Consider the following 113779-nt stretch of genomic DNA (forward strand, 5'->3'; position numbering starts at 1 on the left):
GCGATCTCTCGTAGCGGGAGGCGAATCATACAGCACCAAGAAGCGCTGTCAACCACCATTTCAACCGCTTGCGATCATTCGATCGTAGCCCTTCCAACACCACCTTAACTACTTAACTCATTGAATCTCAAGGAGTTTGTCGTTCCGATGTCGCTGGAAGTGGGGCGCATTATAAGGGGATTCGAAACCCCGTCAACCTTTAATTTCAATAAACCTTCATATCGCTGAAAAACAAAGCGGGGAGGCCTACCGGCCTCCCCGCTTTAGTCACCGGCCTTAAAGGCTAGGGAATGCAAACTGCGACGCTTCATGGCTGGCACGCTGCGGCCAACGCTGGGTAATCGCCTTGCGACGCGTATAGAAGCGCACCCCGTCAGGGCCATAGGCATGCAGGTCACCGAACAGCGAACGCTTCCAGCCACCAAAGCTGTGATAAGCCACCGGCACCGGCAGCGGCACGTTCACACCCACCATGCCCACTTCGATCTCGTCGCAGAACAGGCGCGCCGCTTCACCGTCACGGGTGAAGATGCAGGTACCGTTGCCATACTCGTGATCATTGATCAGTTGCATGGCCTGCTCCAGGCTGTTCACACGCACCACGCACAGCACCGGGCCGAAGATCTCTTCTTTATAGATGCGCATCTGCGGGGTCACCTTGTCGAACAAAGTACCCCCCACGAAGTAGCCATCTTCATTACCGGCCACACGCAAGCCACGGCCATCCACCACCAGCTTGGCACCAGCAGCAACCCCGTCATCGATGTAACCCACTACCTTGTCACGGGCAGCAGCAGTCACCAGCGGGCCCATGTCCAGGCCGCACGAGGTGCCGGCACCAATCTTCAGCGCCTTGATCTGCGGTTCCAGCTTGGCAATCAGGGCATCGGCTACCTGGTCGCCCACGCACACCGCAACCGAAATAGCCATGCAACGCTCGCCACACGAACCGTAGGCCGCGCCCATCAGTGCGCTTACAGCATTGTCCAGGTCGGCATCCGGCATCAGCACGGCGTGGTTCTTCGCGCCACCCAAGGCTTGCACGCGCTTGCCACGCTTGGTGCCTTCGGCATAGATGTACTCGGCGATCGGGGTTGAACCAACGAAGCTCAGCGCTTTTACTTCTGGCGCTTCGATTAGCGCATCCACCGCTTCCTTGTCACCGTGCACCACGTTGAGGATGCCCTTCGGCAGGCCGGCTTCCAGCAGCAGTTGGGCAATGTACAAGGTCGAGCTTGGGTCACGCTCGGAAGGTTTGAGGATGAACGCGTTACCGCAAGCAATGGCCAGCGGGTACATCCACAGAGGCACCATGGCCGGGAAGTTGAACGGGGTAATGCCAGCAACCACACCCAGCGGCTGGAAGTCGGACCAGGCATCGATATTCGGGCCGACGTTGCGGCTGTACTCGCCCTTCAAAACCTCTGGCGCTGCACAGGCGAACTCGACGTTCTCGATGCCGCGCTTCAGCTCGCCAGCTGCGTCTTCCAGGGTCTTACCATGCTCTTCGCTGATCATCTGCGAAATCTTGGCTTCGTTCTGCTCCAGCAATTGCTTGAAGCGGAACATCACCTGGGCGCGCTTGGCCGGCGGGGTGTTGCGCCAGGCCGGGAAGGCCGCCTTGGCGGAGTCGATCGCTTCCTGCACGGTCGCGCGGCTGGCCAGCTCGACCTTGCGAACAGCCTGGCCGGTGGACGGGTTGAAGACATCAGCGGTGCGTTCTCCCTTGGAAACCAGCTCGCCATGGATCAGGTGCTGAACAATGCTCATGCAAAACTCCAGATAAAGAAGGTAGAGACAGGCGCGCGATACCTGCACGCGCCTGACATCGAAATCGGAAAGATCAGTCGATCAGGTTCAGGTTTTCGCCGACGGCGTCGAACAGGCGATCCAGTTCTTGCGGCGTGGTGTTGAACGTTGGGCCGAACTGCAGAGTGTCGCCCCCGAAGCGTACATAGAAGCCTGCCTTCCACAACTTCATCGCCACTTCGTATGGGCGAACGATGGCATCACCGTCACGGGCGGCGATCTGGATGGCGCCGGCCAAGCCGTAGTTACGGATATCGATGACGTTCTTGGTGCCCTTTACGCCGTGCAGCAACTTCTCGAAGTGCGGCGCCAGCTCGGCAGCGGACTGCACCAGGTTTTCTTTCTGCAGCAGGTCCAGCGCGGCGATACCGGCGGCACAGGCTACCGGGTGCGCCGAGTAGGTGTAGCCGTGCGGGAATTCCACGGCATATTCCGGCGTCGGCTGGTCCATGAAGGTCTGGTAGATCTCGCTGCTGGCGATTACCGCGCCCATCGGGATGGCGCCGTTGGTCACCTGTTTGGCGATGCACATCAGGTCCGGGGTAACGCCGAAGGCTTCCGAGCCGGTCATCGCGCCCATGCGGCCGAAGCCGGTGATCACTTCGTCGAAGATCAGCAGGATGTTGTGCTGGGTGCAGATTTCACGCAGGCGTTTCAGGTAACCCTTCGGCGGTGGCAGCACACCGGCCGAACCTGCCAGCGGCTCGACAATGACCGCAGCAATGTTGGAGGCATCGTGCAGTTCGATCAGCTTGAGCATTTCGTCAGCCAGGGCAATACCGCCCTCTTCTGGCATGCCTTTGGAGAAGGCGTTCACCGGCAACACGGTGTGAGGCAGGTGATCGACGTCCAGCAGTTGGCCAAACATCTTGCGGTTGCCGTTGACACCCCCCAGGCTGGTACCGGCGATGTTCACCCCGTGGTAGCCACGAGCACGGCCGATGATCTTGGTCTTGGTCGCCTGGCCTTTCAGGCGCCAGTAGGCACGTACCATCTTCAGCGCGGTGTCAGCGCATTCGGAACCGGAGTTGGTATAGAAGACATGATTCAGATTGCCCGGCACCAGCTCGGCGATCTTTTCCGCCAGCTGGAACGACAGCGGGTGGCCAAACTGAAACGCGGGGGAATAGTCCAGCGTACCCAGCTGGCGAGTCACCGCTTCAGTGATTTCCTTGCGGGTGTGCCCGGCGCCGCAGGTCCACAGGCCAGACAGGGCGTCAAAGATCTTGCGCCCCTGGTCATCGACCAGGTAGTTGCCTTCGGCCGCCACGATCAGGCGTGGGTCGCGCTGGAAATTGCGGTTGGCGGTGTAGGGCATCCAGTGGGCATCCAGCTTGAGCTGGCTGGCGATACCGGCAGGGGCGGTTTCGGGCATGTTCATCGGCGGTTCCTCGAAAGACGATTAGGCAACGATGGATGTTGTTGCAGCTAAATTGGCACGGCGATAAAGTCGGAAAAAGCCTACATTTCTAATCTTCAGACAGGTCGTGACTAAACTAATGAGCCGACGCCCCGATCCACTCGCTCAAGTCAGCGATTTCGACATCCGCTTGCTGAAGATCTACCGCAGCGTCGTCGAGTGCGGTGGCTTCTCAGCCGCCGAAAACGTACTGGGCATTGGCCGCTCGGCCATCAGCCAGCAGATGAACGACCTCGAACAACGCCTCGGCCTGCGTCTGTGCCAGCGTGGTCGCGCCGGTTTCTCGCTGACCGAGGAAGGCCGCGAGGTCTACCACTCGGCACTGCAGCTGCTCAGTGCTCTGGAGAGCTTCCGCACCGAGGTCAACGGCCTGCACCAGCATTTGCGTGGCGAACTGAACATTGGCCTGACCGACAACCTGGTGACGCTGCCACATATGCGCATCACCCATGCCCTGGCCGAGCTCAAGGATCGTGGCCCGGATGTACGCATCCAGATCCGCATGATCGCCCCCAGCCAGGTCGAGCACGGCGTGCTCGACGGCAGCCTGCACGTGGGCGTAGTGCCGCAGACCAGCCCGTTGTCGGGCTTGGAGTACCAGCCGTTGTACAGCGAACGCTCGCTGCTGTACTGCGCGGTTGGCCATCCGTTGTTCTATGCCGATGACCAGCAAATCGACGACGAGCGCCTCAATAGCCAGGAAGCCATCACCCCCACCTTCCGCCTGCCTGCCGAAATTCAGGCGCATTACCAGGCGCTGAATTGCACGGCCAGCGCTTCGGACCGCGAGGGCATGGCGTTTCTGATCCTGACCGGGCGCTACATCGGCTACCTGCCCGACCACTACGCCACGTTCTGGGTACAACAGGGCCGTTTGCGTGCGCTCAAGCCCCGGCAGCGCTTCTACGACCTGAGCCTGAGCTGGGTTACCCGCAAAGGCCGGCGCCCCAACCTGGTGCTGGAAAGCTTCCTCGAAAGCCTGGCTGCGACACGTTGATGCCAGTCTGTGCCGCAAACGCTTGTCACTTCGGCACAGGCAGGTAATCTTGTCCGACAGCCGCAGCCATTGCCCCGTACGGAATCGTCCATGACCCTAGAAGTCCCTGCGCATCGCCTCTCCGCCTCGGGCAAGCCCGCAGGCCGCATCCGCCAGAAGAACGAACAGGCCATTATCCAGGCCGCCGAAGACGAATTCGCCCGCCATGGTTTCAAGGGCACCAGCATGAACACCATCGCGCTCAAGGCAGGGTTGCCCAAGGCCAACCTGCACTACTACTTCACCAACAAGCTGGGCCTGTACATTGCCGTGCTCAGCAACATCATCGAGTTGTGGGACAGCACGTTCAACGCCTTGAGCGTCGAGGATGACCCCGGCGAAGCCCTGAGCCAGTACATCCGCACCAAGATGGAGTTCTCTCGGCGCAACCCGCAAGCCTCGCGGATTTTCGCCATGGAAGTGATCAGCGGTGGCACCTGCCTGACCGAATACTTCAGTGCCGACTACCGCGAATGGTTCCGCGGCCGGGCTGCAGTGTTCCAGGCCTGGATCGAAGCCGGCAAGATGGACCCTGTCGACCCGGTGCACCTGATCTTCCTGCTCTGGGGCAGCACCCAGCATTACGCCGACTTCGCCACCCAGATCTGCCAGGTGACCGGCCGCAGCCGCCTGACCAAGCAGGACATGGAAGACGCGAGCAACAACCTTATCCACATCATTCTGAAGGGCTGCGGCATCAAGCCGGCTGCCTGACTACTTTTTATGCCTTCTACCCTGCTCGACCTCTGCGAGTACCGCGAGGAAATCCGCAAAAGCCGCTTCATCACCCTCGCCGGGCCAATCAGCAGTGCCGCCGAAGCGATGAGTTTCATCGAACGCCACAGCGACCTTGCCGCCACCCACAACTGCTGGGCCTGGAAACTCGGCGCGCAGTACCGCAGCAGCGATGACGGCGAGCCCGGCGGGACCGCAGGGCGGCCGATCCTGGCGGCCATCGAAGCGCAGGATTGCGACCAGGTGGTGGTTCTGGTGATCCGCTGGTACGGCGGTATCCAGCTGGGTACAGGCGGACTGGCAAGGGCCTATGGCGGCGGCGCCAACAAGTGCCTGCAACAAGCACCCAAACGCCTGCTGGTACAGCGCAGCGAATTCACCTGCAGCTGCAGTTTCAGCGAACTTGCGCTGGTGAAGCTGCGCCTGGCAGAGGTTGACGGCCTGGTCCTGGATGAACAGTTCACCGCCAATGGCGTGGATCTGTTGATTGCCCTGGGTGACGCCCACCTGGCGCCATTGCAGCAGCAACTGGCCGATCTGAGCCGCGGGCGCATTTTGCTCGAAGCGCGCTGAACATTGCCCACAACACCTGTGGGCCTGCCTGTGGATAACCTTGGGGCACTCATTTGCAGCCAGCTATTTTCAAGGCCTGCAGCGTTTTGATCATAAATTGATCACTATTTGATGACAGCCGCAAATTGCTGAAAGCGCTCGAGTTATCCTCAATGCAAGGCCTGGCGGGCCAGCGCGCGAAAGCCTCAGCTTGCACACAATAACTGTGGACCAGCCTGTGGATAACCCGTGCGCTAACAGGCCAGGCGCCCGGCCAGGCAAGGCCCAGGCATAGTTGATCGTTTTTTATACAGCCATAGGCAGGCAGCGACTGCCGCTGTGCATTATCCTCAATACCTTTCTTTGCCACCGACCAACGGAGCGCGCTCACATGGCTAACGCAAAAAACGCACTTATCATCGGCGCCTCGCGGGGGCTTGGCCTGGGCCTGGTACAACGCCTGCACGAAGACGGCTGGAACATCACCGCCACCGTCCGCAACCCGCAGCAGCCAGGTGCCCTGGCGGACGTGCCCGGCGTGCACATCGAGCAGCTGGAGATGAACGACACTGCCCAGCTCGACGGCCTGAAGCTACGCCTTCAAGGCCAGGCATTCGACCTGGTGTTCATCAACGCAGGTGTCATGGGCCCGTTGCCGCAAGACTTGGAGACGGTACAGACCAAAGACATCGGCGACCTGTTCATGACCAACGCCGTGGCGCCGATCCGCGTGGCACGCCGGCTGGTAGGCCAGGTACGCGAGGGCAGCGGTGTTCTGGCGTTCATGAGCTCTATTCTGGGCAGCGTGACCATACCCGACGGCGGTGAAATCTGCCTGTACAAAGCCAGCAAGGCAGCACTGAACTCGATGATCAACAGCTTTGTTGTCGAGCAGCAGCGCCCCGACCTGTGCGTACTGGCCATGCACCCGGGCTGGGTGAAAACCGACATGGGCGGCGAAAACGCCGAAATCGATGTGCTCACCAGCACCCGTGGCATGCTCGAACAGATCAAGGCGCAAAGTGGCAACGGCGGCCTGCGCTTCATCAACTACAAAGGCGAACCCTTGGTCTGGTGATTCACCCGGTCGCGGGCCGGCCGGGCGCATTGCCTGGCCGGTGCCTGTAGAATGGCGGCAACCGTACCTGATTGAGACCCCTTTTTATGTATGACTGGTTGAACGCCCTGCCCAAGGCCGAGCTGCACCTGCACCTGGAGGGCTCGCTGGAGCCCGAGCTGCTGTTCGCCCTGGCCGAGCGCAACAAGATCGCCCTGCCCTGGAACGATGTGGAAACCTTGCGCGGCGCCTACGCCTTCAACAACCTGCAAGAGTTCCTCGACCTGTATTACCAGGGCGCCGATGTGCTGCGTACCGAGCAGGACTTCTACGACCTGACCTGGGCCTACCTGCAACGCTGCAAGGCTCAGAACGTGGTTCACACCGAACCGTTCTTCGACCCGCAGACCCACACTGACCGCGGTATCGCCTTCGAAGTGGTGCTCAACGGTATCAGCCAGGCGCTCAAGGACGGCCGCGAGCAGTTGGGCATCAGCAGTGGCCTGATCCTCAGCTTCCTGCGCCACCTCAGCGAGGATGAGGCGCACAAGACCCTCGACCAGGCCTTGCCGTTCCGCGATGCGTTCATTGCTGTAGGCCTGGACAGCTCGGAGATGGGCCACCCGCCACGCAAGTTCCAGCGTGTGTTCGACCGCGCCCGCAGCGAAGGCTTCGTCGCCGTTGCCCATGCGGGAGAAGAAGGCCCGCCCGAGTACATTTGGGAAGCCCTCGACCTGCTGAAGATCAAGCGTATCGACCATGGCGTGCGCGCCATCGAGGACGAGCGCCTGATGCAGCGCATCATCGAAGAACAGATCCCGCTCACCGTGTGCCCGCTGTCCAACACAAAGCTGTGCGTGTTCGATCACATGAGCCAGCACAACATCCTGGACATGCTCGAGCGTGGCGTGAAAGTCACCGTCAACTCGGACGACCCGGCCTACTTCGGCGGCTATGTCACGGAAAACTTCCACGCCCTGCACACCCACCTGGGCATGACCGAAGACCAAGCCCGTCGCCTGGCGCAGAACAGCCTTGACGCACGTTTGATCTGAGTCGCATGACGACGTTGCGCTCAACCGACCTGCAACGTCGCCACGCGGGCAATGCGATTGATCTGCTGGACGCCCAGCGCCGAAATATGCAAAGCCCGCGTGTCCTCGGCCTCACGTATCCAGCCAGATTGCAAAAACAACCTGAACAAGGCCTGGCCCAGCACGCCCCCAAGGTGCGGGCCCTGGTCATCCCACTCGGTGCAGCGGCAGATCACGCAACCTCGTTGCTGGTGTGGCGCCAGAGCATCGATGTAGACCCCGACCAACGCCAACTGCGCCCGCCCCTCGTCACTGACCATCAACTGTCGACCGCAGCCGTCCAGCCAGCCGGCCACCACCAGGCGATCATACAACTCACTGGCCAAGGCCCCGCCCAGGTGGTCGCCACATCGGCGTGCCCGGCGCATCGACATGGGCAGCGATGATACCGGCGCCTTGGCACGCTCTCCCCGTACGCTTTCCAGCTGTACGCTGGCCAAGGCCTCAACCGCCGCCCCGACCTGAGGGGTTGCCAGGCAGAAGTAGCGTTTACGGCCCCTGGCTTCATGCTTGAGCAAACCGGCCGACGACAGCAACGAGAGGTGCGCGCAGGCCGACGACGAAGTCAGGCCGGTCATTATCGCGAGTTCATTGGCCAACCGTGGCGTGCCATCGATCAATGCCCACAACATGGCACTGCGCTTGGGGTCGGCCATCAGGCTGGCGATTTGGCTGATACTGCTGGCTGCGTTCATGTCCCTGTAACTCCCTGCAAGTTCACTGTGTGGATGCGATTGCCAACCCTGGCAGGGAAGCGCGTCTCGCTGGCACTGGCCTGGTTCGCCAGTATAAGCCGCAGAAAACACCGTTCAGACGACCACGCGCCGACCTACCCAAGGCGAAAACCATTGGGTATGCCTACCCTTGGCACTCAGCGAGGCAGCTTTGGAAAACGGCTCGAACCCAGCCAAACAAGGCCCAGGTACACCCATACAGAAGCACTGAAACATTCTGATAAAAATAGGCTTGCAGCAATTTCAGATACGGCCCACAGCAACCTTCAACAATTAGCGCGCAACAAAGCGAAGGTTCTGGGGAATTGCAGGCTTTGCGCCCAAAGCAGGAAACACCGTCTGGAAAATGTACGCACTTACCGTCAGTCAGGACGCTGAAGCAGTGCCATGGCAGGCTGGTGGGCCAGCGCTACACTTGAGCGGCTCCCCTTCCTGGAGGTATGCCGCGATGAAAATTGTCGTAAGTGCGTCGAGCCGAAACCCCGCCTGCCCCTGGCAAGTCCAGCTCGATCAGCATGTGGTCAGTTTCCGTAGCGAGGCCGAGGCGCGCGCCTTCGTCGCTACGCTGGAAACCCGTCTGCAGGCACCTCACCCGCTCATGCGGGAGCCTTGGCCTGCAAACGTCGGGTCAACAGCGCGACACTGACCACAAGCGCCCCGCACAGGCTGATCACCATTGCCATCGGCACTGCACTGCCATCATGCAGCAGCCCGACCAGCGCCGCCGCACCTGCGGCAACGCTGAACTGCACGCAGCCCATCAGTGCCGAGGCACTGCCGGCCCGCGCACCCTGCCCGCTCATGGCGCAGGCGGAAGCATTGGGAATGATGCAACCAAGGCTGGCGATACAGATGAACAGCGGTATCAGCAGCGGCCACAACTGCGCGGGTCGCAATGCCGCCACGCCCAGCAGCACCAGGCCCGCAACCAGGTACAGCCAAACCGCGCGGGCCAGCAGGAAGGCTGGCCCGCGCCTGGCCAGCAAGCGGGCGTTCACCTGTGCCACCAGAATAAAGCCCGCAGCATTGGTACCGAACAACCAGCCGTAATGCTCGGCGGGCACCCCATACAGCTTGATGAATACGAAGGGCGAACCGGCGATATAGGCAAACATGCCGGCAATAGCGATACCGCCGGTCAACGCATGGCCGAGGAAAGCCCGGTCAGCGAGCAAACGCAGGTACTGGCGCAAGGCGCCAGACAGCGGCTGGCGGGGTATATGCTCAGGCAGGCTTTCAGGCAGACCCAGGCTGACCGCCAGCAGGCAGCCGGCACTGAACAGGCTCAGCGCGAGGAAAATCGACTGCCAGCCGGCCAGGTTCACCAGCACCCCACCCAGCATCGGTGCCAGGATCGGCGCCAGGCCCATGACCAGCATCAGCTGCGAGAACACTTTCGCTGAGGCTACCGGGTCGCACTTGTCGCTGACGATGGCCCGCGACAGCACCATGCCGGCACAACCGCCCAGTGCCTGGACGAAACGCGCCAGTACCAACGTGTCGAGGTTGGGGGCATAGGCACAAGCCAGTGACGCCAGGGTGAACAGGGTCACGCCGAACATCAACGGTAGGCGTCGGCCAAAGCGGTCGGCAACTGGCCCATAGGCCAACTGGCCGATGGACAGGCCGAGGAAGTAGGCAGCCAACGTGGCCTGGACGTGTTTTTCATCGGTAGCGAACGCTCGCGCCATGGCCGGGAAGGCGGGCAGGTAGAAGTCGATCGCCAAAGGCCCAAACGCACTGAGTGCGCCCAGGATGAGCACCATTCGCAGGTTCATCAGGAATCCATAGCAGGCTAAGCAAGTGCATGATTCTACCTGCTGTGGACCCCATCAGTCTGAAAACATTTGCAACACAGTGCCCCTGTGGAGGGCACTGCCAAGTCTTCAGGCAAGTTCGGCCTGATAACCTTCATCCCGAATGGCAGTGAGGATCTGCTCCTGCGCCAGCTCACTCTGCACCCGTACCTGTTTCGCCGCCAGGTCGATCTCGACCTTGGCCGCCGCATCCTGCTCCTGCACCGCGCGGGTCACGGCTTTCACGCAATGGCCGCAGGTCATGCCTTGTACATTGAACACTTGCATGGGTTACCTCCTTCAGGTTTTCCACGAGTCTCAAGCTTGCCATCAGGGCAAGGTCAAGCCCCGCCTGCAACAGCCGGGGTGGAAATCCGCGCCCGCGTCGGCCAAGCTGCGCCTTTGACGATCAAGCAAGCAGGAGATTTTTCATGTTCAGGGCAGCATTGGGCGTCGTCGGGCTACTGGGCGCGCTGGCTGTGGTGCCACCGGCCAGCGCCGAGGGCAACTCGGCCTACAGCGTACTGATCATTTCCCGGGAGCGGCTGGAGGTAGCTACCAGCTGCGAAATCGGCGTGTACCTCAACGACCAGCTTTCCGGGCGCGTATTTCAGGAGCAGTCCACCTCGTTCAACCTGCCGCCGGGCCCTGTGGATGTGCGCCTGCGCCTGCTACCCGGGCAAATGCCGGGTTGCGCCGCAGGCATCGAAGACCAGCGCAGCACGCGTTTGAACCTGCAGGCGGGCCAGATCAACAAATACCGCATCGCCATGGGGCAATATGGGCTGGAGTTGAAGCGAGCCGATCTGGGCTATTGACCTTGCCCGCGTGGCAAGGTTGATGCTGGAGGCCAGTCCAAGGAGGAGAGCCATGCCCGCATCCACCACTTACGACCTGCCGATCACCGGCATGACCTGTGCCAGCTGTGCTGGCCGGGTCGAACGCGCCCTGCGCAAGGTCACAGGCGCTGAACAGGTCAGCGTAAACCTCACCACTGAAAAAGCCCGGGTTCTGGCCCCGGCCGACAGCCTGCCGGCGTTGGTCGACGCCGTGCGCGAAGCCGGTTACGGCGTGCCCACCCGCACCCTCGAACTGCAGATCGGCGGCATGACCTGCGCCAGCTGTGTCGGCCGTGTAGAGCGCGCCCTCGGCAAATTGCCCGGCGTCGAGCAGGTCAGCGTGAACCTGGCCAGCGAACGCGCGCACCTCGAAGTGCTCACAGCCCTCGATGACAACCTGCTGATCGACGCCGTACAAAAGGCCGGCTACAGCGCCAGCCTGCCGCAATCTGCCAGGGACGAGCAAAGCGCTGCCCAGCACCGCCTGCGCAACGAGCGCCTGGCGGTCGGCGCAGCCTTGCTGTTGGCCCTGCCGCTGGTATTGCCAATGCTGGTACAACCGTTCGGCCTGCACTGGATGCTGCCTGCCTGGGCGCAATTCCTGCTGGCCACGCCGGTGCAATTCATTCTTGGGGCACGCTTCTACGTAGCCGCCTGGAAGGCCGTGCGCGCCGGTGCCGGCAACATGGACCTGCTGGTGGCCCTGGGCACCAGTGCCGGCTATGGCCTTAGCCTGTACCAATGGGCGCAGGCCCCCGCCGGCATGGCCCCGCACCTGTACTTCGAAGCCTCCGCCGTGGTGATTGCCCTGGTATTGCTGGGCAAGTACCTGGAAAGCCGCGCCAAGCGCCAAACCGCCAGCGCCATCCGCGCCCTCGAAGCCTTGCGCCCGGAACGAGCCGTGCGCGTGGTCGATGGCCAGGAGGAGGACGTGGCAATCGCCCAGTTGCGCCTGGGCGACCTGGTCCTGGTAAAGCCCGGCGAGCGTTTCCCGGTCGATGGCGTGGTCGAAGATGGCAGCAGCCACGCCGATGAGGCCCTGATCAGCGGCGAGAGCCTGCCAGTGCCCAAGCAACCCGGCGACAGCGTCACCGGTGGCGCTATCAACGGCGAAGGCCGGTTGCTGGTCCGTACCCAGGCACTGGGCACCGAGACCGTGCTGGCACGCATCATCCGCCTGGTGGAAGACGCCCAGGCCGCCAAAGCGCCAATCCAGAAGCTGGTCGACCGGGTCAGCCAGGTATTCGTCCCGGCTGTACTGGTGCTGGCGCTGATCACCCTGATCGGCTGGTGGCTGGCCGGTGCACCACTGGAAACCGCGCTGATCAACGCCGTTGCCGTGCTGGTCATCGCCTGCCCCTGCGCCCTCGGCCTGGCCACGCCCGCAGCGATCATGGCCGGCACCGGGGTCGCCGCCCGCCATGGCATCTTGATCAAGGATGCCGAAGCCCTGGAGCGGGCCCATGCGGTCAACCGCGTGGTCTTCGACAAGACCGGCACCCTTACCTCCGGCAGCCCGCGCGTGGTTCACAGTCAGGCACAGGACGGCAGCAGTGCCGAGCTGCACCGCCTGGCCGGCGCCCTGCAGCGCGGCAGTGAACACCCGCTGGCCAAGGCGGTACTGCAGGCGTGCGCCGAACAGGGGCTGGACGTGCCCGAGGTTGCCGACAGCCAATCGCTGACCGGGCGCGGCATTGCCGGGCGTGTCGAGGGCCGTGAGCTGGCGCTGGGCAACCGCCGCCTGCTAGACGAGAGCGCTCTGCAGCCTGGTGAGCTGGCCTCCAAGGCCCAGGCCTGGGAAGCCGAAGGGCGCACCCTGTCATGGCTGATCGAACGCGGCAGGCAACCGCGCGTGCTGGGCCTGTTCGCCTTTGGTGACAGCCTCAAGCCCGGCGCCGCGCAAGCCATCGACACCCTGCATGCACAGCACATCAGCAGCCACCTGCTGACCGGTGACAACCGTGGCAGCGCCAAGGTGGTGGCCGATGCCCTGGGCATCGACGATGTGCATGCCGAAGTGCTGCCGGCCGATAAGGCCGCGACGGTGACGGCACTCAAGCGCGACGGTGTGGTTGCCATGGTCGGCGATGGCATCAACGATGCACCCGCGCTGGCCGCTGCCGACATCGGCATCGCCATGGGTGGCGGCACCGACGTGGCCATGCAGGCCGCCGGCATCACCCTGATGCGTGGCGACCCGCGCCTGGTGCCCGCCGCGCTGGAAATCAGCCGCAAGACCTACGCGAAGATCCGCCAGAACCTGTTCTGGGCTTTCATCTACAACTTGATCGGCATCCCGCTGGCCGCGCTGGGTTACCTCAACCCGGTACTGGCCGGTGCCGCCATGGCCCTGTCCAGCGTCAGCGTGGTCAGTAACGCGCTGTGGCTCAAGGCGTGGAAACCCACCAGTAGCAGCACCCAGGAGGCGCCATGAACATCGGCCAGGCCGCCCGCCGCAGCGGGCTCAGCACCAAGATGATTCGTTACTACGAGTCCATCGGCCTGCTCAAACCAGCCACACGCAGCGATAGCGGCTACCGCTTGTACCAGGCGCAAGACCTGCACAGCCTGGCCTTCATCAAGCGCTCCCGCGACCTGGGCTTTTCCCTTGAGGAGGTCGGCAAGCTGCTGACCCTGTGGCAAGACCGCCAGCGTGCCAGTGCCGACGTGAAGGCACTGGCGATACAGCACATCGATGAACTGAACCGGCGCATCGAGGAGCTGGTGAGCCTGCGCGATACCCTTGGCGAGCTGGTGTCGCACTGCCAAGGGGATGACCGCCCGGACTGCCCGATCCTCAAGGACCTGGCCAATGGCGCTACCGGCAACTGCTGTCACTGAGCGATCAAAAGCGTTTGGTATGCCAAAAGCGTCCAAACGCGACCGAATAGTCACCAAACACGACTTTGTCCAATAAATACAGGGGTTCTGGCTTCATAAAACCCGGATGCTGCCGATGCACTGGCTACCTGCCTCGTGGGTCGACAATAAAAAATTCCGGGAGCGTCGATGAGCATCAAACAGAAACTGACCTGGGCATTCGCGGTCATCGCCGGCTTGCCCATCGTCCTAGTGGCCACTCTGGTGGTCCTCAACCTGCGTGGCGAAGCCCGCGATGGATTCCTCGACGGTAGCAGCCGGGAAATCCGCCAGGTCAGCAACGCGATGAACATCTTCTTCCAGGGCATCAACCAGAACGTCGAGTACCTGGCTTCCCAGCCAATGGTCGCTGCCACGGGCAGCGAGCTGAACAAGTACATGAGCGCCACCCCGTCCTACGAACTGGGCGAACAGGCCAGCAAGCTCCTCGAATTCATGACCCGCCTGGCCAACTCGCACCCCGCTTATGCCTACCTGTCCTACGGCGTGAATGACGGCGGCTACACGGGCTGGCCGGCCGGGCAGAAGTTCGTCAACTACGACCCACGCACCCGCCCCTGGTACCAACTGGCCATGGCCAACCCAGGCAAGACCGTGCGCACCGGCGCTTACTACTGGGCCGCCGACGACGCGGTGCTGGTCAGCACCGTGCGCGCCGTGGCCAACCAGCTGGGCAACCCCGGCGGCGTGGTCAACATCGATGTTTCCCTCAAGGGCCTGACCGAGATCGTCAAGCAGATCAAGCTGGGCGAAAGTGGCTACCTGATGCTGGTAGAAAGCAACGGTAACGTGATGGTCGACCCGCGCGATGCAGGCCACAACTTCAAGCAACTGGCGAGTTTTGGCGACGGTTACGCCGAGCTGGCCAAGGCCGGCAAAGGCCTGGTCGAGGTCGAGCTCAATGGCGTACGCTACATGGCCAACGTCTACCCCGACGAGCAACTGGGCTGGACCTTCATCGGCCTGATCGAACAAAGCGAGGTGATGCAGACCACCACCCGCCTGACCTGGCTGATCGGCGTCATCGCCGTGGTGCTGGCCGTGCTGTTCGCCGTGGTCGGTGCGGCCTTCGCCAAACTGATCGTGCGCCCGATCAACAGTGTCACCAATGGCCTGGAAGACATTGCCCAAGGTGAAGGCGACCTGACCCGCAACCTGGAAATCCGCGGCCGCGACGAAACCGCGCAATTGGCCAGCTGGTTCAACCAATTCCTCGGCGCCATTCGCAGCCTGATCCAGCACATCGGCGCTGCCGCCAGCAAGATCCTCAGCACCTCCAGCAGCTCGACCCGCGTCTCCAGCGACATGGCCGAGGCCGCCGGCCGTCAGCGCGAAGCCGTGGACATGGTGTCCACTGCCTTCCACGAGATGGTCGCCACCGCCAACGAAGTAGCGCGGTCTTGCAGCCAGGCGGCGCAGTCGGCCGACAGCGGCCAGCAGCAAGCCCGCGAAGGCCAGCAACAGATCGATGCCGCGGTAAGCAGCGTGGACCGCCTGAGCCACGAGATCGAGCAGTCGGCGCAGTCGATCCAGCAATTGGAGCGTGACAGCAACGCCATCCAGTCGATCCTCGGCACCATCCGCTCCATTGCCGAACAGACCAACCTGCTGGCCCTGAACGCGGCCATCGAAGCAGCTCGTGCCGGTGAGCAGGGACGTGGCTTTGCCGTGGTGGCCGACGAAGTGCGGGCCCTGGCCAAGCGCACTGCCGACTCCACCGCCGAAATCGACGGTTTGCTGGGCAACCTGGCCAGCCGCACTGCCGAAGTGGCCGAACAGATGCATGCCAGCCTGGAAGTTTCGCAGCAGTCGGTGAGCCGTATCGGCCTGGCCCGCGACAGCTTCGGGCAGATCCGTGAGTCGGTGGACGTGATCCGCGACATGAACACGCAGATCGCCACGGCGGCCGAAGAACAGCACCAGGTGGCCGAGGACATCAACCGCCACATCAGCCAGATTCACGGCGATGCGCAACTGGTGGCCGAACTGGCCCAGGCGGCGCGTCAGGACTCCGAGAGCCTGGCCGGGCTGTCCAATGAACTGGACACGCTGGTGCGCAGGTTCCGCACCTGATGCATTGCCTGTGCCGGCCTCTTCGCAGCTAATGCCGCGAAGAGACCGGCACCGGCAACCGAGCACTAAAGTTTCAGCTCGCCCGGGGTCGCCCCAAACAACTGCTTGAACGCCGCAATGTAGGCCGATGTGGAGTCATACCCACACCCCAGCGCCGCCTCGGTCACATTCTCCCCCGCCTCCAGTAGCGCCAGCGAAGACAGCAACCGCATGCGCTGCCGCCAATTGCGAAAGCTCAACCCGGTCTCCCGCTGGAACAGCCGCATCAGCGTCTTCTCCGAACACCCCAGCTCGCGCGCCCATTGCTGCAAGGTCTGCGGCTGGTCCGGCGCGGCGATCAAGCCATTGCACAGCGCCAGCAAGCCAGGGTGGCGTGGCAAGGGCAGTGAAAAACCGACTTCCGGCAACGTGCGCAACTGGTCGAGCAGCACCGCCACCAAGCGCGCCTCGGCACTGTCACCCTCCGGGTAATCCGCCGGCAACAGGCAAAACTGCTTGATCAGTTCGCGTGCCAGTGGTGTCACCTCAAGCACCCGGCATTGCTCAGGCGCCCATGGGCAGGCATCGCGGCGCACATACAGGCTGCGCATCTCGGCTTGCATCGAAGTGACCACTTCATGCTCGGCATCGGCAGGGATCCACACCCCCCACTGTGGCGGGGCAAAGTAGCTGCCGTCACGCGTGTACACGCCGAGTACGCCGCTGATCGCGTAGGAAAACTGCACCCAGTCGTGCTGGTGGCGGGTGGTCCAGGAACCGGCACCAAGGCTTTCGGCACGGGCGTAGAGGGGCCTGGGCAGGTGGTCCAGCGCCGGAATAGCGCGGGGATGACCGATAATCGGCATGGCGGCTTCTTGTAGTTCTGACCAGACAAGCCTAACAGCTGGCATCGTCTCGATGTTCAACCTGTGTCATCGCTCGACGATTACCGTCACCCCCTGCCCACCTGCCGCACAGATCGAAATCAGCCCACGCCCCTTCCCCGCCGTCGCCAGCAACTTGGCCAGGTTGGCCAATATCCGCCCCCCGGTCGCCGCAAATGGATGCCCGGCCGCCAGCGAACTGCCCTTGACGTTGAGCTTGCTGCGGTCGATCGCCCCAAGCGGCGTCTCCAGCCCCAACCGCTCGCGGCAAAAATCGACATCCTCCCAGGCCTTCAGCGTGCACAGCACCTGGGCAGCAAAGGCTTCGTGGATTTCGTAGTAATCGAAGTCCTGCAGTGCCAGGCCATTGCGCGCCAGCAAGCGTGGCACAGCGTACACCGGCGCCATCAATAACCCTTCGCGGCCCGTGACGAAATCTACCGCTGCGGTTTCCCCATCGACCAAATAGGCGAGCACCGGCAACCCCTGCTGCTGCGCCCACGCCTCGCTGCCTAACAGCACCAGCGAAGCACCATCGGTCAACGGCGTGGAGTTACCCGCCGTCAGGGTGCCTTGCCCACTGCGGTCAAAGGCAGGTTTAAGCCTGGCCAACTGCTCAAGGCCAAGGTCCGGGCGCAGGTTGTTGTCCCGAGTCAGCGAGAGAAACGGCGTTAGCAGGTCGTCCTGCCAACCCTCGGCATAGGCCGCAGCCAGCTTCTGATGACTGAGCAGCGCCAGCTCGTCCTGCTCGGCGCGACCAATGCGCCAGGCTTGGGCCATGCGCTCGCAATGCTCGCCCATCGACAACCCCGTGCGCGGTTCGCCATTGCGCGGTAACTCGGGCTTCAGGTGATGAGGCCGCAGTTTCAAGAAGGGCTTGAGCCGCTCGCCCAGGCTCTTGCCACGGTTGGCCTGCAGCAGGATATGGCGCAGGCCTTCGTTGACGGCAATGGGTGCATCGGAGGTGGTATCCACACCGCCGGCAATACCGCAGTCGATCTGCCCCAGGGCAATTTTGTTGGCCACCAGCAGCGCTGCCTCCAGCCCGGTGCCGCAGGCTTGCTGGATGTCATAGGCCGGTGTCTGCGGGGACAGGCGCGACCCCAGCACACATTCGCGGGTCAGGTTCATGTCGCGTGAGTGCTTCAGCACTGCGCCAGCCACCACCTCACCCAGGCGCTGCCCATGCAGGCGATAGCGCTCGACCAACCCTTCGAGCGCGACGGTGAGCATCGCCTGGTTGCTGGCCGTGGCGTAGGCGCCATTGGCGCGGGCGAAGGGGATTCGGTTGCCGCCCAGGATCGCGACCCGGCGAGATGAACGCATGCGCTAGCTCCTCCTGAAACAATTTGATCCGTACAGCCTAGGTGTTTTTACCGTATTCGAACGACCCTGCCACAAAGTTGGTCCACACTTTCAAGCTTGCCTTTCAGGAGACCACCCATGAGCGATCGCTACCTCGGTTTTGCCAACTCCAATCTCGGCCGTCGCCTCGTGGATGCCCTTGGCCTGCCACGTCCGGCGCCGCTGGAGCGCTGGCAAGCTGGCCGCCTGCGCCCGGTGGAAGGCGCCCTGGTATTGGGTGGCGGGCCTCTGGCGAGCCAGGTCGAAGCCATCGCCCCGTGCCTGACCGACGAGGTCTACAGCTTCAATGCCGACAACCTGCAGGCTGAAGCCTGGGTGGCCGGCCTGGGGCCGAAAATCAAGGCTGTGGTGTTCGATGCCAGTCATTTGTCCGACAGCGATGCACTGAAGCAGTTGCGCGAATTTTTCCAGCCGCTGTTGCGCAGCCTGGCACCGTGTGCCCATGTACTGGTGCTTGGCCGTGCACCAGAAGGCCTCGACAACCCGTTGGCCAGCGTTGCTCAACGCGCCCTCGAAGGCTTCAGCCGCTCGCTGGCCAAGGAGCTGCGCAACGGCGCGACCGCCCAATTGTTGTATGTCGCCCCCGATGCCGAGAACCAGCTGGAAGGCGCCCTGCGCTTCTTTCTCTCGCCCAAGAGTGCCTTCATCTCGGGCCAGGTATTGCGCATGGGGGCTTGTGCCAGTCAGGTCGAGGACTGGACCCGCCCATTGGGGGGCCGCCGCGCTCTGATCACCGGCGCCGCACGCGGTATCGGCGCTGCCATAGCTGAAACCCTGGCCCGCGATGGCGCCGAGGTGCTACTGCTCGATGTGCCCCAAGCCAGCCAAGACCTCGACGCCCTCGCGGCACGCCTAGGCGGCAAGGCACTGCCACTGGATATCTGCGCCAGCGACGCGGCAGCGCAACTGGTTGCGGCCCTGCCCGACGGCATCGACATCGTAGTGCACAACGCAGGTATCACCCGCGACAAGACGCTGGCCAACATGACGCCGGAATACTGGGACGCAGTGCTGGCCGTCAACCTCAAGGCCCCGCAGTTGCTGACCCAGGCGCTGTATGACAACGGCGCGCTGGGGGAAAACGCACGCATCACCCTGCTGGCATCGGTCAGCGGTATTGCCGGGAACCGTGGGCAGGCCAACTATGCCGCCAGCAAGGCAGGGCTGATTGGCCTGGCCCAGGCCTGGGCGCCGCGGCTCGCCGAGCGCGGTGGCAGCATCAACGCAGTGGCCCCCGGCTTTATCGAAACCCATATGACTGCAGCCATGCCCATGGGCCTGCGCGAGGCCGGGCGACGCTTGAGTTCACTGGGCCAGGGCGGGCGCCCGCAAGATGTCGCCGAAGCCATTGCCTGGCTCAGCCAGCCGGGCTCAGGGGCTGTCAACGGCCAGGTGCTGCGCGTTTGCGGCCAGGCATTGATGGGGGCTTGAGCATGAGCCGACAGTGGCACGACCTGCACAGCCCAACGGCCCGCGCCTGCCTTTATCTGCGTGCAGCCAGCAAGCGCACAATCAGCGGCGAGCAGTTGCCGGAGGATGGCCTGCGCTGTTTCATCCGGGTTCAGCCGGGCAATCTGAACGCCTATCGAAGGCTGTGCCACTTTCCCGATGATGGCCGCCTGCCGGCGGCTTATCCCCATGTCATGGCGTTTACCCTGCAATTGCAGTTGATGACCGCAAATGACTTCCCCTTCCCGCTACTCGGCCTGGTGCACCTGCACAACCGCATTGAGGTACTGCGCCCGCTTGGCGCTATCGAAGGGCTGCGCTTTGCGGTGTATGCGCACAACCTGCAGCCCCATGCCAAAGGTGGCACCTTCGACCTGGTCACCGAGGCTGAAGACGGCATCGGTCTGCTGTGGCGTGAAACCAGCCGTATGCTGGTGCGTGGGTTGAAGCTGGAAGGCGAAGTGGATGAGCCCGCTGACGCCGAACCTGGTTCTTTGCCCGAGGCCACCCGCTGGTACGCCGACAGTGATATCGGCCGGCGTTATGCCAAGGTTTGCGGGGATTACAACCCTATTCACCTCAGTGCAGTCAGTGCGCGGTTGTTCGGCTTTCCCACGTCCATTGCCCATGGCATGTGGACCAAGGCCATGGCCTTGGCCGCATTACGCGGGCACCTGCCGCACAGTGGCTATGCCTTCGAGGTGGATTTTCGCAAGCCGGTAAGGTTGCCTTCGGAGGTGGTGCTCAGTGCCAGTGAGGCGGGCCCTTCGGGGACGTTGCGGCTGGATGGCCATGGAGGTGTGCTGCATATGGTCGGGCGCTGGGCTCTGCTGTAGGCGCCGCTTGCTTTGCATCGGGCCTGGGCAGAAGCTATGCAGCATTAGGAGACCCCCGATGAACCTGCAAGAACTCACCCAACGCCTGCATCAGATCCGCGACAACAACGACTGGCGCGGCTTCCACAGCCCAAAGAACCTGGCCATGGCCGCCAGCGTCGAAATGGCCGAACTGGTGGAAATTTTCCAGTGGCTGAGCGAGGACGAATCGCGCCAGTTGCCTGCCGACAAACTGGCCCACGCCGGCCAGGAAGTCGGCGATGTGGTGCTCTACCTGTTGCTGCTCTGCAGCGAACTGGGCCTGGACATGGATCAGGTGGTGCGGGCCAAGCTGGCCGATAGCGAGAGGCGCTTCGCCCTATGAACGACCGTCACTTCGATGAGCTGGCCACGCGCTTTGCCGAGAAGATCTACGGCGGCGCCAAAGGTGCGATCCGCCTGGCCGTGCTGCAGGCTGACCTGGCCGAGGCGCTGCCCGACCGCCCGCTACGTATCCTCGACATTGGCGCCGGGTTGGGCCACATGGCCTTGTGGCTGGCCGAGCGCGGCCATCAGCTGACCTTGGCCGAGCCCGCAGCCCCCATGCTCGACGGCGCCCGTGCGCGCTTTGCCGAAGCGGGCCAACCGGCCACCTTCATTCATGCGCCCTGGCAAGAACTGCTTGGCCAACTGACCGAGCCCTACGACCTGGTGCTCTGCCACGCCGTGCTCGAATGGCTGGCCGAACCCGAGAGCATCCTGCCTGTGCTGCACCAGCTCACCGCCCCCGACGGCTGGTTATCGCTGGCCTTCTACAACCGCGATGCACTGGTCTATCGCAACCTGCTCAAGGGCCATTTCCGCAAGTTGCGCAGCAACCGTCTGGAAGGTGAAAAGCAGAGCCTGACCCCACAGAAACCGCTTGATCCACGCGAACTCAAGGCGCAACTTGAACCTATGTGGCAGGTTGAAAGCGAAAGCGGCGTGCGGGTGTTCCACGACTACATGCCCAAGGAGTTCCAGGGTAAGGCCGAGCTGCTCGACCTGCTGGAAATGGAGCTGGCCTACCGCCGCCACCCCGGTTTCGCTGGCCTTGGCCGTTACCTGCACTGGGTCTGCCGCCCTCGCTAACCCGCCCCGCCGGGAGGAATACATGCCGTACCGTCTGTTGTGCCTGGCCCTGCTGCCCATTGCCCTGGCTGGCTGCCAGGGCAGCAACCCGTATGTGGCCAGCAGCCGCCCGTTACCACCGGCCCCTGCACAGGCCGCTACCACCTTCGACGCCAGTGCCTACCCGGCGCCCGCCCGTGATTACGGGCACTACCGCAGCTGGAGCTGGCGCAACGGCCAGTTACCCAGCGGCTCGGCCAATGCTGACCCGGCGCAGTTGGCCGATGCCGTCAGCGGCGCACTCGATCAGCATGGCCTGCGCCCCGCCCGAGGGGCCTCCGGCGACTTGTTGGTCAGCGCCGACATGCGCCTGGAAAAACGCTTGCGCCAGGTGCGTGACTACGACACCTACGACCCCTACTACGGGCCGTACCCCTACGGTGGTGTCGGCTATGGTGGCTACCGCCATGGTTACGGGGGCTATGCCAGTGTGCCCATCGTGCGCACCTACGAGGTCGAAGTCATGGTGGTGCGTATCGACCTGTACGACGCCCGCAGCGGCCAGCCGGTATGGAGCGCCAGCGCCGAAAGCGGCAGCGACAAGGACTCGCCGCGCGAACGCGAAAGTGCCTTGCGCGATTCTGTGCACAAGGCGCTCAGCGGCTATCCTCCCAGTTAATCGCTAACGGAGAACCATCATGTTGCGCCGTCTCGTTCTACTGTCATTCGCGTTATTGCTCGCCGCCTGCTCCAGCAATAACGTCCAGCAGGATTTCGATGCCAGCCGCGATTTCGCCGCCTACCGCAGCTGGGCTTGGCAGGAGCCGGGGCTGCAGTACCGCCCGGACGACCCACGGATCAAGAGCGACCTCACCGAACAGCGCATTCGCCAAGCGGTCGCCGATCAGCTCGACCAGCGCGGCCTGCGCCCGGTGCAAGGCGGCGCTCGGCCTGATCTGAGCGTACGTACTTACCTGATCGTCGAGCAGCGCCAGCAGCAGATCACCACCAACTATGGCGGTGGCTGGGGTGGCTACTGGGGCGGCTACTGGGGGGGGCCGATGTACAACGAAACCCGCAGCGTCGACTACAAGGTCGCCACGATTCAGGTCGACATGTTCGATGGGCGTGACGGCAAGCTGGTGTGGCGCGGCAGTGCCGAGCAGATCATGAACAACTACCCGCCAAGTCCTGAAGAACGCAATACCGCCATTCACGACACCGTGGCCAAGGTGTTGGCCAACTATCCGCCAGGCAGCAAGAAATAGCGGCTTGATGCAGGTCTTTGCAGGAGCGGCCTTGCGCCCAGGCCGCGCCTGCAAAAGACCGCGCAGGCCTGTGTCAGCTACGACAAAATCCATTCCAGCCACGCCTTTTTGCCCATCCCGCCCCACTCCCCCGCACGTTCCCGTCTATCTTCACTTAAGGAAACCTGACTGACCGGGTAGAAGTGTTCAACATTTGGGAAGGGCGACCTGCCAATGCAAAGCATTGTTCTCCTGCTGTGGCTTGCCTTGTGCTCCGAACAGGATGTGCGTCAACGCCAGATCTCCAACCTGCTGACCCTGGGCGTGGCTACCTGCGCCCTGATCTGGCTGTTCGCCACCGGCCACAGCTGGATCGGCGCCGACGCCAGCGATGCCGGCTGGGCGCTTGCCATCGTCATGCTGCTGACCCTGCCAGGCTATATGCTCGGCCGCTTCGGCGCCGACGACGTCAAGCTGATGGGCGCCCTGGCCCTGGCCACCAGCCCGCAATATGTGCTCGGCACCTTTATCGGCGCCGGCGTCAGTGTGCTGGTATGGCTGCTTACCCGCCGGCGCCTGTGGACCTTGCTCAACCCCAAGGTAAAGAAGCGTTTGCAGGCCCTGACCGAGGAAATGGGCGACAAACAGGCGTTCGTCCCCTATGTGCTGGCAGGGTTTCTTCTGACGGCCGTATGGATCCAATAAGGCTTCCAGTGGTCCGAAGACTTGTACACGCCTTGTACATATTCGCTTAGAGCGACTACTTTTAAGCTGCCAGAGCGTCTGGCACGGGAGCAGGGCGGTATACGAACAGGGAGTTGATCGTGTCCAGACCAGTGAGTGAAGTGAAGGTGTTGGTGGTTGATGACCAACCGGTCATTGTCGAACAACTGTGTGAATTCCTCGAAACCAAGGGCTATGTCTGCATACCAGCCCACTCAACTGACGAAGCTATCGAGCGATATGTGGCAGACCCGGCCATCGGGCTGCTCATCTGTGACCTGCACATGCCGGAGCGAGATGGCATTGAGCTGGTACGCGCCTTGAAGGGGCTCGACGGCAGCCCGCGCATGTTCGAAGCCATCATGTTGACTGGGCGTGCCGAGAAACAGGACGTGATCCGCGCGCTACGCGAAGGCTTTGCCGACTACTACCAGAAGCCGATGGACCTTGACGAGCTGCTGGCGGGCGTACGCCGGCAGGAAGAAGCCTTGCTGGAGCGCCAGCGAAACTTCCGTGATCTGGGTGGGTTGAACCAGCGCCTGCAAGAGCTGGCCGACTCAGTGGACGAACTGTATCAGGACCTGGAAAAAGCCCGTGGCCAAGGCACCCACCGGCGTGCCAGTGACGTGGAGGAAAGCGAAAGCGAACTGCCAGCGGCGTTCGAGAAGCTGTCGCCACGCCAATTGGAAGTGGCGCGCCTGGTCAGCAAAGGCAAGACCAATTACCAGATCGCCTGTGAGCTGGGCATTACCGAGAACACCGTGAAGCTTTACGTGTCACAGGTGTTGCGCCTGACCCACATGCACAACCGCACCCAGCTGGCACTGGCGCTTACCCCTAGCTCATCGCCGGTGCATCAGCGGTTTACCACCCATTGAGGGGGCAGCGTGTAAATTACCGGGGCTGCTTCGCGGCCCCTACAGTTGAACGTCAACGCTCAAGGTCAGCCGAGGCCCACGGTCCAGGCTATCGAGCGCCACATCCGCCAACGGCTTGGCCACTTCCAGCGCCACATTGAACACGCGCCCATCTCCTAACCGCACACCAAACGCCAGCGACGCCAGGTGGGCATCCTCCACCGGCCCTCGGTTATGCCAGGCCTGCGCCGTGTCCACTGCCGCATATGGCTGAACCAGCGCCAGCCCGCTCCCCTGCATGCTGTAGCTCAGCTCGTAAGCCACACCCCAGCCCTTGTCCCCGTCCGCCTGGTCACGCGGGTATCCACGGCCAAAACTCTGCCCGCCAAAACCCGCGCGCTCGCTGTCGGGCAACTTGTCATCACTCCAGTACAAGGCCCCGGACACCACGCCCTGCCAGTTATCCAGCAGTGCGTCGCTCTGCAAGCCGGAAAGCCGCAGCCGCAGAAAGTCCAGGTCGTAGTCGGCATCGCTTCGAGCCCCAAGGTAATCCAGGCCCTGATAGACCCCAGCACTGACGATACGCATACGCCTCTGTTCCATCTCGCGCCAATCGCCCTCGAACGACAGCGCACGTACGTAGGTGTCGTAGTCCCGAGACGATGGCTGCTCATCCGTGTGGTCTTCATCGCGCTCACGAACTGCGTACAAGTGCCCCTGAACCACCAGCCACTCATCCGGCCTGACGATCACCGGCTGACGAAGCCCTATCGCATAGCGCTCGCTGTCGTGCTCGCGGGTGATATCGCGACCATGGTCAAGGCGTATGTGCGTGCCGGGCTCGCTGCGGTAGCGCGAAGCCGACAGCAGCAGTTGACTGCCGGCGGCGTCCAGGTACTGGCTGTAGTCCAGACGCTGGTAATGGACCTGGTCGTCCCCTGGAGGCAGCAGCCAACTGGCCGTGAGTTGTTCACCATGGCGGGTCTGGGCATTGCTGGTTGCCGTGAACAACGCCTGTGCAGTGTCGCGGCTGGAGTCGGTCACCGTCACAGCGGCGCCGAATGGCTTGCGCCGCGCATGCAGGGTCAGCCGGGCGGCGCCATCAGCGGCCTGCGCCATTGTCAGCTCGGCCTCTACCGACACACCAGGCATGCGCGCGGCCAGGCCCAGAAAACGCTCCAGCGTTTCCCGCGTCAGCGGCCGCTCAGCCTCAAGGCGCGCCAGCAACTGTTGCAAATACTCGCTGGCCGGGCCGATATCGCCGTCCACGCGGTAATCACGGAGGTAACCTTCGACCAGCACCACGCTGACCCTACCCTCTGCCACATCCTGGGGTGGTAGATAGGCATACGACAACAAGTAGCCCTGCTGCCGATAACGCTGGGTCAGCCGCTCGGTATATTGCTGCAATTCACCCAACGTGGTCTGGCGCCCTATCAGCGCTTGGTAGTGCTCACGCAGGTCGCTCAGGGGGAACACCGTGCCGCCCTCGAAGCGTACTTTTTGCAGTATCAGCGGGGTATTGGCCGAAGCCCAGTCAGGCTTGTGGATAGCCGCCTCGGCCAGCCGTATGTTGGGGCTGACGAGGCGGTAGACCGCAATCGGCAGGTTGGCGCTGGGCAAGCGTCGCTCGTATTCATGGCTGTCGAGAAAACCCGGCAACGGCTCGCCCTGGGCCGCAAGCGCCCAGGGCAGCAACAGCAGGGGCACGGCCAGAGGACGCATAGGGCGCTCCATGTTCCCTTGGGTTGTGGGGCACCCGCCGCTCACCCCCCTTACCTGCAAGCGTAGGTGCTGGCCCGGCTGCCGTCGAACACCTACTCGCTGACCTGGAACGCCACCCGCGCCGTCTCGCCACTTTCGTCCAGCGCGCTGAGTTCGGCCTGCCCGACCTGGGGCAAGCGCAGCAGCAAGCTGTCCTGCCCTTGGGTTTCACCCAGCGGCTGGCCGTTGAGGAACCACCAGCGCCGTCCACCACCACCCAAGGCCGATACATGCAATTGCAGCGGCTCACTGCTGGTGGCTGGGCGACGCAGATTATCGCCGGGGCGCACGCCCACGATCGACAGCGGTGGCGCGCTGGCCGGTAGTTGCGGCGGGCAGGCCGGGTCGAGGGCGGGCAGACGCGCCGCGCGCCGTTCGAGGCGGGGCAGCCAGGGCTCCAACGGCGCCGGCCACAAGGCGATTTCACGGGGCTTGGCGCCCGGGCAACTGCCATCGACACGCAGGCCCTGGTCGTTGACCCACACGTTTTCGCGCAAACCCAGGCCCAGCGGTTGGTCAGCGGCCTGCAAGGTTGGCGGCGTGGTGCCATCCAGGGTCCAGGCGAAGCGCTGGCGTCGGCAGTTGGGGTCCTGCTTGCTCATCGGCTGGCCCAGCGGCCAGCAGATCGCCGCCACACCGACGTTTGCCGGTACACGCGCCACTGGCACGCTGATGCCACGCTGACTGTCACGGTTGCTCAGCAGGTCATGCACCTGCAGCATCAGCGGCGCCGCCGAAGCCAGGCCAAATTGCCCGGGAACCGGCGTGCCATCGGGGCGACCGATCCACACGCCGATCAGGTAGCGCGGCCCTACGCCGATCGACCAGGCATCGCGAAAGCCATAGCTGGTGCCGGTTTTCCAGGCCAGTTGCGGGCGCTGCACCAGTTCGGCATGCGGGTCGCGGTCGGGGCGAGCCTGGCCACTGAGGATGCGTCGGATGATCCACGCCGCGCCTGGCGACAACAGGCGTCGCTCTACCAGCGGGTCCTGCGGCTGCAAACGCACCTTCGCACTGTTACCGTCCCGTGCCAGCGCCGCGTAGCCACCCACCAAATCTTCCAGCCGGCTGCCGGCGCCCCCCAGTATCAACGACAGGTTGGGCTCGGCCAGCGGCGGCAATATCAGCGGCACGCCCGCCATGCGCAGCTGCGCGGCAAAGCGTTTCGGGCCATAGGCCTCCAGCAATTGCACGGCCGGCAGGTTGAGCGACAGGGCCAGCGCCGAGCTGGCCGACACCGGGCCGCTGAAGCCCATGGAGAAGTTGCCGGGGCGATAATCGCCATAACGCCGTGGCACATCCTGCAGCAGCGATTCGGAATGGATCAGGCCATCGTCCAGCGCCATGCCGTAGAGAAACGGCTTGAGGGTGGAACCGGGCGAACGCAGCGAGCGCACCATATCGACATGGCCAAAACGGCGCTCGTCCGCCAAATCTATCGAGCCCAGGTAAGCGCGCACCGCCATGGTCTGCGCATCGACCACCAGGACGGCGGCCGAGGTGCGCTCCGGTAGCCGGGCGCGCCAACCCAGCAGCAGGTCTTCGAGGCGCCGCTGAAGTGCGGCATCGAGCGTGGTGCGAATCAGTGGCGGGCTGTCGGCGCTGTTCAGGCGCCGGGCCAGCAAGGGTGCCAGGGCCGGCTCCTGGCGTGGCGCCAACACCAACGGTTCCTCGGCCGCCTCGCGGATTTGCCGCTCAGGCCACACCTGGTATTCGGCCAGGCGCTGCAACACCTTGTCGCGCGCGCGCTGAGCACGCTCGTGGTGGCGGTCTGGGCGCAGCCGGCTGGGTGCCTGGGGCAGCACCGCCAGCAGCGCCGCTTCAGCGGGTGTCAGGTGCAAGGGCGACTTGCCCAGGTACGCCCAACTGGCAGCGGCCACGCCCTGCAAGGTGCCGCCGAACGGCGCGCGGTCCAGGTAGATCTGCAGGATTTCGCGCTTGGACAAGTGCCATTCCAGCTGCGCCGTACGCCACAACTGGCGCAGTTTGCCAGCCAGGGTGCGGTCGTGCGGGTCGAGCAGGCGCGCCACCTGCATCGACAACGTACTGCCGCCCGACACCACGCGCCCACCGCGCAGGTTCAACCAGGCAGCGCGGGCCAAGGCCAGTGGATTGACCCCAGGGTGGCTGTAGAACCAGCGGTCCTCGTAAGTCAGCAAGGCCTGCAGGTACAGCGGCGACACCTGTTCGGGGCTGACCGGGTAGCGCCACACGCCATCAGCATCGGCAAAGCGCCACAACGGCGTCCCGTCCTCGGCCAGCACCACCCGGGCCAGGTCGTCGCCCGGCATGGGCAGCGGCCAGATACGATCAGCCAGCCACAACAGGCCGCACAGCACCAGCACGCCGATCAGCGTGGCACGCAACATCCTGCCCGCATGGCGATGTGGCCGCGCTAAGCTTGGCATCGGGAACCGACCTGGCCAGGTAATGGCCAAAGGCTTTGGGACGGCAACCTCGCCGATTCGTTCATCAGGAAGCAACTATGCATGTAGAAGGTTTTTTCGAGTGGTTGGGCCAGGCACTGGGGTCGTTGATCCGCTTCATCGTCGACGCATTGAGCGGGCTGTTCAACCTGCTGGCCAATGCCGGTGGCAATTTCATCGACGGCCTGGCGCGCACCTTGGGCATGGACACCTCGCTACTCAGCATCCTGGCCCTGATCATCGGCCTTATGCTGCTGTACTCGGCAATCCGTGCGTTCATGCGCGCCTCGATCATCCTCGGGATCATCTGGCTGGTGCTGGGGTTGTGGGTGATGAGTTGGGTGATTCACTAGAAACTGCGCCATTCCTGTAGGAGCGGCCTTGCGTCGCGATCGGGCGCGCAGCGGCCGCAAAACCTGGCGACGCGGTACCACAGTTGCTCCGCGCGCTCAGGTTTTGGGGCCGCTTTGCGGCCCGATCGCGACACAAGGCCGCTCCTACAACAGACCGCGTAGCCTCAGCGGGCTTTTACGGTCATCTCCCCTTGCCCATCGCCCACAGCCTGCAGGTTCGGCCGGTACATCGACTCAACCTGCGGCGGCGGTACGCGGTAGGTGCCCGGGGTCACTGCCCGCGCCAGATACAGCAGGTGGGTGGTGCCGTAGCTGTCGAGCTTGAGCGCGGCAACATAACGGTCATCACGGTACTCCTGGTGCACCACGCTGGCGTTCTGCATAGACTCGCGCCACTCCTTCACCGCGCTGCTGGCGTTGTCCAGGCTGGCGGCGCTTTGCGCCAGGTTCTGGTTTTCCAGCTCCAGGCCTGCTGGCAGCAAATCCACCACCAGCGCATCCGGTACACGGTCTTCAGCCTTGAGCGCCAGGTGCACCAGCACCAAGTCACCACTGCGCAGGTTGTGCAGGTCCAGCGGCTGGCCATTCATGCCCAAGTACTCTCGGCGAATCTGCAGGCCATTGCCGCCAGCAGCAGGCGCCTGGCGTGGGTAGCCCGACAAGGTCAGCTGCTGGTACAGCGTCTCGCTGCCTTCGTTCTGCACACTCAGCGGCGATGCCAGTAGCGGGCCTTCCAGCTTCATGCCGGCCTCGGCATTGTTGAACTCGCGCACCTCGCCAGCACTGTCCAGGCGTGCCTGCCACTTGCCTTCCGGCTTGCCCAGCAGGCTACGGCCGGCAAGGAACAGTGCATTGCGCTCCTGGGTAGACAGCCAGCGGTTGGCCGCCAGCTCATCCGACAAGGCGAACAGGCGCTGATCGACCTGGCTGCTGGCCAGGTTGCTTTCCTGCAGCAGTGCCAGGATCAGCGCCTGGTCACGCAGGGCGCTGCCGTAATCGGCCATCCAGCCTTTGCCACGGCTGATGCCCAGGCCCGCCTGCAAGGCTTGCTCGGCACGCGGTTTGTCACCCATCTTGTCCAGTGCCACCGCCAATTGCACCAGCGGTAGGCCAGAACGGGCATCGGCGCGGCGCTCGAACAGGCCTCGCAGGGCACCCAATGGCGCCTGCTGGCTGCGCGACAGCACCAGCGCCGCGTAGGCTTGCACGGCAAAGCGAGTGTGGTCGGCATTTTCGCTGTAGTCGACTTCGATCAGGTTGCGTTCCTGCAGGTAGCGCAGCAGGCGCTCGCTGGCCTTCTTCAGCGCTTCGGCCGGCACGCCGTAACCTTGGTCACGGGCACGCAGCAGGAAGTCGGTGACGTAGGCGGTGAGCCAGTACTCTTCTTCGCTGTCCGAACTCCACAGGCCAAAGCTGCCGTTGTAGCGCTGCATGCCCAGCAGGTGCTCGATGCCCATTTCGATCTTGCGCTTGCGCACCTGCGCCGGCTCGCCCTTGATGCCCAGGCGTTTGAGGCTATCGGCATCAGCGTACAACGACGGGTACAGGCCGCTGGTGGTCTGTTCCAGGCAACCGTAGGGGTAGGCTTCCAACGCGCGAATCTGCTCGGCCAGGTTCAGCGGCGGCCGACTCGACAAGGCCAGGCTGGCTTCCAGGCCGGCAGGTTCGAAAGCTGCCAGGTCCGCTTCAGGCAAGGTCCATGGCTGGTCTTTCAACGCCACGCGGTAGTGCTTGAGCATCGCCGGATAAGCTGGGCGCACGCCCAATGTCCACTCACGCTCGAACGCGGTGGCGGGCTCGTTTGGCAACTGCAGGCCAGTGACCCGCACATGCACTTTACCCTGCCCCAGGCCCCCTTGGGCCTGTACCGGGATCATCAGTGTCGAGCGCTGGCCTTCGGTCAGGTTAACGCTCTGCACGGCGTTGGCCGCCAGGCTCAGTTGCCCATCGGTGGTGATTTCAACGTTCAACTGTTGAGCACGGCCCGACAGGTTGGCCAGGTCCAGTGCCAGGCTGGTGCGGTCGCCACCGGCCAGGAAGCGCGGCGCCGACAGCTCGGCAATCAACGGTGCAGCGACCACGGTTTTGCCTTCTGCCATGCCGAAGTGTTCTTCGGTCCAGGCCTGGGCCATCAGCCGCAGTTCGCCGTTGAAGTCGGGGATATCGACCGTGGCCTGGCCCTCACCCTTGTCGTCCAGGGTCACCGGCAGGCTCTGCTGGGCGACGATGGTGACCGTGGTGTTAGGGCGCTTGCCACCCTTGGCCATTGCCGCGTCACCGCCAAACGCCAGGCTCGCCAGGCGGCCCTGGCCGGCTTCGATCAACTGGCCGTAGATGTCCAGTTGGTCGGCACCATAGGCCTTGCGCCCGAACAGGCTGGCAAACGGGTCCGGGGTTTTGAAATCAGTGATGTTGAGGATGCCCACGTCCACCGCAGACAACAGCACATGCACCTGCTTGGGCACGCTGCCATCGGCATTGGCGGCTTTCACCTTTACGGTCAGCGGCTGTTTCGGGCGCATTTTTTCGGGTGCCTGCAGGCTCACCGCCAGCTTGCGTTCGGCGCGGTCCAACGGCAGGTGCAGCACACCCACGGCGCGTTTTGGTGTGGCGTTGGCCTTGCGCTCTCCAGGGCGAATCACCAGCGCGCTGATGTAAAGGTCGTGGCGCGCCCAGGCGTTGTCCAGTTGCACATCAAAGGTCTTGCCCTCGGCGGGCACGTCGATCTCCTGCCACCACAGCGGGCCATCGCTGGACTCGATCATCAGGTAGCCGCTGCCAGCAGCAGGTGGCGTGACGGTGACCTTGGCAGTAGCGCCATCGGCGTAGGACGGTTTATCCAGCGCCAGCTTGACCTGGTCCGGGCGCACCGCGCCGCCTTCGGCGTTATCTTGGGCGCGATAACCGGCCCAGAAGCGCTCGCTGGACACCAGGCCGGTCTGCGGGTCTTCGACCTCCACGCGGTACGGGCCCCATTCAACCTGGAAGCTCAGTTTGGCCGTGGAGCCGGCCTTGACGCTAACGGTCTCCTCACGCTGGGTGAGGAACTTCTCGTTGTAGGCGTAGCTCCAGCCATCGCTCTGCGAGTAGTTCCAGTAGTAGTCGCGGCGCTCGCGAATCAGACGTACCTTGAGGTCGTTGGCCGCCAGCTTGTTGCCGTCGCGGTCGGCCACCAGGAATTCGAACTCCACCGGCCCGTCGCTATCGGTTTCCTCACCCTCGAACAGGCCACGCAGGCCCGGCAGGCGCTCGGCAGGCCAGATCGGTTGCTCCAGACGACGGGTGATCGGCCGGCCACCGGACTCCTGCAGGCTGGCCTGCACGGTCAGTTGCAGCGGTGAGCGGGCTTCGGCCCAACGGCTTTCGATATCGACCACGGCCTTGCCAGCCTGATCGAGCGTGACTTCGTCCAGCTCCAGGTCCTGGTTCAGCTCGGTTTCGGTGACCGAGCCGAACTGGTAGCCCGGCAGCGCAGGCACCGCTTCGCGAAGGGGACGCACATAGGCCTGGCCACTCAGGCGATTACCGGCAGCCGGGGCGCCATAGAGGTAACGGCCATTGACCTGGATGCGCGCATCCTCCTCCGGCGACAGCGGCGTGCTGCTGCCCTTCAGCTCCAGCGCCAGGCGTTCAGGCAGGAAGTCCTCGACGAGAAATTCATACACCTGCTTGCGCCCGCCGCCCAGGTCGAGCAGCAGTTGCCAACGGCCAGTCGGGGCCTCGGTGGCGAGCTGCAACTGGTATTGGTACAAGCCATTGCTGTCGGCCTCCCAGACGAACTTGCGGCTCACCTGCTCATCCGGGCGACGCACTTCCACACTCACCGGCTGGGCCTTGACCGGCTTGCCGTCCTGGTCGCGCAGAAGGCCGTTGAGCAGCACCGTTTCGCCTGGGCGATACAGGTCACGCGGGCCGAAGATGAAGAACTGCAACGGGTTGGCTTGCGGGCCGGTAATGTCGAACTCGGCCAGGTCCAGGGCGGCGGTGTTCAGGCGCAGCAGGGTGGTGTGCACACCTTGGGTAGCAATCAGGGTATCGGCCTTGGACGTGATCGGCAGTTGGGCGTGGCCCTTGCCATCGGTGCTGGCCTGGGCCAGCAACTTGCCCTTCTCGTCATGGATTTCGAGATTGACGCCGCTCATCGCCTTGCCGCCTTCCAGCGCCTGCGCGAACACGTCCAGGCGGTCGCGGTAGCGGTGCGCCGACACGCCGATGTCGCTGAGGGTGAACAGGGTCGCCGGCTGCGAGTAGTCGTAAGTGCCCGAAGCACGCATCACTGCCAGGTACACGCCCGGGTCCTGCAGCGGCTTGATGCCGGCGATGGGCAGCAGCACGGTTTCGCGGGTGTTGCGGGCGGGGTTGAGGTCGAAGCGGCCGCTGTAGACCAGCTCGGCCATGTCCAGGGTTTCCTTGGACTGGTAGTAGTACAGGCTGCTGTTGCGCCCCCAGCTGGCCAGGAAAGACGAGAGCATTTCCGGCTTCACCCGGAAAAACTCGACATCGACCTTGTCGACGTTCAGGGCAATCACCGGCAGCCCCTCGGCCAGGCGCGTGGGCAGCAGCGAGCCGCGGCTGGCAAAGCCGATGGTCGGCTGCATGTCGCGGGTTTCCAGCTGGGTGATCGATTCACTGTCCAGTTGCTTGCCGTTGACCGCCAGCAGGCCCTTGTCGACGGTCAGCACCAGCTTGCGCTGCGGTTCCAGGTGACGCAGGCGCAGTTCCATCTGGTTGTCGGAGAGCTCCCAGGCGCCGTCGAGCTTGCCTTTGACGGTGTCGACCAGGTGCACCTTGGTGGCGAAGTCCTGCTTGGCATCCAGCGGCGCGGAGAAGCTGATCGACAGCGTCGCAGCGCCATCGAGCTGCACTTCGGATACATCCAGCACCGTGAGTTCGCGGCCCTCGTAGCGCTTGGCGAGCACGGCCGGGTCTTCGCGTTTGGGGGCGGGGGCTTCGGCGGGCGCGGTGGCCGCCGGTTTGTCCGGCGCCGGTTTGTCCGGCGCGGATGAGTCACAGGCACTGAGCAACGCCAGCGCGCAGGCCAGCAACAATCCTTTGTTGAACATGGAGTAGGAACTCTTGGGCAGCGTGTACGTGAGGGCAGCAACTATAGCGCAACGTCAGGTGCGGCACCCGGCGTTGCGCGCCCAGTAAGACCACGGTCGCGCGAAATGGTTGCCTGGTGGTTACACTGTGGCCTTCGTTAAAGGGGCGTACAGCGGCCCCAAGCCCCTTGGTAAGCAAATGTCCCAACTCTCCGCCGACTGGCGCCACCGCCCTACCCACCACAAGGTCTGGGCGCTGGCCGCACCGATGATCTTGTCCAACATCTCCGTACCGCTGGTGGCGCTGGTCGACAGCACCGTCATCGGCCACCTCCCCCACGCCCACCAGCTAGGCGCCGTGGCCGTGGGCGCCACTTTGTTCACCTTCATGGTTGGCCTGATGGGCTTCCTGCGCATGGGCTCCACTGGCTTCGCCGCACAGGCCGCTGGCCGTGGCGACGGCGCCGCGTTGCGCCAGGTGCTGGTACAAGGGCTGCTTTTGGCGGTCGGTTTCGCCCTGATGATCGGCCTGCTGGCTCTGCCGTTCAGCCAGCTGGCACTGCATGCGATGCAACCCAGTGCAGCCCTGCAGCAATCCACCGAAGACTTCTTCCATACCCGCCTGCTTGGCCTGCCTGCGGCGCTTGCCAGCTATGCGCTGGTTGGCTGGTTTCTGGGCACCCAGAACGCTCGGGCGCCACTGGCCATCCTGCTGACCACCAACCTGCTGAACATCGTCCTGAACCTGTGGTTCGTGCTGGGCCTGGATTGGGGCGTACTGGGGTCGGCACGGGCTTCGGTCATTGCCGAATGGAGCGCCGCGCTGCTCGGCCTGGCCCTGACCCGCCCGGCACTGCGTGCCTACCCGGGGCAGATCGCCTGGGCAGCGCTCGAACGCTGGCAGGCCTGGCGCCCGCTGCTGGCGGTCAACCGCGATATTTTCCTTCGCAGCCTGGCGCTGCAACTGGTGTTCCTGCTGATTACTGTGCAGGGGGCGCGCCTGGGTGAGGCCACGGTGGCGGCCAACGCCCTGCTGCTCAATGGCCTGCTGCTGACGGCCTATGCCCTCGACGGGCTGGCGCATGCGGTCGAGGCCCTGTGCGGCCATGCCATTGGTGCCCGCGACCGCGACACCTTGCGCCGTTCGTTGGTGGTGGCCTGTGGCTGGTCGCTGATCACCAGTTTGGGGTTTGCCGGGTTGTTCCTGCTGGGCGGGCACTTGTTCATCGACCTGCAGACCGACATCGAAAGCGTGCGCAATGCGGCCTATCCGTATTTGCCCTACCTGGCGGTACTGCCGTTGATTGCAGTGTGGAGTTACTTGCTGGATGGGTTGTTCATCGGTGCGACGCGGGCGCGGGAGATGCGCAATGCGATGGTGGTGTCGGTACTGATTGCACTGCCGGTGGCGGTGGCCATGAGCGGGTTCGGCAACCATGGGCTATGGTTGGCGTTTCTCGGGTTCATGGGGTTGCGGGCGGTGACGCTGGGGTGGGTGGGGTGGCGGTTGCAGCAGAAAGGTGAGTGGGTTCGGTAATGCCGGGATCGCGGAACGGCTCGGTATCGTGATCCCTGTAGGAGCGGCCTTGTGTCGCGAAATGAGGGCGAAGCCCTCACCTGCCGGCTCACAGCCACACACAATTCCAATGTGGGTACTCGCCCGCTCGTCGAACCAGACCCGCCCGAATCGGGTTGGCGATGAGGTAGCGGGCAGCAGCCCTTACATCCTCATCCTTGCGCAATGCCCGGTCATAAAAGCCAGGCTGCCAGATGTGCTTTCGCTCGGCACCTATACGGTAAAGCGCACAACTGCTGCGTGACTTGAAAGCACACATGAGTTTGTCCAGGCTGGTAGGCCCAAGCTCGATCAACCAATGCAGATGGTCTGGCATCAGAACCCAAGCCAACGTACGGCAACTACCTTCATGATCACTCAGGCGCAATTGATTAATGGCCGCTCGTGCAAACCAGAGGTTCTGGAACAGCGGGCGCCGTTGGCGGGTAACGGTAGTTAGCAGATAAAGCCTGCCTGACTCTGAAAAGCGCCCTTGGCGCAAGCGATGATTGCCGTGACGGTCCATGTCGAATTCCTTTGAACATTGCATTCGCAGGATAGGTGTCGCAATAAGGGATGGCGTAGGCGGATCATTACCGGGTATGACGCCGTGAGGGCTGCGCCCTCAGTTCGCGACGCAAGGCCGCTCCTACAGGGAAATCGCGTATGGCAATTACTGCGCGATCCGCTGTAGGAACGGCCTTGTGTCGCGATGGGCCGCAAAGCAGCCCCGGCGGTTACGACGACAAGTACGAAGACCGGGTCAACCCAAGACGCAAGGCATCCAGGAACTGGGTACGCTCACGTGCGGTGATCTTGGCGCTGGCCACCTTGTCGCGGTAATGCGTCATCAACTCCTCCGGCGACAGGTGCACGTAGCGCAGCATGTCCTCGATGGTGTCGTGGGTCTCGATACCGGCGTGGTACACGCTGCCGTCGGCATTCTGGTAGATGTTCACCGAGTCGGTGTCACCGAACAGGTTGTGCATATCGCCCAGGATTTCCTGGTAGGCACCGACCAGGAACACGCCCAGCAGGTAGTCCTCGCCCTCCTTCAGCGCATGCACCGGCATGCTGGTCTCGATGCTCTGCTCATCAACGTACTGGTTGATCTTGCCGTCGGAGTCGCAGGTCAGGTCCTGCAATACCGCACGTCGCATCGGCTCTTCGTCCAGGCGGTGCAGCGGGATGATCGGCAGTACCTGGCCGATGGCCCAGGTGTCCGGCAGGCTCTGGAACACCGAGAAGTTGCAGATGTACTTGTCGGCCAGCTTGTCGTTCAGCTCGTCCAGCACCTGACGGTGCGAGCGCTGGCGGGCCTTGAGCGAGTTGTGCAGGCGGCGGCAGACGGCAAAATAGCACTGTTCGGCCAGGGCCTTCTCGCCCAGGCTGATCTTGCCATCGGCATACTGCGCGGCCACGTCACCCATATAGTGGGTGGCGCGCCAGTAAGTCTCGGTGACCATCTCGATATCGGTCGGGCCAAGCAGGTCGACCAGCCACTGCACGGTCTCGGGCAGGGCTTCCTTGTTCTCGATGGTGGGCACGTCGTCGTTGTGTTTCTCGACGTCGGTCACCTGGATCACCAGCATGGCGTGGTGCGCTGTCAACGAGCGGCCACTCTCGGAGAAGATGTGCGGGTGCGGCAGGCCCTGCGCGTCGCAGAACTCCTTGAGCATGCCCACCACCACGCCGGCGTAGTCGTCCATGTCGTAGTTGATCGAGCTGGCATTGCGCGAGTGGGTGCCGTCGTAGTCCACGCCCAGGCCACCGCCAACGTCGATGTGGTCGACCGGCAGGCCCAGCGCACGCAGTTCGCCGTAGTAACGGATGGCTTCCTTGAAACCGTGCTGATAGTCAGCCAGGTTGGCGATCTGCGACCCCATGTGGAAGTGCAGCAGGCGAATGCCCTGGTCCAGGCCTGCATCGCGGAAGCGCTGTACTACAGAGAGCAGCTGGGCGGCAGACAAACCGAACTTGGACTTTTCGCCACCGGTATCGGCCCACTTGCTCGAAGCCAGCGACGACAGGCGCACGCGCAGGCCGACCTGCGGTTTCACCTTCAGCTCGGCGGCCTCTTCGATCACCAGCGCCACTTCCGACTCTTTCTCGATGACGATGAACACGTTGTGGCCGAGCTTCTGGCCCATCAACGCCAGGCGAATGAACTCACGGTCCTTGTAGCCGTTGCAGACGATGGTGCCGCCCTTCGGCGCCAGCGCCAGTACGGCCAGCAGCTCGGGTTTGGAGCCGGCTTCCAGGCCAATGGAAACGTTTTGCGTGGCGATGATGTTTTCCACCACCGCTTCCTGCTGGTTGACCTTGATCGGGTACAGCGCGGTGTACTGGCTCTGGTACTCCAGGCGCGCGATGTTGGCATCGAACGCACCAGTCAGCTGGCGTACACGGTCCTGCAGAATGTCGGGGAAGCGCACCAGCAAGGGCAGCGACAGGCCGCTCTGGCGCAGTTCGTCAACCTGTTCGTACAGGTCGATCGGCGCGCTGTTGGGGCCGTTGGGGCGCACTTCGACGCGCCCGGCTTCATTGATGGCGAAATAACCAGCGCCCCAATGGCGGATGCCATAAACACTGCGGCTGTCGGCCACGGTCCATTGGCTACCATCGTCTTTGCGTGTGCGTCGTACGGACATTCAAGTCCCCTATAGATAAGTCGAAGACACTGCCCCGCAGGCAGCGGAGCGAGTGTAAAAGCTGAAAATGACGATTCATCCGTGTTCAGGCATAGACCCTGGCCACGGGAACGAGTTTAGAAAGCGCTGGGCAAAAAATCGCGCGATGGCCTCAGCCGCCGGACTTTTTCGCCTTGAAACCCTGTTTGGTCAGCTCGCCGATCAACAGCTCGACATGGTCGCCCTGGATCTCGATAACCCCGTCCTTCAGAGCGCCGCCGGTACCGCAGCGGCGCTTGAGCGTGGTCGCCAGCTCTTTGAGCTGGTCGGGCGGCAGCGGCACGCCGGTGACGGTGGTCACGGTTTTGCCGCCACGGCCTTTGCTCTCACGGCGCACACGGGCAATGCCGTCGCCTTCGGGGATAATTTGCTGCTTGCAGATGCAGACATCCACTGGCTGGCCACAGTCAGGGCAGTGCCGACCAGCGTCGGTGGAATACACGAGACCGCCAAGGGCGGAAAAGGAAGAAGCTTTCTTGGCCACTTTTGTTCCTCTGTGCTGAGGACAAAAACTGGTCGTGCCTTGGGGTTGAGGCCGACCGCGAAGCCCCACTCTGGCAGGGGCGGCGCTACTGCCGCAAGACTTGCGACAGCCCGAAAAGGGCGCGCAGTGTAACGATAAATGCAGCCGTTGCTAAGTACAGGATTGCGGCATTTTGCGAATGTTTTGCGACCCTTCGCGTATTGGGGCTGCTTTGCAGCCCGATCGCGACACAAGGCCGCTCCTACAGGAGACCGCGCAAGGCCGGGGGACGCGACCTCTTGTAGGAGCGGCCTTGTGTCGCGATCGGGCCGCAAAGCGGCCCCTGCTTTATTTCAAGCTAAGCTTGTAGCGCTGCAACGCCGCCAACGAGTCCGGGCAATATGGCTTGCTGAGGCTTTCCTGCTCAGCCTGCTCCAGGCCAATGAACCGCGCCTCGATCACCTCTTCCGGCTGCAGTCGCAATGGCGCATCGGACACCGCCGAATACACCGCACACCACAGACGGTTGTCCGGCTGGTCAAAGTAGAACCGCTCGTGGAAACGCAGCTGCGCACCTTCAATCCCCAGCTCTTCGGCCAGCTCGCGTGCGGCCGACTCGGCATACGCCTCCCCGGCCGCGACCATGCCGCCTGCCGCCACATCCCAATAGCCTGGGTACAGCGCCTTGCTCAGGGTGCGACGATGCACACACAGCTCACCGGCACTGTTGAACAGCAAGATGAACGTGCAACGCCCGATCAACCCGCGCTCACGCAACTCGGCACGGGGCAACGCGCCCAGCACCTGGTCGGCTTCGTCCACCCAGGTGACCAGTTCGCGGTCGGAAGCCGCACGGTGGGCGGCCTCGGTTGGGCTGATAGCCATCATCAACCCTGCGACAGCAACTGACGCAGGTCGATAACCGCGGCGTTGGCCCGGGAAATGTAGTTGGCCATGACCAGCGAGTGGTTGGCCCACATGCCGAAGCCACTGCCGTTCAGCACCATTGGGCTCCACAGCGGCTCTTGCGAGGCTTCCAGCTCGCGGATGATCTGGCGCACGCTGACCGTGGCGTTCTTCTTGGCCAGCACATCGGCAAAGTCCACCTCGATAGCACGCAGCAGGTGCGACAGCGCCCACGCCTGGCCACGGGCTTCATAGAACACGTTGTCAATCTGCAGCCACGGGGTTTCCACCAACTCCTCGTCCACTTGCGGCGCCTGGCCGGCGACGACCGACTCGGTCTTCAGCGTGCTGTTGAGCTTGACCCGGCCAACGCTGGCCGACAGCCGCTGCGACAGCGAGCCCAGGCGAGTGGCCACGTCACCCAGCCAGTTGTTCAGGTTGTCGGCACGGGTGTAGAAGATCGCGCCCTTGTCGCCAGCAGCCAGGCGAGTCTGGTAGCGGGACAGCGACTTGATGCCCTCTTCGAACTCCGACTCGCTCGATGGCAAGATCCAGCTCTTGTTGTCGAAGTTGAATCGCGGCTCGGCCTTGGCCAGGTCGGCGTCTTCGGTGGACTGCGACTGCGACCGGGCGAAGTCCTTGCGCAGCGCGCGCGACAGGTCGCGTACCTGGACCAGCACGCCATATTCCCAACTCGGCATGTTGTCCATCCACAGCCCTGGCGGGAAGCGGTCGTTGGAAATGTAGCCGCCCGGCTTGTTCAGCAAGGTGCCGGCAACGGTCTTGAGGGTTTCGAGGGTGGTGTAGCCCACCACCATTTGCTGGCCATTGCGCTCGGCAGCGGCCTGGGCATTCTGCTGCACCGGGAACAGCGCGGGCTCCTGGCTCCAGTACCAGCCAAGGCCGATACACACCAGCAGGTACAACCCGATCAGGGTCCCCAGGGCGCGGCTCCACAGGCCGCCAAGGTAGCTACGGGCGGCAGCGCCGCGGCCATCGACACGCTCACGGGGCTCGGCTTTGGCCTCGCGGTTTTTCCAGTCCAGCATGGCTTTGTCCTTAATCAGTCACGACGGTTCAGGGGCTTGGACCACAGGCCTGCGCCAGGGTGCCACGGCAAGCCCGCGTGGCAGCACTATAAAGCAGACACCACCGTACGCATAAGCGACCATTCAGTCAGTAACTGAATATTCGTTCTGGCCGCTTTGTTGATGCAGGGCAGTCACGCGCTTGAAAAGAGCTGCTAGCATAGAGCCATCATTGCCCCTGCACATCCCAACCTATAAGTAGCCAGGACATGAGCAAAGCAGTCGAGCCGAGCCCGCAATGCCCCGTGCAACAGCTGACGCGTAACGGCCTGCGCAAGGACGACCCGCTCGACCCACTGCTGCTGCCGCCCCCACGCAAACCGGTGTACATCCTGCTGCAGGATCATGAGCGTGCCCAACGCTTGGCCCAGCAACTGGAGTTCTTCGGCCTGGTGGTGCAAGCACTGCCCAATGCTACGGCGTTTCTCGCCTCGATCTGCGAGTACCCGCCTTCGGCCATCATCATGGATGTCGACTTCACCGGTACGGGCCAAGGCCTGCAGCTGGCCGCCCAGGTGCAGCAAGGGTTGGCGCGACATATTCCGCTGCTGTTCTTCAGCCATCACGAAGCCGACACCCCAACCCGCCTTGCCGCCGTACGCGCCGGTGGCCAGGACTTTCTCACCGGCAGCCTGGAGGCTTCCAGCCTGCTGGAAAAGGTCGAACTGCTGACCAATGCCACCCCGCACGACCCGCTGCGCGTGCTGATCATCGACGACTCGCGCACCCAGGCCCTGTACACCGAGCGGGTGCTGGCCGGCGCCGGCATGGTCACCCGCAGCCTGACCGACCCGATCCGTACCATGGCCGAGCTTGCCGACTTCCAGCCCGACCTGATCATCCTCGACCTGTACATGCCAGCCTGCACCGGCCCGGAACTGGCCAAGGTGATTCGCCACAGTGACCGTTATGTGAGCGTGCCGATCATCTACCTGTCAGCCGAGGACGACCTGGACAAGCAGCTGGATGCCATGAGCGAAGGCGGTGATGACTTTTTGACCAAACCCTTTCGCTCACGTCACCTGATCACCACCGTGCGCAACCGCGCCGCCCGCGCCCGGCACTTGAAGGCGCGCATGGTGCGCGACAGCCTGACCGGGCTGTACAACCACACCCACATCCTGCAACTGCTGGAAGACTGCAGCTTCCGCGCCCGCCGCGAACAGCAGCCGTTGAGCTTTGCCATGCTCGATATCGACCACTTCAAGAAGATCAACGACCGCCACGGCCACCCCATGGGCGATCGGGTGATCAAGAGTCTGGCGTTGTTCCTCAAGCAGCGCTTGCGCAAGACCGATTTCATTGGCCGCTATGGTGGCGAAGAGTTCGCCATCGTCATGCCCAATACCGCGCTGGACGCGGCACACAGGGTACTGGACGAAATTCGCCGGCGCTTTGCCGAGATTCTCTACCCGGCGCAGCCACGGGATTTGCAGTGCACCTTCAGTGCCGGAGTCGTACAGCTGGACGAGGGGCTGGATGCACTGACCATGGCCAGTGCGGCGGACGAAGCGCTGTACCGGGCCAAGCACGCGGGGCGCAATTGCGTAGTGCGTGTAGAGCCCTAAGTCACTTAAAACCGTACCGGCACTGTGCCACTTTTTTCTGGCGCCAAGCCCTTGCCGTCATCACCGCGTCACAAAATCGCAATAACTTCAGCCGCCACTCCCCCTCACCAGGAAGCTCGCGGCTATGCGCCTGAAGTGGCTGACCAATTTCAACACCCTGTTGCTGGTGACCGTGTGCCTCGCCTTGGGCGCAACCCTGTGGTGGTCGCAGAGGGCCCTGGAGCGCCCCTACCAGATGATGGAGCGCTACCTGGGCCTGTCCCAACAGTTCCAGAACCAGGCGGCACGCAACATCCAGGCGTACCTGGGCAGCGGCGATGCCCTGCGCCATGCCGCCGCCATGGAAGCCAACCAGCAGCTGCAGGCCGCCCTGGCCGACTGGCCCGTTGAGCTGGCCGAGCAATTGCGCCCTAGCCTGGACAGCCTGCAGGCCTTCACTGCCAATGAACTGCTGGCCGCTGGCAAGCTGGCCGGCGACCCACAAGCCTTGCTGCTGCAAGCCGAGCGGGAGCTGGGGGCGAACCTTGAACAAATGGCCGGCTACGCCCGCGACAGCGGCAATGCCGAGGCCAACCGTTACCTGCTGCCACTGCTCGACGCCACCGTGCACCTGGGCCGGCTGTCACTGGCCCGCGACAAGCTGGTCAGCAGCGGCCGCCCGGAGCTGGCCGACGAAGTCGAGCGCGAGCTGCAACTGATCCGCGTCCAGGCCCAGGTGGTCGACGGCCTGCCCCTGCTCGGCGTAACCCGCACGGCCGAATCCGGCGCCGACGACTTCGCCGCGATGATGGGCCTGGCGTCCCAGGCCAGCGCCCAGCAGGAAGACATTGCCGTAGGCCTGAAGCGCGAACTGCAAAGCCTGCTCAGCCGCTACCCGGCCGAGCTGCAACGCACCCGCGAACAAATCGAGCGCCGCGTCGCCCTGGCGGCCAGCACCCGCCAGCGCCTGGAGGCGGTGCAGCAGGCCATCGCCGCGCTGGAGCCCGAGGTACGCGGCCAGCATGCAAAAATCGCTGCCGAAGTGCGCATCATCCAAGGCCTGATGATCGGCCTGATCCTGCTGATCGCGCTACTGATCGACACCCTGCAGCGGCGCCTGGCCCGCACCCTGACCGGCTTGGCCCCGGCTCTGTCGCGCTGGGCCGAAGGCGACTTCGCCCAGGCCATCGCGCTGGGCAAGACCAACCGCGAACTGCACGACATCCAGGCGTCGCTCAACCGCCTGCGTCAGTACCTGGTCGAGTTGGTCGGCACCATCCGCCACAACGCCGAGCAAGTGGCCGGCAGCAGCCACGCGCTGGCCGGCATGAGCGTCGCGCTGCACGATGGCGCCGAGCGCCAAGCCGGCGATACCGGGCAGATCCGCGATGCCCTCGGTGAACTGGAGGCGACCATTCAGCAAGTGGCGGGGGATGCGAGCGCCGCCGCCGATGCCAGCCGCGATGCCGGGCGCGCCGTGGAGCAAGGCCAGGCCGTAATTGGCCAGAGCCTGTCGGGCTTGCGTGACCTGGTCGATGAAGTGCAAGGCAACGCCCGCATGATTGAGCAGTTGGCGGAAGAGTCGGCAACCATCGGCGGCGTACTGACGGTAATCCGCTCGATTGCCGAGCAGACCAACCTGCTGGCACTGAACGCCGCGATCGAAGCGGCCCGCGCCGGTGAGATGGGCCGTGGCTTTGCCGTGGTGGCCGATGAGGTGCGCTCGTTGGCACAGCGCACCACAGGCGCTACCGGCGAGATTCAGGCCCTGATCGACCGCTTGCAGCAGGCGGCCAGAGGCTCGGTGGCCGGCATGCGCGCGCAGCTTGAGCATGCCGAGGCCACGGCCAATCAGGCCCAGGCGGCAGACGGAGCACTGGATGAGATTGTCTGTGCCATTCGTACCATCTCGGACACGGCCGTGCGGATTGCCGATGTCACGGCGCAGCAGAGCGGCGCGGTGAGCGAAATTCGTGACCACAGCGAGCGGATTCATGAGCTGGGTGAGGACAACTTGCAGCGTATTGGAGAGGGGCGTGAGCAAGGCGAGCATTTGCTGAGCCTGGGCGGCGAGCTGAACCGGGCGGTGCGGGCGTTCAGAGTCTGACCTGGATCTTTCAGCGCCTGTGAGATCGAGCGCCGCCCGCGCGGCGCATCGCGAGCTGCGCTCGCTCCTACGTTTGTTATTGGCCAGTAACGCCTGTGGCAGGCGCACGCGACCGCCTTGTTTGTACGACGCGATATCGCGCCATGCGCCAAGGCGTTCGCGCGCAAATCGCACAGAAATAATTGGCCCGAAACAAACGTAGGAGCGAGCGCAGCTCGCGATGCGCCGCGCGGGCGGCGCTCGATCTCATAGGCGCCGCATATGTCATGGCAGGCACTACTGGCCCCAACCCACACCAACTCCGCTATCATGCCCAGCACGTTCCACCTCGCGAGTCCGCCATGCGCCGCCTGTTTTTCCTGCTGTTCCTGCTGCTGGCCAGCCCTGCCTTCGCCACGGGCCTGCTCGACAACCGCCCCAGCGCCACACTCGGCGCCGCTTCGCTGGCCAACAACGCCGACTTCCTGCCGGTGCACGAAGCCTTCAAGCTCAACCTGGTCCAGGCCGACGCGCAAACCATCAAGCTGCGTTTCGTCGCCACCGATGGCTATTACCTCTACCGCCACCGTTTCCAGTTCCGCACGGAACCGGCCGATATCGCCCTTGGCACGCCGAACATCCCCAAGGGCGAAGCCAAGCACGATGAGTTTTTCGGCGACGTCGAGGTGTACCACGGTGTGCTCGACATCGAGCTGCCACGCAACGACCCGCGCGCCTTCACCTTGCTGGTGGGCTACCAGGGCTGCGCCGACAAAGGCCTGTGCTACCCACCGGAAACCGCACGCCTGACCATCGATGGCGAAGGCCTTGGCAACACGCCGACCACCACCACCCCTGCCTGGAACTGGAAGTCGCTGCTGCTGTTCTTCCTCGCCGGGGTCGGCCTGACCTTCACGCCCTGCGTCCTGCCGATGCTGCCGATCCTGTCTGGCGTGGTGCTGCGCGGCCAGGTTGGCGGGCTACGCGGGCTGTCGCTGTCGCTGGCCTACGTGCTGCCTATGGCTGCCAGCTTTGCGGCACTCGGCGCCCTGATGGGCCTGTTCGGTGCGGGCCTGAACCTGCAGGCACGCCTGCAGTCGGCCTGGGTGCTGGTGCCTTTCGCGCTGTTCTTCGTGGTATTCGCCCTGGCCATGTTCGGCCTGTTCGAACTGAAGCTGCCCCAGGCCCTGAGCAACCGCCTGAACAACGTCGCCAACCATACCCGCGGCGGCTCTCTGCTAGGCGCGGCAATACTTGGTGTGCTCTCCAGCCTGCTGGTTTCGCCGTGCGTCTCGGCGCCCCTGGCCGGTGCCCTGCTGTATATCAGCGCCAGCGGCGATGCCCTGGGCGGCGCGCTCAAGCTGTTCGCCCTGGGTTTGGGCATGGGCGCACCGTTGCTACTGGTGGCCACCGGTGGCGCAGCCTGGCTGCCGAAAAGCGGCCCTTGGATGAACACGGTGAAAAACGCCATCGGCGTGCTGCTGCTGGGGCTGGCCATCGGCTTGCTCAGCCGTGTACTGCCAGGCCCTGTGACCTTGCTGCTGGTCGGCTTCCTCGCTGCTGGCGTGGCCCTGTTCCTCGGAGCCCTGGAGCTCGTCGTCAAAACCGCGCCCCAGCGCCTGGCGCAACTGCTCGGCCTGGCCTTGCTGGTGTACGCGCTGGCCTGTTGGTACGGCGCCCTCAGTGGCCAGGGCGACCCACTGCGACCGCTGCCAGTTGCAACACTGGGCGCCAGCGGCGCCAGCCCGACGGCAAAGGCCGATGCCTGGCAGACCATCACCACGCCTGACGCATTGGACGCGGCCTTGGCGCAAGCCAAGGCGGCCGGGCAGCCAGTGCTGCTGGACTGGTACGCCGACTGGTGCATCAGTTGCAAGGTGATCGAGCATGAGGTGCTCAATGCGCCCCAGGTGCAGACACAGTTGACCGGCTTCAAACTGCTGCGTTTCGACATCACCGAAAGCAATGCCGAGCAACGCAAACTGCTCGACCGCTACCAGCTGTTCGGCCCGCCTGCCCTGCTGTTCTTTGCAGCGAACGGCAGCGAAATTACCGCTGATCGGGTGATAGGCGAAATAAACGCCGCTGAATTTGCACGAATTCTGGCACGCGTACGCGGCAAAGCCGGTCTATAACTTCCCGCGAGGCGGGGAAAATCCTGAAATCAGTGACCAGATTTAATTATTTGGTCACATACTTCGCGCGAATCTCGGACATCGTGCTGGCTATTGCCGGGAACTGGACACTTGCGGTCGCTTTACGGCACACTCGCCGCGCTGTGTCGAATTGCCCTACAAATCCAAGGAATCCGCAGATGGCAACGCTACTGGTGCTCCACGGCCCCAACCTCAACCTGCTCGGTACTCGCGAGCCAGGCCATTACGGCGCCGTGACCCTGGCCCAGATCAACCAGGACCTGGAGCAACGTGCCCGCGCCGCAGGCCACCATCTGCAGTACCTGCAGAGCAATGCCGAATACGAATTGATCGACCGCATTCACGCCGCACGCAACGAGGGTGTGGACTTCATCCTGATCAATCCGGCTGCTTTCACCCACACAAGCGTCGCATTACGTGACGCATTGCTTGCGGTGAGCATCCCATTCATCGAAGTGCACCTGTCCAACGTGCACAAACGCGAACCGTTCCGTCACCACTCCTACTTTTCCGATGTTGCCGTAGGGGTGATCTGCGGCCTGGGCGCCAGCGGTTATCGCCTGGCCCTGGAGTCCGCGCTGGAACAACTGGCTGCCAACGCACAGCCCAAATGATGAAAACCCTGGCCTAAGTGGGCCGGGGTTCGAGAGAAACGTTCCGATACGTTTTTTTGTATTTCGCCCCCTGACCGAACCTTTGGGAGTTGATGATTAATGGATATCCGTAAAGTCAAGAAACTGATCGAGCTGCTGGAAGAGTCTGGCATCGACGAACTGGAGATCAAGGAAGGCGAAGAGTCGGTCCGTATCAGCCGTCACAGCAAAACCCCAGCTGCCCAGCAGTTCTACGCACCAGCACCGATGGCTGCCGCCCCGGTTGCTGCGCCAGTTGCCGCCGCCGCCCCTGTCGCCGAAGCCGCTGCTGCTGCCCCAGCCCTGAAAGGCACCGTGATCCGTTCGCCAATGGTCGGCACCTTCTACCGCAAGCCTTCGCCGACCTCGCCTAACTTCGCTGAAGTTGGCCAGACGGTGAAAAAGGGCGACACCCTGTGCATCGTTGAAGCCATGAAGATGATGAACCACATCGAAGCCGATGTTGGCGGTGTCATCGACGCCATCCTGGTAGAAGACGGCCAGCCGGTTGAGTTCGACCAGCCGCTGTTCACCGTCGTTTGAATCGCGGAGAGCCAACGATGTCTGGGAAGCTCGAAAAAGTCCTGATCGCCAACCGTGGGGAAATTGCCCTGCGGATCCTGCGTGCCTGCAAAGAGCTGGGCATCAAAACCGTCGCTGTGCACTCCACCGCCGACCGTGAGCTGATGCACCTGGGCCTGGCAGACGAGTCGGTCTGCATCGGTCCTGCATCGTCCAAGGATTCCTACCTGCATATCCCGGCAATCATCGCTGCCGCCGAAGTCACCGGCGCCACCGCGATTCACCCGGGCTACGGCTTCCTGGCAGAAAACGCCGACTTCGCCGAACAGGTAGAAAAATCCGGCTTCGCCTTCATCGGCCCGAAAGCCGACACCATTCGCCTGATGGGTGACAAGGTTTCGGCCAAGGACGCGATGATCAAGTCGGGCGTACCGACCGTACCAGGCTCCGATGGCCCGCTGCCGGAAGACGAAGAAGTCGCCCTGGCGATTGCCCGTGACGTCGGCTACCCGGTGATCATCAAAGCCGCCGGTGGTGGTGGTGGTCGCGGCATGCGCGTGGTGCACAAGGAAGAGGACCTGATTTCCTCGGCCAAGCTCACCCGTACCGAAGCCGGTGCTGCCTTCGGCAACCCGATGGTCTACCTGGAGAAGTTCCTGACCAACCCACGTCACGTGGAAGTGCAGGTGCTGTCCGACGGCCAGGGCAACGCCATCCACCTGGGCGACCGCGACTGCTCGTTGCAGCGCCGTCACCAGAAGGTACTGGAAGAAGCACCAGCCCCGGGCATCGACGAAAAAGCCCGTCAGGAAGTGTTCAAGCGCTGCGTCGATGCGTGCATCGAGATCGGCTACCGTGGTGCCGGTACTTTCGAGTTCCTGTACGAAAACGGCCGCTTCTACTTCATCGAGATGAACACCCGCGTGCAGGTTGAACACCCGGTGTCGGAGATGGTTACCGGTATCGACATCGTCAAGGAGATGCTGAGCATCGCCGCTGGCAACAAGCTGTCGTTCCGCCAGGAAGACGTGGTGATCCGTGGCCACTCGCTGGAGTGCCGGATCAACGCAGAAGACCCGAAGAAGTTCATCCCAAGCCCAGGCAAGGTGAAGCACTTCCACGCACCGGGCGGCAATGGCGTACGTGTCGATTCGCACCTGTACAGCGGTTATTCGGTTCCGCCGAACTACGACTCGCTGATCGGCAAGCTGATCACCTACGGCAAGGACCGCGACGAAGCCATGGCGCGCATGCGCAATGCCCTGGACGAGATCGTCGTCGACGGCATCAAGACCAACATCCCGCTGCACCGCGACCTGGTGCGTGATGAAGGTTTTTGCAAAGGCGGCGTCAACATTCACTACCTCGAACACAAGCTGGCCAACGAGCATTGATCGAGTAGTGTGATGTACCAGAACCCCGGACCTGTTCCGGGGTTTTTTATGCCTGCAACAATCTGGGGCCGCTATGCGGCCCCAATGGCCCTACCCCTTCATCCGCGGCATCTCGATACGATGCTCATGCACCCGTCGATACAGGGTCGCCCGCGAGATCCCCAAAGCCCGCGCCGCATCCGCTGGCTTCCAGCGATGACGGATCAATGCATCCAGCAGCAACTGCCGGGCCGGGCACGATACGCCGCTTTCAACCGAAACAACCGCGTCACCGCGAACCTCATGCGGCAGGTCCTGCAAGTGCAACTGCCCGCCCTCGCTCACCGCACAGGCATAGCGCAACACCTGCCGCAGCTGGCGCAAATTGCCCGGCCAGCGATAAACCAGCAACGCCTGCAGCGCAGCATCGGCCAGTACCACCTCCACTCCACAGGCCTGGGCTTCTTCGGCCAGCAACTGGTGAATCAACCCCAAGCGGTCCTCGCGCTCACGCAGCGGCGGCAGCTCGAACCGGGCATTGGCCAGGCGGAAATACAGATCCTCACGAAAACGCCCGTCCGCCACCATGGTTGCCAGGTCGCGGTGAGTGGCACAGATCACCTGAATGTCCACCCGCTCGCGCCGTGCAGCACCCAGCGGCGCCACTTCGCCCTCGGCCAGCACCCGCAGCAAGCGGGTTTGCAGGTGCAACGGCATATCGCCGATTTCGTCCAGGAACAGCGTACCGCCATCGGCCTGCTGCAACAGCCCCTGCATGCCTTTGCTGGAAGCCCCGGTAAAGGCTCCTGCGACATAGCCGAACAACTCGCTCTCGATCAGGCTTTCCGGGATGGCCGCGCAGTTCAGTGTGACGAACGGGCCGTCGCGGCGCAGGCTTTGCTGGTGCAACTGGCGGGCAAAGACCTCTTTGCCAGCACCGGTTTCGCCTAGCACCAGCACCGCCAGGTTGCAGTCCTTGACCCGCGTGGCCAACCGCAGGTGCTGCTCGATCCGCGCGTCCTGGGCCTGATGCAACGGCTGCGCGCGCTCGCGTCGTTGCGGCGCGCTGACCCGGCCATACAAACCACCCAAGCCGGGCAGGCGCTGGGCTGAAGTCGCGCTCACCCGGCGCAACTGGTCTAGGTCGAACAGTTCGCCAATATGCTCGGGCAAACGCCCCAAGCGCTCCACCAAGCGTTGCCGCGCCAGGCTGTTGATGGCCTGCAAGCGGCCATCGGCATCCCAGGCCAGCAGGTAATCGGGCTGGCTTTCCACATAACCTGGCGTGCCATGGGCACGCATCACCCAATGGCCCTGGGCACTGTGCATGAAGAAGGCGTTTTCGATCTCGCGGGCCGTCTGCTCGACCAGTTGCCGGATCAGGTGCTGGCTGCGCCGATCGTCTGGCGACTGCAAGGCTGATACATCCACCACACCCAAAAGCTCGCCCAACGGGTCGAATACCGGTGCGGCAGTGCAGGTAAGGCCGATGAAGGCGGCGCGAAAGTGATCACGCTTGTGCACCGTGACCGGGGCCTTGCTGGTCAGCACCGCCGCCACGCCGCAGGTGCCCTCCTCGCCCTCTGACCAGCAGGTACCCAAGTACAGCCCGGCTTTGCGGCAGTCGTTGCGGATGGCTGACTCGACCCGATAATCGATGGTGCGCCCCTGGGCGTCGGTCAGCAGCACGCAGTAGTCGGCGCCGCGCACCCGCTCATGCAGGCGTGCCACGGCATCGCTGGCGATACGCAGGAACAGCTCGGCGCGTTCGCGGCATTCGTTGAGCAGGCTTTGGGAAAGGATACGCGGCCCCTGCTGGGACCCAGGGTCGAGGCGGTACAGCTCCATGGAGCGGCGCCATGAGTCGAGGATCAGCGCAGGAACCGGCGCCTGTGGCAGGCGATCGGCATTCTTCAGCACCCTGCTGACGCAGTCGACGTGGGCTCGGGAGTTCGCGGCAAGCATTCAGGCCCTCCGGTTCTCGTTGCTGTTTTTATCGTTGTCCGGCCATTAAGCGCCTCTGTGCATGCCCCGACAAGCACTGTGTGATTACTGCCGAGCTTGAGACGCAGCGTCTCAGCGTCTCGGCATGGCCAGCCCCGCGCTGGCACCCGGCGTCTCGTTGGCGCCGCCGTGCAGGCCTGCCATAACTCGACCAAAGCCCTCTAGCACAGCCACTTCAGCCAAGGCGAAGAAAGCTGGCACCGCGCTTGCTCAAGCCCTTGCAAACAAAAATACGAGGTGCGCCATGCCGCTGCCCGCCCCGATTGTCGGGATCATTGCCAACCCTGCCTCTGGCCGCGACCTACGCCGCCTGACCGCCAATGCCGGGCTCTATTCGAGCACCGACAAAGCCTCGGCGATTCAACGCCTGCTCGCAGCCTTCGGCGCCACCGGCATCGGCCAGGTGCTGCTGCCCAGCGACATGACCGGCATCGCCGCCGCTGTACTCAAGGCCAGCCAGGGCCCAGGGGCCCACGATCAGCACTGGCCGGCCATCGAGATCCTCGACCTGCCACTGACCCAGACCGTGGCCGATACCCACCTGGCTACCCGGCGCATGGTCGAGCGTGGCGTGTCGATGATCGCTGTGCTGGGTGGCGACGGCACCCACAAGGCGGTCGCCGCCCAAGCCGGTGACGTACCACTGCTGACCCTGTCCACCGGTACCAACAACGCCTTCCCCGAACTGCGCGAAGCCACCAGCGCGGGCCTGGCCGGCGGCCTGCTCGCCAGTGGCCGGGTGCCGGCCAGCATCGGCTTGCGCCGCAACAAGCGCCTGCTGGTGAACGTGCCAGAGCAACAGCTGGCGGAATGGGCCTTGGTCGAAGTGGCCGTGTCACCGCAACGCTTCATCGGTGCCCGCGCGCTCAGCCGCAGCGAGGACCTCTGCGAGGTCTTCGCCTGCTTCGCCGAGCCCCATGCCATCGGCCTGTCGGCCTTGTGCGGCCTGTGGTGCCCAGTATCGCGCCAGGACCCGCACGGCGCCTGGGTACGCCTGAACCCCGCTGCCGAGCAAGCGCTGCTCGCCCCCCTGGCCCCCGGCCTGCTGCAAGCCTGCGGCATTACCGCCAGCGGCCCACTGACGCCCGGCGTCGCCCATCGCCTGAGCCTGGCCAGCGGCACCCTGGCCCTGGATGGCGAACGTGAAATCGAATTTGCCGAACACGACACGCCCACCATCACCCTCGACCACCAAGGCCCGCTCAGCGTGGACGTCGAGGCCGTACTGGCGCATGCCGCTCGCCATCACCTGCTGGCCGTCCCGCGCGGCCACCGGCTGCACCCTGCAAACCCGTGTTGAGACAACCCTGGAGAACAACAAGATGTCCAATCAACTCAGTACCGAACAACTGCTGCATGCCTATGAAGTGATGCGCACCATCCGCGCCTTCGAAGAACGCCTGCACGTGGAATTCGCCACGGGCGAGATCCCCGGCTTCGTCCACCTATATGCCGGCGAAGAAGCCTCCGCCGCCGGGGTCATGGCCCACCTGCGCGACAGCGACTGCATCGCCTCGACCCACCGCGGCCATGGCCACTGTATCGCCAAGGGCGTGGACGTGTACGGCATGATGGCCGAGATCTACGGCAAGAAAACCGGGGTATGCGGCGGCAAGGGCGGCTCGATGCACATTGCCGACCTGGAAAAGGGAATGCTCGGTGCCAACGGCATCGTCGGTGCTGGCGCTCCGCTGGTGGCCGGGGCCGCGCTGGCGGCCAAACTCAAGGGCCGTGACGACGTGTCGGTGGTGTTCTTCGGCGATGGTGCCTCCAACGAGGGTGCCGTGTTCGAAGCCATGAACATGGCGTCGATCATGAACTTGCCGTGCATCTTCGTGGCCGAAAACAACGGCTACGCCGAGGCCACCGCCTCCAACTGGTCGGTCGCCTGCGACCACATCGCCGACCGCGCTGCTGGCTTTGGAATGCCAGGCGTCACCATCGACGGCTTCGACTTCTTTGCCGTGTACGAGGCCGCAGGCGCGGCCATCGAGCGCGCACGTTCCGGGCAAGGCCCGTCGCTGATCGAGGTCAAGCTCAGCCGCTACTACGGCCACTTCGAGGGCGATGCGCAAACCTACCGCGCCCCCGATGAAGTGAAAAACCTGCGCGAATCCCGCGACTGCCTGATGCAGTTCCGTAACAAGACCACCCGCGCCGGCCTGCTCACTGCCGAGCAACTGGACGCCATCGACGCGCGCATCGAGGACCTGATCGAAGACGCCGTGCGCCGCGCCAAATCCGATCCCAAGCCACAGCCCGCCGACCTGCTCACCGACGTCTACGTCGCCTACCCCTGAGCCGCGGATTACAAGAACAACAGGAGAACCACCATGGCAAGAAAGATCAGCTACCAGCAGGCCATCAACGAAGCCCTGGCCCAGGAAATGCGCCGTGACAATACCGTGTTCATCATCGGCGAAGACGTCGCCGGTGGTGCCGGTGCACCCGGCGAGGATGACGCCTGGGGTGGCGTGCTGGGGGTGACCAAAGGCCTGTACCACCAATTCCCCGGCCGCGTGCTCGACGCGCCGCTGTCGGAAATCGGCTATGTCGGCGCCGCGGTCGGTGCCGCCACCCAGGGCCTGCGCCCGGTGTGCGAACTGATGTTCGTCGACTTCGCCGGCTGCTGCCTGGACCAGATCCTCAACCAGGCCGCCAAGTTCCGCTACATGTTCGGCGGCAAGGCGGTCACCCCGCTGGTGATGCGCACGATGTACGGCGCCGGCCTGCGCGCGGCAGCCCAGCATTCGCAGATGCTCACCTCGCTATGGACGCACATCCCCGGCCTGAAGGTGGTGTGTCCGTCCTCGCCCTACGATGCCAAGGGCCTGTTGATCCAGGCGATCCGTGACAACGACCCGGTAATTTTCTGCGAACACAAGCTGCTGTACAGCATGCAAGGCGAAGTGCCAGAAGAGGTGTACACCGTGCCGTTCGGCGAAGCCAACTTCCTGCGCGATGGCGACGACGTGACCCTGGTGACCTATGGACGCATGGTCCACGTGGCACTTGAAGCGGCCAACAATCTGGCCCGCCAGGGCATCGACTGCGAGGTGCTGGACTTGCGCACCACCAGCCCGCTGGACGAAGACAGCATTCTGGAAAGCGTGGAGAAGACCGGCCGGCTGGTGGTGATCGATGAAGCCAACCCGCGCTGTTCGATGGCCACCGACATCAGCGCGCTGGTGGCGCAGAAGGCCTTCGGCGCACTCAAGGGCCCGATCGAAATGGTCACCGCGCCGCACACCCCGGTGCCGTTCTCCGACGCACTGGAAGACCTGTACATCCCTGACGCGGCGAAGATCGAAACTGCCGTGCGCAAGGTGATCGAAGCTGCAAGGAGTGCCGCATGAGCCAGATCCATACCCTGACCATGCCCAAGTGGGGCTTGTCGATGACCGAGGGCCGGGTGGACGCCTGGCTCAAGCAGGAAGGTGACGAAATCAACAAGGGCGACGAGGTGCTGGACGTCGAGACCGACAAGATCAGCAGCAGCGTCGAAGCCCCGTTCAGTGGTGTACTGCGCCGCCAGGTGGCCAGGCCGGATGAAACCCTGCCGGTCGGCGCGCTACTGGCAGTGGTGGTGGAAGGCGAAGCCGAAGAAGCAGAAATCGATGCGCTGGTGCAACGCTTCCAGGCCGAGTTCGTCGCCGAAGGGGGCGCCGATCAGGCACAAGGGCCGGCCCCGCAGAAGGCGGAAGTCGGTGGCCGCCTGCTGCGCTGGTTCGAGCTGGGCGAAGGCGGCACGCCGCTGGTGCTGGTGCACGGTTTTGGCGGCGACCTCAACAACTGGCTGTTCAACCACCCGGCGCTGGCCGCCGAACGCCGCGTAATCGCCCTGGACCTGCCGGGGCACGGCGAGTCGGCCAAGGCCCTGCAACGGGGTGACCTGGACGAGCTGAGCGAAACCGTGCTGGCCTTGCTCGACCACCTGGACATCGCCAAGGCCCACCTGGCGGGCCATTCCATGGGCGGTGCGGTAAGCCTCAACGTGGCGCGCCTGGCGCCGCAGCGGGTGGCCAGCCTGAGCCTGGTGGCCAGTGCCGGGCTGGGTGACGCAATCAACGGGCAGTACCTGCAAGGTTTTGTCAGCGCCGCCAACCGCAATGCGCTTAAACCACAAATGGTGCAGCTGTTTGCCGACCCGGCGCTGGTCACCCGGCAAATGCTTGAGGACATGCTCAAGTTCAAGCGCCTGGAAGGTGTTGATGATGCCTTGCGCCAGCTGGCATCGGCCCTCGCCGACGGCGACCGGCAGCGCCACGACCTGCGCGGGGTGTTGGGACAGCACCCGGCACTGGTGGTGTGGGGCGGCAAGGACGCGATCATCCCGGCCAGCCATGCCGAAGGCCTGGAGGCAGAAGTACTGGTGCTGCCGGAGGCTGGGCATATGGTGCAGATGGAAGCGGCTGAACAGGTCAACCAGCAACTGCTCGCGTTCCTGCGCAAGCACTAAGCCCTTTCCGTGAGCCTGGAGAACAACAATGAACGACCTGAGCCACACCCATATGCGCGCCGCCGTCTGGCATGGCCGCAACGATATTCGCGTCGAACAGGTACCCCTGCCAGCCGACCCTGCGCCGGGCTGGGTACAGATCAAGGTGGACTGGTGCGGCATCTGCGGCTCCGACCTGCACGAATACGTCGCCGGCCCGGTATTCATCCCGGTGGAGGCCCCGCACCCACTGACTGGCATTCAGGGCCAGTGCATCCTCGGCCACGAATTCTGCGGCCAGATCGCCAAGCTGGGTGAAGGCGTGGAAGGCTTTGCGGTCGGCGACCCGGTGGCCGCAGACGCCTGCCAGCATTGCGGCACCTGCTACTACTGCACCCACGGCCTGTACAACATCTGCGAGCGCCTGGCCTTCACCGGCCTGATGAACAACGGCGCCTTCGCCGAGTTGGTCAACGTGCCTGCCAACCTGCTCTACCGGCTGCCGCAGGGCTTCCCTGCTGAAGCCGGGGCACTGATCGAGCCGCTGGCAGTGGGCATGCATGCAGTGAAAAAGGCGGGCAGCCTGCTCGGCCAAACCGTGGTGGTGGTGGGTGCTGGTACCATTGGCCTGTGTACCATCATGTGCGCCAAGGCTGCGGGAGCAGCGCAGGTCATTGCCCTTGAGATGTCCTCGGCGCGCAAGGCCAAAGCCAAGGAAGTCGGTGCCAGCGTGGTGCTGGACCCCAGCCAGTGCGATGCCCTGGCGCAAATCCGCGCACTCACTGCCGGGTTGGGGGCGGATGTGAGCTTTGAGTGCATCGGCAACAAGCACACGGCCAAGTTGGCCATCGACACCATCCGCAAGGCGGGCAAGTGTGTGCTGGTGGGCATTTTCGAAGAGCCTAGCGAGTTCAACTTTTTCGAACTGGTGTCCACCGAGAAGCAGGTGCTGGGGGCGTTGGCGTACAACGGTGAATTTGCCGATGTGATTGCCTTTATCGCTGATGGACGACTGGATATTCGCCCCTTGGTGACCGGGCGGATCGGGCTGGAGCAGATTGTCGAGCTGGGCTTCGAGGAACTGGTGAACAACAAGGAAGAGAACGTGAAGATCATCGTTTCACCGGGCGTGCGCTGAAGCCATTGGTTGGGGCAAACACTTGCATATGGCACCAATCCCTGTGGGAGCGGGTTTACCCGCGAAGAATGCGACGCGGTGCATGGCACCGGCTTCGCCGGTGTTCGCGGCCAAAGCCGCTCCCACAGGTACCGCGTGAGCTTTAGGGGCCGTACAAGCCTTGCGCTCCCTGTCTCAGGATCCCATTCTGCGTCATACTCGGCAGACCTATTGCCCGGTCCTCGCCATGCGTCCACTGCTCCCCATTACCCTGGTCCTGCTGCTCGCCGCCTGTGGCGATGGCGAATCGCTGCTTCCGCCAGACGCGCGCCTGCCTGACGGCGGGCGTTACCGGGGGCAGGTGGTCGATGGCCTGCTGCAGGGTGAGGGCCGGATCGACTACCCCAACGGCAGCTGGTACGCCGGCAGCTTCAAGGATGGCCAGTGGCACGGCCAGGGCGAATGGCATGGCCAGAACGGCGAGGTGTACCGTGGCCAGTTCGCCGAGGGGCTGTTCCAGGGCCTGGGCGATTTGACCACCCCGGGCAGCCACTATGGCGGCACGTTCAAGCATGGCCGTCGCGACGGCGAAGGCACCCTCAAGCAGGCCGACCAGACCTACCGCGGCCAGTTCAAGGACGACCTCTACGACGGCGCGGGCGAGCTGGAACTGGCCGACGGCAGCCGCTACCAGGGCCTGTTCGCCAAGGGCAAGCCCAACGGTGCCGGCGTGCGCAGCGACGCCAGCGGCAACCAGTTCAGCGGCCACTTCATCAACGGCCAGTTACAAGGCAGCGGCACCTTCGACAGCGTTGACGGCGAGCAGTACATCGGTGAGTTCAAGGACAACCGCCTGGAGGGCCGTGGCCGCTACGAAAATGCCGATGGCGATGTATGGATCGGTGAATTCAAGGATGGCTCGCTGGTGGGTGAAGGCGAACTGCTGGGCAGCGATGGCAGCCACTACAAAGGCGAGTTCGCCGATTGGCGCCTATCGGGCCAAGGCAGCCTGCAACTGGCCGACGGCAGCCAGTACATCGGCGGCTTCCTCAATGATGCCTACCATGGCCATGGCCGATTGATCCTGCCCAGCGGCAAGGTTGAAAGCGGCGTGTGGGCAAATGGCGTGCGCGTGCGTGACCAGAAGGGCAAGCTGCTGCCCGACCCACTGGACCTGGCACTGCTCAACCAGGGCCGGCTGCTGGAAGAAGCGCTGGCCAGGGTGCCGCGCTCGGCGCCCCCGATCCAGCTGTACAGCCTGGTGGTGGCCGGCGATGGCCAGCAGAGCGTGTTCCTGCGTGAAGCCGATTATGTCAGCAACATGCTCAAGGTGCGCTTTGGCGCCCGTGGCCAGGTGACCCTGGTCAACCACCGCGACCATATGGCCACCCGCCCCATGGCCACCCGCGAGAACCTCACCCGTGCCGCCAGCACGCTGGCCGAACGCAGCGGCCCCGAAGACCTGGTGTTCATCTACCTCACCAGCCATGGCAGCCAGGACCACCAGTTGGTGCTCGACCAGCCGCGCCTGCAGCTGGCCGACCTGTCCGCCGACGAGCTGGCCACCGCCCTGGCGCCGTTGAAGGACCGCGACAAGGTAATCGTCATATCCGCCTGCTATTCAGGGGGCTATATCGCCCCTCTCAAAGATGAGCGCACGCTGATCATGACCGCCGCCCGGGCCGACCGCGTCTCCTTCGGCTGCTCGGAAGAGGCCGACTTCACCTACTTTGGCGATGCCTTGTTCGCCGAAGCGCTGAACCAGACCGACGACCTGAAACAGGCGTTTGAACTGGCGCGCGCCAGCGTTGCCGAACGAGAACAAAGGGAAGGCTTCGAAGCCTCTGAACCGCAGCTATGGGCGCCGCCAGCCGTGCTTGAACACTGGCAGCACCTGCGCCGCCAACAGGCCGAAGAAGCTTTGCGTAATGCCGCACAGGCCGCCGTGGGGGAGCAGGCAAAAACGCCCCGCAGCCACTAAGCTTGTGTGTAACAAGGGAGAGACATCATGTATTTGACGCCTCAGCATGTCCTGCTTGCCGGTGCCACGGGCCTGACGGGTGAACACCTGCTGGACCGCCTGCTCAACGAGCCCACCATTACCCGCGTATTGGCGCCCACCCGCCGGCCACTGGCCGAGCACCCACACCTGGAAAACCCGGTGGGCGACCCGGCGGTGTTCCTCCCGCAGCTGGCCGGGCGCGTCGATATTGCCTATTGCTGCCTGGGCACCACGTTGAAACAGGCCGGCTCCGAGTCGGCCTTCCGCGCGGTGGACCTGGACATGGTGGTGGCGTTCAGCAAACGCGCAAGGGAAATGGGCGCACGGCATCTGCTGGTGGTCAGTGCAGTAGGCGCCGACCCCAAGTCGTCAATTTTCTATAACCGGGTCAAGGGCGAGATGGAAGAAGCGCTCAAGGCTCAGGACTGGCCACAGCTGACCATCGTGCGGCCCTCCTTCCTGCTGGGCGAGCGGATAGAGCCACGGCTCACTGAGCAGCTGGTTGCGCCACTTTCCAGGTTGATTCCTGGCAAGTACCGGGGGATCGAGGCGTGTACCCTGGCGCGGGCGTTGTGGCGACTGGCGCTTGAGGAAGAAGACGGGATACGGATTGTGGAGTCCGATGAATTGCGCAAGCTGGGCAAAAAATAGGGGGTTACCTGCCAGGGCCTCTTCGCGGGCAACCCCGCGAAAGGGCCCTTAAAGGCCGCCTGTGGCCTGGAAGCCTACACCTGCCGCTGTCAGTAAGGATAACGGCAACAACAGGGTATCGAGCAGCATGCTCCCCGGCAGGTCCAACCCCGGATAGGCCGGCGCATCAGCCCCATAATGATCACGCGGGCAGCACCCGCCGTTGATCACATACAAATCCAGCCGGGTGCCGGCATATACCACCGGTGCCCCAGGCTTGGCGGCATCCAGCGTGCGCACCGTGGCACAACCACTCAACAGCCCCAGCGCCAGCAAACTGGCCAGCGCTCGCTTCAATCATCCACCCCAAAATGATGCTCGCCCCAACGCGGCAGCATGTCCTGGGGGATGTTCAGCAGGTTGAGAATGCGCGCCACGACAAAGTCGACCAGGTCGTCGATGGTCTGTGGCTGGTGATAGAAGCCCGGCGCCGCCGGCAGGATCACCGCGCCCATTTGCGACAGCTTGAGCATGTTTTCCAGGTGGATGGTGGAGAACGGTGCTTCGCGTGGTACCAGGATCAGCTGGCGACGCTCCTTGAGGGTAACGTCGGCAGCCCGCTCGATCAGGTTGTTGCACGCACCGGTGGCAATCGCCGACAACGTGCCGGTAGAACACGGCACCACCACCATCGCTGCTGGGGCGCCAGAGCCCGAGGCCACGGGCGACATCCAGTCCTCCTTGCCGTACACACGGATCTGCCCATCGGCGGCGCCGGTGTACTCCGTCAGAAAGGCCTGCATTGCCTGGGGCTTGGCCGGCAGCAACACATCCGTCTCGGTGGCCATTACCAACTGCGCGGCCTTTGAGATGAGGAAATGCACCTCGCGGTCCTCACGCACCAGGCAATCGAGCAAGCGCAGGCCATATTGGGCGCCAGAGGCGCCCGTCATGGCCAGGGTGATGCGTTGCGGCCCGTTCACTTCAGCGCCTCGGCCAACTTGCCGTGCAGGCCACCGAAACCGCCGTTGCTCATGATCACCACATGGGTGCCTGGGCGAGCCTGGCCTTTGACCCGTTCGATGATCGCTTCGAGGCTGTCGGCCACCACGCTCGGCACCTTGCATTGGGCGGCGGTGGCGGCCAGGTCCCAGCCGAGGTTGGCCGGTGCATACCAGATCACCTGGTCCGCATCGTTGACGCTTTCTGGCAGGCCGTCACGGTGAGCACCAAGCTTCATTGAGTTGGAGCGTGGCTCGATCACCGCGATCACCGGTGCCTCGCCAACACGCTTGCGCAGGCCGTCGAGGGTGGTGGCAATGGCGGTCGGGTGGTGGGCGAAGTCATCGTAGATGGTCACGCCCTGCACTTCGGCCACCTTCTCCATGCGCCGCTTGACGCTCTTGAAGGCACTCAGGCCAGCGATCCCCATGGCCGGCACCACGCCAACATGGCGGGCCGCAGCCAGGGTGGCCAAGGCGTTGGCGACGTTGTGCTGGCCGGTCAGTGCCCAGTCCACCACGCCCTGCGCCTCGCCTTCGAACAACACTTCGAAGCGCGAGCCATCAGGGCTGAGCAGGCGAGCTTGCCACTGGCCTCCTTCACCGGTGGTTTGCACCGGGGTCCAGCAGCCCATGCCGATCACTCGCTCCAGCGCTTGCTCGGTGGTCGGATGGATGACCAGGCCCTCGCTAGGGATGGTACGCACCAAGTGATGGAACTGTCGCTCGATCGAGGCCAGGTCCGGGAAGATGTCCGCGTGATCGAACTCAAGGTTGTTGAGGATCGCAGTACGTGGGTGGTAGTGAACGAACTTCGAGCGCTTGTCGAAGAACGCGCTGTCGTATTCGTCGGCTTCGACCACGAAGAACGGCGTGTCGCCCAAACGCGCCGACACCGAGAAGTTCTGCGGCACACCGCCAATCAGGAAGCCTGGGCTCATGCCGGCGTGCTCCAGCACCCAGGCCAGCATGCTGCTGGTGGTGGTCTTGCCGTGGGTACCGGCAACGGCCAGCACCCAACGGCCTTGCAGCACGTGGTCGGCCAGCCACTGCGGGCCCGAGACATAGGGCAGGCCCTTGTTCAGCACGTATTCAACCGCCGGGTTGCCGCGCGACATGGCGTTGCCGATGACCACCAGGTCTGGCGCCGGGTCCAGCTGAGCCGGGTCATAACCTTGGGTCAGTTCGATGCCCTGGGCTTCGAGCTGGGTGCTCATCGGGGGATAGACGTTGGCGTCCGAGCCGGTGACGCGGTGGCCAAGTTCCTTGGCCAGCACCGCCAGCGAGCCCATGAAAGTGCCGCAAATACCGAGAATGTGAATATGCATGGTCGACCTCGCAAAACATCGAGGCAGGGTAGCCCAGGGCGCGACAAATCGCACCCGCTGTTTCGCTCAGTCGGCCCTGGTGATGCCGTGTTTGCGCAGTTTTCGATACAAGGTATTGCGGCTGATGCCCAAGTGCTCGGCGACGCGGGTCAAGTGCCAGTGTTTTGCCTCCAGCATGGCCAGCAAAACTTGCCGTTCCGCATCCTGCAAAACCTGGTTACCCACGGATTCACCGTCAACTGCGGAATCAACGCAGGTTGTGTGGGAGCGGGCTTGCCCGCGAACGAGGGCAAAACCCTCGCCCTCATACGGCTGTGAGGCAGCCTTCGCGGGCAAGCCCGCTCTCACAGGATTGGCGTTGTTGCGGACGATGGTTGGGAGATCCGCCAATGCGATTCGGGAATCTTCGCAAAGCGCCACCAAGGTACGCAGCACATTGCGCATTTGCCGCACGTTCCCCGGCCAGGTGAATTCGAGCAGTGCCTGCCGCGCCCTGGGCTCGATGTCGATCAACTGCCCCTGCGCCTCCTGGCGCAGCAGGAAGTCCAGCAACTGCGCCTTGTCACTGCGCTCACGCACCGCTGGCAACGCCACTTCCAGGCCATTGAGGCGGTAATAAAGGTCTTCGCGGAAACTGCCCTGCTCTACCCGCTCCAGCAAGTCACGGTGGGTGGCGCTGACAATGCGCACGTCCACCGCCTGCGGCTCGCCCCCGATCGGCACCACCTGGCGCTCCTCCAGTACCCGCAGCAGGCGGGTTTGCAGGGCCAGCGGCATGTCGCCGATCTCGTCCAGCAGCAAGGTGCCGCCGTCAGCCTGCAGCAGCTTGCCGCGCATGCCTTCCTTGCGCGCGCCGGTAAAACTGCCGCCACGGTACCCGAACAGCTCACTCTCGATCAGGCTTTCTGGGATCGACGCACAGTTGATGGCAACGAACGGCTTGCCGCGTCGCTCACTGGCCTGATGCACAGCCTGGGCGAAGGCCTCCTTGCCACAACCGGTCTCGCCGCGCAGCAGCAAGGGCACATCGCGCTCGAACACCCGCACGCTGCGCCGGAAGTCGTTTTGCAACGCCGGGTCGAGCAGGCAGACCAGCGGCTCCACTTCGCACGCGGGCCGCGGCTGAGCGGCTGGCACCGACCATACCGGCGCCCGGGCCTGCCCTCGCAGGCTGGCGAACACCTGGCGGCCGTCCAGGGTACGCAGCGGCCAGGCGGTGCTGCCGCCGGGCGTGGCGCGGCTGAACAATTCGTCATGGCTGCAGGCAAAAAATCGCTCCAATGGTTTGCCCAGCACACCGCCCCGCACAGTGCCCAGCAGGTTAAGTGCGCTCTGGTTGGCAGCGCAAATGCGCCCATCGCCGTCGAACGCCAGCAAGCCTTCGCTGAACAAGCCGACCGACTCGGCCTGCAGGTGAAAACGCAGCAGCCATTGCTGCTCGAAATGGCGAAGGAAGTAACAGCTTTCGATCATCTTCGCCGACAGGTTGACCAACGCCATGGTGTGGAACTGGCTTTGCCGTGATACGTCAGGACGCGCCGAGGACACGTCGAGTACCGCCAGCAACTCGCCATGCGGGTCGAACACTGGGCTGGCCGAGCAGGTCAGGCCGGTGTGGCGGCCACGGAAGTGCTCGTTCTGGTGGATAGTCAGCGCTTGGCGCTCGACCAGGCAGGTGCCGATGCCATTGGTGCCCTCGCGCGCCTCGCTCCAGTCGGCGCCCAGCCACAGCCCGGCACGCTCGAAGCTACGCCGCTCGGTGGGGGCGCTGACACAGTTGAGGATCACCCCGCGGGCGTCGGTCAGCAGCACTGCGTGGCCCGCGCCGGAAAGCTGCTGGTGCAGGCTGTTCATTTCATGGTCGGCAATTTGCAACACCTGGCGCAGGCGCTCGCGGCTTTCCAGCAGGCGCCCATGCTCAAGCACCACCGGGGCTTCGATCACCGTAGGGTCGAGGTGGTAGTCCTCCAGGCAGCGCAGCCAGGAGCGGGCGATGGACGGGTCACTGCCGCCCTCCCCAGCCCGACCATGGGCAACGCTATGGACCTGCTGGGCATGGCGACTGAAAGGGTTGCTCTGCATTGTTGTAGTTCTCCGCAGATAGAGCGTCAGCCCAGCATCCTCCACCCGGAAAGGCTTTGCAATGCACGCGCCTGTGACGTGTCGCAAATGGCACAAAATGTCACCCAGCGCGTACCGGCGCCGGCACAGCGACTGTTGATCAGCGCCGTGATACTGACCCAAGTCATTGATTTGCCTGGCACAGCCAACGCTGGCCCAACCTTTGCTCTACGCTTTTCAACTCCCTAACAAACACAATAGCCAGGAGACACACCATGCGTTACGCACATCCCGGTACCGAAGGCGCGAAGGTTTCCTTCAAGAGCCGCTACGGCAACTACATCGGTGGTGAGTTCGTTCCTCCGGTAAAGGGGCAGTACTTCGAAAATACCTCCCCGGTGAATGGCAAGCTGATCGCTGAATTCCCTCGCTCCACTGCCGAAGACATCGACAAGGCCCTGGATGCCGCCCATGCTGCGGCCGACGCCTGGGGCCGCACGTCGGTGCAGGACCGCTCCAACGTTCTGCTGAAGATTGCCGACCGTATCGAGCAGAACCTCGAGCTGCTGGCCATTACCGAAACCTGGGACAACGGCAAGCCAATCCGCGAAACCCTAAACGCCGACATCCCGCTGGCGGTCGACCACTTCCGCTACTTCGCTGGCTGCATCCGCGCCCAGGAAGGCGGCGCGGCCGAGATCAACGAAGGCACCGTGGCCTATCACATCCATGAGCCGCTGGGCGTGGTCGGGCAGATCATCCCGTGGAACTTCCCGATCCTGATGGCGGCCTGGAAGCTGGCGCCCGCGCTGGCCGCGGGTAACTGCGTGGTGCTCAAGCCTGCCGAGCAAACGCCCCTGGGCATCACCGTGCTGCTGGAAGTGATCGGCGACCTGCTGCCACCTGGCGTGCTGAACGTGGTGCAAGGCTATGGCCGCGAAGCCGGTGAAGCCCTGGCCACCAGCAAGCGCATCGCCAAGATCGCCTTCACCGGCTCGACCCCGGTTGGCTCGCACATCATGAAATGCGCCGCCGAGAACATCATCCCGTCAACTGTCGAACTGGGCGGCAAATCGCCGAACGTGTACTTCGAAGACATCATGCAAGCCGAGCCAAGCTTCATCGAGAAGGCGGCCGAAGGCATGGTGCTGGCATTCTTCAACCAGGGCGAAGTGTGCACCTGCCCATCGCGGGCACTGGTACAGGAGTCGATCTACCCGCAGTTCATGGAAGTGGTGATGAAGAAGGTGCTGCAGATCAAGCGCGGCGACCCGCTGGACACCGACACCATGGTCGGCGCCCAGGCCTCGCAGCAGCAGTTCGAGAAGATTCTGTCGTACCTCGACATCGCCCAGAAGGAAGGCGCCGAGCTGCTGACCGGCGGCAAGGTGGAAAAACTGGAAGGCTCGCTGGCCACCGGTTACTACATCCAACCGACCCTGCTCAAGGGCAACAACAAGATGCGCGTGTTCCAGGAAGAAATCTTCGGCCCGGTGGTCAGCGTCACCACCTTCAAGGACGAAGCCGAAGCGCTGGCGATTGCCAACGACACCGAGTTCGGCCTGGGCGCCGGCGTATGGACCCGCGACATCAACCGTGCCTACCGCATGGGCCGTGGCATCAAGGCTGGCCGTGTATGGACCAACTGCTACCACCTGTACCCGGCGCATGCCGCGTTTGGCGGGTACAAGAAGTCCGGTGTTGGCCGTGAGACGCACAAGATGATGCTCGACCACTATCAGCAGACCAAGAACCTGCTGGTGAGCTACGACATCAATCCGCTGGGCTTCTTCTAATCCGCGTCGCGGCCCTCGCGGGCTCGCCCGCTCCCACAAGCTCTGCACATGACTTGAATGTTGTGCAATCCCTGTGAGGGCGGGCAAGCGCGCGACGAGGCCGGGCCTGCATTTAACAATGCCAAAGCGGTTGCCGTGCACCAACCGCTCTGGCTCGCTTCCTGCAGTACCCATCACCATCGGCCCGGAACCCTTCCGGCCACCAAGAAAAACAACAGGTGAAACTATGCCAAGCGATCATTCCGCCGGCTCGCCGGCAGGCTCTTCCGTAGACTTCGAAAAAGTCGGTTCGGACTATTTCCAGCAACGTGAACTGAAAAAAGGCGCCGCCGGCTGGGTACTGCTGGTCGGCCTGGGCGTGGCCTATGTCATCTCCGGCGACTACGCTGGCTGGAACTTCGGCCTGGCCCAGGGCGGCTGGGGTGGCATGTTCCTGGCCACCCTGCTGATGGCCACCATGTACCTGTGCATGTGTTTCTCGTTGGCCGAGCTGTCGTCGATGATCCCCACCGCAGGCGGCGGCTACGGCTTTGCCCGCAGCGCCTTCGGCCCGTGGGGCGGCTTCCTGACCGGGACGGCGATCCTCATCGAATACGCCATCGCACCCGCCGCCATCGCCGTGTTCATCGGCGCCTACTGCCAGTCACTGTTCGGCATCGGCGGCTGGATGATCTACCTGGCGTTCTACATCGTGTTCATCGGCATCCACATCTTTGGCGTGGGTGAGGCGTTGAAGCTGATGTTCATCATCACCGCTATCGCGGCCATCGCCCTGGCGGTGTTCCTGGTGAGCATGGTGCCCCATTTTGATGCAGCCAACCTGTTCGACATCGCCAAAACGGACGCGGTAGGCGCCAGCAGCTTCCTGCCGTTCGGCTATGTCGGTGTGTGGGCGGCGATTCCTTACGCCATCTGGTTCTTCCTTGCCGTAGAAGGTGTGCCACTGGCCGCCGAAGAAACCAAGAACCCCAAGCGCGACCTGCCACGCGGCCTGATCGGTGCCATGCTGGTACTGCTGGCCTTCGCCCTGCTGATCTTGGTGGTCGGGCCTGGCGGTGCGGGGTCCGAAGCCCTGAAAGCGTCCGGTAACCCGCTGGTCGAGGCATTGTCCAAGGCCTACGGCGGCAACACCTGGATGGGCGGTTTCGTCAACCTGGTGGGCCTGGCCGGGCTGATCGCCAGCTTCTTCTCGATCATCTACGCCTATTCCCGGCAGATCTTCGCCCTGTCCCGCGCGGGCTACCTGCCCCGCAAATTGTCGCAAACCAACAAGAGCAAGGCCCCGGTGCTGGCTTTGATCATCCCTGGCATCATCGGTTTTGCCTTGTCGCTGACCGGCCAGGGTGACCTGCTGATCCTGGTTGCCGTATTCGGCGCTACCCTGTCTTACGTGCTGATGATGGCCGCGCACATCACCTTGCGCATCCGCCGGCCGAAGATGGAACGCCCATACCGCACCCCGGGTGGCGTCTTCACCTCGGGCGTAGCCTTGGTGCTGGCGTGCATCGCCGTGGTCGCCGGCTTCCTGGTCGACCCACGGGTGGTGATTGGCGCCGCAGTGATCTATGCGGTATTAATTGCCTACTTTGCTTTCTACAGCCGCCACCACCTGGTCGCGGGCACACCGGAAGAGGAATTCGCCGCGATCCAGAAGGCCGAAGAGGCCCTGCACTGATCGCCGCCACCCGCCGCGGGGCAACCCGCGGCTCTGGAGATTCTGTATGGCAAGTTTCGTACACACGGTCGGCCACCTGGTCTACCGCTTCGACAGCCTCAAGGACGTAATGGCCAAGGCCAGCCCGGCACGCTCGGGGGACTACCTGGCGGGCGTCGCGGCCAGCAACGACGGCGAACGTGTCGCGGCGCAGATGGCGTTGGCCAATATCCCACTGACGCACTTCCTCAACGAAGCCCTGATCCCTTACGAGGATGACGAGGTCACCCGCCTTATCGTCGATACACACGACGCCCAGGCTTTCGCCCCGGTCAGCCACCTGACCGTGGGCGGCCTGCGCGACTGGCTGCTCAGCGAAGAGGCCAATGAAGACAGCCTTCGCGCCCTGGCGCCCGGGCTGACACCCGAAATGGCGGCAGCGGTGTCGAAGATCATGCGCGTGCAGGACCTGGTGCTGGTGGCGCAGAAGATCCGCGTGGTCACGCGCTTTCGCGGCACCATGGGCCTGCGCGGGCGCCTGTCGACGCGGTTGCAACCCAACCACCCGACCGACGAACCGGCCGGCATTGCCGCCAGCATTCTCGACGGCCTGCTGTACGGCAACGGCGACGCCATGATCGGCATCAACCCGGCCACCGACAGCATCGCCTCGATCTGCGCCCTGCTGGAAATGCTCGATGCCATCATCCAACGCTACGACATCCCTACCCAGTCCTGCGTGCTGACCCACGTCACCACCTCGATCGAAGCGATCAACCGTGGCGTGCCCCTGGACCTGGTGTTCCAGTCCATCGCCGGCACCGAGGCAGCCAACGCTGGCTTCGGTATCAACCTGAACGTGTTGCAGGAAGGCTACGAAGCCGGCCTGTCGTTGAAACGTGGCACCCTTGGGCAAAACCTGATGTATTTCGAAACCGGCCAGGGCAGCGCACTGTCGGCCAACGCCCACCATGGCGTCGACCAGCAAACCTGCGAAACCCGCGCCTATGCCGTGGCCCGCCACTTCAAGCCGTTTCTGGTCAACACCGTGGTCGGCTTCATTGGCCCGGAGTACCTGTACAACGGCAAGCAGATCATCCGCGCGGGCCTTGAAGACCACTTCTGCGGCAAGCTGCTGGGTGTGCCGATGGGCTGCGACATCTGCTACACCAACCACGCCGAAGCCGACCAGGATGACATGGACACCCTGCTGACCTTGCTGGGTGTGGCCGGGATCAACTTCATCATGGGCATCCCCGGCTCCGACGACATCATGCTCAACTACCAGACCACCTCGTTCCATGACGCGCTGTACGCGCGCCAGACCCTCGGCCTGAAGCCTGGGCCGGAATTCGAGGCATGGCTGGCCCGCACCGGCATCTTCACCCAGGCCGATGGCCGGGTGCGCTTTGGTGACAACCTGCCACCGGCCTTTCGCCAGGCCCTGGCACAGCTTGCATAGGGACGACCATGGACCATCGCACGCCTACCCCCGACAACCCTTGGCTGGCCCTGCGCAACCTGACCCCGGCGCGCATCGCCCTGGGCCGCACCGGCACCAGCCTGCCGACCGGCGCGCAACTGGACTTCCAGTTCGCCCATGCCCAGGCCCGCGATGCCGTACACCTGGCCTTCGACCACGCCGGCCTGGCCAGCCAGCTGAGTGATCGCGGGCGCGACAGCCTGGTGCTGCACAGCGCCGCCAGCGACCGCCACCAGTACCTGCAGCGCCCGGACTTGGGGCGACGGCTGAACGAAGACTCGATTGCCACCCTGCGCCAGCACACCCAGGCCAACCCCGGCGGCGTCGACCTGGCCATCGTGGTCGCCGACGGCCTCTCGGCGCTGGCCGTGCATCGCCACACCCTGCCGTTTCTGAACCGCTTCGAGGAGCAGGCCGCCGCGGACGGCTGGACCAGCGCCCCGGTGGTGCTGGTGCAGCAAGGCCGTGTGGCAGTGGCCGATGAGGTCGGCGAGCTGCTCGGCGCACGCATGACAGTGATGCTGATCGGCGAACGCCCGGGGCTGAGTTCGCCTGACAGCCTGGGCTTGTATTTCACCTATGCACCGAAGGTTGGCCTGACCGACGCCTACCGCAACTGCATTTCCAACATCCGCCTGGAGGGGCTGAGCTATGGCATGGCGGCTCACCGCCTGCTGTACTTGATGCGCGAAGCCTGCCGGCGCCAACTTTCCGGGGTGAATTTGAAGGACGAGGCCGAGGTCCATAGCCTGGAGAGTGAAGGCAGTGCCAGCCAGAAAGGTAACTTCCTGCTCGGCAAAGGGTAAAAAACATGTCACGGAAGGCGGATTGCACTTGTGCCGCGCATTGGGCAGCATGCCCTTGAAAGCTGCTGGCATTCCGCTGTTTCCCAAAATGGACTCTGAGGGCCGCACATGCGCATCATCAAGGCAACCCTGGAACACCTCGACCTGCTCACGCCATTGTTCGTCAAATACCGCGAGTTCTATGGTCAGCTGCCCTACCCCGACAGCTCGCGCAGCTTTTTGGAAAAGCGCCTGAAACGGGATGAATCGGTGATCTACCTGGCGCTACCGGATGATGACGACAGCAAACTGATGGGCTTCTGCCAGCTGTACCCCAGCTACTCGTCGCTGTCATTGAAGCGGGTGTGGATTCTCAACGATATCTATGTAGCCGAAGACTCGCGGCGCATGCTGGTGGCCGACCACCTGATGCGCGAAGCGAAGAAAATGGCCAAGGACACCAACGCCGTACGCATGCGGGTGTCGACCAGCGCGGACAACGAAGTCGCACACAAGACTTACGAATCCATCGGTTTTCGCGAAGACACCGAGTTCAAGAGCTATATCCTGCCGATCAGCCAGGATTGACCGGTGGCGGCCTTTTCGCGGGCACGCCCCCGAAGAGGCCGCCACAGGATTACCTCTATCGTAACCCCCCGCTACAAACTCCCCGGGCATGTTCCTGACTTAGCCGTATAATGCCTCTTCTGTCATGTGTGAAATTTTACCCATCCCCAGGTAACCGAGCCTACGCCCCAGAACACAGGTGCTGTACATGGATTTCAACCCGCTGGACCTTATCCTGCATCTCGATGCTTACCTCGATCTGCTGGTCACCAATTACGGTCCCTGGATCTACGCCATCCTGTTCACCGTGATCTTCTGCGAAACCGGGCTGGTGGTAATGCCCTTCCTGCCGGGCGATTCGCTGCTGTTCATCGCCGGCGCCGTGGCTGCGGGTGGCGGTATGGACCCTGTCCTGCTGGCCGGCCTGCTGATGGTTGCCGCGATCCTGGGTGACAGCACCAATTACGTGATCGGCCGAACGGCCGGCGAGCGCTTGTTCAACAACCCCAACTCCAAGATATTCCGCCGCGATTACCTGCAACGCACCCACGAGTTCTATGAACGCCATGGCGGCAAGACCGTGACCCTCGCACGCTTCCTGCCCATCCTGCGCACCTTCGCGCCGTTCGTCGCCGGCATCGCCCACATGCATTACCCACGCTTCCTTGGCTTCAGTGTCGCCGGCTCGCTGCTGTGGGTCGGCGGGCTGGTCACCCTGGGTTATTTCTTCGGCAACGTGCCGTTCATCAAGCAGCACCTGTCGCTGATGGTGGTGGGCATTATCATCCTGTCGCTGGTGCCGATGATTCTAGGCCTGCTGCGTGGGCGTCTGGGCCGCACGGCCAAGGCTCACTGAACACGCACAAGAGCAACCGGCATGTGGTCATTCAGCGCCTGGCGGCGCAAGCGCACTCTGGCGCGTTACCCGATCACGCCACAGCAATGGCAGGCCGTACGCGAGCGCCTGCCCATGCTGGACGGCATCACTGACGCAGAAGACCAATGGCTGCGCGAAGCCTGCATCCTGTTCCTGCTCGACAAGCACCTCACCTGCCTGCCCGGCGTCGAACTGGACGACGAGCAGCGCCTGTTGCTGGCCGCCCAGGCACAGTTGCCACTGCTGCACCTGGGCGAGCTGAACTGGTACCAGGGCTTCCACGAAATCATCCTGTACCCCGACGACTTCAAGAGCCCCCAGCGGCACCGCGATGCCAGTGGCGTGGAGCATGTGTGGGACGGCGAGCACAGCGGCGAAGCCTGGCAACAGGGGCCGATCATCCTCGCCTGGAACGGCGTGCTGGGCAGCGGTGGCTGGGAGGCCTACAACCTGGTCATCCATGAGCTGGCGCACAAGCTCGACATGCTCAACGGCGATGCCAACGGCCTGCCACCACTGCACAGCGGCATGCCGGTGGATGAGTGGGCAACAGCCATGCAGCAGGCTTACGACGACCTCAGCCGCCAGTTGGATGCCGACCCTGACGCCGAAACCGCCATCGACCCATACGCTGCAGAAAACCCGGCAGAATTCTTTGCCGTCACCAGCGAATACTTCTTTAGTGCCCCCGACCTGCTGCATCAGGCTTATCCACAGGTCTACCGCCAGTTGTCGCAGTTCTACCGGCAAGACCCGCTGGCGCGCCTTTGCCGGCTGCAGGCCGAACACCCCGAGTACCGCGAAAGCCACGCCTGACGGGGCCGCACATCAGGCCAGACGTGGCATGCCCCGGCAGAATGTGCCTATAATCGCCGCCACTTTTTTGGTCAAACACGGGGGCACTGCCCAATGAGCTACAGCAAGATTCCGGCGGGCAAAGACCTGCCGAACGACATCTACGTCGCCATCGAGATCCCGGCCAACCACGCGCCGATCAAATACGAGATCGACAAGGACAGCGACACGCTGTTCGTCGACCGCTTCATGGCTACCCCAATGTTCTACCCAGCCAACTACGGTTTCATCCCGAACACCCTGGCTGACGACGGTGACCCGCTGGACGTGCTGGTGGTTACCCCTTATCCGGTAGCGCCAGGCTCGGTAATCCGCGCCCGCCCGGTTGGCGTACTGAACATGACCGACGACGGCGGCGGCGACGCCAAGGTCATCGCCGTTCCTCACGACAAGCTGTCGCAGCTGTACGTCGACGTGAAGGAATACACCGACCTGCCAGCCCTGCTGATCCAGCAAATCGAGCACTTCTTTGCCAACTACAAAGATCTCGAGAAGGGCAAGTGGGTCAAGATCGAAGGCTGGGAGGGCGCTGACGCTGCCCGTGCTGCGATCACCAAATCGGTTGCTGCCTACAAGGGCTGATACCGGTTGCATAAAAAACCCCGCCTTGGCGGGGTTTTTTTACGCCTGAAAGGGCGATGCGCTGATTACTAGTAACAAATCCTACGCAGTCCTACACCAACGCCCTACAGGCGGCCTCTTTTCACACAAACCCCATCAACACCCGGTTCATATCCTTGCTGGCACCCCGCCGCTACACTCGCTGCCATGAACACTTCCGGTGACCGCCTCAAGGCCCTGCTGCATGAATGCGGCCTGACCCCTTCCGATTTCGCCGCCCAGCGCAGCGTCACACCGCAGCACGTCAACAACTGGTTCAAACGCGGTGTGCCTTTGGCCCGGCTGGATGAGCTGGCCGACCTGTTTTGTGTGCACCGCCGTTGGCTGCGCACCGGTGAAGGGCCCAAACACCCCAACCCGATCCTGCGCAACGGCCCGCCAAAGCTGGCACTCGCCAACCCACCCACTCCGCTGTCGGTGCGACACGGTCGGGTACTGAACGTGCCTTATTACGAGATGCATAACAGCCTGCTGTCGCCAGTGGCGGGCAAAAACCTGCGCCTGCCGGCAAAGGCCCTGAAGGGGTTGGGTGTACAGGCCGGTAACGCGATCTGCCTGGCGATGCCGGCCGGCAACATGCTCCCGTTGATTCCGCTGGAGGCCACCCTGGCCATCGACCTGAGCATGACCCGAGTGGTCGATGGCGAGACCTATGCCCTGCTGCACAACGGCATGCTCAGGGTTAACAGCCTCAGCCTTGGCCTGCACGATACGCTCTATCTGCACAGCCATGACCGGCGTAACTATGCGGTCGAACGCTACACCCCAGCGCAGCGCCAGGCGCAGGGGCTGGAGATCCTTGGCTGGGTGTTCCACTGGTCACATTTCCGCCAGCAGCGGCCAGGCTGAAACACCCTGTGCCATTTTTTGCTGGGCATCCTGCGCGGGCCCTTGTATGCTATGCGGCACATTTAGCCCCGACCGGCGCAAGCCGCGGTCCAGAGGGCTCGGCGATATCCCACACGGGCATCTGCCATCTCTTTCAGGCCCTTGATGGCCACACAGTTAAGGCGATTGCGGCTTACCATAAATGAGTCGGAAGCGTCCCCGAGAAGCCGGCCACAAGCCGGCTTTTTAATACCCCGTCGAATACGCTACAACCGGCAGATCCTCGTACGTGGCGTCAGATGTGCGGGCTGGCCGAGAGCTTCAAGCTGCTCTTCAGGAATTCCTCACGAACCTGATGCATCTGCAAGTGGGTTTTCCCCGTCGCATAGTCCAGCCCCGCGAGCCCCATTTTCAGCGCCAGCTCGGGGTGCCGCGCCGCATATCGAATACGGTCAGCCAAACTGGACGGGTTACCGGTTTCAAACGTGAGCGCATTGTGCCTGCTGGTAATATCCTGCACCCCGGATGTGTCGGAGCCGATGACGGGAACGCCCTGGCTGAACGCATCGAATATGATTCGGGGTTGTTCCTGCTTCAATGTCGGGACCAACAGCCAGTCATGCTGGGCAATGATCGTGAAAAAGTCTTTGCCATAATCGACTGCGCTCTGAAACCTCACCGCGACGGCGCCACGGTACTCAGCGGCAAAGCGTAGGCAGTGCGCTTTCAAATCCCCGTCACCCATGAGAGTGATCGTGATTTCAACGCCTTCGACGTTCAGTTGTTCAATGGCTTCAAGAACGACCATGACACCTTTATCCACGACCAGGCGTGAGGGGTAAAGCAAGTTGAGTGTACGCTCACGCCTACCTTCGAATCGCCTCCTGACTGCCTCCGGGGCCGCCATGTACTGCTTATCGAGCCAGCTGGCAGGGTTAATTAACGTGTGGCTATTGTTGCCCCCGAGAAAATATTCCTTGTAGAAAGATTGAGTGAATATCCTGGCGTTTGCCAGCTTCAAACAGCGTTTCAACAGGAGGGAGTGTGCGTAGTGCTCGATGACTGCCCTGAACGTCCGCGTATCACCCTGGCCCAGCATCCAGAATGAAGACTCTATGACAACAACCCATTGAAAGCGAAACAGGGGTTTCAGGGGCAGCAGGTAGAAGGACAACGGAAATGCCCAACCGGCACCGTCGGAATGCACGACCCTCGCCGATTTACAGGCTTTGGCGACGCACATGAAATTGGGTAGGAAATTCTTTAATACAGAGGCAAGCCCATAGTCTTTTCTCAAGCCGTAAAGCCATTTCACATTCAGATGACTAATGCTTTGCAACCCTTCGACGTTGTTGCTTTTTTCAACAGGGCAGCAGATGCCGAAGTTTTCTATGTAGCTCAGATGAAGCTCTATATCCTTGACCCACAAAGGGTCAGTAAAAAGTTCACCTTGCTCGTTTACAACAATCGGTATTCGGGTAAACAGGATATATGGGTCTTCAATCATATTCCCCTCACAGGGATGCCTGGACACGATCAGTTGAATTGTCTACATGGGGCCTACTCCTCAAAACCAGCCGTCCATCTCAACAACGTTTCAGCGTCCTTGCAGACCTCCTGCACACGCAGTAAGCACTCCGCTAGGGCTACACTCTAGTGCGACTCAACCGATTGCACACGCGGTGCTGCAAAAAAACCAGGCGGTCATGGCGCCGGTAAGCCGGCGCCAAAAACAGTCATGCCAAACTAGCTATATATATCGTTCAATGAGCGCCGCACCTGGGATATCGACGCATCAGAAGTCATACCGCGCCCCAACCATCATGCTGCGCGACGGCCCGTAAAAGTTGAATGTCGAAGTTGACCCCACCCGCGACAGGTAGTCCCGGTCGAACAGGTTGTTGACGTTGAAGGTGGCCGTCAGCTTCGAGGTAACCGGGTACGACAGCATCGCATCCACAGTGGCATAGCCCGGTGCATCGATACGCACACCGCCATTTTCGGAATAGAAGTTGCTCATCGCCGATATACCGCCACCCACGGCCAGGCCAGTCAGCGGCCCTTGGTTGATGGTGTATTTGCTCCACAGTGATGCCTGGTTGCGCGGCATGATGAAGAAGGTGGTTTCGGCGTCACCCTTGACGGTTTCGGTTTCCATCCAGGTGTAGCCGGCCAGCAGTTCCCAGTTTGCCGTCAGCTTGCCGCTCACTTCTACTTCCGCGCCCTTCACACGTGTCTTGCCGGCTGCAACGGAGTCGGTAGTTGCTACGCCATCAGCGTCGTACAGCGTGGTGGCGCGGTTCTTGTCGGTCAGCCGGAACACCGACAACCGGGTATTCAGGTCGCCGCCAAAGTAGCTGCTCTTCAGGCCGAGCTCATACTGCTCGCCTTCACGCGGCTTCAGCACGCGGCCGTTGCTGTCGGTGTCGGACTGCGGCTTGAACACCTGCGAGTAGCTGGCATACAACGCGTGGTTATCGGTCAGGTCGTAGACCAGGCCGCCATATGGAGTGAAGTGACCGTCCACGCGTTTGCTGTCATTGGTGGTGGCGCCGCTGCTCAGGGTAGTGGTGTAGAAGTCACCGCGATACCAGCTGAAACGACCACCGGCGATCAGCGCCAGGCGATCGATCGGGCGGAACGTAACCTTGGAGTACAGCCCGTATTCCTCTTCCTGCATGCCGGTTTCGGTGCTGTAGTTGGGCGACGGCTTGGCGAACTGCTTCGGCGAATAGGTGTTGACGTTGATGGCACCCAGGTTGGTGGTGCCGTTGAGGTACTCGGTATCGTAGTTCTTATAGTCGCTGCCGACCACGAACTCGCTGACCTGGCCGAATGTTTCGAACGGCTGGCTGTAGCTGGCGTCCAGCGAGTAGGTGTCCTGGGTGAAATCGCGGGCGCTGGCGCGTTCGGAGTTGGCACCGGTAGTGGCGTTGGTCGCAGTGAAGGCATACAGGTAATTTGTATCGCGGTGCGAGCCACGGGCAGCGACACGGCCGTAGCCACCGTTATCGAAGCGGTGGGTCAGTTCAGCAACCAGGTCGGTGGTCTTGCCGTCGAAGTAGTTCCAGTCGGCCCCCAGGAAACGCGAATGGCTGAAGTCGGGCACTTCACCGGACAACGTGGCCGGGTAGCCGTTGTGCGGGGTGATGTTCTTCACTTCGTGCATCAGCCCGAACGACAGCGTGGTGGCCTCGTCCAGGTCGATGTCCAGCGCACCGTAGTAGCTGTTACTGGTGTTGGCGTTGTAATCGACTTCGCCATTGGTGTCGTCACGGGATGCGATGAAGCGCCCGCGCACGCGGCCGGCGTCATCCAGCGGCCCGCTCAGGTCGATTTCCTCGTGGTTGGTGTCCCAGGTGCCGTAGCTGCCTTCGATGTGGCCCTGGAATTCGGCCGTCGGGCGCTTGCGCACCATGTTGACGATGCCACCCAGTTCACTGGTACTGCTGAACAGCCCAGCCGGGCCACGCATGATTTCGACTCGGTCGAACGCCGCCAGCGACGGCACAGTGCCGAAGATACTGGCCATGGGGGCCGGCAGGCCGTCGATGTTGAATTCGCTGTACTCGTAGCCACGGGCGTAGATTGACGAGCGGCCGCTATCGTTGGTCAGGGTGCGCAGGCCGGCGGTGTACTTGGCCAGGTCATCCAGGTGCACGAACTGGCGGTCCTTGACGTAGTCCTGGGTGTAGACGGTGATGGACTGGGGAATGTCCTTTAGCGCTGCTGGCGTCTTGGTGCCCACTGTAGCGGCATCGACGCTGTAGCCCCCGGTTTCTTCCGATGGCAGCATGTCGTAAAGGCGGTTGCCCTCGATGGTCAATGCTGGCAGGTCGAGCGAGGCATCCTCGGCTGCCGCCTGAGTCGCTACCGTTTCAGCCAGTGCCGACAACGAAAATGGCGCCAGCAGCCCCAGTACCAGCCAGCCCCGCACCCGTCGCGGGCTCCCCACACCTTTGAAACCGTTCATGCCACACCCTTCGCCCAAGTGATAATAATTCGCAAACGAAACAAGTTGCTTTTTGCGAACGATACCGGAGCGAAAACGGGGGTGCAGCATCATTAACCTTCTTAACACATTGGGGCGTTGCCCTCGGGCCGCTGGCAATGGGATGATTCGTAACTGATAGAAGTTCTCATTCAAGGCTCGCCGTGCCCACCTCACTTCTCCTTGTCGAAGACGACCCTCGCCTGCTTCAAGACCTGGAACGCCATTTCCTCAACCGCGGTTTCCAGGTGCACGCCTGCGCCAGCGGCACCCAGGCACTGAATGCCATACAGCAATCGCAGTTCGATTTGGTGCTGTTGGACATCATGCTGCCAGGCATCGACGGCCTCAGCCTGCTCGACGAGCTGCGCCGACAACAGGCGGTACCGGTCATGCTGATGTCGGCGCTAGGCGCCGAGCAAGATCGCATCAGCGGCTTTACCCGTGGCGCGGACGATTACCTGCCCAAGCCCTTCAGCCTGGCGGAGCTGGACGCCCGGGTCGACGCCTTGCTGCGGCGTGTGGCATTCGACCGTGGCACGGCGCTGCGTACCGACGTCGGCGAGGTGATGCTGGACCACGACCGTCAAGACGTTATCCACAACGGCAATGCCGCTGGCCTCACCGCTTCCGAATTCCGCTTGCTGGTGACGCTGCGGGCGCACCCCGGCGAAGCCTTGAGCAAACCCTTCCTGTACCAGAGCGTGCTGCACCGGGCCTATACCCGCCTGGACAGGGGCCTGGACGTGCATGTGTGCAACCTGCGCCGCAAGCTGGCCGACATCAGTGCCCAGCACCTGCAGATCCAGGCCGTGCGTGGCCAAGGGTATGTCCTGATCGACACGGAACAGCCCTGATGCGTCGCCACCCTTTGCTATGGAAACTGGCGGTACTGCAGGTCAGCTTCTGCCTGCTGCTGGTCTGGCTGATCTGGACCTGGGGCCTGTCGGTAGAGCGCAGTACCTACTTCCTGTCCCAGGCCGACCAGGATTACCTGGCCCGCTATGCACAACAAGCCGAACAGGCCTGGAACCAGGGCGGCGCGGAAGGCGCCGAGGCCTGGCGCAGGCAACTGGAACAAGCCGAGGACACCTGGGTTGCCTTGGTCGGGCCGCACCTGCAAAGCCTTGGCACCACGCCACTGAATGCCGAGCAAGCCAGCCACCTGACCTTCATGCGCAAACTCGACTGGCCAATGAGCCGGCGCCTGCAGGATGAGCTGCCGTATGTCAGCATCGAGTTCCCGCAACACCCCGAGCACGGCCGCCTGGTGCTGCAACTGCCCGAGCGCCTGCTGCCCACCGGCCTGACACCGTGGACCCATGTGATCACCCACGGCGTTGCACCCGCACTGCTCGCACTGCTGCTGGGCCTGGCGTTGTACCGACATTTGGTCGTACCGCTGAACCGCCTGCGCGACCGCGCCGACGCCCTGCGTGCCGACGACCTGGACAGCCCCGCCCTGCCCCTGCAGGAACGCCGTGACGAGCTGGGTGAACTGGCACAGGCCTTCGAACACATGGCCGGGCGCCTGCGCCAGAGCCTGGAACAACAGCGCCTGCTGTTGCGCACACTGTCTCACGAATTGCGCACGCCACTGGCGCGGCTGCGCATTGCCCACGACAGCGACTTGCCACCGCCACAACTGCGCGAACGCCTGGACCGCGAAGTCGCCGACATGCAAAAGCTGCTGGAAGACACGCTGGACCTGGCCTGGATGGACACCGAACAGCCCAGCCTGCCGACCGAACCGGTGTTGATGCTTTCGGTATGGGAAGCACTGTGCCAGGACGTTTGCTTCGAAAGCGGCTGGGCCCCGTCGCGCCTGCCGTGTTCGCTCGGTACCGACTGCCGGGTACAGGCTCACTTGGACAGCCTGGCCCAAGCCCTGGAAAACCTGCTGCGCAATGCCATTCGCCACTCGCCGGCCGAGGGCCGGGTGAGCCTGGATGGCTGGCGTGAGGGCGATTGCTGGCACCTGCGCCTGAGCGATCAAGGCCCCGGTGTGCCTGACATCGACCTGGAACGCATCTTCAAGCCTTACCAGCGCCTGGCCGGTAGCGGAGCGGGCTTCGGCCTGGGCCTGGCCATCGCCCGCCGCGCCATCGAGCTGCAAGGTGGCCACTTGTGGGCCAGCAACGGCCACCCTGGCCTGTGCCTGCACATGACCTTGCCGCTTGCCAGGGACTGTTTAGAAAGTTAATGCGCTTTACGCCCAATCAGGACTGATTATCATCTTGGCGCACCCGCCTTGCGCTCCTCGCAAAGCCCTGACGAGACGCCTGATGAGCAAGATGACCCTGACGCTGGCTTTGGCACTGGCCCTTGCAGCCCCTGTCGCCCTGGCGCAGCCCGAGCACAACCAGAAAATGGACACTTCGCTGCTGCAGCGCAAGGGCCTGGCGTACCGCTTCAGCCATCTCGATATGGACTCGGCAGACGGCCAGCGCCACTACCGCCTGTGGGTCGGCCAGCCGAACCGCCCGGCACCCGCATCCGGGTATCCGGTGCTGTGGATGCTCGATGGCAATGCCGCGCTAGGGGCGCTGGACAGCCAGCAACTGGGCAAGCTCGCTGCCGGTCAGGCGCCATTGCTTGTGGCCGTGGGTTACCAGACCGACCAGCGTATCGAGCGAACTGCGCGCACCTATGACTACACCCCGGCATTGCCTGGGCGGACAGAACAACACGACCCGTTGACTGGGGAGCCCAGCGGCGGCGTGGAGGCGTTCGTTGACCTGCTGACCGGGCCCATGCGCAACAAGGTGGCTGGCGTGGCACCCATCGACCTGCGAAGGCAAACCCTGTGGGGCCACTCCTACGGCGGGCTGGCCGTACTGCATACACTGTTCACCCGGCCCGGCGCATTCAGCGAGTACGCCGCCGCCAGCCCATCACTGTGGTGGCATGACGGGGCCATCGTGCAGGAGGCGCAGGGGCTTGAGCAGCGCTTGGGCAACAACCCTGCGCGGCTGCTACTGATGCGGGGCAGCGAGGAACCTGCGAGCCCCAGGGCGCAGTTAAAGGGCGATGTGGAGAAGCCCGCGCGCGAACTGACGGCAGACCTGGCCAAGGTAAAAGGCCTTCAGGTGCGCTTCGAACGGTTCGAGGGGCTGGACCACGGGCAAATGCTGGGGGCTTCTTTGCGTACGGTGCTCAAGCAGCTGGCCAGATAACGACGTATCCGGCTGCAGTTGTTCGAGGCGCTCCTGGCTAGCCCTTCACACACACCACCTGCCGCAGGGTGTGAACCACCTCGACAAGCGCCTGCTGGGCACGCATCACCGCGTCGATGTCCTTGTACGCCATCGGGATTTCGTCGATTACATCCTTGTCCTTGCGGCATTCCACATGCGCCGTGGCCCGCCGTTGGTCCTCGACGGTGAAGCGGCTTTTGGCCTTGGTCCGGCTCATCACGCGCCCAGCGCCATGGCTGCAGGAGCAGAACGACTCCTCATTGCCCAGCCCACGCACGATGAAGCTTCTGGCGCCCATGGAGCCTGGGATGATGCCCAACTGCCCCTTCTGCGCCGACACCGCCCCCTTGCGCGTGACCAACACTTCGCGGCCAAAGTGCTGCTCACGCTGTACATAGTTGTGGTGGCAGTTCACCGCTTCCAGGCTGGCCTCGAACGGTTTGCCCAGCGCCTTGCGAGCAGCGCCGACCACGGCCAGCATCATCAGCTCGCGGTTCTGCCGGGCGTAGTCCTGTGCCCACTCCACGGCCTGGACGTAGTCCGCGAAATGGCGACTGCCTTCCTCGAAATACGCCAGGTCCTTGTCCGGCAGGTTGGCCAGGTGCTGACGCATGTCGGCCTGGGCCAGTTCGATGAACAGGTTGCCGATGGCATTGCCCACACCGCGCGAGCCGCTGTGCAGCATGAACCAGACGCGGTCGGCCTCATCCAGGCACACTTCGATGAAGTGGTTGCCACCGCCCAAGGTGCCCAGGTGGTGACGGTTGTTGGTCTTCTCCAGGCGCGGGTACTTGTCGGTAATGGCCTTGAAGCGCCCGGCCAACTGGCCCCAGGCCTTGTCTGCCTTGGCCGGCACATCGGCCCAGGCGCCCTGGTCACGTTTGCCGAAGGTTTTGCCATGGGGCACCGCCTGCTCGATGGCGCTGCGCAGGCCATGCAGGTTGTCTGGCAGGTCACGGGCGTGCAAAGAAGTGCGCGCAGCGATCATGCCGCAGCCGATGTCCACGCCAACCGCTGCGGGAATGATCGCACCGACCGTGGGGATCACGCTGCCGATGGTCGAGCCCTTGCCCAGGTGCACGTCCGGCATCACCGCCAGATGCTTGAAGATGAACGGCATCCTGGCCGTGTTCATCAGTTGCCGGCGGGCGTCCTCCTCGACCGGCACGCCATCAGTCCATAATTTGACCGGCTTGCCGCCGGCGACTTGGAGAATGTCCATGGGGGTACTCCAGAAAGGCCATGCCTGCATGATACCGCCGAAGGTCGTAGAACAGCGGGTTGCCAGTGGGGTGGCACTGTGCGGTATGCTTGCCCGGTCTTCAGGGCGGGGTGAAAGTCCCCACCGGCGGTAAATCGAAAGATGAGCCCGCGAGCGCCCCGGCCATGCCGGGGGTCAGCAGATCTGGTGCAACTCCAGAGCCGACGGTCATAGTCCGGATGAAAGAAGGCGTCAGGCAGGGGCCATTCGGGCGCCCTTGCGCGCGCATTTTGTTCGCCCCGAGACGTTCATCGATCATTCACGAGGAGCGTTTCATGTCCACCCAGCACCCTTCGCAATTTCCCAATGTTTTCGCCGCCATCGCCGCCTTCCAGGCCGGGCGCCCTGTACTGCTGCTCGACGATAACGACCGCGAGGACGAAGCGGACATCATTGCCGCCGCCGAGAACATTACCTTGCAGACCATGGCCATGATGATCCGCGACTGCAGCGGTATCGTCTGCCTGTGCCTGGATGAAGCCACCGTCGACGCGCTGCAGCTGGCACCGATGGTGCAGAACAACCAGGCCCGCCACGGCACCGGCTTCACCGTCACCATCGAGGCAGCAGAAGGCATTACCACCGGGGTTTCTGCCCAGGACCGTATCACCACCATCGACGCGGCACTGCGTTCCAGCGCCGAACAGCGCCATATCGTCAGCCCAGGCCATGTGTTCCCGCTGCGCGCCCGCAATGGCGGGGTACTGACCCGCCGTGGGCACACCGAAGGTTCGGTTGACCTGGCGCGCCTGGCTGGCCTGCGCCCGGCGGCTGTGTTGTGCGAACTGATGAACCCCGATGGCAGCATGGCCCGGGGCGAGCAGGTGGCGGTGTATGCGCGGCAGTACAATTTGCCGGTGCTCACCATCGAAGAACTGGCGCGGTATCGTGAGGCCTTGTTGGAGCTGGAAGCAGAGCCAGCCTGATAGGTCACCTTCAGGTTGTTCGCGTTCACGCCCGCTGCCACAGGTACCCCACAGTTCTTCAAGGCTGTGGAGTACCTGTGGCAGCGGGGGTGCCCGCGAAAGAGCCCTTGATACCCACCTCATTGCCCCGGAAGTTTGCTCCCCCCGCCCCGCTCTGCTAGTGTCGCGCCGTTCTGAATGCCACCGAGACAGTCGCCATGGCCCGCAAAAAAGCCTCCCTCGATTTCGAGCAATCCCTCGCAGACCTGCAAGCACTGGTCGAGCGCCTGGAGAACGGCGAGTTGTCGCTGGAAGAGTCGCTGGCCGCCTTCGAACAAGGCATCGCCCTGACCCGTGATTGCCAGGGCGCCCTGGCCCAGGCCGAACAGAAGGTGCAAATTCTGCTGGAGCGCGACGGCGAGCTGGCTGCCCAGCCCTTCGACGCGGAGCCAGACGTATGATTGGTACCTACCAGGCCAGTTGCCAGGCGCGGGTCGATACCGCCCTCGAACCGCTGTTCATCGCCCCGACCAAAGAGCTGGAGCGCCTTTACGCCGCCATGCGCTACAGCGTGATGAACGGCGGCAAGCGCGTGCGCCCGTTGCTGGCCTACGCGGCCTGCGAAGCCCTGGGCGCACCCGCCGAACAGGCCAACGGCGCCGCCTGCGCGGTCGAGCTGATCCACGCTTACTCGCTGGTGCATGACGACCTGCCGGCCATGGACGACGACGACCTGCGTCGCGGCCAGCCAACCACTCACAAAGCGTTCGATGAAGCCTGCGCCATCCTGGCTGGCGACGGCCTGCAGAGCCTGGCGTTCAGCGCCCTGCTCGACCCACACCTGAGCCCGCAGGCAGACAACATCCGCCTGGCCATGGTCCAGGCATTGGCCAAGGCTGCCGGCCCGGCCGGCATGGTCGGCGGCCAGGCCATCGACCTCGGCTCAGTGGGCCTGAAGCTGGACCAGCAGGCGCTGGAATTCATGCACCGGCACAAGACCGGCGCGCTGATCGAAGCCAGCGTCCGCCTCGGCGCCCTGGCCAGTGCCCGCGCCGAACAAGCGCAGCTCGATGCCCTGCAAACTTATGCACAGGCCATCGGCCTGGCATTCCAGGTGCAGGACGATATCCTCGATGTGGAAAGCGATACCGCCACCCTGGGTAAACGCCAGGGCGCCGACATAGCCCGTGACAAACCGACCTATCCGGCCCTGCTGGGCCTGGAAGCGGCCAAGGCCTATGCAATCGAACTGCGCGACCAGGCGCTGATCGCACTGCAAGGGTTCGGTGAAACGGCCGAGCCGCTGCGGGCGCTGGCGCGCTACATCGTCGAACGCCGTAACTGATGGATTGGGGCCGCTGCGCGCCCCATGCGACACCCGTCTGAATGGGCAGTATTTCCTACAATGGGGTAAACTGCCGCGTCTTCACACACCTATAACGACTCGCCTGATGCCCACGACGTTTCAAGAGATCCCCCGCGAACGCCCGGTCACGCCGTTGCTCGACCGCGCTGACACGCCTGCCGGCCTGCGCCGGTTGGCCGAAGCCGACCTGGAGACCCTGGCCGACGAATTGCGCCAGGAACTGCTCTATACCGTGGGGCAGACCGGTGGGCACTTTGGTGCCGGTCTGGGCGTGATCGAGCTGACCATCGCCCTGCACTACGTGTTCGACACCCCGGACGACCGGCTGGTGTGGGACGTGGGCCACCAGGCCTACCCGCACAAGATCCTCACCGGGCGCCGTAACCGCATGCTCAGCCTGCGCCAGAAGGACGGCATCGCCGCCTTCCCGCGCCGCAGCGAAAGCGAGTACGACACCTTTGGCGTCGGCCACTCCAGCACCTCCATCAGCGCCGCGCTGGGCATGGCCATTGCCGCCCGTCTGCAAAACAGTGCACGCAAGTCGATCGCGGTGATCGGCGATGGCGCGCTGACCGCCGGTATGGCCTTCGAGGCGTTGAACCACGCCCAGGAGGTCAACGCCGACATGCTGGTGATCCTCAACGACAACGACATGTCGATTTCGCGCAATGTCGGCGGCCTGTCCAACTACCTGGCCAAGATCCTCTCCAGCCGCACCTACGCGAGCATGCGCGAAGGCAGCAAGAAAGTGCTGTCGCGCCTGCCAGGTGCCTGGGAAATCGCCCGCCGCACCGAGGAGTACGCCAAGGGCATGCTGGTGCCAGGTACGCTGTTCGAAGAGCTGGGCTGGAACTACATCGGCCCGATCGACGGCCACGACCTGCCGACCATGATCGCCACCTTGCGCAACATGCGTGACCTGAAGGGCCCGCAGTTCCTGCACGTGGTGACCAAGAAGGGCAAGGGCTTCGCCCCGGCCGAGGTCGACCCGATCGGCTACCACGCCATCACCAAGCTGGAGCCAGCCGACAAACCAGCCGCGCCGAAGAAAGTCAGCGGCCCGAAATATTCCGCCGTGTTCGGCCAGTGGCTGTGCGACATGGCCGCCGCCGATAACCGCCTGGTGGGCATTACCCCGGCGATGAAGGAAGGCTCGGACCTGGTCGACTTCAGCGAACGCTACCCGCAACGCTACTTCGACGTGGCCATCGCCGAGCAGCACGCCGTGACCCTGGCGGCTGGCATGGCCTGCGAGGGCAGCAAGCCGGTGGTGGCGATCTACTCCACCTTCCTGCAGCGTGCCTACGACCAGCTGATCCACGACGTGGCCGTGCAGAACCTCGACGTGCTGTTCGCCATCGACCGCGCCGGCCTGGTCGGCGAAGACGGCCCGACCCACGCCGGCAGCTACGACCTGTCGTACCTGCGCTGCATTCCGGGCATGCTGGTGATGACGCCTAGCGACGAGAACGAGCTGCGCAAGATGCTCAGCACCGGCCACCTGTACAACGGCCCAGCGGCCGTGCGCTACCCGCGTGGCACTGGCCCGAACGCGCCGATCAGCGGTGACCTGCAGCCACTGGAAATCGGCAAGGGCGTGGTTCGCCGCCAAGGCGAGAAAGTCGCCTTGCTGGTGTTCGGCGTGCAACTGGCCGAGGCCATGCAGGTGGCCGAGCAGATCAACGCCACGGTGGTCGACATGCGCTTCGTCAAGCCGCTGGACGAGGCCTTGGTGCTGGAGCTGGCTGGCAGCCACGAACTGCTGGTAACCATCGAAGAGAACGCCATCATGGGTGGTGCGGGCGCTGCCGTGGGTGAGTTCCTGGCCAGTCAGGCGGTGCTCAAGCCGCTGCTGCACCTGGGGCTGCCGGATATCTATGTCGAGCACGCCAAGCCTGCGCAAATGCTGGCAGAGTGCGGGCTGGATGCAGCCGGGATCGAGGCTTCGGTGAAGGCTCGCATGGCCAAGCTCGGGCTGTAACCCTCGGGGCCACTTTGCGGCCCATCGCAACACAAGGCCGCTTCTACAGAGAAACGCGGACTCCTGTAGGAGCGGCCTTGTGTCGCGATCGAGGGCGCAGCCCTCGCAATATGGTACTGCCCATGAAAACCCCAACCTTCGCCACCCTGCTCTGCCTCCCTCTTCCGCTGCTGGCCACTGAGCGCGACGACGCCCTCAAGCTCCCCGACGTATTGATCAGCGCCAGCCGCCAAGTCGAATCGCGCACCGCTACCAGCGCCGCCAACACCGTCTTTACCCGCACCGACATCGACCGCCTGCAACCCACCAGCGTCACCGACCTGCTCACCCGCGTGCCCGGCGTGCAGGTGGCACCTACCGGTGGCCGTGGCAGCCTGCCTGGCATCTTCATTCGCGGCACCAAGGCAGCACAAAGCCTGGTGCTGGTCGATGGCGTGCGCATCGCCAACGCCACCTCCGGCGACAGCGGCCTGCAGTTTCTCGACGTCGACCAGATCGAGCGCATCGAAGTGCTACGCGGCTCGCGCTCGGCGGTGTACGGCAGCGATGCCATTGGCGGTGTGATCCAGATTTTCACCCGCCGTAGCAATGGCCCCGGCCTGCAGCCGCGCCTGCGCATGGCCGCTGGCAGCAACCAGACCTTTCAACGCAGCCTGGGGCTTTCTGGCGGCAACGATGCGACCCGCTTCAACCTGGGCGCCAGCCTGGATGAAACTGCCGGCATCGACTCGACCGGGCCGTCCTTCGACAGCGATGGCGACCACGATGCCTACCGCAACCGATCGCTCAACCTGAGCCTGAGCCATACGTTCAACGAACGTTTCGAGGCAGGTGTAAACCTGCTCGACAGCCGAGGGCGCAGTGAATACGACAATCCGTACGGGCGACTCGATGAAGATACCTGGCTGAGTTATCCACAACAGCCCTACACCGATTTCAGCGTCAGCAGCCTGGGCGGCTGGTTCGATGCCCAACTCAACGACGCCTGGCACTCGAGGCTGGAACTGGGCCACAGCGAAAACCGCGACGACAAACGCGACAAACTCAGCGACCAGCGCTTCATTTACAACACCTATCGTGATCAGGTCACCTGGCAGAACGATCTCGCCTTCGACGACCAAAACCAACTGATGCTCGGTGGCGATTGGTACGAGGAACGCTTCCATGGCACGGCGAACTTCAGCGAAGACAGCCGCTGGAACCGCGCCGCCTTCGCCCAGTACCGTTTTACCGGGGAACACTTCTCGAGCGAGCTCGGCGTACGTCACGACCGCAACCAACAGTACGGCGACCAGACCACTTGGAACGCCAGCCTTACCCTTCCATTGAATTCCCGCAACGACCTACTGGCGTCTTACAGCGAAGGGTTTCGCGCCCCCACTTTCAATGACCTCTACGACGTACAGTACGGTAACCCGGACCTGCGCCCCGAGCACTCGAAGAGTTACGAGCTGCAATGGCGCAGCCAACTGGCCAGCCATACCCGACTGGAAGCCTCGCTGTATCGCACCGACCTACGCGATGCGATCAACTACGACCCAACGCTCAGGCGACCCGGCAATGTCGACAATGCACGCATCAATGGCTTCGAGTTGTCGTTGCTGCAGGAGTGGGCTGGCTGGACCTCTCAGTTGGGGGTGAGCATGATTGATCCCCGAGACCGCGAAAGCGGACATACCCTGCAGCGACGCGCCCGTCGCACGTTGAACCTTGACCTGGATCGTCAGTTCGAACGCTTCAGCGTGGGCGCGAGCTGGCAGGCTGTCAGCGGCAGCTACGACGATCCATCGAACAATGAGCACATAGGTGGCTATGGACTTGTCGGCCTACGAGGCGGCATGCGCCTGACGACGGATGTAAAGCTTGAACTGAAGCTCGACAACCTGTTGGACAAACAGTACAGCCGAGCCATGTACAGCTTCGATGGCAGCCAGTACGGCTACCGCGAAGAAGGCCGCACGCTGCTGTTCAGCGTTACCTGGACGCCGGTGCTTTAGCCGCGAGCAACGCGCACAGGCGGGCGGTGGCCTCGATCATCTGCCCGCTGGGGCGCTCCAGACCTTTGTCAGGCACCACCAGCAGGCGCCCATCAGCCACGGCTCGAAGCTGCGGCCAGGCCTTCCAGCTGGCCAACTGTGCCTGATCGCCGGCCAGGATGACCTGCGGATCACGCAGCAGTACAGACTCCACACTCACCTGCGGTGCCGGCTGGCTGAGGTCGGCAAATACGTTGCGCGCCCCGCACACGGCCAGGGCGTCGCTCACCACCTGGCGGCCACCGAGCGTGTACAACGGCCTATCCCACACTTGATAGAACACCTGCAAGGGTTCGTCTCGCCCATACTGCTGGCGCAGCTGCTGCAGCCGCTTGCGCAGGGCTTGAGCGTACGCGTGGCCTTGCTCGGCACGCCCAATGCGCCCGGCAATGGCCTCGATCTGCTCGATCAGTTGGTCGATGTCATGGGGTTCGGCACTGAAGGTGGCAATGCCCAGGCGCTTGAGCTGGTCGCGCTGGGCGGGCGATACGCTGCCAGGCCACAGCAACAACAAGTCGGGGCGCAGGCTGAGCAAACGCTCCATGTCCAGCTGCCCTTGGCGCCCGACCGAGGGCAAGTCGCCCAGGGCAGCCGGCCGTTCGCCACCGTCGAGCACGCCCACCAACAAGTCGTCGGCCTGCAGCTCAAGCATGATTTCAGTCATGGAGGGGGCCAGGCTGACCACCCGCAAGGGGTCGGCGGCCAGCGCGGTGCAGGCTAACAGCGCCAGCAGGCCAGGCAGCAGGCGCATCAGCCGAGCTGACGCGGAATACGATAGAGGTACAGCACTACCACCGTGGACAATGCCAGCAGGATCTGCGGCACCGCCTCCAGACCGACAAGCACCGTCAGCGCTGCGACCCAGGCTGGGAAGCAGGCATACAGCATGGCCACGCGCCGTACCCGCGCCAGTTCGATCCAGGCGCCAGGTTCTTCGCCCGTGCCGAGCACTTTGGAGGTGGCGATCAGTGCACGCTTGTAGGCGCCGAAGCGCGGCAAGCTGAGGAACATGGTGGCCGCACCGGCGATGAACAGTGGCATGGCCAGCACCGGGATCAGCGCATCACCACCACCAAAGGCCCAGGCCATGACCGGCAGCGGCACCAGGCCCACGGCCAGGTACTGCCACCAGGCCAGCGCCAGGCGCCGCTTGACCTCGGCGCGTGTCACGCCTGTGGCGCCTCGCCCTGGTGCTCGTTGCCCAGCATGTGGCCCAACTTGCCGGCCTTGGTCGCCAGGTAGTAACGGTTGTGCGGGTTGTGCCCGGTGTGCAGCGGCACACGCTCGGCAACCACGATATTCATGTCGGTCAGGGCTTTGACCTTGCGTGGGTTGTTGGTCATCAGGCGCAGCGACTTCACGCCCAAGTGCTCGAGCATCGGCAGGCACATGGCGTAGTCACGCTGGTCGGCGGCAAAGCCCAGACGCTCGTTGGCTTCGACGGTGTCGGCGCCGCCATCCTGCAGTTCGTAGGCACGGATCTTGTTCAGCAGGCCGATGCCACGGCCTTCTTGACGCAGGTACAGCAGCACGCCACGGCCTTCGCGGGCGATGGCCTGCAGCGCGGCTTCCAGCTGCGAGCCGCAATCGCAGCGCTGGCTGAACAGGGCATCGCCGGTCAGGCACTCGGAGTGCAGGCGCCCCAGCACCGGCTGGCCGTCCGCGATATCACCCAGGCTGAGCACCACATGCTCACGGCCAGTGGCTTCGTCGAGAAAGCCATGCATGGTGAAGGTCGCGAAGGGAGTCGGGAGTTTAGAGGCGGCAACAAAGACGACGGGCACGTTGTGCTCCTGGAATAAGTTGAAAATTTCTCGTGGGCCGATTGTATCAGCAGGTAGCGGAATGTGGGCCGGCTCAATACCGTGGGTTAAGATCGAAAAGTTCGATGCTTAGGTCAAGCAGGCCCGGCTTCAATGGGGTTTGCTATCGGCACTGAACGGATACGGCTGCTTCCAGCGTTCGAAGATCGGCTTCAGTTCGCCGCTGCGTACCAGCTCGGCCATGCGCTTGTCGAACAGGTCGCACAGAGCCTTGGCCTGGTCGTTGCGGGCGAAAGCCAGGTACAGCGGCAGTTCGGCCACATGGGTACGACGGAAGCGCTCGGGCTGCGAAGACTGGCTCAGGACATAATCGACTTCGGTCTGCGCATCGATGTAGAAGTCCACGCGATCATGCTCGAGCATCGGCAAGATGCCTTCACGGCGCTGAATCTCGCGAAATTCGTGCACATCAGGCAAGTAGCTGCCGTAGTCGTAGCCACGCACCCAGGCCAAGCGATATTTGCCCACGTTCTGCGGTGTAGGCACTGGCTTGCTGGCCAGCCCCAGGGCGTAGATATGGTCCATGTCGAAGTGCCAGCGCGGGTACAGATTGTCGTCGTTTTCTTCCTTGTACGAGCCAACCCAGGCATCAGCCTCGCCGCGCTTCACCAGGCCGACCGCACGGCTGTAGGGCGCGCTCTGGGTAACCACCTTGACTCCGGCCGGCTCGAACACCTTGCGCAACACGTCCCAGGCCACCCCGGTACCGTCGGCGTTGGTGTAGTCGAGCCACTCCTCGCTGACCAGATGGATCTGCTTGGGTACGCCTTCGGCAGCGCTCACCCACGGGGCGACACTCAGCAGCATTGCCAGCAGCACAGTCCTTATGGCCATTCACGCGCTCCCTGTTTCAGGCAACCGCCCACACCAGAACCTGCATGCCCAGCCAGGCGAAAACACCGGCCAGGATATCGTCGAGCATGATGCCGACACCCCCGTGCACATGGCGGTCGATCCAGCGGATTGGCCACGGCTTGAGGATGTCGAAGAAGCGGAACATCAGGAACCCTGCCAGCAGCCACTGCCAGCCTTCCGGCACTAGCCAGAGGGTGATCCACATGCCGACAATCTCGTCCCAGACAATGCCTTCATGGTCGTGTACGCGCAAGTCATTGGCAACTTTGCCGCACAACCAGAAGCCAAACAGCATGCTGACGCCGAGCAACAGCCAGTAACCCCAGTCGGGCAGCATCTGCCACAGCGGGATGAACGGTATGGCAACCAGCGAGCCCCAGGTACCCGGTGCCTTGGGCAAGGTGCCGGAACCGAAGCCAAACGCGATGAAGTGCCATGGGTTGCGCCAGACCGAGGGCGGAACGAACTCCGCAGGCACCTGATTGGGGTGATCGGTCACGGTGTCTCCCTAAAGTGTTGATAGCCCCGCTGAACGGGGGTGATGTCCTGGCCTTGCGCGTCGCGCAAGGTCACGCCCTGCCCTTCGAGCACTCGGCCGATGGTATGCACTTCGATAGTGTCGAAGGCAGCCAGGGGCGCGAGCGCCTCGGGCGGCAAAGTGAAGGCCAGTACGTAATCGTCGCCACCGGTGAGCGCTGCCCGCACCGCAGCTTCACGACCGAGGAAGGCTTCCAAAGCAGGAGACACTGGTACTTGCGCCAGGTTCACCTCCAGCGCAACGCCGGACGCCTTGGCGATATGCCCACAATCGGCGAGCAACCCGTCGGAGATATCCAGTGCCGCTGTGGCCCGGCCACGCAGCAGTGCACCAAGGGTGAGCTGTGGCATTGGCGACCAGTAGTGGGCCAACAACGGCTCGGCTTGCGCAGCCGGCGCCTCGCGCTCACCGAGTACCAGCGGCAATGCACCGGCAGCCTTGCCCAGCGAACCACCGACACACAGCAGGTCGCCAGGCCGTGCGCCGCTGCGGCGCAAGGCCTGGCCTACCGGCACGCGACCAAACACGGTCACAGTGATACTCAACGGGCCGCGAGTGGTGTCGCCACCAATCAGGCTCATGCGGCAACGCTGGGCCATGCGGCTGAGGCCGTCGGCATAGGCCGACAGCCAGCCAGGGCCAACGTCAGGCAGGGTCAGGGCGAGGGTAAAGCCGATTGCAGTCGCGCCCATGGCTGCCAGGTCACTGGCCGCCACGGCCAACGAACGCTGGCCGAGCAGCAACGGATCGCAAGCAACAGGAAAATGCACCCCGGCGACCAGGGTGTCGGTGGACACCGCCAGTTGCTCACCGGGGGGAAGATCCAGCAGGGCGCAGTCGTCGCCGATCCCCAGGGCCACGCCCTCGCCGCCCTGCGCACAGGGCGCGGCGGCGAAGTAATGGTTGATCAGCTCGAACTCACCCATGGCCAGGCTGCGCCAGGATCAGCGCTTGTTCGCCTTGACTTCTGCTTCACGCAGGGCCGGGGCGAGCTTGTCCAGCACGCCGTTGACGAACTTGTGGCCGTCGGTGGCACCGAAGACCTTGGCCAGCTCCACGCCTTCGTTGATCACCACGCGGTACGGAACGTCGACGCGCTTGATCAGCTCCCAGGTGGACAGGCGCAGCACGGCCAGCTCGACCGGGTCGAGCTCTTCCAGTGCGATGGTCATGCAAGGCACCAGTGCCTTGTCGATTTCGCCCTTGATTGCCGGGACCCCGTGCAGGATCTCGCGGAAATAGGCACCGTCGACATCGGTGAAATCGTTATCGACCCGGAACTGCGCTTCGATCTCGTTCAGCGAATGCTGGGCCATGTGCCACTGGTAGAGGGCCTGGGTCGCGAGCTTGCGGGCTTCGCGGCGCTTGGCGCTCTTGGAGGGCTTGCCGGCATCCGCAGGTTTTGGATCGCGCGGGTTGAAACGATCGCTTTCGTCGCTAATCACTTGGCCTCCAACTGCGCCAGCAGGCTGACCATTTCCAGAGCGGACAGGGCAGCTTCAGCACCTTTGTTGCCAGCTTTGGTGCCGGAACGCTCGATGGCTTGCTCGATGGAGTCGACGGTCAGTACGCCGAAGGCCACCGGTACACCGAACTCCATGGACACCTGGGCCAGGCCCTTGGTGCATTCGCCCGCCACGTATTCGAAGTGCGGGGTACCACCACGAATCACGGCGCCCAGGGCGATGATCGCGTCGTAGGCGCCTTGCTGGGCGACCTTCTGTGCTACCAGCGGGATCTCGAATGCACCGGGGGCACGGATGATGGTGATGTCGCTTTCGCTGACACCGTGGCGAACCAGGGCATCAACGGCACCGCTTACCAGGCTTTCGACGACGAAGCTGTTGAAGCGGCCAACCACCAAAGCATAGCGACCTTTGGGGGCGATGAAGGTACCTTCGATGGTCTTCAGGGTCATTCCGATATTCTCATCTTCAAGAGCGAGGCCGCATACAAGCGGCCTCGACAGGGGGCTGGACTCGAGCAGAGGGCGTCAATGCCGCCTCAAGTCACTCGGAGGGCACGTATTCTACAACTTCCAGATCGAATCCGGATATCGCGTTGAACTTCATCGGCGAACTCATCAGGCGCATCTTGCGCACACCAAGGTCGCGCAGGATCTGCGAACCGGCACCCACGGTGCTGTAGGTGGTCGGTGCCTTGGTCGGTGCATCACCCGCGCTTTCACGAATGTGCGCCAGCAGCACGTCGCCATCCAGCGGGTGGCCCAGCAGCAAGACCACGCCACTGCCAGCCTCGGCCACGGCAGCCATGGCTGCGCGCAGGCTCCAGCGGCCCGGCTGCTTGACCAGCAGCAGGTCGCGCAGCGGGTCCATGTTGTGCACACGCACCAAGGTCGGCTCTTCGGCGCAGATCTTGCCCAGGGTCAGGGCCATGTGCACGTCGCCTTCCACCGCATCACGGTAGGTGACCAGGTTGAATTCACCCAGCTCGCTCTCCACCGGCTGCTCGGAAACACGCTGCACGGTGCGCTCGTGGATCATGCGGTAGTGGATCAGGTCGGCGATGGTGCCGATCTTCAGACCGTGCTCGGCGGCAAACACCTCCAGCTCGGCGCGACGCGACATGGTGCCATCGTCGTTCATCACTTCGCAGATCACGCCGCTTGGCTCGAAACCAGCCATGCGCGCAAGGTCGCAGGCGGCTTCGGTGTGGCCAGCACGAGCCAGGGTTCCACCTGGCTGGGCCATCAACGGGAAGATGTGGCCAGGGCTGACGATGTCTTCGGCCTTGGCATCCTTGGCTGCGGCGGCCTGCACGGTGCGTGCGCGGTCAGCGGCGGAAATACCGGTGGTGACGCCTTCGGCGGCTTCGATCGATACGGTGAACTTGGTGCCGAAGCCCGAGCCGTTGCGCGGTGCCATCAGTGGCAGCTTCAGCGTTTCGCAACGCTCGCGGGTCATCGGCATGCAGATCAGACCACGGGCGTGCTTGGCCATGAAGTTGATGTGCTCGGGCAGGCAGCATTCGGCTGCCATGATGATGTCGCCTTCGTTCTCGCGGTCTTCGTCATCCATGAGGATGACCATTTTGCCCTGGCGGATGTCTTCGACCAGTTCTTCGATGCTGTTGAGCGCCACGCGGCACCCCCTTCTCAATCAGGATTTCAAGAAGCCGTTGGCGGCCAGGAAGCTTTCGGTAATGCCACTGCCCTTGCTCGGCTCGGCGGCCTTGTCACCCAAAAGCAAACGCTCCAGATAACGGGCCAGCAGGTCGACCTCAAGGTTTACCCGACGCCCTGCACGGTAGTCGGCCATGATGGTTTCGGACAGGGTGTGCGGGACAATGGTCAGCTCGAATTCGGCGCCATTGACCTCATTGACCGTCAGGCTGGTGCCGTCGACGGTGATCGAACCCTTGTGGGCGATGTACTTGGCCAGTTCCTTGGGTGCGCGTACGCGGAACTGGATGGCGCGGGCATTATCGCTGCGCGAAATGATTTCGCCGACTCCGTCGACGTGGCCACTGACCAGGTGCCCACCCAGACGGGTGGTGGGAGTCAGGGCCTTTTCCAGGTTGACCTTGCTGCCGCTCTTGAGGTCGATGAAGGCGGTGCGCTTGAGGGTTTCGACGCTGACGTCGGCCCAGAAGCCGTCGCCCGGCAGCTCCACGGCGGTCAGGCACACACCGTTGACGGCGATGCTGTCGCCGAGCTTGACGTCACCCAGGTCGAGCTTGCCGGTTTCGACGTAGACGCGCACGTCGCCACCCTTGGGGGTCAGGCTGCGGATGGTGCCGATGGATTCGATGATGCCGGTGAACATGGGGTCTTCCTCAAAAAGCGGTTTGCGCGGGGCAAGCCCGGCATTATACGCCGGGCGCCGGCAAGGGGATGGCCGTGACCCGCCAGTCATCGCCCACTGCGCGCATTTCGGTAATTTTCAGCCTTGGTGCCTCGCTCATCTTGCCCAGCGGCCAGTCCAGCAGCGGCCGGGCCTGGGAGCCAAGGAAGGTGCCGGCGACAAACAGCTGGTACTCATCGACAAGGCCTTGCTGGGCAAAGGCGCCGACCAGGCCGGCACCGGCTTCCAGCAGGATTTCGTTGACACCTCGGGCCGCCAGGGCTTGCAGCAGCGCCGGCAAGTCGACCTGGCCATTGTCACCCGGCAGGCTGAGCAACTCGTGGCCGGCAGCGGCATAACGCGGGTCATCTGCGACAGCAGCCACCACCAGCGCCGGCCCGGCTTGGAAGAAAGCCGCATCCAGCGGCAGGCGCAGGCGACCATCGACCAGCACCCTCAGCGGTGTACGGCTGAGTGCCAGGGCGGTGGTTTCGGCATCCAGGCCCAGCTCGGTGCCACGCACGGTCATTCGTGCATTGTCGGCCAGCACACTGGCAGCGCTGGTCAGCACCACGCTGGAACGGGCGCGCAAGCGCTGCACCGCCGAACGGGCAGCCGGGCCGGTGATCCACTGGCTTTCGCCACTGGCCATCGCGGTGCGGCCATCCAGGCTCATGGCCAGCTTGGCGCGGACGAACGGCAGGCCGTGCTCCATGCGCTTGAGGAAGCCCGGGTTGAGCGCGCGGGCTTCGGCTTCGAGCACACCGCTGGCGACTTCAATGCCTGCCTCGGCCAAGCGCTGCAAGCCCTGGCCTGCCACTTGCGGGTTGGGGTCCTGCATGGCCGCCACCACTCGCGCCACACCGGCCTTGACCAGTGCTTCGGCGCACGGCGGCGTGCGGCCATGATGGCTGCACGGTTCAAGGGTGACGTAGGCACAGGCGCCAATGGCGCGCTCACCAGCCTGGCGCAGGGCGTGCACTTCGGCATGCGGCTCGCCGGCACGCACGTGCCAGCCTTCACCGACCACTTCGCCATCGCGCACGATCACGCAGCCCACGCGCGGGTTCGGGTGAGTGGTGTACAGGCCTTTGCGCGCCAGCTCCAGCGCGCGGGCCATGTAATGGGCGTCGAGGACGGCAGCTTGGCTGGGCATGTTCACTCTCTAGCAGGCTCACGGGCCAGGCGGTCGATTTCTTCGCGGAACTCGTCGAGGTCCTGGAAGCGCCGGTACACCGAGGCAAAGCGGATATAGGCCACTTCATCGAGCTTGCGCAGCTCGGCCATGACCATTTCACCTACCACCAGCGATTTGACTTCGCGCTCGCCGGTCGCGCGCAGGCGGCTCTTGATGTGCGCCAGCGCCGCTTCCAGGCGCTCGACGCTGACCGGGCGCTTTTCCAGAGCCCGTTGCATGCCGGCGCGCAGCTTTTCTTCGTCGAAGGGCTGGCGCGTGCCGTCCTGCTTGATCAGACGGGGCAGCACCAGCTCGGCGGTTTCGAAGGTAGTGAAGCGTTCGCCACAGGCCACGCATTCGCGGCGGCGGCGCACCTGCTCGCCCTCGGCAACGAGGCGAGAGTCGATGACCTTGGTGTCGTTGGCACCGCAAAAGGGACAGTGCATGGTGGCAGGCAACAAAAAAAGGGAGGGCCATGGTAGCGCATTGCACTGGCAAGACAAGCCAAAGGGGTTAACATCCATGGGAAATCTGCCCGTTAAGGACTCCCCCATGCACTACCGAGCGCTCGTCGTGCTGTGCTGCGCCGCCCTGCTCGCCGCCTGCGGCAGCGACAGGCCGAAGACCGACAACCTCCCAGCCCCCGCGCCCGCCCGCTCGGCCAAGCAGGCCGAAGTACTGGGCCCGCTGCCGGCCTACCAGCGCGAGCTGAGCGGCACCTTGCTGGAAATTCCGGCCGGTGCCAACGTGGAGCTGGCCTTGCTGGTCATCGATGAACGTGACCGCCCGCAAGGCCTGCTGGCCAGCAGCACTCTGACCGGTACAGGCCAGGTCCTGCCCTACCACCTGCGTTTCAACCCCGAAGCCTTCCCGGCCGGTGCACGGGTCGAGCTGCGTGGCCGCGCCAGCAGCTCCGGCCAACTGATCATGCACCTGCCCCCCGTGCGCATTACCCAGGCTCAAACCCAGGCCACCGGCCCGCTGCGTTTCGAGAAGGCGCCGTAAGTGGCACCGCTGGCCCTGCAACAGGCGCTCAGCGGCCTGATTGGCGAAGCGCGCCTGGTCGTCAGCGAACTGCCCGGCTGCGACCTGAAGCTGTGGCTGATCGACGACCAGAACATGGACCGCGCCTTCAGCAGCGAAGAAACCCGGCGCATTCTGGAAGAGCCGCCCTACTGGAGCTTCTGCTGGGCCAGCGGCCTGGCCATGGCCCGCTACCTGGCCGAGCGCCCCGAATGGGTGGCGGGCAAGCGCGTGCTGGACTTCGGCGCAGGCTCCGGTATCGCTGGCATTGCCGCAGCACGCGCTGGCGCGCTGGAAGTGGTGGCGTGCGACCTCGACCCGCTGGCCCTCGACGCCTGCCGCGCGAATGCCGCGCTGAACGGCGTCGAGCTGAACTACAGCAGCGATTTCTTCGCCGAAGGCGACCGTTTCGACCTGATCCTGGTTGCCGACGTGCTGTACGACCGCGCCAACCTGCCACTACTGGATGCCTTCCTTGGCCGCGGTCGCCAGGCCCTGGTGGCCGACTCACGGGTACGCGATTTCAGCCACCCGCTGTACCGGCAGTTGGGCGTGCTTGAAGCACTCACCCTGCCAGACCTGGCCGAGCCGCACGAATTCCGCCGGGTCAGCCTGTACCACGCCAGCCGCGACGCCTTATAGTGGTGCCATTCACGAGTTTGCGAGAGTCGCAATGAGCCAAGACACGCCTTACATTTTCGACGCCACCGATGCCACCTTCCAGCAACTGGTGATCGAGAACTCCTTCCACAAGCCGGTGCTGGTGGACTTCTGGGCCGAGTGGTGCGCGCCGTGCAAGGCGCTGATGCCGTTGCTGGCCAAGATCGCCGAGGGTTACCAGGGCGAACTGCTGCTGGCCAAGATCAATTGCGACGTGGAGCAACAGGTGGTTGCCCAGTTCGGCATCCGCAGCCTGCCGACCGTGGTCCTGTTCAAGGACGGCCAGCCGGTGGACGGTTTCGCCGGAGCACAGCCGGAATCGGCGATTCGCGCCATGCTCGAGCCGCATGTGCAAATGCCCGCCGCACCCGCCGCTTCGCCGCTGGAGCAGGCCAAGGCACTGTTTGCCGAAAGCCGCTTCGCGGAAGCCGAAGCACTGCTGCAGGTGCTGCTGGGTGAGGACAACAGCAATGCCGAAGCGCTGATTCTATACGCTCGCTGCCTGGCCGAGCGCGGTGAGCTGGGCGAAGCGCAGGTGGTATTGGACGCGGTCAAGACTGACGAACACAAAGCTGCACTGGCGGGTGCCAAGGCACAGCTGACCTTCCTGCGCCAGGCTGCCAGCCTGCCGGAAGTGGCTGACCTGAAAAGCCGCCTGGCGCAGAACCCGCAGGATGACGAGGCGGCTTATCAGCTGAGCATCCAGCAGCTGGCGCGCCAACAGTATGAGGCGGCGTTGGAGGGGTTGCTGAAGCTGTTCCAGCGTAACCGTGCCTATGAGAACGGGCTGCCGCATAAGGCATTGCTGCAGGTGTTCGAGCTACTGGGCAATGATCACCCGCTGGTCAACGTTTACCGACGCAAGCTGTTCGCTGCGATGTATTGATAGCCAATGCCAGGTACGGCCGCCCGACATCGGGCGGCTGCATCGATCGATTCTACAGGTATTAGCCAATATCAAGGCTCAGCGTCTGCAGGTCGATCAGTGGGACAGGCAGGATCAACACTGCCCAGATAAACGCCTCGCCCAGATCGCTGTACGCCCGAATGATACAAAAGGGCTCATTATCAAACCGTTCGATAGCTCCGTTGCTGGCAATAAAACAGTTAAACCCGCTCCAATAGGTATCTTCATAGGGGATCACGACTTCCTGACCTCCCTTTCGATAGCACAGCTTTACATGACCATGTAATGACGGCGTCAAGCGAATATAGCCGGTCGGAACGCCACGAAGAACCATAACTGTGGACGTGAACGTGCTGTTTTCCACTGCGGCCTGAATGACGCAATACTCGCACAGTGTCTCGATACTAGATGCTTCTCGTTCGTCAGGCAGGAAGGTACACCCCCAACCCTTTGGCTCTATCCGACCTCCATATTGACTCCACCAGCGTGGAGGCTCACCTGCATTACTGGGCAAAAGGCTCAGCGTTACCGTTTGCGCCCCATTAATCACCCGCACCCTGGGTTCAAGGCCGAACGACTGGCCCTCAACTTGCACGTGTGCGAGTGGGGGCTCACTCGATTGAAGTTCAAAGCGACTCCTAACAATTGAGCCATCCGTTTCCAAAACCCCACTACGCACGAGCCCCGGTGGCATGAGGAGGCTGGGGCAGTCTTGTATATCCTGCTGGGCAAGCGCAGCCCCAGGATAGCGTGTCGCATCCAGCACGATGGACACGCCTGCCGTTGATACAGGAATAGGCGGATAGAGGTTGGGAAAGAAAGCGATACCGTGCTCCCCAATCACAGGATACAAGGCTAGAAACGATGATTGATTCTCTACCGCGCTTATCGAGCGAAGCCAGAAATGCATGGGCTTGAGTACTCGGGTGCTCAACGGCTGGATTTTACCCAGCTGAATGAATTTGCTGGAATCAGCATGCCCCCGGAAAAAGAGGGCATAGGGCAATGCCCCCAGTTCATCGCGAGTGGATGTTTGATAGGCATTGGAGAGATAGAAAACGGGGTACTTAGCCCACCCTAGTGATACACGCTGCTCACTGTCATAGCGTCCTGCGTTGGCTTCGAGGTCTATTTCCAGGCAGAGCTCAACACCCTGTTCCTCTATCACATGCCGTACTTGAGTGATGGTCCTTGTCCGTCCGCCCAATGAGCGGACCAGGTGAATAACCACACACGACAGGATTCTGCGTCTGACCACCCACCGTAACGGGCTACCGTCACCGCCCGTCACCTGCAATTTCAATGGCCCCAATGAGCATCGGAAGTACCGCGCCGATTCCATTGTCGTGTCGATTTCAAACTCGATATCCTTCGCACAGAACCCGTCGCCCTGCGGTTCTAGCGCATGAGCGTTCCAATACTCATTCACCTTGCGCCAGTCGAAGAACACCATGAAGGGCCAGCCGTAAAGGCTATCCTCGCCGGAGCGGACTTCATCGTTTGCGCCATTGCTGATATCCATTCTTTCCACCCGCGGTAGTGCCGTTCAGGTGACTGTCACGTATCACCCAAAGCGTCACAACTGGCAGAAATGACAGGTCATTCGGCTTTTCGTGGCCCCACCCAATGGTAAACCGGCGCATCACCCACGTTTTCAACCCGCACATCTGGACTATGGCGCAACCTGACCAACAATCGTTTACCTGCCGCGACACTTCCTACCAGCGCTTCCAATTGCTCCAACAGCTGAGGCCCTGCGACGTGCCCGGCCCGTTGCAGTAACTCACGTGCTGTTGCCCATTGCCCATCATCCTGACTTGGCGGGGCGTGGACCACTGCGGTTGCGTCTACAGACGCCTCACGCCCCGTCACCCGTTGCCCCAGCTGCGCCCACTCTTCTGGCGCCAGCTCAATGGTCAGGTCCACTGGCCATTCACCAATCTGTCCGCGAATTCTCATGATGCATTCCTTGAGCCCAGGTCAATGCAGCCATGCTACCGCAACATGAAACCTTAGCCACGCAGGCTGGCGGCGCGCAGAAAAATTGTTATAACATAACTCAACCTTCCAGCCCGCTCCGGAGTCGTCCATGCGTCGCCTGCTGCTCGCCCTGCCCTTCGCCTTGCTGCCACTGGCCGTGGCCCATGCCCACGATGACCATGATCACGACCACGCCCATGGCACACTCGGCGCCCATGAGCATGGCGTAGCCAAGCTCAACGTCGTACTCGATGGCAACACCCTGGAGCTTGAGCTGGACAGCCCGGCCATGAACCTGGTCGGTTTCGAGCACGCGGCCAGCAGCGATGCTGACAAGGCCAAGGTCGCCGCCGTACGCCAGCAGCTCGAACAACCGTTGACGCTGGTCGGCCTGGCTGCTGCCGCAGGCTGCAAAGAAGAACAGCAGGCGCTGGAAAGCCCGCTGTTCGGTGACGCCCCGAAAGCCGACGAGGATGGCGACGATCATGAGCATGGGCACCAACACAGCGACATTGGCGCCCATTACCAGCTGACCTGCGCCAACCCCGAGAAACTGACACAGGTGGACCTGGCACCACTGTTCAAGGCCTTCCCGGCCACCCAGAAAATCAACGTGCAACTGATCGGCCCCAATGGCCAGAAAGGTGTGGAAACCACGCCGGCCCAGGCAACGGTCGCCTTCTGAATGAGCCAGCCGTTGATCGAACTGCGTGACCTGGTGTTCGCCTGGCCAGGTCAGCCGCCGCTGCTGGACATTCCAGCCTTGCGCCTGAACGCTGGTGAAGCCTTGTTCCTCAAGGGCCCCAGCGGCAGTGGCAAGACCACCTTGCTGGGCCTGCTGGGCGGGGTGAGCGTGCCCGCCCAGGGCCGTATCGAGTTGCTCGGCCAGGACCTCGGCGGGCTGAGTCAGGGCGCCCGCGACCGTTTTCGGGTGGATCACACGGGGTACATCTTTCAGCAGTTCAACCTGCTGCCATTTCTGTCGGTACGTGAAAACGTCGAGCTGCCCTGCCGCTTCTCGCGCAGCCGCAAGGCCCGCGCCGAGCAGCGCCATGGCGGTGTCGACCAGGCAGCCAGCACGCTGTTGGCGCACCTGGGCCTGGACGACCCCGCCCTGCTCGCCCGCCGCGCCGACAGCCTGTCGATCGGCCAGCAGCAGCGGGTCGCCGCCGCCCGCGCACTGATCGGCCAGCCCGAGTTGGTGATTGCCGACGAGCCGACTTCGGCACTGGATACCGACACCCGCGAAGCGTTCATCCGCCTGCTGTTCGATGAGTGCCGCGCCGCCGGCGCAAGCTTGTTGTTCGTCAGCCACGATCAAAGCCTGGCACCGCTGTTCGACCGCCACCTTTCCCTGGCCGACCTCAACCGCGCCGCCAAGCCCCGGGAGGCCTGATGTACCTGCTCCGCCTTGCCCTGGCCAGCCTGGCCAACCGCCGTTTCACTGCGTTTCTGACCGCTTTTGCCATTGCCTTGTCGGTGTGCCTGCTGCTGGCCGTGGAGCGGGTCCGTACCGAGGCTCGCGCCAGCTTCGCCAGCACCATCAGCGGAACCGACCTGATCGTCGGCGCCCGCTCTGGCTCGGTGAACCTGCTGCTGTATTCGGTGTTCCGCATTGGTAACGCCACCAACAACATCCGTTGGGACAGCTTCCAGCATTATGCCCAGGACCCACGGGTGAAGTGGGCAATCCCGATCTCGCTGGGCGACTCCCACCGTGGCTACAGGGTGATGGGTACCACGGCGGATTACTTCAGCCATTACCAGTACGGTCGCCGCCAGCACCTGGAACTGAGCCAGGGACGTGAGTTCGCCAGCGACCCCTTCGAAGTGGTGCTCGGCGCCGAAGTGGCCGAGGCGCTGCATTACAAGCTGGGTGACAAGCTGGTACTGGCCCACGGCGTGGCCGCCATCAGCCTGGTCAAGCACGACGACAAACCATTCACCGTGGTCGGTGTGCTCAAACGCACCGGCACACCGGTCGATCGCACCCTGCATATCAGCCTGGGGGGTATGGAAGCGATCCATATCGACTGGCACAACGGCGTACCCGCCCGTGGCGCCGGGCGCATCAGCGCCGAGCAAGCACGCGCGATGGACCTGCAACCTGCCGCCATCACTGCATTCATGCTGGGGCTGAACAGCAAGATCGCGACCTTCAGCCTGCAGCGGGAGATCAATGAGTACCGCAGCGAGCCGCTGCTGGCGATCCTGCCTGGGGTGGCCCTGCAGGAGCTCTGGAGCCTGATGGGCACTGCCGAACAAGCACTGTTCGTGGTGTCGCTGTTCGTGGTGCTGACCGGCCTGATTGGCATGCTCACGGCGATTCTTACCAGCCTCAACGAGCGCCGCCGGGAGATGGCGATCTTACGCTCGGTCGGTGCCAGGCCTTGGCATATCGCGGGGCTGCTGGTACTGGAGGCACTGTCACTGGCGGCGGTCGGGATCGTGGCCGGGCTTGGCTTGCTGTACGCGGGGATTGCCCTTGCGCAGGGGTATGTACAGGCGAACTATGGCTTGTATCTGCCACTGGCCCTGCCTAGCGCTCATGAATGGACCTTGCTGGCTATCATCCTGGGGGCTGCGTTGCTGATGGGTAGCGTGCCTGCGTGGCGGGCGTATCGGCAGTCGCTGGCCGATGGTTTGTCCATACACCTCTGAGTGCGCGTAATGATCAAACACCTCATCGCCCTCTTCGCGGGTTCACCCGCGAAGAGGCCAGTAAAGGCAACACAATTTCTACTGGTCATATTGCTCTCGCTGACATTGCCTGCCTGGGCCTCAGAACCCCGTGAACTGGACTGGCCCGCCCTGATCCCCGAAGGCGCCCCGGTCATCCCACCACAACTGGCGCCGCTGCACGACATGTCGCAGCTAAGCAACGCCCTGTCTGCCGAGTCTGCCCCACCCGCGCGCCAGCAAGCCCCCGATGCCCCGGTGGTGAAAGGTCTCGACGGCCAGCAGGTCAAACTGCCGGGCTACATCGTGCCACTGGAGGTCAGCGAAGAAGGCCGCACCACCGAATTCCTGCTGGTCCCTTACTACGGTGCGTGTATCCACGTGCCGCCCCCACCATCGAACCAGATCGTGCACATTTTCAGTGAGATGGGCGTGCGCGTCGAAGACCTCTACCAACCCTACTGGATCGAGGGAAAGATGCAGGTTAGAGCCTCCAGCAGCGAACTGGCCGACGCTGGCTACCAAATGGAGGCCGAGAAAATATACGCGTATGAGCTGAGATGAGAACTGTTTCGAATTCGTGAAGACGCTTCTTTGAGCTGGGTCAAACTTTCTGTTTAACCAGCTCCGTACCATTGGACTACTCGATTAATAACGTCCTTTGGGAGCTTCCATGAACAAGTCCTTGCTCGGCGCCTCGCTTGTGGCCCTTGCGCTCACCGCCCCTGTTGCCCACGCTCACCAGGCAGGCGATGTCATCGTCCGCGCAGGCGCCATCACCACCGCCCCTAACGAAAGCAGCGGCGACCTGAAATTCGATGGCAACAAGGTTTCGGGCACCAAGGCAACCCTGGACAGCGACACCCAGCTGGGCTTGACCTTTGCCTATATGCTCACCGACCACATCGGCCTGGAGCTGCTGGCAGCCACCCCGTTCAAGCACACCGTAGGCGTAAAAGGCCTGGGCGGCGGCCTGGACGGCAAGCTGGCCGACATCAAGCAACTGCCACCGACCCTGTCGCTGCAGTACTACCCGATGGAACCGAACTCCAAGTTCCAGCCCTATGCCGGCGTGGGCATCAACTACACCCTGTTCTTCGATGAAGACCTCAGCAGTGCCCGCAAGCAGCAAGGCTTCAGCAACCTGAAACTGCAGGACTCGATCGGGATCGCCGGCCAGCTGGGCATGGACTACATGATCACCGACAACCTGCTGGTCAACGCCTCGGTCTGGTACGTCGACATCGACACCAAGGCCAGCGTCAACGGCCCGACCGCTTTGGGCTACAGCAAGACCAAGGTCGACGTCGATGTCGACCCGTGGGTGTACATGGTCGGCCTTGGCTACAAGTTCTGACCTGAACACGGCAGGGCGGCTTCGGCCGCCCTCGCACGTTGCAGCCATAGCCAGTAGCCCAGCGCTACCGCGCTGATGGCCATGCCAAGCCCGCACACTGCGACCCACCCCCAATGGGCAAACACCCAGGCCGCCAACACCGCTCCCAGCCCGCTGCCAAGCGAGTAGCAACACATGTAGGCACCGATCAACCGGCTGGCCATCGCGCCACGCCCGGCCAGCAACAGGCTCTGGTTGGTGACATGTACCGCCTGCACGGCAAAGTCCAGCATCAGCACTCCCAGCACGAAGGCCATCAGTGAAGCCCCGACAAACGCCGTGGGCAACCACGACAGCGTCAGCAAGGCCAGCGCCAACCCAGTAGTGCGTTCACCCTGCCCCTGGTCAGCCAGACGACCGGCACGCGAAGCTGCCAAGGTACCCGCGACACCGGCCAGGCCGAACAGGCCGATCTCGGTATGGCTCAGCGCCAACGGCGCAGCACTGAGCGGCATGACCATGGCACTCCATAGCACGCTGAACGCGGCGAAGATCAACACTCCAAACATGCCTCGCTGGCGCAGCAACCTGTCGTGCCGGTACAGGTTGAACTGGGACACAATCAGCGCCCGGTAGCCAGACCGATGCATGACGGGCTGCACCGAGGGCAAGCTACGCCATATCACCAGTGCCAGCACTATCAAGACGCCTGCGGCCATCCAGTACACGCTGCGCCAACCGGCCAGGTCGGCCAACCCGCCCGAGACCAGGCGCGCAAGCAGAATGCCCAGCACCACACCACTGGTGACGGCGCCTACCGCCTGCCCTTGCTGGCCCGGTGAGGCCAGGCTCGCGGCATGCGCCACCATCACCTGCACCATCACGGCCATCAACCCGGTGACGGCTAGAGCCACCAGCAGCATTGCCCAACTTTGCGACATGCCGACGCCGATCAGCGCCAGAGCCGAGAACAGCAACTGGCCAAGCAACAGGCGCTTGCGATCGACCAAGTCACCCAGCGGCACGATCAGTAGCAACCCCAGGGCATAGCCCGCCTGGGTCGCGCCAACTACCCAGCCAATCTGCTGCTGCCCTACCCCCAGCTCGGCAGCCATCGACTCAAGCAGAGGCTGAGCGAAGTACACCGTCGCGACGGCCATGGCGCTGGTAATGGCAAGCAACAGGGTTGTCCAGCGTGTCAGTGAAGGTGCCATCGGACCAACCTCGTCAATCTGGTTTCGATTTGAAACCACACACTGGCTATTTAGCAAATGTGGTTTTAATCTGCAACCAGACGTTAAGACAGGTTTGCACCATGCTCGATGAACACAATGCGCAATGCCCCGTAGCCCGGGCCCTGGAGGTGCTGGGTGACCGTTGGGCGCTGATGATCCTGCGCGATGCCTTTGACGGCCTGCACCGGTTCAGTGAATTTCACAAGAACCTGGGGCTGGCGAAGAACATCCTCGCCTCGCGGCTCAAACTACTGGTGGAGAGCGAGTTGCTGGCCTTGCAGCCGGCATCGGATGGCAGTGCCTACAAGGAATATGTGCTGACCGCGAAAGGGCGGTCGGTGTTTCCAGTGGTGGTTGGCTTGAGGCAATGGGGGGAGCGGTTTCTGTTCGAGGCGGGTGAGGCGCGTTCGGAATTGGTGGAGGGAGCTACCGGGCAGGCGCTTGAGACGTTGCAGGTGCGTGCCCAGGATGGGCGGGTTTTGCATGCCGAAGACTGCCTGCGCAGAATGGTGCGGCATGAATGATTTGGGGCTGCTGCGCAGCCCCCGGTTATCAGGCCTTGCCCAGAAGCCGCGCCAGCCCCTCGACCATCGGCGTCGCCTGCGCGAACTTGAACCGCGCCAGCAACCGCTGATTATCCGCCCGCGAATGGCGAATATCCCCCGAACGGGCCGCGACATAGCTGATCGCTGGCAAGCTCCCCACCACCTTCTCCAGCGCTGCCAGCAACTGGTTCAGCGAAGTCGCCTGGTTGAGGCCGATGTTCACCGCCCCCTCCTCGACCTGCGGCTGCTCCAATGCTTGCACCATCACCTGCACCAGATCACCCACGTAGAGGAAATCACGGGTCTGCTCGCCATCGCCAAACACCGTGATCGGCAAGCCCTGTACAGCGCGCTCGCAGAAAATGCTGATCACACCGGAATACGGTGAGGACGGGTCCTGACGTGGCCCGAAAATATTGAAGAAGCGAAACACCACCGGCTCCAGACCATGCTGGCGGCGGTAGAAGTCCAGGTATTGCTCACTGGCCAGTTTGTCCACGGCATAGGGGGTCAGCGGCGCCTTGGGGGTCTCTTCGGCAATCGACTCGCCCTCGCCATTGTTGCCATACACCGCCGCACTGGAAGCGAACAGCACCCGACGCACGCCATGCACGCGCATGGCTTCACAGACATTGAGGGTGCCGATGAAGTTGCTCTGATGGGTGCGTACCGGGTCCTCGACCGAGGCCTGCACCGAGGCCACCGCCGCCAGGTGCACTACAGCACGGCAGCCAGCCGCTGTCTGTGTAACCAACCCGGCATCGGCTACATCGCCTTCAATCAGCTCCAACCGTGGGTGGTCGACCTGCAGGTTGCTCCTGCGGCCTGTGGAAAAGTCATCAAGAATGCGTACGGCGTAGCCTTTGTCCAACAACGCATCGCACAGGTGGGAGCCAATGAAGCCGGCACCGCCGGTGATCAGGATGGGGGCGTCAGCCATGGCGGTAGAACCGGTCCAGTAGAGGCGGCAAGCCAGCGCGCCAGGCACGCGGCTTGATACCGAAGGTATGAAGGATTTTCTTGCAGGCCAGTACCGCATGTTGCGGCTCTTCGCTGGCATCCGGGCGCGCGGCATGGGCTTGCGGTGTGGGGGCCTGCACGGCCAGTTGGCGGTGCTGGCCGGCCTCGGTGAGGATCGCCTGGCCCAGCGCCAGCGGCGTGGTCGCCTCGTTGCCAGCGTAATGGTAGGTGCCCCACAACGGCGCATTGCAATCGAGCTGCTTGAGCACCGACAGGATCACCCGGGCGGCATCATCGACAGGCGTCGGGTTGCCACGTCGATCATCGGCCAGCAGCAGCTCTTGTGGTTGCTCGGCACGTGTCAGGAAGCGGCCCAACGAGCCGTCGATGCTCTCGTCGAGCAGCCAGCCAAAGCGCAGCAGTACATGCTGTGGGCAGGCCGCACGCACGCTCTGCTCGATGCGCCACAAGGCCTGGCCACGCAGGCCCAGCGGCACGGGCTCGTCTTTTTCGCTATAGGCCGTGGCCCGCGAACCATCGAACACCCGGTAGCTGGAAGGCTGCACCAGGGTGATCTGGTGGTGCTGGCACAGCTCCGCCAGCCGCTCCACCGCCCGCTCCTGTTGAGCCAGGCGCTGCTCGCTGACCGACTCGGCCTGGAACCAGTCGAAGTAATAGGCCAGGTTGACCAGCGCGTCGGGGCGGTGATCGTCGAGCAACTGAGTGAGGCTGGCCGGCGTCCAACCGTTCTCGGGCGGGCGTGGCGCCAGGAATGCGATGTCCTCCTCGGCCCCAAGACGAATCAGCGCTTGCCCGAGGGCATTGCCACCACCCAACAGCATTAGGCGCATACGCATAGAGTCAGCAGATCCGGAGAGGTTGATGAAGGAAAGGGGCATTTTGCGGTTTCCGCTGCGGGAAGTCCAACGTCTGGCCCTGTGACTGCTTCAGGCGGTGCGGTTTCCGAGCTGCCAAAGCTCACTATCGCGACACACAGATATTTCCTACGGCATACCAGGAACGAGCTGACTACCACGCAAAAGCATAACTGCATTCAATAGTTCCCCCCTTGCCAACAGGGGAGCCCCACAAAAATAAGTACAAGGAACGTTCAATGCCTCACTCGCAAGCCGCATACCTGGATTTTTCCCCCGAGCAAAGTCGGGCCCTAGCCTTTGCAAGCCAAACCCTTGCAGACTCCGGCGGCCCGGAAGCAAAGGGGGTTGCAATCCAGGCACGTATATTGGCCGACCAAATCCAGAAATCCTTGACTGACGAGCAGCGTTCGCTGCTACAGCGCTTCGGCGAAGGCAGATTGTCTACGCTGATGTACAGGCACATGCCTTATGCCGACGAGCCGATACCTGAAAACCTTCCCGATATCACCGCCTTGGCGCAAAACCCTCGCTGCACATACCTCGCCTCGCGCAATCAGCTGCTGCTGGAGCTCGCACGACACCGAAATTTCGCTTTTGATATCGACAACGAGGGCAAGCAGGTCCGTCTGGTTGGCAACTTCAAGGGAGGAGGCCGAATTCCACGGGTTGGCGAACACCCACGCCTGGAAGTTGAAACCAGCTCGCATGCAGGCTTGTGCTTGGGGCCGCACACTGAAGCGCCTTACAACTGTTCAACAGTCTCCAGTGATGGTCACTCCCCTGCTCCCTCTGCACTTATCCTCACTGCTCGCTGGAACCCCGCCAATGACCCTACGCATGTCTTTCCCCTACAAGAAATCATCGAGCGCTTGAGCAGCCTGGATGCGCTCGCACTGACCTCAAAATCTTTCGACTTCACTCGCAGTGAGTGCTTGCTGACGGAAAAGGCAAAGCAGGTGAAGCAGTTTCAATGCTTCAGTTCGAGCCTAACGGTGGCTTCTCTGTACGCTTCAACAGTTACCGCTTCAGTTTGAATGAGCGTGCTTGCAGCGCTGCAGCACGCGCGTTCAGTACTTTTCGGAAAATGCTGAGTAGCGTACAACCACTGGTGTTTGTCTTGCAGCCCGACCGTGCATTGTTAATCAACAACAGCAGAGCGTTGCACGGTCGCCAGACAGTTGAGGACAACCGGCGCCTTCTCATTCGTCAATTCGGATACTCCCCCTTCGCAGCACCGTTGGTACTTGTTGAGGATCCGCTGCTGGTGCGTGGCTGATTAGCGGAAAATACCCAATGATTGAAATCGATTTAACGCTTGTCCTGATACTGGCACTCGTCGCACTCACGGCCGGCTTTTTCGACGCTATCGCCGGAGGCGGTGGCCTGATCACGCTCCCCGTACTGTTCATCGCCGGTATAGAGCCCTTGGCGGCAATTGCCACTAATAAATTCCAGGCAGCTTCAGCGACGGTTTCGGCTACTTGCGCCTTTGCCCGCAAAGGCATGATCGACTGGAGACGAGGCAGCTCGATGGCGGTCATGTCGTTTATTGGCGGCGCTCTGGGAGCCTTGTAGATAACGTATGTGCCCAAAAGCCTTTTACAGGCATGCGTCCCCCCGCTGCTGATCCTGATAGCAGCCTACTTTGCCTTTAGTCCAAGCCCGAATGAACAAGCGCGCAAGGCGAAGATGTCGACTAGCCTGTTTTGTGTGGCGGTTACACCGTTCATTGGGTTTTATGATGGAGTATTTGGCCCTGGCGTCGGCTCGTTCTTCATGCTGGCCTGCGTAATTCTCTTGGGCCAGCACTTGATACAGGCCGTGTGCACCAGCAAGCTTTTGAACGCAGCCTGCAACCTGGGCGCACTGTCAGTCTTTTCACTCAGCGGAGCGATTATCTGGTCGCTGGCGCTGGCAATGGCGCTTGCCGCCTTTCTGGGCGCGCAATTGGGTGCACGCTGCGCAGTTCGTTTCGGCACGAGGCTCATAAGGCCGCTGCTGGTCAGTGTCTGCATCCTCATGGCACTCAAATTACTGCTCGACACGAGCAATCCACTCGGCGAGTGGCTTAACCTGTTACTTTAGAGGGCACCATGCACTTGCAAACGGGATCTTCTCAGCGCCTGAAATGGCAGTTTGACGAACCCGCCCCAGGCAAAGAACTTTTCATCGACGAAGTATTCGGAACCTACCAGCAACAGGCCCGATTGCTGGTACCCGATATCGAGCGCGCAGCGCCTGCATTCGTCCTGGGTGGCGCGCGCTCCGACTTTACCCGGCTCAACCCCCTGCTCTATCGCTTGCAAGCCGCAGGCATAGGTTCGCTCACTGCTAATCTGTCAGGCCATAGCCTTGCCAGTGAACCTGGTGCAGCTTCGCCTTCACTGGCTACGAACCTTGATGAGGCACGACGCTTCCACGCGCATATCGCACCTCAATGCCGAACGATAATTGGCCACAGCCTGGGCGCGGCAATTGCGCTGAAACTTGCAGCACAATTGCCGCAGGTGAACAGCATCGTGCTGGTCTGCCCAGCAGTCTATCCAGACCATGCTCACCAGGCCCCCTTCGGTCCGGCATTCACAGCCGCCATCAGAAAACCCTATGGCTTTCTCGATTGCGACAGTTACGCCTTCCTCAAGCAGTTCCAAGGCAGAGTGCTGATGGTGATAGGCGAATATGACGGGCTCAACTCACAGCGATTCGGCAAAGGCCCAGGCACCAGCGCAGGCAGCCTGTGGCTGACCGGCGCCGAGCGCTACAGCCCGATTCCTGAGGAGGTCACCCAGGCCCTGATGCAATCAGTTGCAGCCGCGCGTTTGCAATGCGTGTTTCTTACAGACTGCGACCATGGCATCGCCGCCCATTTACGCAGTACGCCAGCGATTGCGGATCAGGTTGCGAGCGCCGTGGAAACCTTCATCCTCGAAGACGCCTGACCGTAGGCAGTTACTCGATTTCAAACAAACCGTTACTCAGTGGCCTCACGCTTAGCCGCTCACGTACATCATCATCGATACGCGGATCATCCGGCCGGTACAGTTTCACTTGCCGGTAAGCATTGATGCGATTGATCTCCTCACCCAGGTACTCCCACACCACCCTGGTGCAGGCCGGGTTGCGCCGGTCGCCGCTGGACACACCGGCCTTCAGGCCGTTCAGGCGAGTGATTCGGCTTTTGAAGCTGGGGATGAGGATGGTCTGGCTCATTTCGTTGAACGTCAGCGACTCGTAGTCGATGAGGAACAAACGGTCCTGCAGCTGGAACGCCGCCCCCAGATAACGGCAACGCACCTCGGCATGCTGGTCAGTGGCGCTGGAGCGCTCCTGACGCTCCTGGCGCTCGAACAGGAAGCGGCCACGCTCCTCCCACAGGTGCACCAGTGACACCAGGATCGTGCCCGGCACCGACATGCAGTTGGAATACTCGAAGTAGTAACCGCAATAGCGCGACAGGTTGCCGGCATGATCGTGCAGCGGGCGGAACAGTTCACTGATCGGGTCGCTGGGCTGCTCGGCCAGGGTCGACACCCGTGCGCCAATCAGCCGGGCAAACTGCTCGGCCGGCAGGTTCAACTCGTAATCCTCAACGCCGAAGAAATCGCCGATGCGCTTCAGGTTGAAAGCCGTCGGACGGCTCTGCCCGCTCAGGTACTTGTTGAACTGTGCGCGGTTGATCGACAGCTGGCGGCAAACTTCGGAAATAGAGCGGTAGTGGCTGCAGGCCAACTTGAGGTTGGTAGCGAAATGATCGCTCATAGCGGAATCCAGGTGACGCGAATGACGCCATTGTAGCATCAAGTCGCATCAACTCAGAGCAACCCGCGAAATTGTAACCACTCTTGTCATAGCCAACCATGCGCCCCAACGAATAGCGGTGCGCCTGCCGTCCGCTGGTCTTTCCACACGAAGAATAAGAATCGAGGTCATTTTCCAATGCTCGAAGTAATCAACGATTTCCTTTCGGGGAAACTCCTCATCGTGCTGATCGTAGGGCTGGGTAGCTACTTCACCCTCCGCTCCCGGTTCGTCCAGTTCCGCCATTTCGCCCATATGTTCAGCGTGTTCAAGGAATCGCTGCGTGGCCAGGCAGGCCAGCTGAGCTCCTTCCAGGCGCTGATGCTGAGCCTGGCCGGCCGCGTAGGTGCCGGTAACATCGCTGGTGTCGGTATCGCTGTGACCCTGGGTGGCCCAGGTGCCGTGTTCTGGATGTGGGTCACCGCACTGGTGGGTATGTCCAGCAGCTTCTTCGAATGTACCCTGGCCCAAGTGTACAAGCGCGCGGATGGCGATGGCCTGTACCGCGGTGGCCCGGCCTACTACATCCAGCACGGGCTGAAGCTGAAAAGCATGGCCATCGTGTTCTCGATCCTGCTGCTGGTCACCTACGGCTTCGCCTTCATCGGCCTGCAGTCTTACACCGTGACTCACTCGCTGCAGAACGCCTTCGCCTTCGACCCGAAACACACCGGTATCGTCCTGGCCGTGCTGCTGGCCGTCACCTTCATCGGCGGCATCAAGCGTATCGCTGCGGTGTCGGACCTGCTGGTGCCGGTCAAGACCCTGGCCTACATCGGCGTGACCCTGTACGTGATCGGCACCCAGATCGAACATGTGCCGGCCATGCTTGAAACCATCTTCAAGAGCGCCTTCGGCCTCGACCCGGCCTTCGGTGGCCTGCTCGGCAGCGCCATCGTCATGGGCGTCAAACGTGGCGTATTCGCCAACGAAGCGGGCCTGGGCAGTGCGCCGAACGTGGCGGCCGTGGCGGCCGTGAAACACCCGGGTGCGCAGGGCGTGGTGCAGGCTTTCAGCGTGTTCCTCGACACCTTCGTGATCTGCACCTGCACCGCACTGCTGATTCTTCTGTCGGGCTTCTACACCCCTGGTTTCGAGGGCGACGGCATTGTCCTGACCCAGAACTCGCTGGCCGCCGTGGTGGGTGACTGGGGCCGCGTGTTCGTCAGCGTGGCGCTGTCGCTGTTCGTGTTCACCTGCATCCTCTACAACTACTACCTGGGCGAGAACAGCCTGCAGTTCCTGAGCCGCAACCGTGTGGTGCTGATGGTGTTCCGTGGCCTGGTGCTGGCGTTGGTGGTTTGGGGGTCGATGCAAGACCTGTCGACTGTGTTCGCCTTCGCCGACATCACCATGACTTGCCTGGCCTTCGTCAACCTGGTCGCCCTGGCCCTGCTGTTCAAGGTCGGCCTGCGCGTCATGCGCGACTACGACGACCAGCGCAAGGCCGGTGTGCAGCAGCCAGTGTTCGACTCATCCAAGTTCGCCGACCTGGACCTGGACCGTAATGCCTGGCCTGCCAATCCGCAGGTGGAAACAGCCGCTGACAAAGCAGCCGGCCAAGCTCAGCCGCAGCGCTGATATCCTCCCTGCCCAGCCGCCCCTTCCGCGGGCGGCTTTTCTTTCTCCGCTCACCGCTACGGATGCTTGCCATGCGTGCAGTAAAGAATCTTCTCGTTCTCTATACCGGTGGCACCATCGGCATGCTCGAAACCCCGGAAGGCCTGGCGCCGGCCGGTGG

At 63.1% G+C, this 113779-nt stretch carries 103 protein-coding genes, 4 pseudogenes and 1 riboswitch (1 of these 108 cut by a window edge); of the genes and pseudogenes, 65 read left to right on the plus strand and 42 right to left on the minus strand.

Annotated features, from left to right (window positions below):
* Nucleotides 1-276: 276 nt before the first annotated feature.
* Entirely contained in the window at nucleotides 277-1770 is a 1494-nt protein-coding gene (locus DM807_RS05525) for a CoA-acylating methylmalonate-semialdehyde dehydrogenase (protein WP_012270363.1), read from the minus strand.
* 73 nt (nucleotides 1771-1843) lie between these two features.
* Complete coding sequence (gene aptA, locus DM807_RS05530) at nucleotides 1844-3190, minus strand: omega-aminotransferase AptA (RefSeq protein WP_012270362.1); 1347 nt, start codon at nucleotides 3188-3190, stop codon at nucleotides 1844-1846.
* Between the two features lie 118 nt (nucleotides 3191-3308).
* Here aptA and DM807_RS05535 point away from each other — a divergent pair, with 118 nt between their 5' ends.
* The 5 genes from DM807_RS05535 to DM807_RS05555 all read left to right on the plus strand — a co-directional run bounded on the left by DM807_RS05535 (nucleotide 3309) and on the right by DM807_RS05555 (nucleotide 7664).
* Nucleotides 3309-4226, plus strand: a complete 918-nt coding sequence (locus tag DM807_RS05535) for a LysR family transcriptional regulator (RefSeq protein WP_012270361.1) — start codon at nucleotides 3309-3311, stop codon at nucleotides 4224-4226.
* Nucleotides 4227-4316: 90 nt separating this feature from the next.
* Nucleotides 4317-4979, plus strand: coding sequence for a TetR/AcrR family transcriptional regulator (locus DM807_RS05540; RefSeq protein ID WP_012270360.1), 663 nt, complete (start codon nucleotides 4317-4319; stop codon nucleotides 4977-4979).
* Nucleotides 4980-4988: 9 nt separating this feature from the next.
* Nucleotides 4989-5573: an IMPACT family protein gene (locus DM807_RS05545; RefSeq protein ID WP_012270359.1), complete on the plus strand. Its 585-nt coding sequence runs from the start codon at nucleotides 4989-4991 to the stop codon at nucleotides 5571-5573.
* Nucleotides 5574-5943: 370 nt separating this feature from the next.
* Nucleotides 5944-6630, plus strand: a complete 687-nt coding sequence (locus DM807_RS05550) for an SDR family oxidoreductase (protein WP_012270358.1) — start codon at nucleotides 5944-5946, stop codon at nucleotides 6628-6630.
* 86 nt (nucleotides 6631-6716) lie between these two features.
* On the plus strand, nucleotides 6717-7664 hold the full coding sequence (locus DM807_RS05555) for an adenosine deaminase (RefSeq protein WP_012270357.1): 948 nt from the start codon (nucleotides 6717-6719) through the stop codon (nucleotides 7662-7664).
* 20 nt (nucleotides 7665-7684) lie between these two features.
* Here DM807_RS05555 and DM807_RS05560 read toward each other — a convergent pair whose 3' ends face one another.
* The gene (locus DM807_RS05560) at nucleotides 7685-8398 is read right to left on the minus strand and encodes an ArsR/SmtB family transcription factor (RefSeq protein WP_060494584.1); all 714 of its coding nucleotides are present in this window, start codon (nucleotides 8396-8398) and stop codon (nucleotides 7685-7687) included.
* 487 nt (nucleotides 8399-8885) lie between these two features.
* Between DM807_RS05560 and DM807_RS27650 the strand changes: the two genes are divergently transcribed.
* The gene (locus DM807_RS27650; protein WP_071984764.1) at nucleotides 8886-9083 is read left to right on the plus strand and encodes a hypothetical protein; all 198 of its coding nucleotides are present in this window, start codon (nucleotides 8886-8888) and stop codon (nucleotides 9081-9083) included.
* Here the strand turns inward: DM807_RS27650 and DM807_RS05565 are convergent.
* Both DM807_RS05565 and DM807_RS05570 read right to left on the minus strand, forming a co-directional pair.
* A complete protein-coding gene (locus DM807_RS05565) occupies nucleotides 9034-10215 on the minus strand; it encodes a multidrug effflux MFS transporter (RefSeq protein WP_179027141.1) in 1182 nt (393 codons plus the stop codon). The genes DM807_RS27650 and DM807_RS05565 overlap by 50 nt on opposite strands.
* Nucleotides 10216-10323: 108 nt before the next feature.
* Nucleotides 10324-10521 (minus strand): heavy-metal-associated domain-containing protein, encoded by a 198-nt coding sequence (locus DM807_RS05570; protein WP_012270354.1) that lies wholly within the window; start codon nucleotides 10519-10521, stop codon nucleotides 10324-10326.
* Nucleotides 10522-10664: 143 nt separating this feature from the next.
* Between DM807_RS05570 and DM807_RS05575 the strand changes: the two genes are divergently transcribed.
* The 5 genes and pseudogenes from DM807_RS05575 to DM807_RS28060 all read left to right on the plus strand — a co-directional run bounded on the left by DM807_RS05575 (nucleotide 10665) and on the right by DM807_RS28060 (nucleotide 16025).
* Nucleotides 10665-11051, plus strand: a complete 387-nt coding sequence (locus tag DM807_RS05575; protein ID WP_012270353.1) for a hypothetical protein — start codon at nucleotides 10665-10667, stop codon at nucleotides 11049-11051.
* A gap of 52 nt (nucleotides 11052-11103) precedes the next feature.
* Nucleotides 11104-13506 carry a heavy metal translocating P-type ATPase gene (locus tag DM807_RS05580; RefSeq protein WP_060494585.1) on the plus strand — a complete coding sequence of 801 codons (2403 nt, stop codon included), beginning with the start codon at nucleotides 11104-11106 and terminating at the stop codon, nucleotides 13504-13506.
* Nucleotides 13503-13913, plus strand: a complete 411-nt coding sequence (gene cueR / locus DM807_RS05585) for a Cu(I)-responsive transcriptional regulator (RefSeq protein ID WP_012270351.1) — start codon at nucleotides 13503-13505, stop codon at nucleotides 13911-13913. Before DM807_RS05580 ends, cueR begins: the two co-directional genes overlap by 4 nt.
* Nucleotides 13914-14237: 324 nt before the next feature.
* A pseudogene (locus tag DM807_RS28055) lies at nucleotides 14238-15167 on the plus strand (HAMP domain-containing protein); the annotation flags it as partial.
* A gap of 129 nt (nucleotides 15168-15296) precedes the next feature.
* Complete coding sequence (locus tag DM807_RS28060; RefSeq protein ID WP_371040047.1) at nucleotides 15297-16025, plus strand: methyl-accepting chemotaxis protein; 729 nt, start codon at nucleotides 15297-15299, stop codon at nucleotides 16023-16025.
* Here the strand turns inward: DM807_RS28060 and DM807_RS28065 are convergent.
* The 3 genes and pseudogenes from DM807_RS28065 to DM807_RS05600 form a co-directional block, all read right to left on the minus strand.
* Nucleotides 16006-16053: pseudogene (locus tag DM807_RS28065) on the minus strand (hypothetical protein); the annotation flags it as partial. The gene DM807_RS28060 and the pseudogene DM807_RS28065 overlap by 20 nt on opposite strands.
* A gap of 37 nt (nucleotides 16054-16090) precedes the next feature.
* Entirely contained in the window at nucleotides 16091-16870 is a 780-nt protein-coding gene (locus DM807_RS05595) for an AraC family transcriptional regulator (protein ID WP_060493796.1), read from the minus strand.
* Nucleotides 16871-16936: 66 nt separating this feature from the next.
* On the minus strand, nucleotides 16937-18214 hold the full coding sequence (locus DM807_RS05600) for an acetyl-CoA C-acetyltransferase (RefSeq protein WP_179027142.1): 1278 nt from the start codon (nucleotides 18212-18214) through the stop codon (nucleotides 16937-16939).
* Nucleotides 18215-18331: 117 nt separating this feature from the next.
* On the opposite strand from DM807_RS05600, the gene DM807_RS05605 reads away from it, so the two are divergent.
* The 8 genes from DM807_RS05605 to DM807_RS05640 all read left to right on the plus strand — a co-directional run bounded on the left by DM807_RS05605 (nucleotide 18332) and on the right by DM807_RS05640 (nucleotide 24475).
* The gene (locus DM807_RS05605) at nucleotides 18332-19684 is read left to right on the plus strand and encodes a 3-oxoacyl-ACP reductase (protein WP_179027143.1); all 1353 of its coding nucleotides are present in this window, start codon (nucleotides 18332-18334) and stop codon (nucleotides 19682-19684) included.
* A 2-nt stretch (nucleotides 19685-19686) separates the two neighbouring features.
* A complete protein-coding gene (locus DM807_RS05610) occupies nucleotides 19687-20538 on the plus strand; it encodes a MaoC family dehydratase (protein ID WP_179027144.1) in 852 nt (283 codons plus the stop codon).
* A gap of 58 nt (nucleotides 20539-20596) precedes the next feature.
* Entirely contained in the window at nucleotides 20597-20902 is a 306-nt protein-coding gene (locus DM807_RS05615; protein WP_012270345.1) for a MazG-like family protein, read from the plus strand.
* Nucleotides 20899-21648: a methyltransferase domain-containing protein gene (locus DM807_RS05620; protein WP_012270344.1), complete on the plus strand. Its 750-nt coding sequence runs from the start codon at nucleotides 20899-20901 to the stop codon at nucleotides 21646-21648. Before DM807_RS05615 ends, DM807_RS05620 begins: the two co-directional genes overlap by 4 nt.
* 22 nt (nucleotides 21649-21670) lie before the next feature.
* Nucleotides 21671-22306 carry a DUF4136 domain-containing protein gene (locus tag DM807_RS05625; RefSeq protein WP_012270343.1) on the plus strand — a complete coding sequence of 212 codons (636 nt, stop codon included), beginning with the start codon at nucleotides 21671-21673 and terminating at the stop codon, nucleotides 22304-22306.
* Nucleotides 22307-22325: 19 nt separating this feature from the next.
* The gene (locus DM807_RS05630) at nucleotides 22326-22895 is read left to right on the plus strand and encodes a DUF4136 domain-containing protein (protein ID WP_012270342.1); all 570 of its coding nucleotides are present in this window, start codon (nucleotides 22326-22328) and stop codon (nucleotides 22893-22895) included.
* Nucleotides 22896-23108: 213 nt separating this feature from the next.
* Nucleotides 23109-23579 (plus strand): A24 family peptidase, encoded by a 471-nt coding sequence (locus DM807_RS05635; RefSeq protein ID WP_012270341.1) that lies wholly within the window; start codon nucleotides 23109-23111, stop codon nucleotides 23577-23579.
* A 119-nt stretch (nucleotides 23580-23698) separates the two neighbouring features.
* Nucleotides 23699-24475, plus strand: coding sequence for a response regulator transcription factor (locus DM807_RS05640; RefSeq protein ID WP_012270340.1), 777 nt, complete (start codon nucleotides 23699-23701; stop codon nucleotides 24473-24475).
* Between the two features lie 39 nt (nucleotides 24476-24514).
* Here the strand turns inward: DM807_RS05640 and DM807_RS05645 are convergent, their stop codons facing one another.
* Complete coding sequence (locus tag DM807_RS05645) at nucleotides 24515-26179, minus strand: ShlB/FhaC/HecB family hemolysin secretion/activation protein (RefSeq protein ID WP_179027145.1); 1665 nt, start codon at nucleotides 26177-26179, stop codon at nucleotides 24515-24517.
* A 92-nt stretch (nucleotides 26180-26271) separates the two neighbouring features.
* The gene (pbpC, locus tag DM807_RS05650; RefSeq protein ID WP_012270338.1) at nucleotides 26272-28626 is read right to left on the minus strand and encodes a peptidoglycan glycosyltransferase PbpC; all 2355 of its coding nucleotides are present in this window, start codon (nucleotides 28624-28626) and stop codon (nucleotides 26272-26274) included.
* A gap of 77 nt (nucleotides 28627-28703) precedes the next feature.
* On the opposite strand from pbpC, the gene DM807_RS05655 reads away from it, so the two are divergent.
* The gene (locus tag DM807_RS05655; protein WP_012270337.1) at nucleotides 28704-28997 is read left to right on the plus strand and encodes a hypothetical protein; all 294 of its coding nucleotides are present in this window, start codon (nucleotides 28704-28706) and stop codon (nucleotides 28995-28997) included.
* 164 nt (nucleotides 28998-29161) lie between these two features.
* On the opposite strand, the gene DM807_RS05660 is transcribed toward DM807_RS05655, so the two are convergent.
* Nucleotides 29162-34060, minus strand: coding sequence for an alpha-2-macroglobulin family protein (locus DM807_RS05660; protein WP_179027146.1), 4899 nt, complete (start codon nucleotides 34058-34060; stop codon nucleotides 29162-29164).
* 178 nt (nucleotides 34061-34238) lie between these two features.
* Here DM807_RS05660 and DM807_RS05665 point away from each other — a divergent pair, with 178 nt between their 5' ends.
* Nucleotides 34239-35576: an MATE family efflux transporter gene (locus DM807_RS05665; protein WP_179027147.1), complete on the plus strand. Its 1338-nt coding sequence runs from the start codon at nucleotides 34239-34241 to the stop codon at nucleotides 35574-35576.
* A gap of 88 nt (nucleotides 35577-35664) precedes the next feature.
* Here DM807_RS05665 and DM807_RS05670 read toward each other — a convergent pair whose 3' ends face one another.
* The 5 genes from DM807_RS05670 to DM807_RS05690 form a co-directional block, all read right to left on the minus strand.
* Nucleotides 35665-36120: an REP-associated tyrosine transposase gene (locus DM807_RS05670; RefSeq protein ID WP_179027148.1), complete on the minus strand. Its 456-nt coding sequence runs from the start codon at nucleotides 36118-36120 to the stop codon at nucleotides 35665-35667.
* A 211-nt stretch (nucleotides 36121-36331) separates the two neighbouring features.
* A complete protein-coding gene (gene speA / locus DM807_RS05675; RefSeq protein WP_012270333.1) occupies nucleotides 36332-38245 on the minus strand; it encodes an arginine decarboxylase in 1914 nt (637 codons plus the stop codon).
* 151 nt (nucleotides 38246-38396) lie between these two features.
* Nucleotides 38397-38768, minus strand: coding sequence for a translation initiation factor Sui1 (locus tag DM807_RS05680; RefSeq protein WP_179027149.1), 372 nt, complete (start codon nucleotides 38766-38768; stop codon nucleotides 38397-38399).
* A gap of 327 nt (nucleotides 38769-39095) precedes the next feature.
* Nucleotides 39096-39632, minus strand: a complete 537-nt coding sequence (locus tag DM807_RS05685; protein WP_012270331.1) for an NUDIX hydrolase — start codon at nucleotides 39630-39632, stop codon at nucleotides 39096-39098.
* 2 nt (nucleotides 39633-39634) lie between these two features.
* The gene (locus DM807_RS05690) at nucleotides 39635-40702 is read right to left on the minus strand and encodes a DUF2333 family protein (protein ID WP_012270330.1); all 1068 of its coding nucleotides are present in this window, start codon (nucleotides 40700-40702) and stop codon (nucleotides 39635-39637) included.
* Between the two features lie 248 nt (nucleotides 40703-40950).
* On the opposite strand from DM807_RS05690, the gene DM807_RS05695 reads away from it, so the two are divergent.
* The 6 genes from DM807_RS05695 (at nucleotide 40951) to accC (ending at nucleotide 49078) form a co-directional block, all read left to right on the plus strand.
* Nucleotides 40951-42309 (plus strand): diguanylate cyclase, encoded by a 1359-nt coding sequence (locus tag DM807_RS05695; protein WP_012270329.1) that lies wholly within the window; start codon nucleotides 40951-40953, stop codon nucleotides 42307-42309.
* Nucleotides 42310-42841: 532 nt separating this feature from the next.
* Nucleotides 42842-44395: a methyl-accepting chemotaxis protein gene (locus DM807_RS05700; RefSeq protein WP_425326923.1), complete on the plus strand. Its 1554-nt coding sequence runs from the start codon at nucleotides 42842-42844 to the stop codon at nucleotides 44393-44395.
* A gap of 341 nt (nucleotides 44396-44736) precedes the next feature.
* Entirely contained in the window at nucleotides 44737-46509 is a 1773-nt protein-coding gene (locus tag DM807_RS05705) for a protein-disulfide reductase DsbD (protein ID WP_179027151.1), read from the plus strand.
* A 179-nt stretch (nucleotides 46510-46688) separates the two neighbouring features.
* Entirely contained in the window at nucleotides 46689-47144 is a 456-nt protein-coding gene (gene aroQ, locus DM807_RS05710; RefSeq protein ID WP_003255330.1) for a type II 3-dehydroquinate dehydratase, read from the plus strand.
* Nucleotides 47145-47243: 99 nt separating this feature from the next.
* Nucleotides 47244-47705 carry an acetyl-CoA carboxylase biotin carboxyl carrier protein gene (gene accB, locus DM807_RS05715; RefSeq protein WP_012270326.1) on the plus strand — a complete coding sequence of 154 codons (462 nt, stop codon included), beginning with the start codon at nucleotides 47244-47246 and terminating at the stop codon, nucleotides 47703-47705.
* Between the two features lie 17 nt (nucleotides 47706-47722).
* Complete coding sequence (accC, locus tag DM807_RS05720; protein WP_012270325.1) at nucleotides 47723-49078, plus strand: acetyl-CoA carboxylase biotin carboxylase subunit; 1356 nt, start codon at nucleotides 47723-47725, stop codon at nucleotides 49076-49078.
* Between the two features lie 90 nt (nucleotides 49079-49168).
* Here accC and DM807_RS05725 read toward each other — a convergent pair whose 3' ends face one another.
* Nucleotides 49169-51022, minus strand: a complete 1854-nt coding sequence (locus tag DM807_RS05725) for a sigma-54-dependent Fis family transcriptional regulator (RefSeq protein WP_179027152.1) — start codon at nucleotides 51020-51022, stop codon at nucleotides 49169-49171.
* Between the two features lie 283 nt (nucleotides 51023-51305).
* Between DM807_RS05725 and DM807_RS05730 the strand changes: the two genes are divergently transcribed.
* The 7 genes from DM807_RS05730 (at nucleotide 51306) to DM807_RS05760 (ending at nucleotide 59269) form a co-directional block, all read left to right on the plus strand.
* Nucleotides 51306-52361 (plus strand): ATP-NAD kinase family protein, encoded by a 1056-nt coding sequence (locus DM807_RS05730; RefSeq protein ID WP_069942875.1) that lies wholly within the window; start codon nucleotides 51306-51308, stop codon nucleotides 52359-52361.
* Between the two features lie 22 nt (nucleotides 52362-52383).
* Nucleotides 52384-53361 carry a thiamine pyrophosphate-dependent dehydrogenase E1 component subunit alpha gene (locus DM807_RS05735; RefSeq protein WP_179027153.1) on the plus strand — a complete coding sequence of 326 codons (978 nt, stop codon included), beginning with the start codon at nucleotides 52384-52386 and terminating at the stop codon, nucleotides 53359-53361.
* 33 nt (nucleotides 53362-53394) lie between these two features.
* Nucleotides 53395-54417 carry an alpha-ketoacid dehydrogenase subunit beta gene (locus tag DM807_RS05740; protein ID WP_012270321.1) on the plus strand — a complete coding sequence of 341 codons (1023 nt, stop codon included), beginning with the start codon at nucleotides 53395-53397 and terminating at the stop codon, nucleotides 54415-54417.
* Complete coding sequence (locus tag DM807_RS05745; protein WP_012270320.1) at nucleotides 54414-55520, plus strand: acetoin dehydrogenase dihydrolipoyllysine-residue acetyltransferase subunit; 1107 nt, start codon at nucleotides 54414-54416, stop codon at nucleotides 55518-55520. Before DM807_RS05740 ends, DM807_RS05745 begins: the two co-directional genes overlap by 4 nt.
* A gap of 52 nt (nucleotides 55521-55572) precedes the next feature.
* Nucleotides 55573-56637 (plus strand): 2,3-butanediol dehydrogenase, encoded by a 1065-nt coding sequence (locus DM807_RS05750; RefSeq protein WP_223296409.1) that lies wholly within the window; start codon nucleotides 55573-55575, stop codon nucleotides 56635-56637.
* A 226-nt stretch (nucleotides 56638-56863) separates the two neighbouring features.
* Complete coding sequence (locus DM807_RS05755) at nucleotides 56864-58597, plus strand: C13 family peptidase (protein ID WP_060493808.1); 1734 nt, start codon at nucleotides 56864-56866, stop codon at nucleotides 58595-58597.
* A gap of 27 nt (nucleotides 58598-58624) precedes the next feature.
* Nucleotides 58625-59269 (plus strand): oxidoreductase, encoded by a 645-nt coding sequence (locus DM807_RS05760; RefSeq protein WP_012270317.1) that lies wholly within the window; start codon nucleotides 58625-58627, stop codon nucleotides 59267-59269.
* 48 nt (nucleotides 59270-59317) lie between these two features.
* Here DM807_RS05760 and DM807_RS05765 read toward each other — a convergent pair whose 3' ends face one another.
* The 4 genes from DM807_RS05765 to DM807_RS05780 all read right to left on the minus strand — a co-directional run bounded on the left by DM807_RS05765 (nucleotide 59318) and on the right by DM807_RS05780 (nucleotide 63659).
* Complete coding sequence (locus tag DM807_RS05765; RefSeq protein ID WP_012270316.1) at nucleotides 59318-59605, minus strand: YceK/YidQ family lipoprotein; 288 nt, start codon at nucleotides 59603-59605, stop codon at nucleotides 59318-59320.
* Nucleotides 59602-60231: a flavin prenyltransferase UbiX gene (ubiX, locus tag DM807_RS05770; RefSeq protein WP_012270315.1), complete on the minus strand. Its 630-nt coding sequence runs from the start codon at nucleotides 60229-60231 to the stop codon at nucleotides 59602-59604. The genes DM807_RS05765 and ubiX overlap by 4 nt, the downstream gene beginning before the upstream one ends.
* A complete protein-coding gene (mpl, locus tag DM807_RS05775) occupies nucleotides 60228-61577 on the minus strand; it encodes a UDP-N-acetylmuramate:L-alanyl-gamma-D-glutamyl-meso-diaminopimelate ligase (protein ID WP_012270314.1) in 1350 nt (449 codons plus the stop codon). Before mpl ends, ubiX begins: the two co-directional genes overlap by 4 nt.
* A 66-nt stretch (nucleotides 61578-61643) precedes the next feature.
* Nucleotides 61644-63659, minus strand: a complete 2016-nt coding sequence (locus DM807_RS05780) for a sigma-54-dependent Fis family transcriptional regulator (protein WP_179027154.1) — start codon at nucleotides 63657-63659, stop codon at nucleotides 61644-61646.
* 254 nt (nucleotides 63660-63913) lie between these two features.
* Here DM807_RS05780 and exaC point away from each other — a divergent pair, with 254 nt between their 5' ends.
* The 9 genes from exaC to DM807_RS05825 all read left to right on the plus strand — a co-directional run bounded on the left by exaC (nucleotide 63914) and on the right by DM807_RS05825 (nucleotide 73125).
* A complete protein-coding gene (gene exaC, locus DM807_RS05785) occupies nucleotides 63914-65434 on the plus strand; it encodes an acetaldehyde dehydrogenase ExaC (protein WP_012270312.1) in 1521 nt (506 codons plus the stop codon).
* Nucleotides 65435-65660: 226 nt separating this feature from the next.
* Complete coding sequence (eat, locus tag DM807_RS05790; protein ID WP_012270311.1) at nucleotides 65661-67109, plus strand: ethanolamine permease; 1449 nt, start codon at nucleotides 65661-65663, stop codon at nucleotides 67107-67109.
* A 46-nt stretch (nucleotides 67110-67155) separates the two neighbouring features.
* Nucleotides 67156-68550: an ethanolamine ammonia-lyase subunit EutB gene (locus DM807_RS05795; protein WP_012270310.1), complete on the plus strand. Its 1395-nt coding sequence runs from the start codon at nucleotides 67156-67158 to the stop codon at nucleotides 68548-68550.
* A gap of 8 nt (nucleotides 68551-68558) precedes the next feature.
* Nucleotides 68559-69377, plus strand: a complete 819-nt coding sequence (eutC, locus tag DM807_RS05800; RefSeq protein ID WP_012270309.1) for an ethanolamine ammonia-lyase subunit EutC — start codon at nucleotides 68559-68561, stop codon at nucleotides 69375-69377.
* A gap of 108 nt (nucleotides 69378-69485) precedes the next feature.
* Nucleotides 69486-69944: a GNAT family N-acetyltransferase gene (locus DM807_RS05805; protein WP_012270308.1), complete on the plus strand. Its 459-nt coding sequence runs from the start codon at nucleotides 69486-69488 to the stop codon at nucleotides 69942-69944.
* 187 nt (nucleotides 69945-70131) lie between these two features.
* Nucleotides 70132-70779: a DedA family protein gene (locus tag DM807_RS05810; protein WP_012270307.1), complete on the plus strand. Its 648-nt coding sequence runs from the start codon at nucleotides 70132-70134 to the stop codon at nucleotides 70777-70779.
* Between the two features lie 21 nt (nucleotides 70780-70800).
* Complete coding sequence (locus tag DM807_RS05815; RefSeq protein ID WP_069942873.1) at nucleotides 70801-71616, plus strand: M90 family metallopeptidase; 816 nt, start codon at nucleotides 70801-70803, stop codon at nucleotides 71614-71616.
* A gap of 93 nt (nucleotides 71617-71709) precedes the next feature.
* Entirely contained in the window at nucleotides 71710-72237 is a 528-nt protein-coding gene (gene ppa, locus DM807_RS05820) for an inorganic diphosphatase (protein ID WP_003255365.1), read from the plus strand.
* Between the two features lie 186 nt (nucleotides 72238-72423).
* Complete coding sequence (locus tag DM807_RS05825) at nucleotides 72424-73125, plus strand: LexA family transcriptional regulator (RefSeq protein ID WP_179027155.1); 702 nt, start codon at nucleotides 72424-72426, stop codon at nucleotides 73123-73125.
* Between the two features lie 274 nt (nucleotides 73126-73399).
* Here DM807_RS05825 and DM807_RS05830 read toward each other — a convergent pair whose 3' ends face one another.
* Together DM807_RS05830 and DM807_RS05835 are read right to left on the minus strand one after the other, a co-directional pair.
* Nucleotides 73400-74611: a glycosyltransferase family 4 protein gene (locus tag DM807_RS05830; RefSeq protein ID WP_012270304.1), complete on the minus strand. Its 1212-nt coding sequence runs from the start codon at nucleotides 74609-74611 to the stop codon at nucleotides 73400-73402.
* Between the two features lie 288 nt (nucleotides 74612-74899).
* Nucleotides 74900-77077: a TonB-dependent siderophore receptor gene (locus DM807_RS05835; protein WP_012270303.1), complete on the minus strand. Its 2178-nt coding sequence runs from the start codon at nucleotides 77075-77077 to the stop codon at nucleotides 74900-74902.
* A 182-nt stretch (nucleotides 77078-77259) separates the two neighbouring features.
* On the opposite strand from DM807_RS05835, the gene DM807_RS05840 reads away from it, so the two are divergent.
* The 3 genes from DM807_RS05840 to DM807_RS05850 all read left to right on the plus strand — a co-directional run bounded on the left by DM807_RS05840 (nucleotide 77260) and on the right by DM807_RS05850 (nucleotide 80271).
* The gene (locus tag DM807_RS05840) at nucleotides 77260-77952 is read left to right on the plus strand and encodes a response regulator transcription factor (protein ID WP_012270302.1); all 693 of its coding nucleotides are present in this window, start codon (nucleotides 77260-77262) and stop codon (nucleotides 77950-77952) included.
* Nucleotides 77952-79298, plus strand: a complete 1347-nt coding sequence (locus DM807_RS05845) for a HAMP domain-containing sensor histidine kinase (protein ID WP_179027156.1) — start codon at nucleotides 77952-77954, stop codon at nucleotides 79296-79298. The genes DM807_RS05840 and DM807_RS05845 overlap by 1 nt, the downstream gene beginning before the upstream one ends.
* Before the next feature lie 82 nt (nucleotides 79299-79380).
* The gene (locus tag DM807_RS05850) at nucleotides 79381-80271 is read left to right on the plus strand and encodes an alpha/beta hydrolase (protein ID WP_179027157.1); all 891 of its coding nucleotides are present in this window, start codon (nucleotides 79381-79383) and stop codon (nucleotides 80269-80271) included.
* Between the two features lie 37 nt (nucleotides 80272-80308).
* Here DM807_RS05850 and DM807_RS05855 read toward each other — a convergent pair whose 3' ends face one another.
* Entirely contained in the window at nucleotides 80309-81514 is a 1206-nt protein-coding gene (locus DM807_RS05855) for an RtcB family protein (RefSeq protein WP_012270299.1), read from the minus strand.
* A gap of 92 nt (nucleotides 81515-81606) precedes the next feature.
* Nucleotides 81607-81748, plus strand: a riboswitch (FMN riboswitch).
* 80 nt (nucleotides 81749-81828) lie between these two features.
* On the opposite strand from DM807_RS05855, the gene ribB reads away from it, so the two are divergent.
* From ribB to DM807_RS05880, 5 genes are all read left to right on the plus strand, one after another.
* A complete protein-coding gene (ribB, locus tag DM807_RS05860; protein ID WP_179027158.1) occupies nucleotides 81829-82479 on the plus strand; it encodes a 3,4-dihydroxy-2-butanone-4-phosphate synthase in 651 nt (216 codons plus the stop codon).
* A gap of 197 nt (nucleotides 82480-82676) precedes the next feature.
* A complete protein-coding gene (locus DM807_RS05865) occupies nucleotides 82677-82919 on the plus strand; it encodes an exodeoxyribonuclease VII small subunit (RefSeq protein WP_012270297.1) in 243 nt (80 codons plus the stop codon).
* A complete protein-coding gene (ispA, locus tag DM807_RS05870) occupies nucleotides 82916-83803 on the plus strand; it encodes a (2E,6E)-farnesyl diphosphate synthase (protein ID WP_012270296.1) in 888 nt (295 codons plus the stop codon). The genes DM807_RS05865 and ispA overlap by 4 nt, the downstream gene beginning before the upstream one ends.
* A 106-nt stretch (nucleotides 83804-83909) precedes the next feature.
* Nucleotides 83910-85805 (plus strand): 1-deoxy-D-xylulose-5-phosphate synthase, encoded by a 1896-nt coding sequence (dxs, locus tag DM807_RS05875; RefSeq protein WP_060515788.1) that lies wholly within the window; start codon nucleotides 83910-83912, stop codon nucleotides 85803-85805.
* Nucleotides 85806-85927: 122 nt separating this feature from the next.
* Nucleotides 85928-87802 (plus strand): TonB-dependent receptor domain-containing protein, encoded by a 1875-nt coding sequence (locus tag DM807_RS05880; protein WP_179027159.1) that lies wholly within the window; start codon nucleotides 85928-85930, stop codon nucleotides 87800-87802.
* Here DM807_RS05880 and DM807_RS05885 read toward each other — a convergent pair.
* The 12 genes from DM807_RS05885 to nrdR all read right to left on the minus strand — a co-directional run bounded on the left by DM807_RS05885 (nucleotide 87780) and on the right by nrdR (nucleotide 96483).
* Nucleotides 87780-88592 carry a cobalamin-binding protein gene (locus DM807_RS05885; RefSeq protein ID WP_069942869.1) on the minus strand — a complete coding sequence of 271 codons (813 nt, stop codon included), beginning with the start codon at nucleotides 88590-88592 and terminating at the stop codon, nucleotides 87780-87782. The genes DM807_RS05880 and DM807_RS05885 overlap by 23 nt on opposite strands.
* Complete coding sequence (locus DM807_RS05890; RefSeq protein ID WP_012270292.1) at nucleotides 88592-89011, minus strand: hypothetical protein; 420 nt, start codon at nucleotides 89009-89011, stop codon at nucleotides 88592-88594. The genes DM807_RS05885 and DM807_RS05890 overlap by 1 nt, the downstream gene beginning before the upstream one ends.
* The gene (gene ribA / locus DM807_RS05895) at nucleotides 89008-89625 is read right to left on the minus strand and encodes a GTP cyclohydrolase II (RefSeq protein ID WP_012270291.1); all 618 of its coding nucleotides are present in this window, start codon (nucleotides 89623-89625) and stop codon (nucleotides 89008-89010) included. Before ribA ends, DM807_RS05890 begins: the two co-directional genes overlap by 4 nt.
* 129 nt (nucleotides 89626-89754) lie before the next feature.
* Nucleotides 89755-90498, minus strand: a complete 744-nt coding sequence (locus DM807_RS05900) for a substrate-binding periplasmic protein (RefSeq protein WP_012270290.1) — start codon at nucleotides 90496-90498, stop codon at nucleotides 89755-89757.
* Nucleotides 90499-90514: 16 nt separating this feature from the next.
* Nucleotides 90515-91018: a phosphatidylglycerophosphatase A family protein gene (locus tag DM807_RS05905; RefSeq protein ID WP_003255391.1), complete on the minus strand. Its 504-nt coding sequence runs from the start codon at nucleotides 91016-91018 to the stop codon at nucleotides 90515-90517.
* On the minus strand, nucleotides 91015-91983 hold the full coding sequence (gene thiL / locus DM807_RS05910; RefSeq protein WP_012270289.1) for a thiamine-phosphate kinase: 969 nt from the start codon (nucleotides 91981-91983) through the stop codon (nucleotides 91015-91017). The genes DM807_RS05905 and thiL overlap by 4 nt, the downstream gene beginning before the upstream one ends.
* An 18-nt stretch (nucleotides 91984-92001) precedes the next feature.
* Nucleotides 92002-92502 carry a transcription antitermination factor NusB gene (gene nusB / locus DM807_RS05915; RefSeq protein WP_003255393.1) on the minus strand — a complete coding sequence of 167 codons (501 nt, stop codon included), beginning with the start codon at nucleotides 92500-92502 and terminating at the stop codon, nucleotides 92002-92004.
* On the minus strand, nucleotides 92499-92975 hold the full coding sequence (ribH, locus tag DM807_RS05920) for a 6,7-dimethyl-8-ribityllumazine synthase (RefSeq protein WP_003255395.1): 477 nt from the start codon (nucleotides 92973-92975) through the stop codon (nucleotides 92499-92501). Before ribH ends, nusB begins: the two co-directional genes overlap by 4 nt.
* Before the next feature lie 91 nt (nucleotides 92976-93066).
* Nucleotides 93067-94158: a bifunctional 3,4-dihydroxy-2-butanone-4-phosphate synthase/GTP cyclohydrolase II gene (gene ribBA, locus DM807_RS05925; protein ID WP_012270288.1), complete on the minus strand. Its 1092-nt coding sequence runs from the start codon at nucleotides 94156-94158 to the stop codon at nucleotides 93067-93069.
* Between the two features lie 18 nt (nucleotides 94159-94176).
* A complete protein-coding gene (locus tag DM807_RS05930; protein ID WP_003255399.1) occupies nucleotides 94177-94842 on the minus strand; it encodes a riboflavin synthase in 666 nt (221 codons plus the stop codon).
* Between the two features lie 43 nt (nucleotides 94843-94885).
* Nucleotides 94886-96016 (minus strand): bifunctional diaminohydroxyphosphoribosylaminopyrimidine deaminase/5-amino-6-(5-phosphoribosylamino)uracil reductase RibD, encoded by a 1131-nt coding sequence (ribD, locus tag DM807_RS05935; protein ID WP_179027160.1) that lies wholly within the window; start codon nucleotides 96014-96016, stop codon nucleotides 94886-94888.
* A 2-nt stretch (nucleotides 96017-96018) separates the two neighbouring features.
* Nucleotides 96019-96483, minus strand: a complete 465-nt coding sequence (gene nrdR, locus DM807_RS05940) for a transcriptional regulator NrdR (protein ID WP_012270286.1) — start codon at nucleotides 96481-96483, stop codon at nucleotides 96019-96021.
* A gap of 106 nt (nucleotides 96484-96589) precedes the next feature.
* Between nrdR and DM807_RS05945 the strand changes: the two genes are divergently transcribed.
* From DM807_RS05945 to trxA, 3 genes are read left to right on the plus strand one after another with little or no spacing between them, the layout of a single operon-like run.
* A complete protein-coding gene (locus DM807_RS05945; RefSeq protein ID WP_179027161.1) occupies nucleotides 96590-97042 on the plus strand; it encodes a YbaY family lipoprotein in 453 nt (150 codons plus the stop codon).
* Entirely contained in the window at nucleotides 97043-97702 is a 660-nt protein-coding gene (locus DM807_RS05950) for a class I SAM-dependent methyltransferase (protein ID WP_012270284.1), read from the plus strand.
* Between the two features lie 31 nt (nucleotides 97703-97733).
* A complete protein-coding gene (trxA, locus tag DM807_RS05955) occupies nucleotides 97734-98606 on the plus strand; it encodes a thioredoxin (RefSeq protein WP_012270283.1) in 873 nt (290 codons plus the stop codon).
* Between the two features lie 61 nt (nucleotides 98607-98667).
* On the opposite strand, the gene DM807_RS05960 is transcribed toward trxA, so the two are convergent.
* Nucleotides 98668-100149: a hypothetical protein gene (locus tag DM807_RS05960; protein WP_179027162.1), complete on the minus strand. Its 1482-nt coding sequence runs from the start codon at nucleotides 100147-100149 to the stop codon at nucleotides 98668-98670.
* 77 nt (nucleotides 100150-100226) lie between these two features.
* The gene (locus DM807_RS05965; RefSeq protein WP_012270281.1) at nucleotides 100227-100586 is read right to left on the minus strand and encodes a hypothetical protein; all 360 of its coding nucleotides are present in this window, start codon (nucleotides 100584-100586) and stop codon (nucleotides 100227-100229) included.
* A gap of 130 nt (nucleotides 100587-100716) precedes the next feature.
* Here DM807_RS05965 and DM807_RS05970 point away from each other — a divergent pair, with 130 nt between their 5' ends.
* The 5 genes from DM807_RS05970 to DM807_RS05990 all read left to right on the plus strand — a co-directional run bounded on the left by DM807_RS05970 (nucleotide 100717) and on the right by DM807_RS05990 (nucleotide 104643).
* Nucleotides 100717-101292, plus strand: coding sequence for a DUF2796 domain-containing protein (locus DM807_RS05970; RefSeq protein WP_060494624.1), 576 nt, complete (start codon nucleotides 100717-100719; stop codon nucleotides 101290-101292).
* On the plus strand, nucleotides 101293-102003 hold the full coding sequence (locus tag DM807_RS05975; protein WP_012270279.1) for an ABC transporter ATP-binding protein: 711 nt from the start codon (nucleotides 101293-101295) through the stop codon (nucleotides 102001-102003).
* On the plus strand, nucleotides 102003-103268 hold the full coding sequence (locus DM807_RS05980) for an ABC transporter permease (protein ID WP_012270278.1): 1266 nt from the start codon (nucleotides 102003-102005) through the stop codon (nucleotides 103266-103268). Before DM807_RS05975 ends, DM807_RS05980 begins: the two co-directional genes overlap by 1 nt.
* A gap of 9 nt (nucleotides 103269-103277) precedes the next feature.
* The gene (locus DM807_RS05985; protein WP_012270277.1) at nucleotides 103278-103850 is read left to right on the plus strand and encodes a DUF3299 domain-containing protein; all 573 of its coding nucleotides are present in this window, start codon (nucleotides 103278-103280) and stop codon (nucleotides 103848-103850) included.
* A 109-nt stretch (nucleotides 103851-103959) separates the two neighbouring features.
* Nucleotides 103960-104643, plus strand: a complete 684-nt coding sequence (locus DM807_RS05990; RefSeq protein WP_069942863.1) for an OmpW/AlkL family protein — start codon at nucleotides 103960-103962, stop codon at nucleotides 104641-104643.
* Here the strand turns inward: DM807_RS05990 and DM807_RS05995 are convergent.
* Complete coding sequence (locus DM807_RS05995) at nucleotides 104631-105836, minus strand: MFS transporter (protein WP_060494626.1); 1206 nt, start codon at nucleotides 105834-105836, stop codon at nucleotides 104631-104633. The two genes, DM807_RS05990 and DM807_RS05995, sit on opposite strands and share 13 nt — an antisense overlap.
* A gap of 101 nt (nucleotides 105837-105937) precedes the next feature.
* On the opposite strand from DM807_RS05995, the gene DM807_RS06000 reads away from it, so the two are divergent.
* Nucleotides 105938-106381 carry a winged helix-turn-helix transcriptional regulator gene (locus DM807_RS06000; RefSeq protein WP_012270274.1) on the plus strand — a complete coding sequence of 148 codons (444 nt, stop codon included), beginning with the start codon at nucleotides 105938-105940 and terminating at the stop codon, nucleotides 106379-106381.
* A gap of 28 nt (nucleotides 106382-106409) precedes the next feature.
* On the opposite strand, the gene DM807_RS06005 is transcribed toward DM807_RS06000, so the two are convergent.
* Together DM807_RS06005 and DM807_RS06010 are read right to left on the minus strand one after the other, a co-directional pair.
* A complete protein-coding gene (locus DM807_RS06005) occupies nucleotides 106410-107342 on the minus strand; it encodes an NAD-dependent epimerase/dehydratase family protein (RefSeq protein ID WP_012270273.1) in 933 nt (310 codons plus the stop codon).
* Nucleotides 107335-108219, minus strand: coding sequence for a sugar nucleotide-binding protein (locus DM807_RS06010; RefSeq protein WP_041166360.1), 885 nt, complete (start codon nucleotides 108217-108219; stop codon nucleotides 107335-107337). The genes DM807_RS06005 and DM807_RS06010 overlap by 8 nt, the downstream gene beginning before the upstream one ends.
* A 257-nt stretch (nucleotides 108220-108476) precedes the next feature.
* Between DM807_RS06010 and DM807_RS06015 the strand changes: the two are divergent.
* From DM807_RS06015 to DM807_RS06025, 3 genes and pseudogenes are all read left to right on the plus strand, one after another.
* Nucleotides 108477-109516, plus strand: a pseudogene (locus DM807_RS06015) (hypothetical protein).
* A 17-nt stretch (nucleotides 109517-109533) separates the two neighbouring features.
* A pseudogene (locus DM807_RS06020) lies at nucleotides 109534-110325 on the plus strand (TSUP family transporter).
* An 8-nt stretch (nucleotides 110326-110333) separates the two neighbouring features.
* On the plus strand, nucleotides 110334-111179 hold the full coding sequence (locus DM807_RS06025; RefSeq protein ID WP_012270268.1) for an alpha/beta hydrolase: 846 nt from the start codon (nucleotides 110334-110336) through the stop codon (nucleotides 111177-111179).
* A 10-nt stretch (nucleotides 111180-111189) separates the two neighbouring features.
* Here DM807_RS06025 and DM807_RS06030 read toward each other — a convergent pair whose 3' ends face one another.
* Nucleotides 111190-111999 carry a helix-turn-helix domain-containing protein gene (locus tag DM807_RS06030; protein WP_012270267.1) on the minus strand — a complete coding sequence of 270 codons (810 nt, stop codon included), beginning with the start codon at nucleotides 111997-111999 and terminating at the stop codon, nucleotides 111190-111192.
* Nucleotides 112000-112176: 177 nt separating this feature from the next.
* Here DM807_RS06030 and DM807_RS06035 point away from each other — a divergent pair, with 177 nt between their 5' ends.
* Together DM807_RS06035 and DM807_RS06040 are read left to right on the plus strand one after the other, a co-directional pair.
* Nucleotides 112177-113619, plus strand: a complete 1443-nt coding sequence (locus DM807_RS06035; RefSeq protein ID WP_012270266.1) for an alanine/glycine:cation symporter family protein — start codon at nucleotides 112177-112179, stop codon at nucleotides 113617-113619.
* A gap of 71 nt (nucleotides 113620-113690) precedes the next feature.
* On the plus strand, nucleotides 113691-113779 hold the start of the coding sequence (locus tag DM807_RS06040) for an asparaginase (protein WP_041166359.1). The gene runs 901 nt beyond the window's last position; 89 of the gene's 990 nt are visible here — the first part of the coding sequence; its start codon is at nucleotides 113691-113693; the stop codon falls past the right edge of the window.

Source organism: Pseudomonas hunanensis, assembly GCF_013393325.1.
In the GTDB taxonomy this organism is placed as follows: Bacteria; Pseudomonadota; Gammaproteobacteria; order Pseudomonadales; family Pseudomonadaceae; genus Aquipseudomonas; species Aquipseudomonas putida_P.

Excerpts from the sequence above, each read along its gene's own strand:
- DM807_RS05735 (WP_179027153.1), top strand. The coding sequence starts at position 52,384 with ATGTCCAATCAACTCAGTACCGAACAACTGCTGCATGCCTATGAAGTG.
- DM807_RS05545 (WP_012270359.1), top strand. The coding sequence starts at position 4,989 with ATGCCTTCTACCCTGCTCGACCTCTGCGAGTACCGCGAGGAAATCCGC.
- eutC (WP_012270309.1), top strand. The coding sequence starts at position 68,559 with ATGGACCATCGCACGCCTACCCCCGACAACCCTTGGCTGGCCCTGCGC.
- DM807_RS05830 (WP_012270304.1), bottom strand. The coding sequence starts at position 74,611 with ATGATTGAAGACCCATATATCCTGTTTACCCGAATACCGATTGTTGTA.
- DM807_RS05730 (WP_069942875.1), top strand. The coding sequence starts at position 51,306 with ATGCCGCTGCCCGCCCCGATTGTCGGGATCATTGCCAACCCTGCCTCT.
- ispA (WP_012270296.1), top strand. The coding sequence starts at position 82,916 with ATGATTGGTACCTACCAGGCCAGTTGCCAGGCGCGGGTCGATACCGCC.
- DM807_RS05810 (WP_012270307.1), top strand. The coding sequence starts at position 70,132 with ATGGATTTCAACCCGCTGGACCTTATCCTGCATCTCGATGCTTACCTC.
- DM807_RS05695 (WP_012270329.1), top strand. The coding sequence starts at position 40,951 with ATGAGCAAAGCAGTCGAGCCGAGCCCGCAATGCCCCGTGCAACAGCTG.
- DM807_RS05880 (WP_179027159.1), top strand. The coding sequence starts at position 85,928 with ATGAAAACCCCAACCTTCGCCACCCTGCTCTGCCTCCCTCTTCCGCTG.
- DM807_RS05930 (WP_003255399.1), bottom strand. The coding sequence starts at position 94,842 with ATGTTCACCGGCATCATCGAATCCATCGGCACCATCCGCAGCCTGACC.
- DM807_RS05855 (WP_012270299.1), bottom strand. The coding sequence starts at position 81,514 with ATGGACATTCTCCAAGTCGCCGGCGGCAAGCCGGTCAAATTATGGACT.
- ribB (WP_179027158.1), top strand. The coding sequence starts at position 81,829 with ATGTCCACCCAGCACCCTTCGCAATTTCCCAATGTTTTCGCCGCCATC.
- DM807_RS05595 (WP_060493796.1), bottom strand. The coding sequence starts at position 16,870 with ATGCCGATTATCGGTCATCCCCGCGCTATTCCGGCGCTGGACCACCTG.
- DM807_RS05600 (WP_179027142.1), bottom strand. The coding sequence starts at position 18,214 with ATGCGTTCATCTCGCCGGGTCGCGATCCTGGGCGGCAACCGAATCCCC.
- DM807_RS05700 (WP_425326923.1), top strand. The coding sequence starts at position 42,842 with ATGGCCGGCTACGCCCGCGACAGCGGCAATGCCGAGGCCAACCGTTAC.
- DM807_RS27650 (WP_071984764.1), top strand. The coding sequence starts at position 8,886 with ATGAAAATTGTCGTAAGTGCGTCGAGCCGAAACCCCGCCTGCCCCTGG.
- DM807_RS05645 (WP_179027145.1), bottom strand. The coding sequence starts at position 26,179 with ATGCGTCCTCTGGCCGTGCCCCTGCTGTTGCTGCCCTGGGCGCTTGCG.
- DM807_RS05995 (WP_060494626.1), bottom strand. The coding sequence starts at position 105,836 with ATGGCACCTTCACTGACACGCTGGACAACCCTGTTGCTTGCCATTACC.
- DM807_RS05535 (WP_012270361.1), top strand. The coding sequence starts at position 3,309 with ATGAGCCGACGCCCCGATCCACTCGCTCAAGTCAGCGATTTCGACATC.
- DM807_RS05625 (WP_012270343.1), top strand. The coding sequence starts at position 21,671 with ATGCCGTACCGTCTGTTGTGCCTGGCCCTGCTGCCCATTGCCCTGGCT.
- DM807_RS28060 (WP_371040047.1), top strand. The coding sequence starts at position 15,297 with ATGGTGTCCACTGCCTTCCACGAGATGGTCGCCACCGCCAACGAAGTA.
- DM807_RS05885 (WP_069942869.1), bottom strand. The coding sequence starts at position 88,592 with ATGCGCCTGCTGCCTGGCCTGCTGGCGCTGTTAGCCTGCACCGCGCTG.
- DM807_RS05815 (WP_069942873.1), top strand. The coding sequence starts at position 70,801 with ATGTGGTCATTCAGCGCCTGGCGGCGCAAGCGCACTCTGGCGCGTTAC.
- exaC (WP_012270312.1), top strand. The coding sequence starts at position 63,914 with ATGCGTTACGCACATCCCGGTACCGAAGGCGCGAAGGTTTCCTTCAAG.
- DM807_RS05660 (WP_179027146.1), bottom strand. The coding sequence starts at position 34,060 with ATGTTCAACAAAGGATTGTTGCTGGCCTGCGCGCTGGCGTTGCTCAGT.
- DM807_RS05570 (WP_012270354.1), bottom strand. The coding sequence starts at position 10,521 with ATGCAAGTGTTCAATGTACAAGGCATGACCTGCGGCCATTGCGTGAAA.
- DM807_RS05740 (WP_012270321.1), top strand. The coding sequence starts at position 53,395 with ATGGCAAGAAAGATCAGCTACCAGCAGGCCATCAACGAAGCCCTGGCC.
- DM807_RS05610 (WP_179027144.1), top strand. The coding sequence starts at position 19,687 with ATGAGCCGACAGTGGCACGACCTGCACAGCCCAACGGCCCGCGCCTGC.
- DM807_RS05670 (WP_179027148.1), bottom strand. The coding sequence starts at position 36,120 with ATGGACCGTCACGGCAATCATCGCTTGCGCCAAGGGCGCTTTTCAGAG.
- DM807_RS05655 (WP_012270337.1), top strand. The coding sequence starts at position 28,704 with ATGCATGTAGAAGGTTTTTTCGAGTGGTTGGGCCAGGCACTGGGGTCG.
- dxs (WP_060515788.1), top strand. The coding sequence starts at position 83,910 with ATGCCCACGACGTTTCAAGAGATCCCCCGCGAACGCCCGGTCACGCCG.
- DM807_RS05975 (WP_012270279.1), top strand. The coding sequence starts at position 101,293 with ATGAGCCAGCCGTTGATCGAACTGCGTGACCTGGTGTTCGCCTGGCCA.
- DM807_RS05865 (WP_012270297.1), top strand. The coding sequence starts at position 82,677 with ATGGCCCGCAAAAAAGCCTCCCTCGATTTCGAGCAATCCCTCGCAGAC.
- DM807_RS05990 (WP_069942863.1), top strand. The coding sequence starts at position 103,960 with ATGAACAAGTCCTTGCTCGGCGCCTCGCTTGTGGCCCTTGCGCTCACC.
- DM807_RS05795 (WP_012270310.1), top strand. The coding sequence starts at position 67,156 with ATGGCAAGTTTCGTACACACGGTCGGCCACCTGGTCTACCGCTTCGAC.
- DM807_RS05960 (WP_179027162.1), bottom strand. The coding sequence starts at position 100,149 with ATGGATATCAGCAATGGCGCAAACGATGAAGTCCGCTCCGGCGAGGAT.
- DM807_RS06010 (WP_041166360.1), bottom strand. The coding sequence starts at position 108,219 with ATGCGTATGCGCCTAATGCTGTTGGGTGGTGGCAATGCCCTCGGGCAA.
- DM807_RS05575 (WP_012270353.1), top strand. The coding sequence starts at position 10,665 with ATGTTCAGGGCAGCATTGGGCGTCGTCGGGCTACTGGGCGCGCTGGCT.
- DM807_RS05760 (WP_012270317.1), top strand. The coding sequence starts at position 58,625 with ATGTATTTGACGCCTCAGCATGTCCTGCTTGCCGGTGCCACGGGCCTG.
- DM807_RS05945 (WP_179027161.1), top strand. The coding sequence starts at position 96,590 with ATGCACTACCGAGCGCTCGTCGTGCTGTGCTGCGCCGCCCTGCTCGCC.
- DM807_RS05900 (WP_012270290.1), bottom strand. The coding sequence starts at position 90,498 with ATGGCCATAAGGACTGTGCTGCTGGCAATGCTGCTGAGTGTCGCCCCG.
- DM807_RS05750 (WP_223296409.1), top strand. The coding sequence starts at position 55,573 with ATGCGCGCCGCCGTCTGGCATGGCCGCAACGATATTCGCGTCGAACAG.
- DM807_RS06000 (WP_012270274.1), top strand. The coding sequence starts at position 105,938 with ATGCTCGATGAACACAATGCGCAATGCCCCGTAGCCCGGGCCCTGGAG.
- pbpC (WP_012270338.1), bottom strand. The coding sequence starts at position 28,626 with ATGCCAAGCTTAGCGCGGCCACATCGCCATGCGGGCAGGATGTTGCGT.
- accB (WP_012270326.1), top strand. The coding sequence starts at position 47,244 with ATGGATATCCGTAAAGTCAAGAAACTGATCGAGCTGCTGGAAGAGTCT.
- DM807_RS05620 (WP_012270344.1), top strand. The coding sequence starts at position 20,899 with ATGAACGACCGTCACTTCGATGAGCTGGCCACGCGCTTTGCCGAGAAG.
- nrdR (WP_012270286.1), bottom strand. The coding sequence starts at position 96,483 with ATGCACTGTCCCTTTTGCGGTGCCAACGACACCAAGGTCATCGACTCT.
- ppa (WP_003255365.1), top strand. The coding sequence starts at position 71,710 with ATGAGCTACAGCAAGATTCCGGCGGGCAAAGACCTGCCGAACGACATC.
- aptA (WP_012270362.1), bottom strand. The coding sequence starts at position 3,190 with ATGAACATGCCCGAAACCGCCCCTGCCGGTATCGCCAGCCAGCTCAAG.
- DM807_RS05580 (WP_060494585.1), top strand. The coding sequence starts at position 11,104 with ATGCCCGCATCCACCACTTACGACCTGCCGATCACCGGCATGACCTGT.
- DM807_RS05705 (WP_179027151.1), top strand. The coding sequence starts at position 44,737 with ATGCGCCGCCTGTTTTTCCTGCTGTTCCTGCTGCTGGCCAGCCCTGCC.
- DM807_RS05780 (WP_179027154.1), bottom strand. The coding sequence starts at position 63,659 with ATGCAGAGCAACCCTTTCAGTCGCCATGCCCAGCAGGTCCATAGCGTT.
- mpl (WP_012270314.1), bottom strand. The coding sequence starts at position 61,577 with ATGCATATTCACATTCTCGGTATTTGCGGCACTTTCATGGGCTCGCTG.
- speA (WP_012270333.1), bottom strand. The coding sequence starts at position 38,245 with ATGTCCGTACGACGCACACGCAAAGACGATGGTAGCCAATGGACCGTG.
- ribD (WP_179027160.1), bottom strand. The coding sequence starts at position 96,016 with ATGCCCAGCCAAGCTGCCGTCCTCGACGCCCATTACATGGCCCGCGCG.
- DM807_RS05985 (WP_012270277.1), top strand. The coding sequence starts at position 103,278 with ATGATCAAACACCTCATCGCCCTCTTCGCGGGTTCACCCGCGAAGAGG.
- DM807_RS05835 (WP_012270303.1), bottom strand. The coding sequence starts at position 77,077 with ATGAACGGTTTCAAAGGTGTGGGGAGCCCGCGACGGGTGCGGGGCTGG.
- DM807_RS05665 (WP_179027147.1), top strand. The coding sequence starts at position 34,239 with ATGTCCCAACTCTCCGCCGACTGGCGCCACCGCCCTACCCACCACAAG.
- DM807_RS05615 (WP_012270345.1), top strand. The coding sequence starts at position 20,597 with ATGAACCTGCAAGAACTCACCCAACGCCTGCATCAGATCCGCGACAAC.
- DM807_RS05745 (WP_012270320.1), top strand. The coding sequence starts at position 54,414 with ATGAGCCAGATCCATACCCTGACCATGCCCAAGTGGGGCTTGTCGATG.
- accC (WP_012270325.1), top strand. The coding sequence starts at position 47,723 with ATGTCTGGGAAGCTCGAAAAAGTCCTGATCGCCAACCGTGGGGAAATT.
- DM807_RS06030 (WP_012270267.1), bottom strand. The coding sequence starts at position 111,999 with ATGAGCGATCATTTCGCTACCAACCTCAAGTTGGCCTGCAGCCACTAC.
- trxA (WP_012270283.1), top strand. The coding sequence starts at position 97,734 with ATGAGCCAAGACACGCCTTACATTTTCGACGCCACCGATGCCACCTTC.
- DM807_RS05685 (WP_012270331.1), bottom strand. The coding sequence starts at position 39,632 with ATGGCTATCAGCCCAACCGAGGCCGCCCACCGTGCGGCTTCCGACCGC.
- ribH (WP_003255395.1), bottom strand. The coding sequence starts at position 92,975 with ATGACCCTGAAGACCATCGAAGGTACCTTCATCGCCCCCAAAGGTCGC.
- DM807_RS05965 (WP_012270281.1), bottom strand. The coding sequence starts at position 100,586 with ATGAGAATTCGCGGACAGATTGGTGAATGGCCAGTGGACCTGACCATT.
- DM807_RS05845 (WP_179027156.1), top strand. The coding sequence starts at position 77,952 with ATGCGTCGCCACCCTTTGCTATGGAAACTGGCGGTACTGCAGGTCAGC.
- DM807_RS05850 (WP_179027157.1), top strand. The coding sequence starts at position 79,381 with ATGAGCAAGATGACCCTGACGCTGGCTTTGGCACTGGCCCTTGCAGCC.
- DM807_RS05755 (WP_060493808.1), top strand. The coding sequence starts at position 56,864 with ATGCGTCCACTGCTCCCCATTACCCTGGTCCTGCTGCTCGCCGCCTGT.
- DM807_RS05550 (WP_012270358.1), top strand. The coding sequence starts at position 5,944 with ATGGCTAACGCAAAAAACGCACTTATCATCGGCGCCTCGCGGGGGCTT.
- DM807_RS05605 (WP_179027143.1), top strand. The coding sequence starts at position 18,332 with ATGAGCGATCGCTACCTCGGTTTTGCCAACTCCAATCTCGGCCGTCGC.
- DM807_RS06025 (WP_012270268.1), top strand. The coding sequence starts at position 110,334 with ATGCACTTGCAAACGGGATCTTCTCAGCGCCTGAAATGGCAGTTTGAC.
- DM807_RS05565 (WP_179027141.1), bottom strand. The coding sequence starts at position 10,215 with ATGAACCTGCGAATGGTGCTCATCCTGGGCGCACTCAGTGCGTTTGGG.
- DM807_RS05725 (WP_179027152.1), bottom strand. The coding sequence starts at position 51,022 with ATGCTTGCCGCGAACTCCCGAGCCCACGTCGACTGCGTCAGCAGGGTG.
- DM807_RS05630 (WP_012270342.1), top strand. The coding sequence starts at position 22,326 with ATGTTGCGCCGTCTCGTTCTACTGTCATTCGCGTTATTGCTCGCCGCC.
- DM807_RS05825 (WP_179027155.1), top strand. The coding sequence starts at position 72,424 with ATGAACACTTCCGGTGACCGCCTCAAGGCCCTGCTGCATGAATGCGGC.
- eat (WP_012270311.1), top strand. The coding sequence starts at position 65,661 with ATGCCAAGCGATCATTCCGCCGGCTCGCCGGCAGGCTCTTCCGTAGAC.
- DM807_RS06035 (WP_012270266.1), top strand. The coding sequence starts at position 112,177 with ATGCTCGAAGTAATCAACGATTTCCTTTCGGGGAAACTCCTCATCGTG.
- DM807_RS05805 (WP_012270308.1), top strand. The coding sequence starts at position 69,486 with ATGCGCATCATCAAGGCAACCCTGGAACACCTCGACCTGCTCACGCCA.
- DM807_RS05690 (WP_012270330.1), bottom strand. The coding sequence starts at position 40,702 with ATGCTGGACTGGAAAAACCGCGAGGCCAAAGCCGAGCCCCGTGAGCGT.
- DM807_RS05525 (WP_012270363.1), bottom strand. The coding sequence starts at position 1,770 with ATGAGCATTGTTCAGCACCTGATCCATGGCGAGCTGGTTTCCAAGGGA.
- DM807_RS06005 (WP_012270273.1), bottom strand. The coding sequence starts at position 107,342 with ATGGCTGACGCCCCCATCCTGATCACCGGCGGTGCCGGCTTCATTGGC.
- aroQ (WP_003255330.1), top strand. The coding sequence starts at position 46,689 with ATGGCAACGCTACTGGTGCTCCACGGCCCCAACCTCAACCTGCTCGGT.
- DM807_RS05560 (WP_060494584.1), bottom strand. The coding sequence starts at position 8,398 with ATGAACGCAGCCAGCAGTATCAGCCAAATCGCCAGCCTGATGGCCGAC.
- DM807_RS05980 (WP_012270278.1), top strand. The coding sequence starts at position 102,003 with ATGTACCTGCTCCGCCTTGCCCTGGCCAGCCTGGCCAACCGCCGTTTC.
- cueR (WP_012270351.1), top strand. The coding sequence starts at position 13,503 with ATGAACATCGGCCAGGCCGCCCGCCGCAGCGGGCTCAGCACCAAGATG.
- DM807_RS05540 (WP_012270360.1), top strand. The coding sequence starts at position 4,317 with ATGACCCTAGAAGTCCCTGCGCATCGCCTCTCCGCCTCGGGCAAGCCC.
- DM807_RS05970 (WP_060494624.1), top strand. The coding sequence starts at position 100,717 with ATGCGTCGCCTGCTGCTCGCCCTGCCCTTCGCCTTGCTGCCACTGGCC.
- thiL (WP_012270289.1), bottom strand. The coding sequence starts at position 91,983 with ATGGGTGAGTTCGAGCTGATCAACCATTACTTCGCCGCCGCGCCCTGT.
- DM807_RS05635 (WP_012270341.1), top strand. The coding sequence starts at position 23,109 with ATGCAAAGCATTGTTCTCCTGCTGTGGCTTGCCTTGTGCTCCGAACAG.
- DM807_RS05555 (WP_012270357.1), top strand. The coding sequence starts at position 6,717 with ATGTATGACTGGTTGAACGCCCTGCCCAAGGCCGAGCTGCACCTGCAC.